Source organism: Pontivivens nitratireducens (genome assembly GCF_011290545.1).
In the GTDB taxonomy this organism is placed as follows: Bacteria; Pseudomonadota; Alphaproteobacteria; order Rhodobacterales; family Rhodobacteraceae; genus Pontivivens; species Pontivivens nitratireducens.
Window position 1 is genome coordinate 1037501 of sequence record NZ_CP049811.1, and the last position, 110328, is coordinate 1147828.

Genomic DNA, 110328 nt, shown 5'->3' on the forward strand with positions numbered 1-110328 from the left:
CCACCCTTCGCTCGCTTGATGTCTAACCGCGGTCCGTTATCCGGATCCGGGACCCTGTGTGGCGGGTAGTTTGACTGGGGCGGTCGCCTCCTAAAGAGTAACGGAGGCGCGCGATGGTGGGCTCAGGTTGGTCGGAAATCAACCGTCGAGTGCAATGGCAGAAGCCCGCCTGACTGCAAGACTGACAAGTCGAGCAGAGTCGAAAGACGGCCATAGTGATCCGGTGGTCCCGAGTGGAAGGGCCATCGCTCAACGGATAAAAGGTACGCCGGGGATAACAGGCTGATACTGCCCAAGAGTCCATATCGACGGCAGTGTTTGGCACCTCGATGTCGGCTCATCACATCCTGGGGCTGGAGCAGGTCCCAAGGGTTCGGCTGTTCGCCGATTAAAGTGGTACGTGAGCTGGGTTTAGAACGTCGTGAGACAGTTCGGTCCCTATCTGCCGTGGGTGTAGGAGACTTGAGAGGAGTTGCCCCTAGTACGAGAGGACCGGGGTGAACGATCCACTGGTGGACCAGTTGTCGTGCCAACGGCAGTGCTGGGTAGCTATGATCGGACAGGATAACCGCTGAAAGCATCTAAGCGGGAAGCCCCCCTCGAAACAAGGTCTCCCCATTAGGGCCGTGGAAGACCACCACGTCGATAGGCTGGAGATGTAAGTGCAGCAATGTACTCAGTTGACCAGTACTAATCGCCCGATTGGCTTGATCCAAACCAGTAGAAGGATACCCCTTCTCAGGGTCGAAGTCACATACACACAATGTGTTCAGACACAAACAAAACAAAGACAGTCTCGTGTATTATCCTGGCAGACGCCCTTCCATACCGGAAAGGCACCTGCCAGGCTGCAGCGCTTTTGCCAACGGCAAAAGCCTGCGGAGATATTGACTGGTTTGGTGGACATAGCGCGAGCGATACACCCGATCCCATCCCGAACTCGGCCGTTAAGCGCCGCCGCGCCGATGGTACTGCGTCTCAAGACGTGGGAGAGTAGGTCACCGCCAAACCTGTCAATACCTCCTGCGCTCTCATATGATGTTTCGCTATTCAAAAGGCGCCCTGCGGCAACGCAGGGCGCCTTTTGCGTTTGGTCTGTTTTCATGCGGTAATCTGTCTACATCACTTCTCGACGGTACGTAGGATGAGTTCATCCAGGCGCACCTGGCATTTCCCCAACTCGTAGTTTTCGAGAATACTCTGGCGCGCGGCCTTGCGCAGGGCTGCGGTGTCGACCTTGTTGGCGAGCACGTCGGTAACCCGTTCCGCAATCTCCACCGGGTTGAAGAAATCGACCAAAAGACCGTTTTCCCCGTCCCGAATAACTTCTTCGACCGGTTTTGTGCGAGAGCCGACGACCACGCACCCTGCTGCCAATGCTTCGAGACACGACCAGGACAGAACGAATGGATATGTCAGGTAGACATGCGCGGCCGAGACCTGAAGCAGGTTGAGATAGCGGGCATATGGCAGTTGACCTGTGAAGTGCACACGACCCTTTGGCAGCATGACCTCTTTGAGCAGACGATCCTTGTAGCTGTCGCCCTCAGGCAGATTGCGCCCATAGCTGACGCCGTTCGCACCGACGATCACAACATGTGCATTCGGGCGTTTGGCAAGGATGTGCGGCAGGGCGCGCATGAAACTGTGAAATCCGCGATAAGGCTCCAGATTCCGGGCGACATAGGTCACCACTTCATCGCCGGGTTTGAAGGTCGGGCCGCCGTCCACCGTAAAGGTGGCGTTGCTGTTGGGGCAGGCGCGGGTGCAATCAATCCCATCATGAATGACGTCGATCCGATCGCGATAGGCGCTCGGAAACTGCTGACGTTGCCAGTTGGTGGGCGCGTACAGGGCATCGGCGGCTTCGGCGGCGATCAGATGATGGGAATTGCGCATCCGGGTGCGAAAGGCAATCTCCCCCCCGTCGGGATATTCCGGGTCGAAGTCGATATTAGTGCCCACCGAATTATAATAGAATTCACAATAGCTTATCAGGGGGGAGTCCGGGAATATATCCTTGAGGAACAGCGTTTCCCCCCAACCGGGATGGCCGATCATCACATCGGGAACGAAACCGGACTTTTTCAATTCTGCGGCCTTACGCGCAACACCTTGCCCGTACAGCACCGCATTCTCCGTCATGCGCAGATAGTGATGGGTTTCCTTGGCTGGTTTGCGGTGCGGCTCGTACTCGATCTTACCCACTCCGGGTAGTCCCTGCTTCCCCTTGTGGGTAATGTAGATGACCTGATTGTCCGGGTTCGCGGCGAGCCGAGCGGCCACATGACGAAACTGCGCCGGTGCATTCTGGTGAACGAACAGAACTTTCATCGGCGGTCTTTCGTACTGTGTATATCAGTGCGGGACCGTAGGAGGCGGCCCGTTTCAAGTCAACGCAGCGATAGGCCATTGCGTCCGCGTGTATGGTCCGTACAGTTGCAGATGCCTCGGGGTGGTCAATGGCCTGAGATGCGCGTGCGCAGACCCGTAGAACCTGAACCGGATCATACCGGCGGAGGGAAGGCTGTGGCGCAGGCCCCTCCTTCATCTGCCATGGAAGGAACCTCGCATGATCAAGAAAACGCTATTGTTTGCCACATTGACGGCGCTGCCATCACACGCGCAGGAGCTTGTGGTTTATACCTATGACAGTTTCACGTCTGAATGGGGGCCTGGACCGCTGGTCGAAGCGGCATTCGAGGCGGAGTGCGACTGCGACGTGACATTCGTCGGTACCGGTGACGGGGCCGCCATGGTCGCGCGGTTGCAACTCGAAGGTCCGGGAACCGATGCCGATGTGGTGCTGGGTCTGGATACGAACCTGATTCAGGCCGCGCGGCAAACAGGATTGTTCACTACGGCGCCGGACGACCTGGCGCAGCCGGACTTGCCCATCGCATGGCAGGACGATGTGTTCGTGCCGTTCGACTGGTCCTATTTCGCATTCGTTTACGAGTCTGATGCGCTGGCCAATGTCCCAGCCTCGTTCGAGGAGCTGGCCGCATCCGACATCAGCATCGTTATTCAGGACCCGCGATCCTCCACACCCGGATTGGGACTGCTGATGTGGATCGATGCCTTGTACGGGGATGACGCGGGCCAAATTTGGGGCGGGCTTGCCGATAATATCGTGACCGTCACCCCCGGCTGGTCCGAGGCCTATGGCCTGTTTCTGGAGGGGGAGGCCGATATGGTTCTGTCCTATACGACGTCGCCCGCCTATCACCTGATCGCGGAGGAAGACGCCGGCAAGGACAGCGCGATGTTTGATGAGGGGCACTACCTTCAGGTCGAGGTGGCCGCCGCGCTGGCCGGCAGCGATCAACCTGAACTGGCAGCGCAGTTTCTGCGGTTTATCTCGTCTCAGGCCTTCCAGTCCGAATTGCCGACAACGCAGTGGATGTATCCGGCCTATGAAACCGATTTGCCGGAAGGATACGATACCCTGAACGTCCCTGAAATCGCGCTCCTGCAGGCGCCCGAACTTGCTGCCGACCGACGCGATGCGGCGTTGGCCCTGTGGCGGAATGCGTTGAGCCAGTGAAGCTGACGGGATGGCTGGGGCTGACGATTGCGGCGCTGATCCTGCTGGGATGCGGCGCCGCGATTCTGGTGTTGATCGACATATCGGGGGGCGCATTCACGCTGTCCCCCGCCGATCTGGCAGCGATCCGCTTCACGTTGGTTCAGGCGGGCCTGTCTGCCGTGGGGTCCATCGTGATCGCGGTGCCCCTGGCACGGGCGCTGGCACGCCGCAGGTTTCCCGGTCGCGATGCCGTGGTGACGGCGTTGGGCGCACCCTTCCTGCTGCCGGTGCTGGTCGCGGTGCTGGGGTTGTTGGCGATCTGGGGCCGCAATGGGGCGCTTTCCAGCTTTCTGGAAGCTCTGGGCGCCCCTCGATTGAATATCTATGGTCTTACCGGGGTTGTGCTGGCGCATCTCTTTTTCAACATACCGCTGGTCACACGGCTGTTGCTGCAAGGATGGGCGAGTATCACGGCGGAGCATTTCCGCCTTGGCCATCAACTTGGATTCGGCCCATATGTGCGGTTCCGCCTGATCGAGTTGCCGATGCTGCGCACGGTCCTGCCGGGGGCTGGGCTGCTGGTCTTTCTGCTATGCATCACGAGCTTCGCCATCGCCCTGACCCTGGGCGGCGGGCCAAAGGCGACGACGGTCGAGCTGGCGATATATCAGGCGATCCGGTTCGACTTTGATCTGACGCGGGCCGGTATGCTGGCCGCGATCCAGACGTTGCTATGTCTGCTGGTGGCGGGGGGCGCGATGCTGACGGGCACCCCGGGTGAGGCGCGCGCCGGCATGATCCGAGCGGAGGGCGCGGCCGGGCGCGACGGGCTTTATCTGGATTACACGATCATTGGGGCGGCCGGGATGTTTCTGGCGGCCCCCGTCGGGGTCGTCATCCTGCGCGGTGCGCTTACCTTGACGGATTTGCCCGCGTCGGTGGTCGAGGCGGCGATCCGCTCGATCCTCGTGGCGATCACTTCGGCGGCTCTGTCCGTCACGGTCGGGCTGGCCATTGCGGTCGGGCTGGTCCGGCTCGCGATATTCAGGCCGCTGCTCGCCCGTCTGGGCGAGGGGGCGATCCTGATCGTGCTGGCGATATCGCCATTCGTGCTGGCAACCGGGTGGTTCATTCTGCTGCGGGGGCATGTCGATCCGTTCGCGATCGCTCTGCCGATGGTCGTGGGGATCAATGCGCTGATGGCGCTACCGTTCGCGCTGCGGTCCTTCGTTCCGGCGGTCGCCCTGGCGGAGAGGACGGATGGCAGACTGGCCGATATGCTGGGTCTGACCGGCGCGACGCGGCTGCGGCATGTTCTGTTGCCCCATATGCGGGGGCCCGTCGCGTTCGCGGCGGGTCTGGCGGCTGCTTTGTCGATGGGGGATCTGGGTGTGATCGCGCTGTTCGGCTCCACCAGCACGGCGACCTTGCCCTTGGTCATGTATCAGCTGATGGGGGCCTACAGGATGGAGGCTGCGGCCGGTGCCGCCTTGCTGTTGCTGATCCTCAGCTTTGGCCTGTTTGCCGCGATCGACAGGATGGGAAAGACGAATGATCGGATTTGAAGGCGCAGTGCTGCGGAATGGCGCATTCGATGTGCGCGCCGACCTGACGGTGGAGGGGCCGGGCATCTGCGCTGTGGTCGGGCCCTCAGGCTCGGGGAAATCCACGTTGTTGCTGGCGCTGGCCGGGTTCCTGCCGGTCGTGCAGGGTCGGTTAAGTGTAGACGGGCGCGATATCACGCATGTCGCGTCAGCCCGGCGACCGGTCAGCGTTCTGTTTCAGGATCACAATCTGTTCGCGCATTTGAGTGTGACCGACAATGTATCGCTGGGTCTGCGGCCCGACCTGCGACTGTCCTCGGATCAGGCCGCGCAAGTGCGCGATGCGCTGCACCGCACAGGGCTTGACGGATTGCAGGGTCGCAAACCCGCCGCGCTGTCAGGTGGCCAGCAACAGCGCGTGGCTCTGGCCCGGGCCCTGCTGCGCGACAGGCCTGTGTTGCTGCTGGATGAAGCGTTCGGCGCGCTCGGCCCCGGCCTGCGTCGTGAGATGCTGTTGCTGGTGCAATCCGTCGCGATCGAGCGGAACCTGACCGTTCTGATGGTCACGCATGAGCCGGAGGATGCCCGCACCATCGCGGATCATGTGATGTTCGTGGGGGAAGGGCAGGCGCACCCGCCCCTGACAGTGACCGAGTTCTTCGCAGAGCCGCCGCCCGCCGTTGCGGCATATCTGGGATTATGAACGAAAAAGGCCGGGGACATGCCCCGGCCTTTCGCAACTTTGCCGCGCGGATCACTCCGTGCGGTGCTTTACATTGTACCAGAGCTTCTTGTTGGTCAGGTACAGCAGAACCGTCAGCAGGCCGAGGAACAGGACCGCAGTCAGGCCGAACGCCTTGCGCTGGTTCAGTTTCGGTTCTGCGGCCCACATCAGGAACGCTGCGACGTCCGTCGCCTCGCTCTCCAGATCGGTGGGGGCATGGTCGGCATGTTCGATGTCGTCCCCATAAAGCGGGGGCGCCATCGCGATCCAGCCGCCCGGAAAGGCGGTGTTGCCGTAGAAGGTGATACCCGCCTCGACCTTTTCCTCACCAGTGTAACCGGTCAGGATCGACGCGATGTATTCCGGCCCGCCGATGCCGTTGATGAGCGGACTGATGCCTGTGCCGTAGGGCCCGTGGAAGCCCGCGCGCGCCTTCGCCAAGAGCGACATGTCCGGTGCACCGGCAAGCTGCGAGCCCGGGAACGTGTCGGACAGGGTCGCGGGACGTTCGTCACCGACCATCGCCTCCAACCCGTCGTCGGGAACGTAGTAGTTGCTCGCCAGTTCGGTGATCATATCCGCAGGCATGTCGGGACCGGTCGGTTCCGTCAGGTTGCGAAAATAGACCAGTTCCATGCCGTGACACGACGAACAGACCGAATTGTAGATCGCCAGACCGCGCTGAAGCTGTGCGGTATCATAGCGACCGAACGGCCCCTCGAAAGGGAACGCAAAGTCTGTGATATGGGACTCTTCCTCGGCAGCGAAGACGCCACCGGTGGTCAGGGTCAGCGCCGCGAGGGCCGAAAGGAGTAGTTTCTTCATTTGCTTGTCTTTCCCTTCGCCTGTCATTCCGCCGGAACGGTGCCAGCTTCGGCACTGGTGGCGGGATGTTTCGCGTCGAAATCTTCCTCAATGGTGAGGGGCTGCTGCGTGGGCTCTTCGAAGAGACCCAGAAGCGGCAGAATCACCAGAAAATAGGCGAACCAGTAGATCGTACCGATCAGCGAGATCTGCGGGATCGGCGCCTCGGCCGGCATCGCACCCGCCCACATCAGGACGATGAAATCGACGACCAGCAGGATGAACCACCACTTGAACATCGGGCGATAACGCCCCGAACGCACGCGGCTGGTATCGGTCCAAGGCACGACGGCCAGAACGGCCAGCGATGCGAACATCACGATCACGCCCAGGAACTTCGAGTCGATCAGAACCACGTCCGTGAACGGGATCGAGATCGAGAAGGTGATCGCCCGCAGCATCGCGTAGAACGGCAGCAGATACCATTCAGGCACGATATGGGACGGTGTCACCAGCGGGTTCGCCGGGATGTAGTTGTCCGGGTGGCCCAGGAAGTTCGGCATGAAGCCCACGATGGCCACGAAGATCGTCATGATCAGCGCCAGCGCGTAGAGGTCCTTGATGACGAAATACGGCCAGAAGGGCAGGGTGTCCTTTTGGGCGACTTCCTTGCTGTCGCGACGCACCTCGACACCGGTCGGGTTGTTGTTGCCCGTGGTGTGGAACGCCCAGACGTGGACCAGCGTCAGGCCCAGCAGCAGGAACGGCATCAGATAGTGCAGCGAGAAGAAGCGGTTCAGCGTGGCGTTGTCCACTGCGGGACCACCCAGCAGCAACGTCTGGATCGGCTCTCCGACATAGGGGATCGCGCCGAACAGGCCGGTGATCACGGTCGCACCCCAGAAGGACATCTGACCCCAGGGCAGGACGTAGCCCATGAACACGGTTGCCATCATCACGATCAGCATGATTACGCCGATCAGCCACGTGACCTCACGCGGGGCCTTGTACGAGCCGTAGTACAGGTTGCGGAAGATGTGTGCATAGACGGCGATGAAGAACAGCGACGCGCCGTTTGCGTGGACGTAGCGGATCGCCCAGCCTCCGTTCACGTTGCGCATGATGTGTTCGACCGAGGTGAACGCCAGATCGACATGCGGTGTGTAGTGCATGACCAGCACGACGCCCGTGGCGATCTGCATGACCAGCGTGAAGACCAGAACGATGCCCCAGATCCACATCCAGTTCAGGTTCTTGGGCGTGGGAATCATCAATGTGTCGTAGAGGAGGCCGACAACGGGGAGACGCTTGTGCAGCCACTTCTCTCCACCGGAATTCGGCTCGTAATGGTCGTGGGGAATGCCACCCATCGGTATGCTCCCTTATCCGAGTTGAATGACGGTATCGGAGATGAACTCCGCGACCGGAACGTGAAGGTTCTGAGGCGCAGGCCCGCGGCGGATACGGCCTGCCGTATCATAGTGCGAACCGTGGCACGGGCAGAACCAGCCACCGAAATCGCCGGCACCATCGCCCAGCGGCACGCAGCCCAGATGGGTGCACACGCCCTGCATCACCAGCCATTCACCGGATTCGCCCAGGGTGCGGTTTTCGTCCGTGGCGGGGCTGTCCACACCGCCGGGGCTGTTGGGGTTGCGTGATTCCGAGTCCTTGAGATCGTCGAGCGACACCTGGCGACCGGCCTCGATCTCCTCCTGCGTGCGGCGGCGAATGAACACCGGCTTTCCCAGGAACAGCACGGTCAGCTGCGTGCCTTCGGTTATGCCTGACACGTCAACCGGGATGGACGCCATCGCCTGTACATCGGCGGACGGGTTCATCTGGTTGACCAGTGGCCACACGGCGGCGCCGGCGGCAACGGCCCCTGCGCCGGCAGTGGCCACGTAAAGAAAGTCGCGGCGGCTTGGTTCTTCTGCGGTCTGGGACACGGTACGCATCTCCCCTCTTCGGTTTCGGCCCCTTGCAATGGCGCGGGGCCAACGTCATCTTCCGATATCGCGGCAAAGTGCGGCGATCTGGGTTTCACCTACACCGTGCGCGCGTGTCGGTCCAGCAGACAGTGCGCCGCATGGTGCGCAAGCGATGCATCCGTGCCACGCAAGGAGGTCCGTCACTATGCGACTTGCGGTATTCGAGCCTGACATCGCGGCAAATCTGGGTGCGATGATCCGTATCTGTGCCTGCTTCGGCACCGGACTGGACGTGATCGAGCCGTGCGGTTTCCCCCTGTCGGACAAGGCTTTGCGGCGCGCGGCGATGGATTACATGCCCGAGGGGGGCTATCGCCGCCACGATTCGTGGGCCGCGTTCCGCTCCACGGTGCCGGGGCGTCTGATCCTGCTGACCACCGGTTCCAGCATCCCCTTGCACGGGTTCGCGTTCGAGGCGGAGGACACGTTGATGGTCGGGCGCGAATCCGCAGGCGTGCCCGATGCCGTCGCCGCCAGCTGCGATGCCGGTGTGCGGATCGCGATGCCGGGTGGCGGGCGCTCGCTGAATGTCGGGGTCGCGGCGGGGATCGCCCTGCACGAGGCCTTGCGACCCGTCTGACTGTCGTTTTGATACTACAGGAATATCAGACCGGCGTTGAACAGGGTTTGGCAGTCGGATGCATCGCGAAACCTGTTGGAGGATGACAGGCTTGCCGCGACCGCCATGCCCGCGCCACGAAAGCGGGGGTCGTCACATTCACCGTCGAACGGATAGCTGCCGCTGTCATTGCCGAAGTTGATGCCGGTCGCCGCCGGAACGGGAACAGCCATCGGTGCAGCCTGCGTGGCCATGGGCGCAGCCTGTACCGCCAACGGCGCTGCCTGGGTTGCCACGGGGGCGGCTTGCGTGGCCATCGGCGCTGCTTGCGTGGCGATCGGGGCCACGGGAGTCGCAACTCGAGTGGCCTGTGGCGCCATCGGTGCGACCGGCATCGCCGCGCGCGTGGCCGGAACAGCAGAACCCTTGCCGGTCGCCGCCGGTGCCTGAACTGCGAGACCGGGCGATGTCGCCGCACATCCGGATATAGCGATCGACGTTGCCAGTAAAACAGGAATGGACAGCCGCATTTCGTTTCCTCTCTCTAAGAACTGGACGTCAGTGTGAGGATGAAAGCACGCTGAGGGAACGATAGATTTCGGAAAACACCGGAAATCTCTTGAAAAGAACCGATCCGAAGCCCGTTTTCAGTTGAGGATCAGCCCCGTGCCGCCATTTGTGCTACACCCAGCGCCGATAGAGCCTGCTCGACGATCTGCGGTGCGTTCATCGCGGCCACGTCGTACATCGCCTTGGGACTGTCCTGATCGATGAAGGTGTCGGGCAGGACCATCGGGCGGACCTTCAGTCCATGTTCCAACGCGCCCTCGACCGCCAGCAGATGCAACACTTGCGAGGAGAAACCGCCCACGGCGCCTTCCTCCAGCGTGATCAACACCTCATGCTCCCGCGCCAGACGCAGGATCATGTCGCGGTCCAGCGGCTTGGCAAAGCGGGCATCGGCCAGGGTGGTGGAAATGCCGCGTGCCTCCAGATCCTCATGCGCCTTGATCGCCTCGGCCATGCGGGCGCCGAAGTTCAGGATCGCGACCTTGGTGCCCTCACGCAGGATGCGGCCCTTGCCGATCTCGATGGGGATGCCGCGTTCGGGCATGTCCACGCCCATCCCCTCCCCCCGTGGAAAGCGGAAGGCGGAGGGGCGGTCGTCGATCGCGGCGGCGGTGGCGACCATGTGCACCAGTTCCGCCTCGTCCGCGGCGGCCATGACCACGAAATCGGGCAGGTTAGACAGGTAGGCGATATCGAACGTGCCCGCATGGGTCGCCCCGTCCGCGCCGACCAGCCCGGCCCGGTCGATGGCGAAGCGCACGGGCAGGCGCTGGATTGCCACGTCATGCACGACCTGATCGTAACCGCGTTGCAGGAAGGTGGAGTAAATGGCGGCAAACGGCTTGCATCCGCCTGCGGCCAGACCGGCGGCGAAGGTCACGGCATGTTGCTCCGCGATGCCCACGTCGAAACACCGCTTGGGGAAACGTTCCGCGAACAGGTTCAACCCGGTTCCGTCGGGCATCGCGGCGGTGATGGCGCAAATCTGCTCGTCACGCGCGGCCTCATCCATCAGGGCCTTGGCGAAGACCTTGGTGTAGCTCGGCGCGTTTGAGGCGGATTTCTTCTGCTCGCCGGTGATGACGTCGAATTTCGCGCGGGCGTGTCCCTTGTCCGCCGCGCCCTCGGCCGGGGCATAGCCCTTGCCCTTTTTCGTGATGGTATGAATCAGGACCGGACCTGTCGCGCGGGCGTGTACGGCGCGCAGGACGGCCAGCAACTGTTCCATGTCGTGGCCGTCGATCGGGCCGATATAGGAAAAGCCCAGCTCCTCGAACAAGGTGCCGCCGACGGTCAGACCCTTGAGCAGATCCTTCGCGCGCTTGGCCCCCTCGCGGAAGGGTGGGGGCAGCAGGCTGGCAGCAGTTTTCGCGGCATGTTTCAGTTCCTCGAACGGACCCTCGGCATAAAGACGCGAAAGATAGGATGACATCGCGCCGGTGGGCGGGGCGATGCTCATCTCGTTGTCGTTGAGGATCACGAACATCCGCTTGCCCAGATGACCGGCATTGTTCATCGCCTCATAGGCCATGCCGGCGCTGATCGACCCGTCGCCGATCACCGCCACCGCATCGCCCAGCCCCTCAGCGCATTTGCCGTGAAGCTCCCGCGCCATGGTAAAGCCGAGAGCCGCGGAAATGGAGGTGGAGGAATGCGCCGCCCCGAACGGATCGTAGGGGCTTTCCTTGCGCTTGGTAAAACCGCTCAGACCGCCTGCCATGCGCAAAGTGCGGATGCGGTCGCGCCGGCCCGTCAGGATCTTGTGCGGATAGCACTGGTGCCCGACATCCCAGATGATCTTGTCGCGCGGGGTGTCGAACACGGCGTGCAACGCCACCGTCAGTTCCACCACGCCCAGACCCGCGCCCAGATGGCCGCCAGTCTCACTTACCGCGCTGATCGTTTCGGCCCGCAACTCATCCGCGACGCGCGACAGTTCGGAATCGGAAAACTGCGCGAGGTCAGACGGAAAGGCCACGCGGTCCAGCAGGGGTGTATCGGGGCGTTGGGCCAAGTCGGGGTCTCCTCGGGAATCTGCTACGTCGTTCGTGAAATCGTATATCGGGCGGCATCCGCGAGCGCGTCTGCACGGGTGCCGAAGGGCTTTAGAGCAAAGATAGCCTGCGCGATCAATTCGTCCGCCTTTTGCCGCGCGCCATCCACGCCCAGCAATGACACATAGGTCGCCTTGCCCGCTTGTGCATCCTTGTTCAGTGCCTTGCCTGCCGCCGCTTCGTCCCCGTCAACGTCCAGCAGGTCATCGCGGATTTGAAAGGCGGCGCCCAGGGCATCGGCATAGCTGGTCAGCGCGTCCCGCGCGGTGCTGTCGCCCTGCCCCAGAAGGGCGCCGGACTGGGCCGCGAACCGGATCAGGGCCCCGGTCTTCAACGCCTGCAAAGTGCGGATTTCGAAAAGGTCGAGCATTCGGCCCGCCGTTTCCGCCGCGATATCCATCGCCTGTCCGCCAACCATTCCCCCCTGACCGGATGCAGCGGCCAGCGCGGAAACCAGGGCGATCCGCACAGACGGATCGGGATGTGTTGCGGGGTCGGACAGAATCGCGAAAGCCTGCGTTTGCAGCGCATCACCGGCCAGAACCGCTGTCGCCTCGTCCCATCTGCGGTGCACCGTCGGGCGCCCGCGCCGCAGATCGTCGTCGTCCATGCAGGGCAGGTCGTCGTGGATCAGGCTATAGGCGTGCAAGCATTCGATGGCGGCGGCGGTGTTCAGGGCCAGGTCGCGCGACACGTCGAACAGGGCGGCGCTTTCCACCACCAGAAACCCGCGCAGGCGCTTTCCACCTCCCAGCGTGCCCCAGCGCATCGCCTCGGCAATCGCGTTCCCGGTGGGCAGCAGCGCATCGAGGCGCGCTTCCAGATCGGTGGCGATGGTGCCCAGATATTCGGGAAAGTCCCGCATTATTCGTAGCTTGCCGGTGTCGCGCCGCTGCCCTCACCGGTGATCTGGGCGATCTTCTCCTCGGCGCGGCCGAGCTGGGTTTCGCAGTGCTTTTTCAGCGCGGCACCACGCTCGTAGAGTGTGATCGATTGTTCCAGCGCGACATCGCCGCGTTCCAGCTTGGCGACGACCTGTTCCAGTTCCGCCATGGCCTGCTCGAAAGTGAGGTCCTCGACCTTGGGTTCGCTCATCGCTTTTCCTTTTCGATCAATACGTTGACATGGGCCGCGACAGCCTCGGCCAGCGCGTCCAGATCATAGCCGCCTTCGAGTATGGACACTATCCGTCCCTCGCAATGCCGCGCTGCGATATCGCACAGCGCCTGCGTTAGCCAGACGAAATCCGCTGTCGTCCAATTAAGGTTCGCCAGCGGATCGTCCTTGTGCGCGTCGAACCCGGCCGACAGGATCAGCAGGTCCGGTCTGTATGCTTCGAGGGCGGGAAACACCTTGCTTTCATAGGCTTCGCGCATTTGTGCGCCGCCACTTTCAGGCGGCAGGGGCACGTTCATGATGTTGCCATGCGCGCCGCGCTCCTCCACGTCGCCGGTGCCGGGCCATAGCGGCATCTGGTGCGAGGAGATGAACAGCACCCGCTCCTCATCCCACAGCAGATCCTGCGTTCCGTTGCCGTGATGCACGTCGAAATCGACGATGGCAACACGGGCCAGGCCGTGCATGTCGAGCGCGTGTTTCGCAGCGGCAGCGACGTTCCCGAACAGGCAAAACCCCATCGGCGTGGTCTTTTCCGCGTGATGTCCCGGCGGGCGCATTGCGACGAATGCATTGCCACCGTTGGACAAGACCTCATCCACCGCAGCAATCGCGCCGCCGGCCGCATGCCGTGCCGCCCTCAGTGATCCCGGCGACATCCACGTGTCGGCATCCAGCTGAGCGAGGCCGGATACGGGGCTGGCGGCGGTGATGGCGTCGATGTGACGCTGCGGATGCACGCGCAACAGCGCCGCGTCCGTAACCTCGGGCGCATCCTTTCGGTTGAGCGTGTCAAAAGGGGCGAGCGCCTTGAGGATCGCCTCGACCCTGGCGGCCCGTTCAGGATGGCCCTCGGGTGTCGCGTGGTCGAGGCTGGAAGGGTGAGTGAACAAGACTGTCATGGCCACACGTTAACAGCCCTGAAAACCGGCGTCACGGGGGGGCTGCCCGGATTTCGTCCCCTCAGTCGGGAACCAGCATATACCCCGCGCCCCGGACGGTTTGCAGGTAGCGGGGAGATTTCGGATCGCTCTCGATCTTGCGCCGCAATCGGGTGATCTGCACGTCGATCGCGCGTTCCTGTGCCTGACCGTGATCGCGGCCCAACGCCTCGATCAGGGCCTGACGGGTGATCGGCGTGTGCGGCTCGGCGGCGAAGATTCGCATCAGGGTCTGCTCGGTCGAGGTCAGTCGCACCTGCGTTTCACCCTGCCACATCTCGCCCCGCCCGATATCATAGCGTACCGGGCCGAGCTGCATGGTCTTGGGCGGGTCGTCCTTGCGCGGCCCCTGCGGGGCACGACGCAGGATGGCGTTGATGCGCGCGACCAGTTCACGCGGTTCGAAAGGCTTGGGCAGGTAATCGTCGGCGCCTGCCTCCAGCCCGGTGATGCGGTCGTTGGCATCGCCGCGGGCGGTCAGCAACAGGATCGGCGTCGTGATCGTTTCGCGCAGCGCGCGGGTCAGGCTCAGACCATCCTCGCCCGGCATCATCACGTCGAGCACGATCAGATCGAATTCCAGATTTTCCAACAGCCGCCGGGCATGGGCGGCATCGCGCGCGCCCGAGACGAGGAAGCCCTGGCGAGACAGGAACTTTCGCAGCAGATCGCGGATGCGCTGGTCGTCGTCCACAATCAGGATGTGGACGTCCATGGCCGGATCACTCACGCTCTTCCTCCATCAGGCTGAGCACGCGCGGGCGCATTTCGGGGTCGATCATCTGTTCCAGAACGGTGCGGAATCCATGCACGGCCTCGGGCCCGGCCTCCATGTACGCCTTGCGCATTCGGGTTCGCTGGGATTCCGACAGGGTACGCTCCAGCGTTTTGCCGTTCTCGGTCAGGTAGAGGTTGCGCTGCCGGCGATCGACCTGACCGATGCGGCTTTCGATCAGGTCATCCTCGACCAACTGGCGCAGGACGCGGTTCAGCGATTGCTTTGTCACCCCCAGAATGTCGAGCAGGGCGTTGACCGTCACGCCGGGACGGCGGTTCACGAAATGCAGCGCCCGGTGATGGGCGCGGCCATAGCCGTAATCCTCCAGCAATCGGTCGGGATCGGCGGTAAAGCCGCGATAGGCAAAGAACATCAGCTCGATACCATTGCGAAGCTGATCGTCCGTCAGGAAAAGGAGTTGCTCACTGCGCGGGGCCGTGGCGGCGAAACGTCTGCTCATGGTCGGTCCTGCTTCTGGGCTGCGGTCCTTTTTAAGTCAGTCTTATTGACTATCCAAGGCCGGAATGCTAGCCGAACCCTGTTTTAGTGAAATATAATGGCCAGTGCGGGCCCTTTCGCGCAACATATGAAAATCTTGGCTGAGCGGCCGTAATACGAGGGGATGACCATGGCGGGTGGATACGACGATCGGGATGGACACATCTGGATGGATGGCAAGATGGTGCCGTGGCGGGATGCGAACGTGCATGTCCTGACCCATGCGCTGCATTACGCATCCGCCGTATTCGAGGGAGAGCGCGCCTATAACGGCACGATCTTCAAGAGCCGCGAACACTCGGAGCGACTGCTGCGCTCGGGCCAGCTGATCGAAGCGGAGATCCCCTATACGGTCGATCAGATCGAGGCGGCGAAGGCCGAAGTCCTGAAAGCCAGCGGTCTGAAGGACGCCTATGTCCGTGTGTTGGCATGGCGCGGATCGGGTGAGGATATGGGCGTCGCGTCGCAGCGCAACCCGGTGCGTATGGCCGTCGCCGCCTGGGAATGGGGCGCCTATTACGGCGATGCGAAGATGCAGGGCGCCAAGCTCGACATCTCGAAGTGGAAACGCCCCTCGCCCGAAACCATCCCGAGCGAGGCGAAGGCCGCCGGTCTTTACATGATCTGCACCATGTCCAAGCACGCGGCGGAGGCCAAAGGCTGCTCCGACGCGCTGATGATGGATTATCGCGGCTACGTGGCTGAGGCGACGGGCGCCAACGTGTTCTTCGTCAAGGATGGCAAGGTGCATACGCCCACGCCCGATTGCTTCCTCAACGGAATCACACGCCAGACCGTGATCGGAATGCTGCGCGATCGGGACGTCGAAGTGGTCGAGCGTCACATCATGGCCGAGGAACTGGACGGCTTCGAGCAGTGCTGGCTGACCGGAACCGCCGCCGAGGTGACGCCCGTCGGGCAGATCGGGGAACACACGTTCGAGGTTGGCGCGTTGGCCCGGATGATTGCGGAAGATTACGAAAAAGTGGTGCGCGGGGAGACTTGAGCCCCTCTCGGACTACGCGATATCCTCGCCGCTGGCGTCCTCGGATGGGATGCCTCCGGCGGGGATATTTCGGGAAAGTGAACCGTTACTCCGTCGCGTTCGGGGTGAACAGAGGCGCGCCGTTCATGCGATAGGCGGCGATGGTCGCCTGTCCTTGCGGGCCGGTAATCCAGTCCACGAATATCCGGGCGCTTGTCGCATTGACGCTCGGGCAGTGGTCGGGTGACACGGCAATGACACCATATTGATTGTTCAGATCGGCGTGCCCTTCATAGGCAATGATCAGGTCCGCCGAATTGGCGAAGGTCAGCCATGTCGCGCGGTCGGTCAGGGTGTAGGCATCCATCGCGGCGGCGATGTTGAGCGTGGCACCCATGCCGGATCCGGTTTCGCGATACCATGTGCCAGACGACGTGGTCGGGTCGATGCCGGCCGCGCGCCACAGCTCCGTTTCTCGCCGATGGGTTCCGCTGTCGTCCCCGCGAGACAGGAAGGGTGCCTGCGCGCGGGCGAGAAGCGTGAGCGCATCCGCCGGACTGTCGGCCAGGATGACATCGGGACCGATCAGAATGAAATCATTGTACATCACGTCGCGGCGCGGCAGTCCGTATCCGGCGGCGACAAAGGCATCCTCCGCCGCGCGGGCGTGGACCAAAAGCACGTCACCGTCGCAATTCGTGGCATTGCGGATCGCCTGCCCGGTGCCGACGGCGACAACCCGGGTTTCAATGCCTGTCTCGGCCTCGAACACCGGCAGCAAATGATCGTAGAGGCCGGAGTTCTGGGTCGAGGTGGTGGACTGGATCAGGATGTGATCCTGCGCGACCGCGGGCAGCGTCAGCAACACGAGCAGGGATGCGAGGCGGATCATAGGTAGAGGTCTCCTTGAAGATAGGCGGCAGCCTGCGCCGAGGCTGGCATATCGAAAAAGCGGGAGGCGGGGCTGTGTTCGGCCACCCGCCCGTCGTGCAGGAACAGGATATCATCGGCCAGGCGGCGCGCCTGACCCGCATCATGCGTTACCAGGATAACGCGTACCCCCTGGGCGGTGGCGCGCAGGATCAAGGCCTCGATGGCGGCGGTGGAGCGGGGATCGAGGTTGGATGTCGGTTCGTCCAGCAGCAGCAGGTCCGGGGCGGCTGCCATCGCGCGGACGAGGGCGAGGCGCTGCTGCTCCCCCCCTGACAGGGCACGGGCCGGGGTGCGGGCACGGTCCGTCAGATCACCGAATGCCAGCAGCTCCATCGCGCGGGACAGTCGACGGCGCCGGGGCACCCCGTATTGCCGCAGGGCGTGGGACAGATTGCCCAACGTCGATCGGCGCAGCAGGACAGGTCGCTGGAACACCAGAGCGATGCGATGCTTCTCGGGCGCGTCGGGCCAGGCAAAGTGCACGGTGCCGCCATCGGGTTGGGTGAGCCCGGCTAGCAGGCGCAACAATTGCGTTTTGCCCGCACCGTTCGGCCCCATGATAGCGGTGATATCCGACTGACCCAGTTCGGCGCTGAGCCCGCGCAGGATCGGCTGTCCGCCGCGCCGAAGGTGCACGTCGTGCAACCGCACGGCCGGGGGCCGGGTCTGCGTCCCGCGATGATGTGCCAGATTGGTCAGGCGATTGCTTTCAACCATCGGCCAGCCGGCGGGCGGTGGCCCGCATTCCCATCAGCGCGGCATTGATTCCCAGTGACAGCGCCAGCAGGATCAGGCCGAGGGCCAGGGCAAGTTCCAGCGCGCCGCGTGAAGTTTCGAGCGCGATGGCGGTGGTCATCACGCGGGTGACATGGTCGATATTGCCGCCCACGATGATGACTGCGCCCACCTCGGCCAGTGCGCGGCCTGCACCGGCCAGTACGGCTGTGGTCAGGGCGAACCGTCCGTCCCACATCAGGGTCGCGGCCTGGGCTGTGCGGCTCATCCCCATCGTCGCGAACAGGTCGCGGTATTCCTCGGACAGGTCCGCCACGATCTGCGCGGTCAGGGCCGCGACGATGGGCGTGACGAGGACCGCTTGCGCCAGAATCATCGCGGCGGGCGTGTAGAGCAGGCCGAGAGGGCCAAGCGGGCCCGCCCGGCTGAGCAGCAGGTACAGCGTCAGCCCGACCACCACCGGCGGCAGGCCCATCGCGGCGTTGACCAGAACCAGCAGCGGCAGGCGACCGGGAAACCGGCCCGCGCCGAGGGCCGCACCCAGCGGAAACCCAATCAGGCAGGACAGCGCCACCGCCGCGCCCGAGACCAGCAGCGACAGCCCGACGATCTGCATCAGGTCCGGGTCCAGCGTCAGCACCAGATCGAATGCTGCGAAAAACGCGGTCGTGAAATCCTGCATAACCTGCTCCGCTGCGTCGGTGATCTGCGTTCCGTGTCGAGCATAGGGCCGCGCGGCGATGACCGCCAATGTCCCGCGACAGGACGGCTCGGTTCTGCGACAGATTCGCGGAGCTGACCCGCACACTAGCGGGTGCGAGGCGAACATGACTGGCGATCGTGCGAAACAGTCATGCGCGCTCGATCTGCGATTGCGCGCGACAACACGTCGCGAATCGGCTATCCGGGCGCGTCCCGCCGTTGCGTAGGGTTGAGCGAACGGGGCAAAGTTGCTAAATTATAATAGTCTCGCGCGCCATTCCGGTGCGCAAATGAAGGAGGACATCGTTCTGTCGGAACGTGTTGCCGCGGTGGACACCACCGCACCGGACAGTGCCACGGTCACTACGGCACGAAACGCATTCAGCTCGGCAGAGATGCTGGCGCTGGTGCTGGCCTCGCTCGACGATGACAAGGCCGAAGAGGTCGTATCCATTCCGCTCAAGGGTAAATCCGCCATGGCGGACCATATGGTCGTGGCTTCGGGGCGATCCTCGCGTCAGGTTTCCGCAATGGCGGAAAAGCTGATTGATCGCGTCAAGGCGGCGACCGGAAAGTCGGCGCGCGTCGAGGGGCGTGACACCGGCGACTGGGTGCTGATCGACGCGGGCGATGTCATCGTCCATCTGTTCCGACCGGAAGTGCGCGAGTTCTATCAGCTGGAAAAGATGTGGCTCGGCCCGATGGGCGAGCCGGATCAGCCGTCGACCTGATCGCGGCGTGCGGATTGCGATCGTTGCTGTCGGGCGTCTGCGTACAGGGCCCGAGAAGGACCTGATCGAGGATTACCTCGCCCGGTTCGACCGGTCCGGGCGGCCACATGGCCTCGGCCCTGTCGAGGTGATTGAGGTGGATGACCGCAAGGGCGGCGGCATGGCGGGTGAGGGCAAGCTGCTGGATGCCGCGATCCCGCCCGGAGCGTGGCGCATCGCGCTGGACGAGAGGGGCAAGCTCATCTCCTCGCCCGATTTCGCGACCATGCTTCAGGCGCGGGCAGATGAAGGTCAGCGTGACATGGCCTTCATCATCGGCGGTGCGGACGGTATCGCGCCTGCTTTGCGAAAAACCTGCAACGCTTCGCTGAGTTTCGGGAAAATGGTCTGGCCGCACATGCTGGTGCGGGTGATGCTGGCCGAACAACTGTATCGGGCCGCGTCCATACGGGCGCAATCGCCGTATCACCGGGCCTGAGAGAGACAGATTTTGCCGGGAAATATCGTAGCGATACGCGGCGACTAATCGTCGATCTGACGGGCAACCTCTGGCAGCATGACCGGCACCCCCTCCGTCACCGGATAGGCGAGGCCGGCATTGCGTGAAATCAGTTCCTTCGCCTCACGATCATAGACCAGCACGCCCCGCGTCACGGGACAGACGAGTGTTTCCAGCAATTTGCGGTCCACCACCTGCGTCATCCTGCGCCCGCCTTCATTGCACGATCGACGTGTCGGTGCCATCGCCGGCGCGCAGGGCAAACTCCATCAGCATCACCAGAGTCTCACGCCGGGTGGCCAGCGACGGCGCTTCGAGCAAGGCCTGCTTTTCCTCCGCCTCGAACGGGCAGAGCATCGACAGGGAGTTGATGAGCAACTCCTCATCCGCTTCCTTGAGGCTGTCCCAGTCGCTGGACAGTTGCGCACTGTCGAAAAAGCGTGACAGCAGGTCGAGAAAGGCGTGGCGGTCGAAGGCGTCGTCCTTTTCCTCGACACCCAGATCGCGGCCGAAGCTGCCCCAATCCAGCCGCGCGCGACGGTAGGGGGTAAAGCCCTCGACCTCCTCGATCAGACGAAAGCGGGATATTCCGGTCAGAGACACGATATAGCGCCCGTCATCGGTTTCGGAGAATTGCGTGATACGCCCCGCACAGCCGATGGAATGCAAGCGCGAGGTGCCCTGCGGCCCCTCGGCGGGCTGGATCATGGCAATCATCCGCTCCGGTGTTTTCAGCGCGTCGTCGAACATCGCCAGATAACGCGGCTCAAACAGGTTGAGCGGCAACCGCGCACGGGGCAGCAGCAAGGCACCGCCCAGCGGAAAGATCGGCAGGACCTCGGGCAGATCGGCTGCGGCGAAGCGGCGCATCAGGAAAAGATCATCGAGCTGAGACGGCGGCGGCCCTTGGCGGTCGCGGGATCCTTGGGGCCCATCGCGTCGAACAGCTTGAACAATTGCTGGCGCGCGGCGTCGTCATTCCAGTCGCGGTCGCGGCGGAAGATCTCCAGCAGACTGTCGATGGCCGCGTCGTTTTCGCCTGCGCCGATCTGGGCAAGGGCCAGGTCGAAACGGGCCTGATGATCGTCGGGCGCGGCCTCGACAGCGGCTTGCAGCGTGTCCAGTTCACCCGCACCGGCGCTGGCCTCGGTCAGCTCGATCCGGGCACGCACGGCGGAAATCTCCGCCGCCTCCGCGACCTGTTCCGGGGCGGCGTCCAGAACGGCCTTGGCCTGTGCTGTCTCACCCAGTGCCATATAGGCATTGGCCAGTCCGGCGATGGCGCGGGGCTGGGCGGGGTCTTCCTCCAGTATCGCGGCGAAGACCTGCGCGGCATCCGCGACCTCACCGGCATCGAGCATCTGCTCGGCCTGCTCGATCGCCTCATCCAAACCACCGGACATGTCGCCGCCTGCGGCCTGCACGGTCTTCTCGATGAAGGCCTTGATCTGGCTCTGCGGCAGGGCGCCCTGGAATCCATCGAGCGGTTGGCCCTGATAGAAGGCATAAACGGTGGGCACGGATTGGATGCGAAGCTGGGCGGCGATGGCCTGATTCTCATCCGCGTTCGCCTTGACCAGCTTCACCGCGCCGCGTGCGCCGGTGACTTCGGCCTCGATCATCGGGATGATTTGCTTGGATTGCGGAACCATCGCCGACCAGAAGACGACAAGGACCGGAACCTGCTGCGAGGCATCCACGACATCCGCCATAAAGGTGGCCTCGGTCGTGTCCTTGATCAGATCGGCGGTGTTTGCTGCGGGCGTGGCGTTGAGTTCGAGCATCATCTCTCTCTTATATCATATCTGCGCATATACGGCAGTATTGCCGCGGCAGATGCGTCAATTCGCGTTAGCGGCCAGTCCTGACGTCGCGGTCAGGGCGGCCTGTTCCAGTGCGTCAAAATCGACCAGTTCCGCCATATGGCCGGTATGGTCGAAGACGCGTATCAGATCTGTTGTGGAAATGGCGATGGTCGCCTCGTTGTGCAACGGGTGGCAGTGAAGTGTGTCGCTGTTCATCATCTGGGCATCCAGAACGACCCGTACTGCGTTCTGCGTATCGTTCACCACCGACAGCGGCGTGACCGCGCCGGGGGTGACGCCCAGATGGGTCAGCAGCAGGTCGGGCTTGGCGAAGCTGAGCTTCTTTACCCCGATGGCCCGTTCCAGATCGCGGATGCGGATACGGCGGTTTTCCTCGCAGGTGACCAGAATCAGCGCGCCGGATTTGGATTTCAGGAACATGTTCTTGCAATGCGCGCCGGGGGTGTCGCGGACGGCAGCCTGACTTTGCTCGACGGTGAACAGCGCCTCGTGCCGGGTCAGCGTGAAGGGGATGTTCAGTTCATCCAGCAGTTCGACGAGGTCGGTTTCGGTTTGCGCCCGTGGCATGTCGGTCCTCCCTTGCGCGATGATGTGGTGTCCCCGATGAGGGGCGTCCCGGTCGGCGCGGGCAAGTTAGCGGCTGAGCGGGCAGGCGCAAGGTATCGGCTTTCGACAGGTGCGGATGGCGCGTGCGAAGGTGGGTGAAAACCGGTTCGCGGAATATGAAAAAACCACGATTTTCCGCTTGCGGCCTCCGCACGAATCTTTATACATCGCCCCACCCAAGGATGCGGGCGTAGCTCAGGGGTAGAGCGCAACCTTGCCAAGGTTGAAGTCGGGCGTTCGAATCGCCTCGCCCGCTCCAAATTTTCCTACTTACATTGTTAGCGTGGTAGGGAATTTGGAGCGCCGCCGTGATGCGCGACGTTCCCCCCGATCTTTCTTGACAATCCGCCGTATCGCGCCGCAAGTGTGTAGCGTTGGTTCCCGCCATCCGGCGGGTGAAAAGGGAATGTGCACGGTCATCAGACTGCAAGCACAGCCGCCCCCGCGACCGTGACCGAAGAGGTCCCTCACGCCACTGACCGCAAGGTTGGGAAGGGGAGGGGCCGCCGGGGGACCCCCTCCGAACTTCGCAAGCCGGGAGACCTGCCAGCAAGAGATGTAACCGGCGAACGGGGTGTTTCGTGACTGGCATGTGCAGGCTGCGTTTCCCCGCCTGTTCGCTGGCACTCCTCCCCGCCGTCCGCGTAAGGTAAGGCTGGTGCGATGGTAAAGACCGTTCTGATGGTATGTACGACCTGCAAGGGTGTCGGAGAATACGACCCCGAGGCCCCGCGCCCCGGTGCCGTTCTGATGGACGCGCTGGCCGCCGAAACCCTGCCCGAAAATATCGAGCTGCGCCCGGTCGAATGTCTGTCGGCCTGCAATACCGGCTGCGCCATCGCATTGGCCGCGCCGGGCCGCTGGACCTATGTCTACGGCCGTCTCGACCCGGCTGAGCATGTGGCGCAGATCGTCGAGGGGGCCAGCGCCTATGCCGCGAGCGAGGATGGCCTCGTGCCATGGCGGTCGCGCCCGCAAATTTTCCGCAAACAATCCATCGCGCGCGTTCCGCCGCAGGAGTGAACATGACCGACCTGAACAAAATCCCCGTGACCGTCATCACCGGCTTCCTCGGCTCGGGCAAGACGACGCTGATCCGGCATCTGATGCAAAACCCGCAGGGGCGGCGTCTGGCCGTTCTGGTCAACGAATTCGGTACTGTCGGCGTGGATGGAGAGATTCTGAAGGCCTGTGCCGATGAAAACTGCCCTGAGGAAAACATCGTCGAGCTGGCCAATGGCTGCATCTGCTGCACGGTTGCCGATGATTTCATTCCCACGATCGAGGCATTGATGGCCCTGCCGCAAAAGCCCGATCACATCGTGATTGAGACCAGCGGTCTGGCCCTGCCCAAGCCCTTGCTCAAGGCCTTCGAATGGCCCGCAATCCGGTCGCGCATCACCGTGGACGGTGTGGTCGCGCTGGCCGATGCGGAGGCTGTCGCCGCCGGTCGCTTCGCCCCGAACGTCGAGGCGGTGGAGGCGCAACGTCTCGCGGATGATTCGCTCGATCACGACACGCCCTTGTCCGAGGTGTTCGAGGATCAGATATCATGCGCCGATATCATCCTGCTGACCAAGGCCGATCTGGTGGATGAGGCGCAGATGCAAAAGGCCCGCGACGTGATCGCCGCCGAATCCCCGCGCAAGGTATCGGTCGTGGCGATCAGCGAGGGCGACGTGGATCCGCGCGTGATCCTGGGGTTGGAGGCCGCAGCGGAGGATGATCTGGATGCGCGCCCCTCGCATCACGACGGTCATGACGACCATGAGCATGACGATTTCGACACCATCATGGTGGACCTGCCGGAAATCGCGGATACCGACACGCTGAAATCCGCGATCGAGGGCTTGGCCCGGTCGCATGATGTGCTGCGGGTCAAGGGCTACATCGCGGTCGAGGGCAAGCCCATGCGGATGCTGGTACAGGCCGTGGGCGATCGGGTGCGGATGCAGTACGACACCCCGTGGGGCGGTCGGCCGCGCGTATCCTCGCTGGTGGTGATCGCCGAGCATGACCGGATCGACCCCCCTGCCATTCGCGCCGCGCTGGGGGTCTGACCCACGATGCACGTCATCTTCCGCGAGAGCCACGGACTGGACCAGGGCGACACGCCGTTCGATGTCGGGCAGACGCCCGCCGATCTGGTGGCGATGTCGTTCTCGGATTCCGATCTGGGGGCCTTGGCGGCGGGATGGCATCGCGCCAAGGGCGGTTTGCCCGGTTTGCGGCTGGTCAATCTGGTGGCCCTGAAACATCCGCTGTCCGTCGATACCTACGTCGAGAATACGCTGGAGGGCGCCAAGGGCATCCTGATCCGTCTGATCGGCGGCGCGGGCTACTGGTCCTATGGCCTGATGCAGGTGCAGGATCTGGCCCGGCGCAAGGGGATCGCGCTGGCGATCCTGCCGGCGGACGGGCGTGAAGATACGCAGTTGGACGAGTTGTCCACCATGCCGGTCAGCACGCTGCGCCGTTTGCAACATCTGTGCGATGCGGGCGGGGCTGCCGCAGCACAGGCGGCGCTGGCACAGATGGCGCTGGCGGCGGGTCTGTATGCCGGGCCGGTGATCGGGCAGAAATCCGTGCCGGATTTCGGGTTCTACACGCCTGAGGATGGCGTGATCGCACAGGTGCCGCAGGATGCGCCCCTGGTCGTCGTCAGCTTCTACCGCAGCTATCTGACGGCGGCGGATACCGGTCCGGTGGATGCGCTGATCGCGGCCTTGCGCGATCGGGGATTTGCGGCTGTAGGTGCCTTCGCGCCCAGCCTGAAACAGCCGGAGGCGGCGGAATGGCTGACGGGTGAGCTGAAACGGCTGCAACCGGTCGCCATCGTCAATGCGACGGCATTCTCGGCGCAGGGGGCAGGTGGGGCCGCATCGCCGCTGGATGCGGCGCAGGTGCCGGTCTTTCAGGTGTCGCTGTCCACGGCCCGGCGCAAGGATTGGGCGCTGGGCGACCGGGGGCTATCGCCCGCCGATCTGGCCATGCATGTGGTCCTGCCCGAGGTTGACGGACGGCTGTTCGCCGGGCTGGTCAGCTTCAAGGAGCCGGGCAGGAAAGACCCCGATCTGCAATTCGCCCGCTTCGGCCACCGCCCGCAGGTGGACATGATCGCGGCGGCGGCAGACAAGGTGGCGGCGTGGCACCGACTGGCGCAGGCCCCCGTGGCGGATCGGCGGCTGGCTGTCGTGCTGTCCACTTATCCGGGGCGCGACTACAATCTGGCGCATGCGGTCGGGCTGGACCCGTTGCAATCGAGCGCCGCCATGCTGGCCGATCTGGCCGCCAAGGGCTACACCGTCGAGGTGCCGAAGAATCTGGGCCGCGCGCTGGAAACGCAGGTCATCGAATGGCCGGTCGCAGATTACGTGATAGCGCTGGAAACCTTGCCCGACGCGCTGCAAGAGGATCTGCTGCAAGCATGGGGCGCGGTCGAGGATGACCCGGATGTGACCGGCGGCATGTTCCGTTTCCGTGCCGTCACGGCAGGCAGTGCCCTGGTCGCCTTGCAGCCGGAACGCGGCACGGTGGCGCAGCGTGACGATGATTATCACGATCTGGCCCGCACGCCCCGGCACGCCTATGTCGCGTTCTATCTGATGCTGCGGGCGCGCGGTCTGCACGTGCTGATCCATGTCGGCGCGCATGGCACGCTGGAATGGTTGCCGGGCAAGTCCGTTGCCCTGTCACAGGCGTGCTGGCCAGAAGTGCTCAGCGGGCCGACCCCGACTATCTATCCGTTCATCGTCAACGATCCGGGTGAGGCCGCGCAGGCCAAGCGGCGGATCGGGGCCGTTACGCTGGGGCATCTGCCGCCGCCGATGGCCGATTCCGCTGTGCCCGATGTGCTGAGCCGGCTGGAACAGTTGCTGGACGAATATTCCACCGCTGACGGTCTGGACCCGGCGCGACGCGACCGGTTGATCGGCGCGATTCGGGATGAGGCCCGCGCGCGCGGGGTTGAGGATGATCTGGGCCTGACGCCCGACGCCTCGATGGCTGAGGCGATCACCCGCATCGACCGCTTCGTCTGCGATATCAAGGAAAGCCAGTTCGGTGACGGGCTGCATGTCTATGGCACCGGTCAATGCGGCGCAGCGGAAATGGCAGGGCTGCACGCAGCGCTGGACGGAAGACGGGTGCCGGCGGGGCCGTCAGGCTCCCCCTATCGCGGACGGGGCGACGTGATGCCGACCGGGCGCAACCTGTTCACCACCGATCCGCGCGCGGTCCCGTCGCGGGCCGCGCATGCGCAGGGCGTCAAGCTGGCCGAGGAATTGCTGCGGCGACACTTGCAGGATCATGGCGACTGGCCGCGCGGGCTGGTCGTCGATCTGTGGGGGTCCGCGACGATGCGCACAGCGGGTGAGGAATTCGCCATGGCGCTGCATCTGGCCGGCCTCGCCCCGATCTGGGATGACGGGTCCGAACGCGTCAGCGGGTTCGAGATCGTGCCGCTGGTCCTGCTGAACCGGCCCCGCATCGACGTGACCCTGCGTGTCAGCGGCCTGTTCAGGGATGTGTTTCCCGGACTGGCGCAGATGTTCGAACTGGCGGCGGATGCCCTGGCCGAGCGGGACGAGAGCGTGGAGGACAACCCCTATCAGGCCCGCACGCCGCGTGTCTTCGGGCCTAAGCCGGGGCAGTTCGGCCTGGCCATGGGGGCGGACCTCGACATCTATACCGACGATGCGCGGAGCCGTGCTGGTGAGGCGTGGTTGAGCGCTTCCGAATGGGCGATCAACGCCCAGGGCGATGCCACACGGGATCGCGCGGCCTTGCAGGCGCGGCTGGGCACGGCGGATGCCTTCGTGCATGTGCAGGATCTGGCCGAAACGGATGTTCTGCTGGCCGAGGATTACGCCAGTCACGAGGCAGGCTTCGCCGCGGCACTGGCCGCGCTGGGCCACGCGGCCCCGGCGCTATACCACATGGACAGCACGCGGATGGACAGCCCGCGTGCGCGCACCCTGCCCGAGGAAATCGCCCGAGTCGTCCGGGCGCGAGCCGCGAACCCGGCATGGGCGGACGGCATGATGCGCCATGGTTTTCGCGGCGCGGCGGAGGTTGCGGCCACCCTCGACAATATGGCGGCCTTCGCGCATCTGGCGCAGGTCGTGCCCGGTCACCTGTTCGACGCCTATTTCGATGCCACGCTGGGGCGCGACGAAGTGGTCGCGTTCATGGAGCGGGAAAACCCGGCGGCGCTGGCTGCATTGCGGGCGCGGTTCGCGGCCCTGCACGCGGCGGGTCTGTGGGTGACGCGGCGCAACTCGGTTCTGGCGGAGTTGTCGTGATGACGCCGCAAACCGCAAGCCCGATCGTCAAGGGATGGTGTCCCGGCGCGCTGCGCCCGATGATGTCGGGTGACGGATATCTGGTCCGGATACGCCCCCCGATGGGCCGGTTGAGCATGCGGCAGGCCAGCGGAGTGGCCGCCCTGTCCGCGCGGTTCGGAAGTGGGCTGATCGACCTGTCGGCGCGGGCCAATCTGCAACTGCGCGGTGTTGCGGAACCCGCGCTGGGCGACGTTCAGGACGGCTTGCGCGACCTGGGCCTGTTGGATTCGGACCCGGCGGCCGAGTCGCGGCGTAATCTGGTGATCTCGCCATTTTGGACAACCGGCGACCTGACGCAGAGGATTGCGCTCGATCTGCAAGCGGCCTTGGTTGACGCGGTCGATCTGGACCTGCCTGGAAAGTTCGGGTTCGCGGTGGATTGCGGTGCGGCACCACTGCTGCGTGAGACCTCCGCCGATATTCGGATCGAGCGTGGACGTGATGGTCTGATCTGCCGGGCCGATGGCGCGGGCGAGGGCTGTGCGGTCAACGCCGACACCGCCGTCACCGTCGCGCTGGACATGGCACGGTGGTTCCGGACCGGCACGGAAAAGCGCATGGCCCGGCTGGTGCGACCGCTTCCGCATCGGTTCAAGGGGGCTGAGGCGCGCCCGGCTGGTACGGTCGATAGGACGGGGCTGGCGGGCTTTGCCTTCGGGCGAATCCGGGCGGAGGTTCTGGCCGCGCTTGGCACCGTGCGCCTGACCCCGTGGCGAATGCTGCTGGTCGAGGGGGGCGTGGTCCCGGATCACCCCGATATCCTGCGCCCCGATGATCCGGTGCTGCGAGTCTCCGCCTGTCCGGGTGCGCCCGATTGCGCGCAGGGTCTGGTCGCAACGCGCGAGGTGGCGAAGGCCCTCGCAGGCGCGCTGCCCCCCGGCAAGGGGCTGCACGTTTCAGGCTGTGCCAAGGGCTGCGCCCACCCGCGTCCGCAGGATTATACCCTGACCGGGCAGTCTGGCGGACGCTTCGTTCTGATCCGAAACGGTTGTGCCGGTGACGCGCCGGTGCGATCAGACCTCGACCCGTGTGCGCTGATCGCGGCACCCCACGAATTATTCGAAGGCTGACCATGCCCCATACCTATGTGACCGATGGCGCGGCCATCTATCTGGAATCCTTCGCCACGATCCGGCGTGAGGCGAACCTGTCGCGCTTCACCGCCGAGGAGGAGGTCGTCGCTGTGCGGATGATCCACGCCGCCGGCATGGTCGGGCTGGAGGAGCACATCGCCTTCTCCGGCGATATGCCCGTCGTCGCGCGCGCCGCGTTGGAGGCAGGCGCCCCGATCCTGTGCGACGCCCATATGGTCAGCGAGGGGGTGACGCGCACGCGCTTGCCCGCCGAAAACGAGGTGATCTGCACTCTGCGCGATCCGCGCGTGCCCGAAATGGCAAAGGCGATGGGCAACACACGCTCCGCTGCGGCGCTGGAGTTATGGCGACCGCATCTGGCCGGGGCGCTGGTGGCGATCGGTAATGCGCCAACGGCTCTGTTCCATCTGCTCAACATGCTGGAGGATCCGGATTGCCCGCGCCCGGCGGCCATCATCGGCTGCCCGGTCGGATTTGTCGGAGCGATGGAATCAAAGGCCGCGCTGATGGCGGCCCCCCCTGTGCCCAGTGTTGCGGTCGTGGGGCGGCTGGGCGGATCGGCCATCACGGTGGCGGCGATCAACGCGCTGGCCAGCCGCAAGGAGTGAGAGCATGGGCAAGGTAATCTGCACGGGTCTGGGCCCCGGCAACCCCGATTTGATGAGCGTCCGCTCCGACCGTTTGATCCGGGGTGCGGCGCATGTGGCGTATTTCCGCAAGGAGGGCCGCGCGGGGCAGGCGCGCCGGATCGTCGAGGGGATGCTGGCGGACGGCGTGACAGAATATCCCATGGAATACCCGGTGACAACGGAACTGCATTTCGGCAGCCCGGAATACAAATCCGCGCTGGCCGCTTTCTACGACGATTGGGCGGACCGGCTGGCGGATGTCGCGGCGCGCGGTGACGTGATCGTTCTGTGCGAGGGCGATCCGTTCTTCTACGGCTCGTTCATGCACCTTCACTCCCGCTTGCAAGGGCGGGTGGAGGTCGAGGTCGTGCCGGGCATCACCGGCATGTCCGGTTGCTGGACCGCGACGGATCAGCCGATCACCTGGGGCGACGACGTGCTGACGGTTCTGATGGCGACATTGCCCGAGGATGAGCTGGCATCGCGGGCCGAGGGGTCGGACGCGCTGGTCTTCATGAAGATCGGGCGCAACCTGCCGCGCGTGCGCAGCGCCTTGCAGCGCGCCGGAAAGCTGGATCGCGCCTGGCTGGTCGAGCGTGGCACGATGCCGGGGCAGAAGGTGATGAAGCTGACCGATTTCGACGGTGAGGTGCCCTATTTTGCCATCGTCGTGGTGCATGGACAGGGGCGCAGACCATGAACGCCCCGACGCAGGGCTGGGTCGTGATCGCGGGTCTGGGACCGGGGGATGAGGCGCTCGTGACCTCGCAGGTGCAGGATGCATTGGGGCAGGCGACGGACGTGGTGGGCTATATCCCCTATGTGCGCCGGATCGCGCCGCGCGACGGGCTAACCCTGCATGAAAGTGACAACCGGGTGGAACTGGACCGTGCTGCACATGCGCTGGATATGGCGGCGCAGGGCCGGCGCGTCGTCGTGGTGTCGTCAGGCGATCCGGGCGTCTTCGCCATGGCCTCAGCCCTGTTCGAGGCGTTGGAAGCGGGGCCGGAGGCATGGCGCGAACTGGATATTCAGGTGCTGCCGGGCATCACCGCCATGCTGGCGGCGGCGGCGCGCATCGGCGCGCCGCTGGGCCATGATTTCTGTGCGATCAACCTGTCCGACAACCTCAAGCCGTGGGACTTGATCGAAACGCGGTTGCGCGCGGCGGGGGGCGCCGGTTTCGCCATGGCGTTCTACAATCCACGTTCGAAAAGCCGGCCGCACCAGTTCGCGCGCGCGCTGGAGATCTTGCGTGAGGAATGCGGCGGCGACACGCTGATCTCCTTCGCCCGCGCGGTCAGCACGGATGAGGAACGGATCGTGACAGTGACGTTGGACGAGGCGACACCGGACATGGCGGATATGCGCACCGTCGTCATCGTTGGCAACCGGGACACGCGGCGCGTCGGCCGGTTCGTCTATACGCCGCGATCCGCTGAATGAGTAAGCCAGCGCATAACCTCGGCCTGCGTCGCGAAAACAGTGCGTGCGAGTATCGCTGGCCGGTCGATCATGATGACCGGCAAGTTCAGGGCGCGGGCCGCGTCGAGTTTTGCCCGTGCGCCCTCGCTGCCGGAATTTTTCGACACGATCACTTCGATCCCGTGGTCGCGCAGCAGGGCGAGGTCGGTGGCGTAATCGAACGGCCCCTTGGCGACGATCACGTTCGCACGCGGCAGGGGCAACGGTTCGGCGGGCGGGTCCACCAGGCGCAGCAGATAGTGGTGCGGCGTGTCCGCGAACAGTCCGATATGCTGCTTGCCAATGGCGAGGAAGACCCGCGCCGCGCGGTCGGGCAGGGCGCTGGCCGCCGCCTCGATATCAGGCACACGGGTCCAGGTTTCCTCAATTTGCCATGCGGGGCGTTCGAGGGCGCAGAGCGGTCCGTCGCAGGCGGCGATGGCGTTCCGGCTCATCCCCGCGGCGAAGGGGTGCGTGGCGTCGATCACATGCGTGATACGCTCGGATGCCAGATAGGCGCGCAAGCCGTCGACACCGCCGAAGCCGCCCGAACGGGTCGGGATCAGTTGGCGGACAGGATGACGCGTGCGTCCCGCATAGGAATAGACGGCGTCGATCTTCGCCGCGTGCAGGGCTTGCGCCATGCGGTTGGCCTCGGTCGTGCCGCCGAGCAGGAGTACGCGCATGTCTGATCCCCGCATCACGATCATCGGATTGGGCGAAGGCGGTCGCGACGGGTTGAGCGCGGCGAGCCTTCGGGCCTTGGACGCAGCCGATATCATATTCGGCGGGCCGCGACATCTGGAATTGGTGGATGCCGGGGCCCGGGGCGCGGCTTGGCCGGTGCCGTTTTCGATCGCGCCGGTCCTGGCGCATCAGGATCGGCGGGTGGTCGTACTGGCCTCGGGCGATCCGTTCTGGTTCGGGGCCGGGGCGATGCTGGCCGAGGCCTTGCCCCCTGGCGCATGGGCCGCGCATCCCGCGCCGTCCACCTTCGCATTGGTCGCGGCGGCGCTGGGCTGGCGGATGGAGGCGGTGCAATGCATCGGCCTGCACGCGGCCCCGATGGCGCGTTTGCGGCCCGTGTTGCAGGATGGCGCGCGGCTGATCTGCACGATGCGCGATGGCGCGGCCCCGGCGGAGCTGGCGACCTATCTGTGCGAAACAGGCTTCGGCACGTCGCGCGTTATCGTGGCGGAGGCGATGGGCGGTCCGAAGCAACGTGTACGTTCCTGCACGGCGCAGGCCTTCGACCTGACGGATATATGCGCGCCCGTCGTGGTGGCGGTTGAGGCGCGTGGGCGCGGCCTGCCGCGCACCTGCGGCCTGCCGGACGATCTTTTCCAGAGCGATGGACAGATCACCAAACAACCGATCCGCGCGTTGACCCTTTCGACCCTCGCGCCCCATGCGGGGGAACATTTGTGGGATCTGGGGGCCGGTTCCGGCTCCATCAGTGTGGAGTGGTGTCTGGCGGCGGGGGGCAGCGCCTCGGCGGTGGAGGTGCGGGCGGACCGCGCGAAAAATATCGTCGCGAACGCGGCACAATTCGGGCTGGATCACCGGATAGGCGTCACCACCGCGCGGCTGCCCGCAGGGTTGGCGGCACTGCCCACGCCCGATGCCGTGTTCATCGGCGGCGGCGCGGGTGAGGCGATGTTGCAAGCCGTCTGGGACGCTATGCCGACGGGCGCGCGCCTGCTGATGAACGGCGTCACGCTGGAAACGGAGGCCTTGCTGGCTGGCTGGCATGCCAATCACGGGGGCCGGTTGATGCAGTTTTCCATCGCTGAGGCCGAACCGCTGGGGCGGATGCGCGGCTGGATCGCCGCGCGTCCCGTCACGCAGTGGAGCGTCGTGAAAGGAATATCATAGGATGAAAGTTGCGGGAATCGGGTTTCGCGCCGAGGCCACTGCCGCCGCGATCCATGACGCGCTGGGCGGTGCGCAGGTGGATGCCCTGGCCACGCTGGACCGCAAGGCGGAAGCCCTGCGCGGCCTGATCCCCGGCCTGCCGGTGGTCGGGGTGGCACAGACTGCACTGGCAGGGGTGGAGACCTCGACGACCTCCGCCCGGGTGCTGGCCGAATTCGGAACAGGCTCCCTGGCGGAGGCAACGGCGCTGGTCGCGGCTGGACCGCAGGCGCGCCTGATAGTAACCCGGCGGATATCGTCGGATGGCATGGCAACTGCCGCCATAGCGGAAGGACAGGATGGATGACCGTACATTTCGTAGGCGCGGGGCCGGGGGCCGCCGATCTGATCACCTTGCGCGGGCGCGACCTGATCGCGGCCTGCCCGGTGTGTCTGTATGCCGGATCGCTGGTGCCCGCGGCCTTGCTGGAGTATTGCCCCGAGGGCGCGCGGATCGTGAACACCGCGCCGATGTCGTTGGATGAGATCATCACGGAAATATCCTCGGCTCACGCGCAGGGGCGGGACGTGGTGCGGCTGCATTCGGGCGATTTGTCGATCTGGTCGGCCATGGGTGAGCAGTTGCGCCGGCTGCGCGCGCTGGACATTCCCTATGACGTGACGCCGGGGGTTCCGGCATTCTCGGCCGCGGCGGCGGTTCTGGAAAACGAGCTGACGCTGCCCGGCGTGGCGCAATCGGTCGTGCTGACGCGCACCTCGGGCCGAGCGAGCGCGATGCCCTCCGGCGAGACGCTGGAAAATTTCGCGCGGACCGGCGCGACGCTGGCGATCCACCTGTCGGTGCATGTCTTGTCGCGTGTGGTGGAGGAGTTGACCCCTCACTACGGCCCCGACTGTCCGGTGGCGGTGGTCTGGCGGGCCAGCTGGCCCGATCAACGGGTCGTGCGGGCGAAGCTGGGCAGTATCGAGGCATCGGTGGGTGAGGAAGTGGCGCGCACGGCGCTGATCCTCGTCGGTCCGGCGCTGGCCGCCGAAGGCTTCGACGAAAGCCAGCTTTACGCCGGTGATTATGACCGCCGGTTCCGGCCTGTCGGGACCCAGCCACGGTTCCCCGAAGGGACGGAATGATGCCGCCGGGCCTGATGATCTCCGCCCCCGCGTCGGGGACGGGCAAGACGACGCTGATGCTGGGCCTGCTGCGCGCCTACCGCGATGCGGGACTGACCGTGCAGGCGTTCAAGAGCGGGCCGGATTATATCGACCCGGCCTTTCACCACGCGGCGTCGGGGCGACCGTCCTATAACCTCGACACGTGGTCGATGGATGCCAATTTGCTGGACGGGTTGAGCGCGCGCGCGGCAGGTGCCGATCTGGTGCTGGCCGAGGGGTCCATGGGATTGTTCGACGGTGTGCCGCTGAACGGGCGATCCGGCACCGGTGCCAGTGCGGACATGGCCACCCGCAACGGCTGGCCGGTGGTTCTGGTGATCGACGTGTCGGGACAGGCGCAATCGGCGGCAGCGACGGCGCTGGGCTTTCGCGACCTGCGCCCGGACATGCCGTTCGCGGGCGTGGTTCTGAACCGGGTGGCCAGCCCCCGACACGAACGCCTGATCCGCGAGGGGATGGAGGCCGCCGGGATAGAGGTCTTCGGCGCTCTGCCCCGCAACAGCCACACCGAGATGCCGGAGCGTCACCTCGGCCTTGTCCAGGCGTTGGAGCATGAGGGCATCGACACCTTGCTGGACGATGCGGCGACGTTCATTCGCGACAACCTCGATTTGCAGGCGCTGCGGGCAGCGGCGCGGTGCAATCCGATGCCCGAGGCTGCGCCGCTGGCGGCTGTTGTTCCGCCCGGTCAGCGGATAGCGCTGGCGCAGGATGCCGCGTTTTCCTTCGTCTATCCCCATATTCAGGATGGCTGGCGCGCCGCAGGGGCCGAGATCCTGCCGTTCTCACCCCTTGCCGATCAGGCGCCCGACCCGAGCGCGGATGTGGTGTGGATGCCCGGCGGCTACCCCGAGCTTCACGCCGGACGGATCGCGGCGGCGCGGACCTATCTGAACGGTTTGCGGGACTTCGCCCGGACAGGGCCGGTGCATGGTGAATGCGGTGGCTACATGGCGATGGGCCAGGCGCTGATCGACAAGGACGGGGTGCGGCATGAGATGGCCGGGCTGCTCGGCCTCGTGACCTCGTATGAGAAGCGCAAGATGCATCTGGGCTACCGCATGGCGACGCTGGCCGACGGGCAGAAACTGCGCGGGCATGAGTTTCACTATTCTTCGATTCTGGAGCAGCCCGACGCCCCCCTCGCGGAGGTGGCCGACGCGAATGGCCAGCCGGTGGTCGAGACCGGATCGCGCCGCGACCATGCCACTGGCACGTTCTTTCATCTGATCACGGCGGAGGGGACATGAGCGGTTTCGTCAGCTTCGTATCCTCCGGTCCCGGCGACCCGGAACTTCTGACGCTCAAGGCGGTGGACCGGTTGGGCAAGGCAGACGCGATCCTGTTCGACGACCTGTCCGCCGGGCCGATTCTGGATCATGCGCGCAAGGATGCCGATCTGGTGGGCGTCGGAAAGCGGGCGGGGCGGGCCTCACCCTCGCAGGATCACGTCAGCCGGCTGCTGGTGGACTACGCCAAGGCAGGCCAGCATGTCGTGCGCTTGAAATCCGGCGATGCGGGCATCTTTGGCCGGTTGGAGGAAGAGCTGACGGCGCTGCGGGCCGCCGGGATGAAGTACGAGATCATTCCAGGTGTCACCTCAGCTTCCGCCGCGGCGGCGGCTGTCGGTATTCCGTTGACGCGCAGACTGGTCGCGCGGCGGGTGCAGTTCATCACCGGTCACGACATCGCGGGTGCCTTGCCCGAGGATATCAACATGTCCGCCCTCGCCGATCCGCAGGCCACGACCGTCGTCTACATGGGCAAGCGGACATGGCCCAAACTGGCGCGGCAGTTGATGGATGCCGGCCTACCCCATGACACGCCCGCGCTGCTGGCCCATGCCGTCAGCACACCGGAGCAGAGCGTCGAGCGGATGAGTGTCGCGGCACTGGCAACCCGGCTGGAGGCCACCAGCAGCACCACGCCCGCCCTGATCCTTTTCGGAGCATTGGCCCAAGGCGACGATTGACACACGGCTTTGCAGCATGGCAACTGAAAGGGACGGTTCCCGGCGATATCACGATGTCGGGATCAAAAGGGAACACGGTGCGGTGTGCTGAAGCCACGCCAATACCGGGACTGCCCCCGCAACTGTAGGCGGAGAGTCCGTTCGATGAATGCCACTGGCCCCCGGGCTGGGAAGGTTCGGACGGATGTCGACCCGCAAGTCAGGAGACCTGCCGTCATCCCCCTCGCAAGGCGAACCGGGGGGCGCGAAACCGGGCCACGGCCCAGCACTGAAACGCCGTCGGGTGAGACGGTCTTGAAAGGATGAACTACATGCATATCGAACCGGGCCTCGTTGATGGCGCCAAGATCGGACTGAGCTATGCCACCGCAGCAGGGGCGAGTGTTTATGCCGCGAAGCTGACCTGGAACACGCTGCTGGAGAGCGGCCCCGTGGCGCTGATCGCGCGGGCGCTGGTCGCGACGGTCGCGGTCTTCGTGTTCTTCGAGGTGCTGCCGCACTTCACTGTCGGCGTGTCCGAGGTTCACTTCATCCTCGGTTCCAGCCTGTTCCTGATCCTTGGCGCGGCACCGGCTGCAATTGGCCTCGCGCTTGGCCTGCTGTTGCAAGGGATGCTGTTGGCGCCGACCGACCTGCCGCAATACGCGATGAACGTCACCACGCTGCTGGTTCCGCTGTTCGCGCTGCAAGCGATCGCCGCACGCGTTATCGCGCCGGGCACCGCCTATGTCGATCTGAGCTACCGCCAGGTCGTGGCGCTGTCCGCGTCATTCCAGGGCGGCACGGTCGCCTGGGTCGCGTTCTGGGCGTTCTACGGCCAAGGCTTCGGCGCGGAGAATGTATCCTCCGTCATGGCATTCGGTGCGGCCTACATGACGGTCGTGCTGATCGAGCCGCTGCTTGATCTGGGATTGCTGGCCGGTGCCAAGGCCATGCGCGACAACAAGCTGTTCACGCCGCGCCTGCATAACGCAGCCTGATCCAGGCCAATCCAGTACGCGAACGCGGTCCCTGCACGGGGGCCGCGTTTTTCATAAGGGGTCAGCGATGATCGACCTGATGCTGATCGGTATCGGCACCGGCAATCCCGAGCATGTGACCTTGCAGGCGGCCCGGTTGCTGAACGATGCGGATCTGATTCTGATCCCGGACAAGGGCGAGGACAAATCCGATCTGGCGCGGGTCCGACGGCAGATTTGCGATACGGTCCTGACCGGAGGAACGAGGGTCGTGTCCTTCGATCTGCCGACGCGGGATGAGGCGACGCCGGACTACCATGCCCGCGTCGTGGATTGGCACGATGCGATTGCGGCGATCTGGGTGCGGGAAATCCGCGAAAACCTGGGGCCACAGGGCAAGGTCGCGTTTCTGGTCTGGGGCGATCCATCGCTATATGACAGCACGCTGCGGATTGCGGATCGGGTTGCGAAGATTCTGCCGTTGCGGGTGCGCGTGGTGCCCGGCATCACCAGCCTTCAGGCGCTGACAGCGGCGCACCGCATCCCGATCAACGATCTGGGCGCACCATTCACGGTGACCACCGGGCGGCAGTTGCGCGATGCCGGCTGGCCCGATGGCGTGGACACGCTGGCCGTAATGCTGGACGGGCAATGCAGTTTTCAGTCCATCCCGCCCAAAGGGGTGCATATCTGGTGGTCTGGCTATGCCGGGATGGTGCAGGAGATCAACTTGTCCGGCCCCCTGGCCGAGACCGCACCGCAGATCATGGCCGCACGGGCCGAGGCCCGGGCCCAACACGGCTGGATCATGGATATTTATCTGATGCGTCGCCAGACGCCGCGAGGAGACACCGATGAGTGATGACACCGACGCCCGCCATGCGGAGAAGATGCGCAAGATCAAGGCCGCGCGTGACAAGATGATGCAGACCAAGACCGAGGAGAAGGGCCTGATCATGGTCCATACAGGTCCGGGGAAGGGCAAATCCTCCTCCGGCTTCGGAATGATCATGCGATGCATCGCGCACGAAATGCCCTGCGCCGTTGTTCAATTCATCAAGGGCAACTGGGACACGGGTGAGAAGACGTTCCTGCGCGAACGCTTCGCGGACGAATGCCAGTTCATCGTCTCGGGTGAGGGGTTCACCTGGGAGACACAGGACCGCGCGCGCGATGTTGCGGCGGCCGAGGCAGGCTGGGCCAAGGCGAAGGAGCTGATCCTGAACCCCGATATCCAGTTCGTGATGCTGGATGAGATCAATATCGCGCTGCGCTACGATTATCTGAACATCGACGAGGTCGTCGAATTCCTGCTGACCCAAAAACCGCAGATGACCCATGTTCTGTTGACCGGTCGCAACGCAAAGCCCGAACTGATCGAGGCCGCCGATCTGGTGACGGAGATGTCGCTGATCAAGCATCCGTTCCGCGACGGGATCAAGGCGCAGGTCGGCGTCGAGTTCTGAACCGGACATGAAAGACGCGGCGAGGGTTTCCCCTGCCGCGTCAAGCGTAAGTATATGATTTAGGTCATTTTGGTCCGGCAAAGAACCAGATAATGAATCCGATGACTGGCAACACCAGCACCAGAAGAACCCAGAGTACCTTTGAGCCCGTGCTTGCGCTCGAGCCGAGAATCTTGATCAGTGCCCAGAGCCAGAGTCCGAGCCAGATAATTCCAAGAATGAATTCCATTTTCAGTCCGTCCGTTCAGTTGCGATTGTATAAGTAACAGCGCAGCCGTGAATTGGTTCCGTTCCGCGTCAGTTGTCGCTGCCGAACCCCGGTTGCCGACTTCGCGTCGAACAGCATCACGTGGGCCGGATCGAAGCGGGCCAATGATCAGCACATCCCCGCCCGATGGGTGGGGTCTTCATCACGGTCAAGCTGGTTGGGCTGGGTGTATACCCGAAGCCATTCCAAGCTATATCCTGTAATGCAGACGCACCGGAACGCCGACCCCAATCTACTGACCTTGATCTACTGGGCCGGGATATCCGCCCCCTCACGCGGGAGAGCCATTGATGACCGAATACGCGACCTTTCATGACCTTGCCGGACAGTCGGTGTTCATCACCGGCGGCGGCTCCGGTATCGGGGCCTCCCTGACCGAAGGGTTCCTTGCTGCGGGGGCGCATGTCAGTTTCGTCCAACGTTCCGATGCGACGGAATTCTGCGACCGGATGGAGCGTGAACACGCCAACCGCCCCCATTTCATGAAATGCGATATTACCGATGTCGATCACCTCAAATCCTGTATGGATGAGGCGGCAGACAAGTTCGGAGCGATCACAGTTCTGGTAAACAATGCCGCGAACGACACGCGGCACGACACGTTGGACTACTCGGTCGAAGATTGGGACTGGAACCACGCGGTCAATCTGCGTCCGCACTTCTTTACCACGCAGCATGTGGTGCCCAGAATGCGCGCTGCGGGGGGCGGCGCGATTGTTAATTTCTCCTCCGCGTCCTATGGCATGGGCAATGCGGGCTATCCGGCCTATGTCGCAGCGAAGGCGGCGATTTTGGGCCTGACGCGCACCCATGCGCGTGAGTTCGGGCCGGACGCGATCCGTGTCAACGCGCTGGTCCCCGGCTGGGTCCTGACCGATCGTCAGATGGACTTGTGGGCCACCGAGGATTCCCTGCGGGAGCATCTGAACGGGCAATGCCTGAAGGAGCACCTCGTCGCGCGCGACATCGTGGATGCAACTTTGTTTCTGGCGTCAAAGGCCAGTCGGATGATGACCGCTCAGGCAATGGTCGTGGATGGCGGCGTGGTGTTTACCGGATGATGAAAGCTGAATGGATCGCCGCCGACTGGGGCATGTCGAACCTGCGGGTCTGGGCCATGAACGGACGCGATGTCGTGGCCGAGGCGACCTCGGACGCAGGTGGAAACGTGCTGGACCGCGAGCAGTTCGAGGGGGCCTTGCTGACGTTGGTATCAGACTGGATCGACGGGCCGGTGGACGTCTGGGCCTGCGGAACGGTCGGTTCGCGAGAGGGTTGGATCGAAGCACCCTATCAACCCGTGCCATGCGCGCCCGCCGCGCGTACCGTCATCGCGCCGACGCAGGATCCGCGCTTGACCGTGCACATCCTGTCAGGCGCATCGCAGGCCGAACCGGCGGATGTGATGCGGGGTGAGGAAACGCAGATCGCCGGTTTCCTGTCCGGGCAGCCGGATTTCGACGGCGTGCTGTGCCTGCCTGGAACCCATACGAAATGGGCGCGGATCAGCGCGGGCGAGCTTTGCCATTTCCGCACCGCCATGACGGGTGAGTTGTTTCAGTTGCTGGCGCAACGCTCCGTCCTGAATCATTCAGTTGGCGACGGATGGAACGGGGAGGCTTTCGCAACGGCGCTGGACGACGCGCTTTCACGGCCCGAACGGCTGGCCACGGCGTTGTTCGGCATCCGGGCTGCGGAAGTGCTCAACGGCAGCGACGGTGCAGCCGCGCGGGCGCGATTGTGGGGAACCCTGCTCGGTGTGGAACTGGCGGCGATGAAGCCATATTGGTTGGGGCAAGAGGTCGCCCTGATCGGCGCGCCGAACGTGACTGAAACCTATCGCGCAGGGCTGGAGGCCGTGGGCCTGACAGCACAATGTCACGACGGAACCGCTATGGTGCTGGCGGGTCTGATCGCCGCGCGGGAGGCATCATGAGACATCTGATCGCGATCCTGCGCGGGGTTGAGCCGCAGGCGGCAGCGGCGATTGCCGAGGTGCTGGTCACTGCGGGCATCACACGTATCGAGGTGCCGCTGAACTCCCCCGATCCGCTGACCTCGATCCGCAACATGGTCGGCGCGGTGGGGGACTGCGCCGAACTGGGCGCGGGCACGGTTCTAACCACAAAGCAGGTCGCCGCGGTCAAGGAAACCGGGGCCACCTTCATCGTATCGCCCAATTGCGATCTGCAAGTGATCCGTTGCACGAAAACCCTAAGAATGAAGTCCTTTCCCGGGGTTTTCACGCCCAGCGAATGTTTCGCCGCCCTCAAGACCGGAGCCGACGCGCTGAAACTGTTTCCCGCAGGCATGGCGGGGATCGAGGGCTTGAAAGCCATACGCGCCGTGCTGCCCGAGGGGACGCTGGTCTATGCCGTGGGTGGGGCGCGGCCGTCGAACTTTGCCGACTGGGCGGCGGCCAGCGCGGATGGCTTCGGTCTCGGCTCCGCCCTCTACAAACCGGGGATGTCGCCGCGGGAGGTGGCGAACCGGGCCGCAGCCGTCGTCACCGCCTATGACGGGGTCTTCGATGGCTGAGATCTATGACGACCGCCTGTGCGAACTGGGGGAGGGGCCGCTGTGGCACCCTGACCGGGGCGAGTTGTTCTGGTTCGATATTCTGGGCAAGCGGCTCTACACCAAGGCGCGCGACTGGTCCTTTGACGAAGCCCATTCCGCGGCGGGCTGGATAGATCACGACACGTTGTTGATCGCCAGCGAAACCGGCCTGTGGATGTTCGACATCGACGACGGGGCGCGGACCCTCGTCGCGCCACTGGAGGCGGATAATTCCGCCACCCGCTCGAATGACGGGCGCGCGGACCCCCATGGAGGATTCTGGATCGGAACGATGGGCCGGACGGCAGAGCCGGGTGCGGGGGCGATATACCGCTACTATAGAGGCGAAATCCGCAAGATGTTCGACCGCATCACCATCTGCAACTCGATCTGCTTCGCACCGCAGGGGGACCGGATGTATTTCTCCGATACGGCGGCCAAAACGATCTGGACCGTCGCGCTGGACGGGCAGGGATGGCCTGTGGCAGGACGGCAACTCTTTGTGGAGGCCGAAGGATGTGACGGCGCGATCTGCGATGCGGATGGCTATATCTGGTCGGCGCGCTGGGGTGCCGGACAGATTGTGCGACATGCCCCGGACGGGAGGGTGGATCATGTGGAACATCTGCCGGTGGCGCAGGTCACATGCCCGGCCCTGACGCCGGAAGGGGCCCTGTACGCGACCACCGCATATGAGGGAATGGACGCGGCGTCCCGCGCCGCCGACCCCCTGTCAGGCGCGGTCTTTCATGTTTGCGATGGTGTGCCGGGGTGCGGTGAACCGAGGGTGATCTTGTAAGCCGGAACCTAGGTCCGAGGTCTGGCAGTGACGGTGAACCGTCTTTTGCCCCCTGTGTTCCGAAATTTACGGATCGTCACACGGGATGCGGCGTGCGCTATTCCTCATCCAACACGTATTTCTGACGCAACATTTCCAACGCCTTGACGGAACCATGCTGGGTTTCCAGTTGCAGGCGTTCCTCGTCCCGCCGGCGGAATTCCTCGATCAGATCGTCGCAGATTTCCGCGTCGCCCAGTTCCTCGAGGCCCCGACGCGCCAGCAGAAGCGCGCTTTCGAACTTTTCACGAATGACGAAATCAGCGCCGGCCGCACGCATCAGGTTCTCAGAGAAGCGATCATAGGTGTCGGCGAATATCTTCAACTGGGGGAACCGCTCGCGCAGTTTCTCCACCGTTTCGACGCCACCGTTCCTGTCGTCTATGCACAGAAAAAGAATATCCGCGCGTCCTGCCCCGGCACTCTCCATAATGTCGAGCCTGCGGGCGTCGCCAAAATAAACGCGCGTGCCAAAGGTTTCCGCGATGCGGATGCGGCGGGGTGAGTTGTCGATGATCGTAACTTCGACCCCCCGCATTCTGAGCAGCCGCGCGACGATCTGCCCCACACGCCCGAACCCCGCGACGATGGCCCGCGTCTGCTTTGCCGCGTCCGGGCCGTTCATTCCGCAGGCGGTCTCGTCCTCCCCACGGTCGAGGATGCGTTCTGCCAGCGCGACGGCGCCGGGTGTCAGCACCATGGACAATGTGACGATGGCCGATAGCGTGGAGGGGACAGTCCCGCTCATGATCCCGGCGCTGGTCGCGAGGGACACCATGACGAAGGCGAATTCCCCCCCCTGACCGATGGTCGCCGCGATCCGCAGCGCGTCGGCATGGGGGGAGCGGAACAACCGCGACAGCCCGTACAGCACCAGCGCCTTGACCACGAACAACCCCAGCGCTCCGCCGGTGACGATCCACCAGAAATCCGCGATGAGCGACCAGTCGAGCGTCATTCCAAAGCCCATGAAGAACAGGCCAAGCAGCAATCCGCGAAACGGCTCGATATCCGTTTCCAACTGGTGGCGAAACTCGCTCTCCGCCAGCAGGACGCCTGCGATGAACGCCCCCAGCGCCATGGACAGCCCGGCTGCGTTCATCAACAGGGCCGCGCAGATTACCACGAGCAATGCCGCGGACAGGAACAATTCGTTTGAGCCGGTGGCGGCCATCACCCTGAAAAACGGGCGCATCAGATATCGGATCGTCACGTAGAGCGCCAGCACAGCCCCCACCGCGATGCTGCCCTCGATCCAGACGTTCCCCTCCGGCGTGGAGGCCGGCCCGAGGAGCGCGACCAGAGTAAACAGAGGCACAATGGCGAGATCCTGCGCCAGCAGGATGGAAAACGCCCGGTCGCCGTAGGGCGCGTTCAGGTCCTGTTTCTCTCGCAGGATCTGCACACCGAATGCGGTCGAACTGAGCGCCAGCGCGCCCCCGGTCACGATGGACGTGGGAACGGACACTCCCGCCAGATAACAGAACCCGGCGATGATCGCTCCGGTTAGGACGATTTGCAGCGTTCCCAGCCCGAAAATGTCGGACCGCAATCGCCACAGCCGCGCGGGCTTGAGCTCCAGACCGATGATGAACAACAGCAGGACGACGCCGAACTCGGCAAAGTGCAGTATGCCGTCCACATCGCTGAACAGGCCCAGCCCGAACGGTCCGATCACGGCACCGGCGGCCAGATAGCCCAGCACAGATCCCAAACCCAGCCGGTTGAAGATCGGAACGGCGATGACGGCAGAACCAAGGAAGATGGCGGCAGACAGCAAAAGAGGATCGGTCGTGACTTCGGTTGCCATTGCCCCCTCCTACAGATGGTTCCCGCCCGCCGGTGGGTATGGCACAACCCTAGCCCCCGCAGGGGCCGGCCTCAACTGTATGATGGCATGAAAACCAGTAGGTTGCGCCGATCAGTCGGCGTGAACCAGACCGAGCGCATGGACGATGTGCATCGGAATCGTGGACAGGGGAATGCCCGCATCACGGATCGTTTGCAGGATTTCAGATCGCGTCATACCGGCCAGACGGAACGCGGACACGCCCGTCGCATTGGAAATTTCGATGAAAATATCCGCATTGCGACCCGACAGGATCGTTTGAGCGGCCCGGACCATAGATCGAATGGCATTCATGTGATTCCCTCCAACTCCACTGGTTATCATGTGTATACACCCTGAGACGACTACAAGGGTGTCCCGGTGGTGGGGGTCATACCAGATCCTTGGGAACCGAGAAATGTTCGAACCGGCACGACTTGAATGTGACCTTTGACCACTTTTCCTCCTGAGTGGACAGGATTGCCAGTCCGGCTGTCGGAAAATGGGTAAAGGCCCGTGCGCAGGTCGGCCCGATTTTTCCGTCGGACAGCTTGCGCGCGAAGGCACTGACGCCGGGCTGATGCCCCACGATCGCCACTGTTTTGGCTTTGGGTGACGTGGACTGCAGGATTTTCAGCATCGTGTCCGGATCGGCCATGTAGAGCGCCTTGTGCGTTTCCGCCTCAACCTCACCCAGGATCGGTTTCATGCGCTCCCACGTCTCCACCGTGCGGGCGGCGGGCGACAGCCATACGGCGTCCGGGGCCGCATCGAGCTCAACGATCTGTGCGGCCATCAGCGCTGCGGACAAACGCCCGCGCTGGTTGAGGGGGCGCGCGATATCCTCCTGATCTGGATCGGACCAGGAGGACTTTGCGTGGCGGATCAAAACGATTCTCTTCATGCAGCAATACCGAATTAAACCCTTGTCATAATCAAGGACGTTGCGGGGAAAATCGAACCGCCCGATGCCAGCGGCACGGGCGCTGGCCATGACAATCAGGCCTTGATGAGGGTACCCGCACCATGTTCTGTGAACAGTTCCAGCAAGCAGGCATGGGGCGCGCGCCCGTCCAGGATGACCACGGCACCGACGCCCTTCTCCATCGCGTGCAGGGCCGTTTCCGTCTTGGGGATCATCCCGCCGGAGATGACACCCTCATCCGTCAGGCGGCGCACGTCGGCGGGGGTCAGGCGCGTGACCACATCGCCGTCGGCGTCCTTGACTCCGGCGACATCGGTCAGCAGCAGCAGGCGATCCGCCTTCAATGCACCGGCCAGCGCACCGGCGGCGGTGTCGCCGTTGATGTTGAACGTCTCACCGTTGCGACCTGCGCCGATCGGAGCCACGACGGGGATGAAATCGCTGTCCGTGAACAGCTTGATCACGCCGGGGTTCACTTCCGACGGTTCCCCGACGAAACCGAGGTCCAGCACCTTCTCGATATTGCTGTCAGGATCCTTGCGGGTCTTGGTGGCCTTGTCGCACACGATCAGCTTGGCGTCCTTGCCGCTCAACCCCACGGCGCGCCCCCCCTGATCGTTGATCGCCTGCACGATCTGCTTGTTGATGCGGCCGGCCAGCACCATTTCGACGACCTCGACCGTTGCCTCGTCCGTCACGCGCTTGCCGTCGATGAATTCGGATTTGATGGCGAGCCGTTCCAGCATCTGATTGATCTGCGGCCCGCCGCCGTGAACCACGACCGGATGCACGTTGCATTGCTTCATCAGGACGATATCGCGGGCGAAGCGTTCCATCGCCGCGTCGTCGGACATTGCGTGACCGCCGAATTTGACCACGACCGTCGCACCGTCATAGCGTTGCAGATAGGGCAGCGCCTCGGACAAGGTGCGCGCGGTGGCGAGCCAGTCGCGGCTCGATGCAGTCGATTTTTCCATCAGTTCCATCCCCAACTCTCAGTTCAGGCCCGCGATGATCGCGCGCAGGGTCTCGACCCCGTCCCCCTTGTCGGAGGAGGTTAGTATGATTTCCGGATAGGCGGTCGGATGCTTGGCGATGATCTGCCGGGTGCGCTCCAGCGATGCTTCCAGATCAGCCGGGCGCGGTTTGTCGATCTTGGTCATTACGGTGTGGAAGGGCACAGCCGCGCGGTCGAGCACGGACATGATTTCCTCGTCCACCTCCTTCGCGCCATGGCGGCTGTCGATCAGCAGGAAGACACGGCGCAGGGTCTGGCGCCCGGCCAGATAGTTCTTGAGCAGTGCCTGCCATTTCGCGACCACCGCAACGGGTGCCTTGGCGAAGCCGTAGCCGGGCAGATCGACCATGTAATGCGTGTCGGCCAGCGCGAAGAAGTTGATCTCCTGCGTACGGCCGGGTGTGTTCGAGGTCCGCGCCAATGCCTTGCGTCCGGTCAGCGCGTTGATCAGGCTGGACTTGCCCACGTTCGAGCGGCCCGCCATGCAGAATTCCAGTCGGTCCGCAGGCGGCAAACCCTCCATCGCGACCACGCCCTTCACGAATTCGCACGGGCCCAGAAACAGCGAGCGGCCCTTTGCCAGCGCCGCCGCGTCCGGTGTTTCGGCCAGTGGGAAACGAGGGGTCATGGGGCGGCACCTTCCAGAATTGTCCTTGTCGCGGGCGATCGGCCCGGACGGTGAGCTTCGGGATACTTCATGCGCCGTCCGGGTGCGAGATCAAATTGCGTTCGCCAGCGCGTCGATATCGGCAGCGCGGATCGCGTTGAGGTTGCGCGTGATCCTATCCACCGGCCAGTCCCACCAGGCGATCCCCAGCAACCTGTCCACGATGTCGGCGTCGAACCGGCGGCGAATCTCGACCGCGGGATTGCCCGCGACGATGGCATAGGGGGCGACGTCGCGGGTGACCAGTGCGCCGGTCGCGATGATCGCACCGGCCCCGATGGTCACACCGGGCATGATCGTGGCGTCCCGCCCGATCCAGACGTCGGGTCCGACGATGGTATCGCCGCGCTGTTCTGCCACCCATGTGGCGGGATCAAATCCCTCCTGCCAGCCATGACCGAAAATATTGAACGGAAAGGTCGAAAACCCGCCCATGGCATGTGCGCCGCCATTCATCATGAACCGTGCGCCCGTGGCGATGGCACAGAACGCGCCGATCCGCAGGCAGTCGCCAATGAAATCGTAGTGGTAGAGGACGTTGCGCTCGAAGAAATCCTCGGCCCGCGCGGGATCGTCGTAATAGGTGAAATCCCCGATTTCGACATTCGGGCGGCCAGCGGCCAACGGCTTGAGAAAGACCACACCGGGCGCGTGTTCGAGCGGGTGGCGCGTATCAGGATCGGGTCCGGTCATGCACGGTAGCCTCATCGCCAATATGGACTTCACCGCCCTCGACGCAAACGGCATAGACACCGAAATCGCGGTGGCCCCAGTTTTGCGCCAGAACGTTCAGCAAATCCAGATCATCGCGCCCTGTAACGGGGTTGGCATGAGTCGCGCGGCAGCGTGTGATCCGTTCGCGAACCTCCAACAGCGCAGCCCCGATGCGCAGGCGTTTGCCGATCCAGTCCCATTCCTTCCACGGCTCCAACCCGTCCAGCCAGATATTGCCCCGGAACCGACGGCGATCCAGCGTCGCGTCCGCCGCCGAACCAAGCGCGCTGCGTGAGGCATCCGACAGGAGGGAGATCGACGGGAACGCGGCGTCGGTCATCCCCTGCTCGCGGGATGTGACCAGTCGTTCGGGCGCAGGCCGGTTGTCGGGGTAGAGGGGTTTGATCCATTCGATCAGGTCATCGCCCTGTGCGGGCAGGGCGACCCGTAGGTCGGGCCGGTCCGGATGAGTGAAGATATAGTTATCCCCATCGGGCCGGGCGGATACAGCCATCAGGCTCCCCGCCTTTGCGCCACGCACGAAATTACGGCATGCAGCCCAGGTGCCGGTCGTTTCCGCCCCCTGTTGCGCGATGGCGAAGGCGCGGTCCCCGGGCAGGCATTCACCCGCCCGCAGGATTGTCGATTGCAGTGGTTCCGCCCCCACTCCCTTCACCGGATGGCGCCAGAGGGCGGAGACCCGGATCACTCCGCGTCCTTCTTTTTGCGGAACTTCGAGTGGATGTTGCCCAGCAGGTCCACCTTCACGCCCTGGCTGCGCATAATCAGGTACTGCTGCGTGAACGTGATGGTGTTGTTCGCCACCCAGTAGATCACCAGTCCTGCGGCGAACCGGCCCAGCATGAACATGAACACGAAGGGCAACCACGCGAAGATCATCGCCTGCGTCTTGTCGGCGGGTGCCGGGTTCAGTTTCTGCTGCAACCACATGGTGATGCCCATCAGGATCGGCCAGACACCAATGGACAGGATCGCGATGAAGCTGGCAGGGTCCGGTGCCTCGAACGGCAGCAGACCGAACAGGTTCATCCACGAGGTCGGGTCGGGCGCGCTGAGATCCTGCACCCAGCCGAAGAACGGCGCCTGGCGCATCTCGATCGCGACGAACAGCACCTTGTACAGCGAGAAGAAGATCGGGATCTGCAACAGGATCGGCAGGCAACCCGCGGCGGGGTTCACCTTTTCCTTCTTGTAGAGGGCCATCATCTCCTGCTGAAGCTTGGCGCGATCCTCACCGGCCTTCTCCTTGATCGCCTCCATCTCGGGCTGGAGCTTCTTCATCTTCGACATCGAGACGTAGGATTTGTACGCCAGCGGGAACAGCAGAGCCTTGATGAACAGGGTCAAGAGGATGATCGAGACACCGAAATTGCCGAGGAAGCTGTTGAACAGCGTCAGCAGCCAGTGGATCGGCTTCGTCAGGAAGAAGAACCAGCCCCAGTCAATCGAATCCACGAAACGTTCCACACCCAGCGCGTCTTCGTAGCGGGTCAGCACGTCACGTTCCTTAGCACCCGCGAACAGGCGCGAGGTGCTGTCGGTCTGCGAACCTGCCGCAACCTCAACCACCGGCATCCGCACCTGGGTGGAATAGGATTCCGTGCGGTCCGAATAGCGCACCACCGATGTGAACGGCCCGCCCTCGGGGATCAGGGTCGTCATCCAGTACTTGTCGGTAAACCCGATCCAGCCGCTGTTCTGGACGTCGATCAGATCGACATTCGCGTTCTCACGCACGTCGAAATCGTTGTCCGGCATGTTGTCGTAGTCGATCTCGTTGATCTCTCCGTCACTCTCTCGAACCACGCCCTCGTGCAGGATGTAGAAGCCGATGGTCTCAGGCTCACCGATGCGGTCGATGATGCCGTAGGGGTACATGCGCACGGCTGCATCGGTCGTGTTTTCCACGGATTGCGTGACGGTGAACATGTAATCATCGTCCACGGTAAACGTCTTGCGGAAGATCAGACCGGCGCCGTTGTCCCAGCTAAGGGTAATGGGCGTGTCGGGGGTCAGGGCCTCACCGCTTTCAAGTTGCCATTCTGTGGTCGCACCGGGAACCTGATCGGCGGGCAGGCCACCGGCGGGCGCCCAGCCGTGCTGCACGTAATATGCCGCCGGGCCACCTGCGGGATTGAGCAGCGTCACCGTTTCGCTATCGGGATCCAGCGTTTCGCGGTAGTGGGTCAGGTGCAGATCGTCGACCCGTCCGCCAGTCAGGGAAAGCGAACCGCTCAGACTGGGGGTCCGGATCGCAACACGATCCACGCTGGTCAGGGCGGCAGCTCGATTTTCGACAACCGGCGTATCGACTGCGGGCACGCTGATGTTACCTGCGGGGGTGCCATCTGCAACGTCGCCCAGCAGCTCTTGCTGGACGGCTTGCTGCTCGGCTGTCAGCGGCGTTTGCTCGACCGGAGGGAAGAGAACGGTCCAGCCAAGCAGCACAGCGAGGCTGAGCCCCATTGCCAGGATCAGATTTCTGTTATCGTCTTGCATGCAAAGTAGCCCCTGCGCGGCTGATATTGACGGGATGCAGGCGTTCAACAGGTCACATCGCTAAAGGTCAAGGGCTTTCCCCCCGATGGCCACCGCAACCGGCCCTATGCCGAGGCCGCGCGACTGCGCCTTCGGCCGTGATTGAGCATGCGATGTTCGGCCAGCCACTGCAGCGTATCCTCGAACGCCATGGGGCGGGCGATGTTATAGCCTTGCAGCGATGTGCAGCCCAGGGCGGTGACTTTCGCACGCTCCTCCGCTGTTTCGACCCCCTCCGCAATTGTGCCGACACCCAGCGCCGTGGCCATGCGCACCATCGCATCCGCCATGACCGACAGGTCCTGCCGTTGGTCGATGCCCGATACGAAACTGCGGTCGATCTTGATCCGGCTGGCGCGCAGGCGCTGGATGTTCGCGATCGAGGCATGGCCGGTGCCGAAATCGTCCAGTTCAATCGCGAAGCCCGCTTCGGCAAGGTTGCGGATGATGCGTACGGCCAGCGCATCGTCTGTTTCGATGGCCACCGTCTCCACGACCTCCAGCGCCAGACAGTCCACCGGCAGGTCGCGTTGTTCGAGAGCCCACTTGATACGATCGGCCAGCAGGATGTCGGCGAGCTGCGCGGCTGAGTAGTTGACCGCAACGTGCGGCACTGCGAATCCGGCTGCCGCCCAGCCCTGCCACGCGTCGAGAGCCTGATCCAGCATGTGCGCGCCGATCTGATCGGCCAGTCCCATCTCCTCCGCTATTTTCAGAAACTTCGCCGGTGATAGCAGGCCGCGTGTCGGATGGTTCCAGCGAATCAGCGCTTCAAACCCGGTTACCTCCCCCCCCTGAGCACTGACCTGCGGTTGAAAGAAGGCGACCAGCTCCTTTTTTTCCAAGGCCCTGCGCAATTCGCGGCTGAGCGCGTCGCGCAGGGCGACCTCCTCCATCATCGCCTGCGTGAACAAGCGCAGGGGGCCCTCCTCTCCGCTGAGGGTGGAGCGCAGCGCGATGTCTGCCCGAACACTCAGCGATTCGGCGTCCGTCGTTCCGGTTGCGGACCAGACCGCGCCGATCACGCAATCCATGTGGCGCGCACCCTGCGCCAGGTCGAAGGGCTCGCGAACCGTGCGACGCAAGGCAGCGGCCCTTGCCATCAGGTTGTCGGGCGTGGGGACATCGGTCGCGAATATCAGAAACTCATCGCCGCCGATCCGTGCCACAAACTCCCTCTCACCGATGCTCTGCAGCAAGCGCCGGGCAGTTTCCACCAGAACCTGATCGCCCGCCTCATGCCCCAATTCCTCATTTATCATGTGGAAATGGCAAAGGTTGAGGTGAATCAGACCTACACTTTCCTTGCGGCGGCGGGTGATGTGCCGGTCTATCAGCTCGGCGGAACGGCTCCGGTTCGGCAGGCCGGTCAGCCGATCATGCCCGGCGGTATGCGCAAGCGCATCTTCGAGCGCACGTGCGTGTTCGGTGCCGTCCAGCACGGTGCGCGAAAGAGGGCGCAGAACAAAGAGCCATAACGAGAGGCTCGCCAGCAATACGATTCCTGCCAGCGTGATCAATGCGAATCGGATGCGCCCGCGCGCATCCGCCGCATCGGCCGAAAGCGTGCCTGCCCAATCGCGCAGCGTCGCATTTAGGTCGTCCCCCGCCAGCAGACGTATCTGCTCGACGATATCGCCTATCGGCAATCCTTCCGTAGGGTTGCGAATGAGAGCCGCGAGGGCGAAGAGTTTCGCAAGACTGTAGTCGAGCGATGCGGCGATCCCCTGTGCAGACTGCCCGAACGCGAACATATCCTGTCGCGCGGAAATCGTCGTGGTGAGCAGGTCGAGCCGCGTCACCAGATCCTGCCTTGCCAGTGTTTCCTCTGACGCTAACGACAGATGCCGCGCGGTGGTGGCGTAGCTTCGCAGATCGGAAATCTGGCGTTCGATCAGCACCTGCTGCGCTGAAATCGCGTCGATTCGTCCGAGCTGTTCGTGCATCGCGGTCATCTCGAACCCGGTCAGCAGGAGCATGATTGCCATGCCGGCAAGGCTGCCAACCATCGCGCGCCGCGAAATCTGCGCGCCCAGCCATACCTTACCGCTCGATCTGATCACGTCGCCCCTCCGCCTGACGAGGTGACCCTAGCGGTCGGTTCCTTGCGAACCCATTAACAGTGCACATGCAAAAAGGCCGGAGCGATGCCCCGGCCCTTCAATACGGTGGAGAGGGCGATTAATCGTCGCTCTCATCCTCATCATCGCTGTCGGGCAGATTGAACAGGCTCTCCGCGTCCGGCAGCGCCTTCTCCCGCTCGGGTGCGTCGGCTGCGGTGTCTGAGAATGTGAAGTTTTCCAGCCCCTCCATCGCGGTGGGAATGCGGTTTTCGGAGGCGAGGCTTTCGTCCGTGCTCATCAGCCGCAGCTTCTCATCATCCGTCAAAACATCGCCGTTCTTCGCCTTCGCGGCGACGGCCTTTGCAACTGCAGCGTCCAGTTCGCCCTGACGACACATGCCCAATGCCACCGGATCGACTGTCTGGATATTGGCGATGTTCCAGTGCGTCCGGTCGCGGATCGATTGGATGGTCGGCTTGGTCGTGCCCACCAGCTTGGAGATCTGGCCGTCGCTGAGTTCGGGGTGGAATTTGACCAGCCACGCGATGGCCGAAGGGCGGTCCTGACGCTTGGACAGCGGAGTATAACGCGGGCCTTTGCGCTTTTGCTCGCCCTCGGCGGCGGCATTGTATTTCAATTGCAGCTTGGCCTTGGGGTTTTCCTCGCAGCGGGTGATTTCTTCCTGCGTCAACTGGTTGTTCACGATGGGATCGAAGCCCTTGATCCCGACCGCGACCTCGCCGTCGGCGATGCCCTGAACCTCCAGATCGTGCAAACCGGTGAAGTCCGCGACCTGCTTGAAGCTGAGTGTGGTGTTGTCCACCAGCCAGACGGCGGTGGCTTTCTGCATGATAGGAAGCGCCATGTCGTGCCTTTCAGAAAACTGCAATCTTCTCCCGTGCCGAGAAATCGGTAGGCCGGGGCCGCAGTCCGTTTCCGTTTGGGGAATTCTCACCGTATATAGGCGGTAGAGGGCGAAGGATAAAGGGGTTTCGACATGCGATGGTTTCTGGTCTTTCTCATGCTGGCATTGCCGGTCAGTTCGCAGGATCGGGAGCAGGATCAGGCCGGAGAGTTCGATTACTACGTGCTGAGCCTGAGCTGGTCGCCCTCATGGTGTGCCGCGACCGGCGATGCGCAGGGATCGCCGCAATGCGACCGGGCGCTGGGTTTCGTCCTGCACGGGCTGTGGCCGCAATACGAGACGGGCTGGCCCGACTATTGCCGCACGTCCAATGGCGATCCGTCGCGGCGCCAGACCGGCGCGATGGCCGATATCATGGGCACCGGCGGGTCCGCATGGCATCAGTGGCAAAAGCACGGGCGGTGTTCCGGGCTGCGCGCCACCGATTATTTCGCCCTGTCGCGAGAGGCTTACGAGAGCATCGAGCGACCGGACATCCTGCGTCAGGTGCGTGAGACTCTGCGGCTCGACCCGTCGGTGATCGAGGCCGCTTTTCTGGAGGCCAATGACGATCTGGAGGCGGACGGCGTGACCGTAACCTGCCAGGATGGCCGCATTCAGGAGGTGCGCATCTGCCTGACCCGCGATCTGGAACCGCGCCGCTGCGGGCGCGACGTGATTCGCGACTGTTCGCGCACGGCCAGCCTGCCGCCCGTGCGCTGATCGTCAGGGGACCAATACGATCTTTCCGATATGGGCGGAGCTTTCCATGTAGGCGTGCGCCTTGGCTGCCTCCGCCAGGGGGAAGGTCGAGTCCATCACCGGCGCGATCGTGCCCGCCGACAGCAGGGGCCAGACCTCACGTTCCACCGCGCGCGCCAGGTCCGCCTTTACCAGATCGCTGCGCGGGCGCAGGGTCGATCCGGTCAGCACCAGCCGCTTCACCATGACCTGCGCGAAGTTTACCTCCGCCTTGGGTCCGCCGAGGAAAGCGATCATCGACAGGCGGCCATCTTCGGCCAGTGCCTTGATATTGCGGGGAATGTAGTCTCCGCCAACCATGTCGAGAATCAGGTCCAGGCCGCGCCCGTCGGTGAACGCCTTCGCTTTCTTCACGAAATCGGCCTCGCGGTAGTTGACGGCGAGGTCCGCGCCCAGCTCGCGGCAGCGGGCGCATTTCTCATCGGTGCCGGCGGTGGTCATCACCCGTGCGCCGCGCGCCTTTGCCAATTGAATCGCGGTCGTGCCGATCCCTGACGTGCCCCCGTGGACGAGGAACGTCTCCCCCGCCTGCAAGCCGCCGCGATCGAACACGTTGATCCAGACGGTAAAGAAGGTTTCGCACAGCGCCGCCGCCTGCTCCCACGAATAACCGTCGGGGATCGGCAGCGCATGTTCCGCCGGTGTCGTGACGTATTCGGCATAGCCACCGCCGGGCAGCAGGGCGGTGACCGCGTCGCCCACCGACCAGCGGCTGACGCCTTCGCCGACTGCCGTGACCTCTCCGGCTGCTTCCAGCCCCGGCAGGTCGGAGGCACCGGGGGGCGGGTTGTACGATCCGGCGCGATGCAGCGCGTCGGGGCGATTCACGCCGATCGCCTTGGTGCGGATCAGGATCTGCCCGGCCTGGGGCACGGGAATGGGACGACGGGCCTCGACCAGAACCTCCGGTCCGCCGGGTTTCGAGATTTCGATGCAACGCATGTCGGTCATTGAAGAGTCCTCGTGAAAATGGATCAGGCCGCGCCGGACCACGACCAATACAGCGCCCGTGCGCGCGTGGCCACCGGGCCGGGCTGCAATTCGCGATCCTCGAAACGCTTGACTGCCGTAACCTTGGAGGCGTTGCCGGTCAGAAAAATCTCATCCGCCTGGGCGAAATCCTCGACCCCGAGCGAGGTTTCCTCCACCGTCATGCCGTCCTGCGACAACAGCGTGATGATCCGCTGCCGGGTGATGCCGTTGAGAAACGTGCCGTTGGGAACCGGCGTGCGCACGATGCCATCCTTGACCAGAAAGACGTTCGCGGTGGCCGTTTCCGCGACATGATCCCAATCATCCAGTGACAGGGCGTTGTCGAAGCCCCGCTTGCGTGCCTCGGTCAGCATTCGTCCGTTATTGGGATACAGACAGGCGGCCTTCGCCTCGGTCAGGGCGGTGTCGGGCCGGGGCCGGCGAAACGGGGATACGCACAGCGCGATCGCTTGCATCGCGGGCAGGGGCATCGCCTCGATACACAGCGCGAAGGCGCAGGAGTCCGCCTTGGCCGCGATCATCGCTTCGCCGCCTTCCTTGCTCCACATCATCGGGCGCACGTATAGCTCCGCATCGTCGGGATAGAGGGCAATGCCCTCCCGCGCGATCTCAAGCACGCGCGCCGCATCCATCGGCGACGTCATGCCCATCGCGATGGCAGAGCGCACGATCCGCTGGCAATGCAGGTCCAGATCGGGTGTGACCCCGCCAAAGGTGCGCGCCCCGTCGAAGACCATTGTGCCCAGCCAGGTGGCATGATCGGCAGCGCCCATGATTGGCGTATTGCCCTGGTGCCACTCCCCCTCGTACCATGTGCGGATATCGCTTCCGATCGCCATGCGATGCTCTCCATTTGTGTCAGTCCCGCTGACCCTAGGCAGGGCGCCGCGGCGTTGCAATCCACAGGCGTGCGATATAGGTGAGCGAAAAGAGACACTGGGGGCTGCACTGGCATGAGCTGGATATCCAACTTCACCCGTCCAATGATAAATTCGCTGTTTTCGCGCCGCGAAGTGCCGGAAAATCTTTGGTCGAAATGCGACAATTGCGGAACGATGCTGTTCCATAGGGAACTGTCGGACGCGCTGAACACCTGCCCGACCTGCGATCATCACATGTTCATCACGCCACGCGATCGCCTGTCCGCGCTGTTCGACGGTGGACTCTTCACCACGGTGGAGGTCACGGATCCGGTTGTCGATCCGCTGCATTTCAAGGATCAGAAGCCTTATCCGAAACGGCTGGCCGATGCACGAAAATCAACCGGTGAGCATGAGGCGATGCTGGTCGCTGAGGGCAAGATCGGCGATCTGACATCCGTTGTCGCGGTGCAGGATTTCTCGTTCATGGCCGGATCCATGGGCATGTATGTCGGCAACGCGATCATCGCGGCCGCCAAGCGCGCGGTGGAGCTGCACGCCCCGCTGATCCTGTTTTCCGCCGCCGGGGGCGCGCGGATGCAGGAGGGGATTCTGAGTCTGATGCAGATGCCCCGCAGCACGGTTGCGGTCGATATGGTCAAGGAGGCGGGCCTTCCCTATGTCGTCGTCCTGACCCATCCAACCACCGGCGGCGTGACCGCCAGCTACGCGATGCTGGGCGACATCCATATCGCGGAGCCGAACGCCCTGATCTGTTTCGCCGGCCCGCGTGTGATCGAGCAGACCATCCGGGAAAAGCTGCCCGAGGGTTTCCAGCGGGCCGAGTATCTGCTGGATCACGGAATGCTGGATCGCGTCGTGCATCGGTTGAAGATGCGGGATGAACTGGCAACGCTGCTGCGTCTGCTGCTCAAGGAACGGCCGCGCAGTCACGGGGATCTGCCGCCCCCGACCCCTGTGGTCGAGACGGAGGAGGCGGAACCTGCCGCTCCGCAACCGCAGGCCGCCAAACCCGCATGAGCGCCAGCGGCACCGATCTGGTGTTGCAGCGGCTGATGTCGCTGCACCCCAAGATCATCGACCTGACCCTCGACCGGATGTGGCGCTTGCTGGAGGCGCTGGGCAATCCGCAGCGGGATCTGGCACCCGTCATCCATATCGCGGGCACGAACGGCAAGGGCTCGACCCAGGCGATGATCCGCAGCGGGCTGCAGGCCGATGGCCACCGGGTCTGCGCCTACACCTCCCCGCATCTCGCCCGGTTTCACGAGCGTATCAGATTGCCGGACGGCCTGATTTCGGAACAGGCGCTGATGGATACGCTGGAGGAATGCGAGCGGGCGAATGGCGGCGTGCCGATCACCTATTTCGAGATCACGACCTGCGCGGCCTTGCTGGCCTTTGCCCGCGCGGATGCGGATTACACCATTCTGGAGGTCGGCTTGGGCGGCCGCCTGGATGCCACCAATGTCGTGGACACACCGCGCCTGACCATCATCACCCCGGTTTCCATCGACCATCAGCAATATCTGGGGGATACGCTGCCCCAAATCGCGGGTGAGAAGGCGGGGATCCTGAAGCCGGGCGTTCCCGGTATCATCGCCCGGCAGCAGGACGAGGCGCGTGAGGTTATTGAGGCACGGGCGCAGGCGCTGGGTGCGCCGCTCTCTCTCGCCGGTCAGGATTGGGACGCCTACGAGGATCAGGGTCGCATGGCCTATTTCGATGAGGATGGCTTGCTCGACCTGCCGCTGCCGTCTCTGCTCGGTGCGCATCAGGTGCAGAATGCGGGCGCGGCGCTGGCCACTCTGCGCGCGCTGGGTGTGTCCGAGGCGGGATGCCATGCCGCGGTGACGCAGGCGGAATGGCCCGCGCGAATGCAGCGCCTGCGCACCGGTCCTCTGGTGGCGATGGCGGGGGAGCGTGATCTGTGGCTGGACGGTGGCCACAACAGCGCCGCCGGCCTCGCGGTGGCAGAGGCGATTGGCAGGCTGCCCGAGCGTCCGCTGCATCTGATCTGCGGCATGTTGAACACCAAGGATGTCGGCGGTTTTCTGCGCCCCCTCGCCACCAAGGCGCAGCATCTGCACGCAGTATCCATTCCCGGTGAGGCCGCCACGTTGCGCGCCGAGCAAACCGCCGAGGCAGCGCAGGCCGTGGGCCTGACCGCGACCACCGCCGCCACGGTTGCCGATGCCCTGCAGGCGATCCCCGCGAATGCGCGGGTGCTGATCTGCGGATCGCTCTACCTTGCCGGGGCCGTTCTGCGCGAAAACGGCTGAGAGACCTCAGCTCGATGGTGTGTCGAGCGGGTCGAAATTGCCGCGTCCGCCATCAACCGCCAGAATTTGCCCGGTAACGAAGCTCGCCCTGTCGGACGCCAGGAACAGGGCCGCCTCCGCCGCTTCCTCCGCATCGCCGATTCGGCCCAGCGGGGTGACGGCGGTCAACTCCTTGCGCAATTCCTCACGCTCCTTCAACGCCTCCTTCAGGTGGCCGGTCATCACGCCGCCCAGTGCGATAGCGTTCACCCGCACGCCCTTGGGAGCGAGCGCCACGGCCAGGCTGCGGGTCATCTGGTCCAGCGCGGCACAGCTGACCGAATAGGCCAACAGCTCCGGCAGGGTCCGTTGAGCGGAAATCGAGGTGATGTTCACGATGGAGCCGACATTGCGGGCATCGCTGCCCTCCGCCTGCGCGATCATCTTCTTGGCGACCATCTGGCTCAACCGCAGACCATTCTTGACGTTCTGTTGCATCAGCGAATCGAACACGTCGCCCTGCGGGTCCAGCGGATCGTGCGACAGCACCTGACGCGAGCCGTTGACCAGAATGTCCACGCGCTCGAAATTATCTATGGTGGTGGCCATCAGGTTGGCGATGCTCAACTTCTCCCGCAGGTCGCAGGAAAAGCTGCGGACCATGTCGCCATCCTTGGACAGCGATTTGGCCTCGGCCTCCAGCCGTTCGTCGTCGATATCCGCCATCATGATGCGGGCGCCTTCCTCACGGAACTTGCGCGCAATGGCCAGACCGACCCCGCTTGCCGCGCCCGTGACGATCGCGGATTTTCCAGTAAGAGACCCCATGTCAGCTCCATGTTAACGTACCGCGTCCCTACGGTAAGTGATGGCATATAGGACAGATGCGCTGGACTTGCGAGAGCGGGCCGGTCTGTTAGAACTCGACGTGATTTTTGAGAATGGGGAGCATCATGGCCACGAACGCAGATTACAACGAGAATTTGCCGCGCAAGCAGGCGAACCACCAACCGTTGACGCCCCTGACCCTGCTGGACAGGGCAGCGCGAGTGTTTCCCGATCACGTCGCGATCATCCATGGCGACCAGCGCGTCAACTATCGCGATCTGCTGTCGCGCTCTCGCCGTCTTGCCTCCGCCCTGGTCGCGATGGGCGTGCAGCGGGGCGATACCGTTTCCGCTTTGCTTTTCAACACCCCCCCGATGATCGAGGCGCATTACGGCGTGCCGATGACCGGCGCCGTTCTCAACGCGCTGAACACCCGCCTGGATGCGGCCACGCTCAGGTTCATCCTAGGGCATTGTGAGGCTAAGGTCCTGCTGGTGGATGCGGAATTGGAGCCGCTGGCGCGCGAGGCATGTGCCGACCTGGATCAGCCGCCGCAATTGGTCGTGTATCACGATGTCACAATCTCGACTCAGCCCTGCGAATACGAGGCCTTGCTGGCCACCGGCGACTCGGATTTCGACTGGTCGATGCCGCAAGACGAATGGGATGCCATCGCGCTGAACTATACGTCCGGCACCACGGGTGATCCGAAGGGCGTCGTGTACCACCATCGGGGCGCGATGTTGTTGGCAACCGGCAACGTGGTTCATGCGGGAATGGGCAAGCACCCAGTCTATCTGTGGACCTTGCCGATGTTTCACTGCAACGGCTGGTGCTTTCCCTGGTCGCTCAGTGCTGTCGCCGGAACCCATGTCTGCCTGCGACAGGTCCGGGCCGGTGCGATGTTCGATGCGATAGCGGATCACGGCGTGACCCATATGTGCGGTGCGCCCGTGGTGATGAGCACGCTTCTGGACGCATCCGATGAGGAACGGCGTGAGATGCCCGCCCGGGTCGCCTTCTTCACCGCGGCCGCCCCCCCGCCCGAAACGGTTCTGGCCGCGATGGGGGATGCGGGATTCGACGTGACGCATCTGTACGGTCTGACGGAGATCTTCGGACCTGCCGTGATCAACGAATGGAACCGTGACTGGGATGCACTGTCCACGGGTGAGCAGGCCGGTCTGAAGGCGCGCCAGGGCGTGCGCTACGCCGCGCTGGAGCAGCTCGACGTGCTGGACGCGGACGACCGACCTGTACCTGCCGACGGTCAGACGATGGGTGAAGTCGTGATGCGCGGCAATGTCGTGATGAAGGGGTATTTCCGCAATGAGAAGGCGACCGAAGACGCCTTGCGCGGCGGCTGGTTCCGATCCGGCGATCTGGGGGTGAAGCATCCCGACGGATATATCCAGCTCAAGGATCGCTCGAAGGACATCATCATTTCCGGGGGCGAGAACATCTCCTCCATCGAAGTGGAGGAGGCGCTCTACCGACACCCTGCGGTCGCAACCTGTGCCGTTGTGGCACAGCCGGACGATAAGTGGGGTGAGACACCGTGCGCATTCGTCGAACTGCGCCCTGACATGCAGGCCAGCGCGGATGAGATCATCGCCCATTGCCGCGCGGAACTGGCACATTTCAAGGCACCCCGATACGTGGTGTTCGCGGAATTGCCCAAAACCTCGACCGGGAAGGTTCAGAAGTTCGAATTGCGAGAACGGGTCAGGAAGGGCTAGCGCGGCGCGCGCCAGCCTGCGGCCTCTGCCTCCGCGACAGAGCAGAACCAGCGCTCGCTCGCATTGATCGACGTGCGGTCGTAATACTGGCTGCCGGGCACATGATAGATACGTCCGTTCGCGCTGATATTGCCCCTGATGGCGCAATCGGAATCACGGGGCGTCGTCGTTGAGGAGGTCTGCGCGGCGCGCCACACCCAGGCGGGTTGAGCCGGATCGACCCACATGCCGTGGCCGGATCGGGCCGCCTGCTGCGTCTCGAACGTGTAGTCGGGGGGATAGCGCGGTTCATCCATCGCATAGCCTGACATCACCATGGCCCGGCCCAGATCAGCGACGCGCGGCGTCGAGCAGGTGCCCGCGATCCGGTCATAGGTCCGTCCGCCGTTCAGCACGCATGTTATGGTATCGTTTCCGATCAATGCGACCAGGGTTTGCGTCGCTGCAATCCCACACGTGCTGGTCCCGCAAAGCTGATGCCGCTCTGGCGCGTCGATCCCGGCGAGGCGGACCTTGACGCCCCCCACCTGCAACGTGTCGCCATCGGTCACATCCGCAAACCCGCTGACCGATTGGGCGGAAGCGGGCAGAGCGATGACCAGCAATAAAACGAAAATTCTGAACATGAATTAACATTCGTTAATTCAAGCGAATCGCGCAAGAGAATCCGGTAAGAAAGGTTAACGCTTGATCGGCCGCTCAGCTTCGAAAACCTTGAACGCGCCGGGTCCGGGAATTTCCTGCCATTTCTTGAAGCTCTCCGTCAGCTGCGCCTCGTATGGCAACTGGCGGTTCGCGACGAACAGCGCCTTGCCGCCCGGTTTCAGCAACCGCGCAGCAGCTTGAATGAACGCCTGACCCAGGGCGGGTTCGGCAGCGCGACCATGGTGAAACGGTGGATTGCTGATGACCCAGTCGAAAGAAGCGGACCCGTTGAGCGCAGTGACATCCGCCCAATGAAAATCTGCCCGCTCATCGACGACATTCCGCCGAGCGGCGTTCAGCGCATTCCCGTCCGCCTCGTACAGCGATAGCGAGGCCACCTCTGGCGCGGTGGCGAGCAGTTGCGCGCTCAACCAACCCCAGCCAGCACCCAGATCCGCGACAGCGCCGCCAATCCGATCCGAGAAATGTTCGGCCAGACGAATCGATCCCGCATCGGGTGCATCGGCCGAGAACATGCCGGGCGCGGTAATCCAGCCTCCCTCGATCGGGGAGGGCTGCGCGGCATCGAGCCAGTCGCGCGTCACTTCAGCAGCGTTTGCAGGCGTGTCGATGGTGAAGAGCTTGCCGTGCGCCTTTGACAGAACCTCACCCACGGGCAGGATCTTGCGCACTTGCCGCAGAAACGAATCGACGCCAGCATTTTTTTGGCCGGTGACGATTATCGGGGCTTGCGGCGGAACCATGTGACACGCCCGTGCCAGCCGGCCGAAATTTTCGACCCGCGAGCGGCCCAGACAAACGATCATCGCGTCTTGCGCGGCGTCCAGCACCTCAACAACGTTCAGTCGCATGTCGGTCATCCGGTCGTGATCGACCTTGTTGCGCTGCTCGAAGGTGATCGTATCCGCGAAATCGTGCCACCCGGGATCGGGATCCGCGCCGAGGCATCCGACCTTCATGTCCGACAGGTCCAGCCCGCTCAGTTCAAGGCGTACAGGGTCGCTCATGACAAGCGCCTCATTCCTTTTCCATCGTGCATTGCAGCGGATGCTGATTGCGCTGGGCGTAGTCCATTACCTGCGTGACCTTCGTCTCGGCGATTTCCCGCGAAAAAACTCCGACCACAGCGACACCCTTCTTGTGAACGGTCAGCATGATCTCGACCGATTGGGCATGCGTCACACCAAAGAACCGTTGCAGCACGTGCACCACGAATTCCATCGGTGTGTAGTCGTCATTGAGGAGCATCACTTTGTAAAGCGGCGGCTTTTGCGTTTTCGGACGGGTTTTCGCCGCAAGGCCGAGGTCGCCTTCACGGTCGGAATCATCGTTGTTCATACTCAGGAATTTACGTGTCATTGCGCCCATATGTCCCTTGCAGACAGGATTCACAATATATTCCGTCCACTAAACGAGAAAAGGGGGCCTAAGCCCCCTTTTCGTAATAGTGCCTTGATCCGGCTCAGGCGGTCATGGACTTCATCGCGGACTGCGCGGCAGTCATGCGCTCACCCATCGGCGCGGTCACATCCTTGGCGGAAGAAACCATCATCTCGTTGATCTTCGTCGCCTGCTTCATCCAACCGTCGAACATGGTCTGAGCGAAGGCGGACTGCTTTTCGAACAGCTCGGTCATCGTCTTGGAGGACGCCATGTCCTTGGCTGCGGCAACGCCTTCCTCGAAGGATTTCTTGGTGAAGGTGGAGACTTCGGTGCTGAAGCCTTCGGCCACTTTCGCCGCGATCTCACCCGATTTGACCATAGCGTCGAGGTTTTCCTGGCCGAACGAGGATGCTTCCTCGAAGCCCTTGGTCATTTTCTCGACCGTGTCGGTCATCGTCTTCTGTGCGTCTGCAGCAAAGGTTTCCATCTGTGCAGCGGTGTCTTTTGCAGTGGTCTTGGTAGCCATGATAAAACTCCATCCAATTCGTTTGGACGAACATCTCGTCCTTGTGGATAAGAATTAGGTATCATGTTGCACTGCGTCAAGGTTTTTATGTTGCGGCGCACAAAATTCCTTGCCCGGGGATTGTTTTGAAATTTTCTCACAGCCCTTCGACCGTGAACGGGATAAGCAGAGTCTTGACCGTGAATGTGGGTTAATCGTTGCAATTCAAACCGATCCGTTGCTAACGTAATGTAAATCATAATGAGGCTGAATAAATCGGCCCATTACCGTGGCAGGCTTTCGTCGGAGTGACCGATGCATATACGTATTTTGAGTTTCGTGCTGGTAGCGGCACTGAGTTTCCTGGCGCCCGCTGCTCAGGCGGCCCCCTATGCAGCGATCGTGCTGGATGCGCGGGACGGCAGCGTCCTGCATTCACGCAGTGCGGACACACCGCTTCATCCCGCATCGCTGACCAAGATGATGACGCTGTACCTCGCGTTCGAGGCTGTGGAGAGCGGACAGCTCGACCTCGACCAGCAGATTCGAATCTCGCGCAATGCGTCGAGCGAGCCGCCTTCCCGTCTGGGGCTCAGCGCAGGTCAGCGGATTTCCGTGCGCTATCTGATTCGCGCCGCCGCCGTGCGTTCGGCCAACGATGCGGCCACTGCGCTGGGTGAGGCCATCGCCGGATCCGAGCAGGCCTTTGCGCAGTTGATGACCGAAACTGCGCGGTCACTGGGGATGACCCAGACGACCTTTCGCAACGCACATGGACTGACCGCGAATGGCCATATGTCCACCGCGCGGGACATGAGCACGCTAGCGCGGCATCTGTTCTACGACTATCCGCAATACTACAACATCTTCGGTCGCACCTCGACCAGTGCCGGGGTGGCGACGGTGCGCAACACCAATCGCCGGCTGCTCAATGGCTATCGCGGTGCTGACGGGATCAAGACAGGATATACCCGCGCTGCCGGCTATAACCTGGCAGCCTCCGCCGAACGAAACGGCGAGCGTGTGATCGCGGTGATCTTTGGCGGACGCAGTTCCACCTGGCGTTACAACCGCATGGTCGAACTGCTCGACATGGGATTCGATCGGGCGCCCTCGCGTGTCGCGGTGGTGCGCCCGGGTCGCGTCGCGGTCGGCGCGGTCATGGCCTCGACCCGTCCGATGCCGCGTGGCGCCAGTGAAACGACGCAGCTTGCCGCGGCGGCCAGCCTTGTGGGCAACGCGTTCGTATCCTCCGCCAATGCCGCGACGAGCGAGACTCAGACCTCCTCAACTGTGCCGCTGCGGATAAGCACATCGACATCGGGGCAGGGCGCGCCGATGGCGGCGCCCCGTCCCCTGCCGCGGCCTAGTGGCGAATGGGCGGTACAACTCGGCGCCTATCGAGATGCGGATTTCGCGGAATCTGTGCTCACCGATGCGCTGGTTGGGGTCACAGAGCCGTTGGTCGGCGCGCATCGCAGTGTCGGTCAAACCGTCGTGAACGGTGTGCCTCTCTATGCTGCGACCTTCATCGGGTTGAGCGAGAATCAGGCGACCGCGACCTGTAGCAGCCTGCACGCGCAGGACCGTATCTGCCGTATGGTTCGCCCGAACGGTTGACCGGTTCGCCTAGAACTTGACGGACACGTCCGGCAGGTTCAGCGCCTTGACGACATCCCGAACCTCCTGCCGCGCAGCCAGGTTCGAGATGTTCAGGCTGACCTCCCCGGTATCCTTCAGATCCAGCAATGTCAGGCCGGACAGGAACATCTCCCGGAACACCACGCGTTCGCCGAATCCGGGAATCACCCGAAACCCGATCCGCTTGCTCAGCTCGGTCAAGGCACTGCCCACCCGCCGCTTGTTCCGCGCATTCAACGTGGCGATGCGATTGCGCAGCACCACCCAGTCCACCGGCTTCAGCCCGGCTGTGGCGCGCAACTGACGCGCCTGCCAGACCATTTCGGAATAGACGCTGGGGCCCAGCACCTTGCCGGTTTCCGGGTTCAGCTTCGCCAGCAGGTCGAAGTCGATCAGGCTGTCGTTCATCGGCGTGACCAATGTATCCGCCGCGGCGTGTGCCATCTGCGCATAGCGGGTATGTGAACCGGGGCAGTCGATCAGGATGAAGGAGCAGGTCTGATCCAGCCGGTGCAACGCGGCGGCAAACCGGTCCTCCTCCTCCTCCTTCGCGGCGGTCACACTGTCGAGGGTCGAGTATCCCAGCGCCTCGCGTATGGGCATCGGCAGCTTGGTTCCGGTGCGGGCGACGAAGGCCTCACGATTCTCAAGATACCGGAAAAAGCTCTTCTGCCGCAAATCCAGGTCGATCACGCCGACCTTGTGGCCACAGCGCGCGAGGGCCGCGAACAGATGCATGGAGGTCGTCGATTTGCCGGACCCTCCCTTTTCATTGCCCAGCACGATAATATGCGCCACGTGAACCCTCCCGTACAAAAAAGACGCGCCCCGGGGGCGCGTCTTTCCTTGATACACAACGCCCCGCAGGGCGAAAAGACGTATAGGCTATCAGAAGCCGAGACCGTCGTACTTCGCCTTGAACTTCGACACGCGACCACCGGTATCCATCAGGCGCGAGGTGCCGCCAGTCCATGCCGGATGCACGGAGGGATCGATGTCGAGGTTCAGCTGTGCGCCTTCCTTTTGATAGGTGGAGCGCATCTGAACGATGGTGCCGTCGGTCATCTTCACATCGATGACGTGGTACTCGGGGTGGATATCTTTTTTCATGGGTCTGGTCCTTTGACGTGACTGAGCGGAGAGGACAGGCCATTCTCCGTCGCCACAGGGGTAAACGAAGCTGTCAGCTACCCCGGATCGGATGTACGCGCAAGCCCCTCAGTGCGTCTGTCGTGCGCGTCGCAGGGCGCGCAGGTCTTCGCCCGATGCTTCTGGTCCGGCCAGATTTTGCCGCACGAAGGCCCGAATCTCTGCTTCCTCATCCAATAGCTGGCTATAGGACAGCGCGGCACGTGCTGCCGTCGTGGCGAAATGCAGGCTAATATAGGCCGTGAGCGCAGCCGGCGCCACATAGACTGTCAGGTTGCCATCCCCGATTTGCAGTGCGGCCAGTACGAAAATGGTGAGCAGGACCACCACGACAGCATTCAAAGCCTGCGCGATATAGTACAGCACCGTCAGTTTCCAGAAATTGTAGCCGACGCCGAACGTAATGTCGTGGCGGGGTTTCTTTTCCGCCGCGTTCGCCGCCGTGGCCGCCATGGCGGTGCCCATCGCGCCGAATCCCAGGGCGGCGATGATCGAGAACAGCCATCCCGCCGCCTGCGCCACTCTGCGCAATTCCTCGCTCAGACCAGTCAGATCGGGCGCCACGCCGGTTGTGGCGAAGTCGGTCGCGACATCCATCACGGCCGTGTCGAGGCCGACCGCCAACAACGCAGTCACCACGACGAATGCGACAGTCTGCACGATATTGATCGGCAGCAAGTTCATATAGGCCAGCCGCATCTGCGCCTTGGTCAGGTGATCAATCGTAGGAGGAGTCGTGCGCCCGACCGTTACCAGGGCCGCCCGCAGCGCGGCCATTCGCACGATTGCGATGCAGGGTGTGGTGAGAAGACAGACGAATACCAGCTTCCACAACGGGTTCGGCGTGTTCTCGATCAGCCCGAAATAGATCAGCGCGGTCAGAACCGCGACCGGCAAGGTCCGCATAAAAACGGCCGGCATCAGTCGAACACTGTCGAGAAGGAGGAGATACATCGTGCGCCCGATCTTGTGAGGGGGGCAGGATAAACCGGATTTCGCGTCGGGTACAAACGGCACAGGCGCCCCCTGCCGGGGACGCCTGATGTGTTCGACCGTCGCGTAGGGATCAGCCCTTGGGCGCGCGGTAGTTGGTCTTTTCCGTGATACGGGCAGATTTGCCGCGACGATCACGCAGATAGTACAGTTTCGCGCGACGTACCTTACCGCGACGAACGACGGTCACCGTGTCGATATTGGGCGAGTGGAGCGGGAAAACACGCTCGACACCCTCGCCGAAGGAGATCTTGCGAACGGTGAAGGATGCGCCGATCCCCGTACCGTTGTTGCGCGCGATCACGACGCCTTCGTAGTTCTGAACGCGGGAGCGTGTGCCCTCGGTCACCTTGTAGCCGACGCGCACGGTATCACCGGGTGCGAAGTCGGGAATGTCTTTTGCAAGCTCTGCAATCTGCTCGGCTTCGAGGGTCTGAAGCAGGTTCATGTCTGTCGTCCTTATGATCGCCTTAGCGGCGAATGTTTGCGCGTATGAGAGCTTCGGTCGCTGTTCGGGCTGCGGCATTGCCGGCCCGCCGAAGGTCGATACGTCTTTCCTTATGTGAAACCGCGTCCCGGTGCGGCAGGCAGGCACCTGCCCGGACATGGTTCCGAAACCGGGAAACCCCCGGCAAGCCCCGCGCATAGCCCAGCTTGGGGTAGAGTTCAACTGCCTTCGTGATCCTTGCGCGCCTGATATGCGGCCCACAGGTCCGGGCGTCGGTCCTGTGTCAGCTTTTCGGATTGCGTACGCCGCCACTCCGCGATTTTCCCGTGATGGCCCGAGATCAGAACCGGCGGCACCGCGCGTCCGCCCCAGTCATTGGGGCGGGTATATTGCGGATGTTCCAGCAGGCCGGAGGAGAAGCTTTCTTCCTCCACCGAACTTGCATTGCCCAGCACGTTCGGAAGCAGGCGCACCGTCGCGTCGATCATGGCCTGTGCGGCCAGTTCACCGCCGGTCAGTATGAAATCGCCGAGGGAGACCTCGATGATCTGCCGCGATTCGATGATGCGCTCGTCCACCCCCTCGAACCGTCCGCACAGCAGCGTGACGCCCGGCCCGGCGGCAAGGTTATGAGCCATCGCCTGATCGAACCGCCGTCCGCGCGGGCTGAGATAGATCAGCGGGCCGACAACGGGCCGCGAGGCGATTGCCGCATCCAGCACGTCAGCCCGCAGCACCATTCCCGCACCGCCACCTGTCGGCGTGTCGTCCACCGCGCGATGTTTGCCCAGACCGAACTGACGGATATCCGTCACCTCCATCTGCCACAGCCGATCCTTCAGCGCCTTGCCGGTCAGCGATTGGCCCAGAATGCCGGGAAACATGTCTGGGTACAGCGTCAGGACCCGCGCGGTCCACGTGTTTTCCAGTTCCCGTTCCTGCATCAGGTCACGCGGTTGAGCACTGGCGCTGATCGACTTGCGACCCAGCGAGCGCATCAGCGCTCACCCCTGCCGCAGATCAGCAGATCGTTGGAAATGCGCGTCATTCCGGCTCCTCGCTCAGATCGACGATCACACGCCCGGCGGTCAGATCGACGGTCGGAACGGCGTGGCGGGTGAACGGGATCAGGGTTTCGCCCTTTGGCCCGGTCACCTCCAGAATATCACCGGCCCCGTGGTCATGCACGGCATGCACCCGACCCAGTTCGACGCCGCCGGTATCCAGCACCAGCAGGCCGATCAGATCGGCATGATAGAACTCGTTATCCGGCAAATCGGGCATCCTGGCCCGTTCGGCGTATAGCCGCGTGCCCTTCATCGCGTCGGCCTCTTCCTTGGTGGCGATGCCGGACAGATGCGCGGCCAGACCGTTCGCGACGGGGCGCGTTATCGTAACATCGAAACTGCGGGTGCCGTCCTCGGTGAACAGGGGGGCATAGCTGGCGATGGCCTTGGGGTCCGAGGTGAAGCTCTTCAACCGGACCTCGCCCTGCACACCGAATGCGCCGGATATCGCGCCGACGCAGATTAGATCGCTCATCTTGTCAGGACCTCAGGTTTGGGGGCTTCGGTTTCCCAGCCCGCGCGGATCAGCTCGGGGGTCTCGGTCTCCTCCTCGGGCCAGCCGAGGCACAGATAGGCAACCAGCTCCCACTCTGCCGGCGCGTCGAGGTCGCTGCACAGTTTTACAGGGTCGAGGATGGACACCCACCCCATGCCCAACCCGCGGCTACGGGTGGCAAGCCAAAGATACATGATCGCACCGGCGACGGAATAGGCCCGCATCTGCGGCATTGTTGCCGCGCCCAGGCCCGAACCCTTGCGCGTGGTGTCATCGCAAAAGACAGCGAGGTGGACTGGAGCCTCTCGCAGCCCGGACAGTTTCAGCCCTGCATAGCGTTTGGCCTGATCGCCGGAATAGCCCTGCAATGCCTGGGCGTTCGCGACCTCGAAATTCTCGATCGCAGCGGCGCGGGCGCCGTCACTCTCGACATGAATTAGCCGCCAGGGTGCGCTGAGTCCGACCGAAGGGGCGTGACGCATCTGGTCGAGGCATTCATCGAGAAGGTCGTTCGGAACCGGGCGATCCGTGAAGCGCCGCACGTCGCGGCGCCACTTGAAGAGTTCGTTCAGTTCCGCCGTGAAGTCAGTTGAGAAGGAACGCATCGTGGCTCCGTTATGGACTGATGGCGAAACGCCGGTCCCCCTGGGGGGAACCGGCTCAGAGGGTTTATTCTTCGGCTGCTGCGGGTTCTTCCGCGGGGGCTGCCGCTGCTTCGGCGGCGGCGGCCTCCTTGGCGGCCTTTTGCTCGGCACGTTCCTTGGCCTTTTTGCCCGGCTCGGCCTTCTTCATGTTGGCGCGCTCTTTTTTGTCAACAATGCCAGCCGCTTCGAGGAAGCGGGAAACGCGATCCGTCGGCTTCGCACCTGTGGACATCCAGTAGGCAACGCGCTCGGCGTCCATCTTGACGCGCTCTTCGTTGTCCTTGGGCAGCAGCGGGTTGTAGGTGCCCAGCTTCTCGATGTAGCGGCCATCGCGGGCCATGCGGCTGTCAGCAGCGACGATGCGGTAAAACGGGCGCTTCTTGGAACCGCCGCGTGCGAGACGAATGGTAACGGCCATGGGTATCTCCTTGATCTGGTCGTGTATGGGTCTGAAATATCAGACGTTTTCCTGGTATTGTTCGTGGTGACGGATAACTTCCTGAATAATGAAATTCAGAAATTTCCGGGTGAAGTCCGGGTCGAGGCCAGCATCGGCCGACATAGTTTCGAGCCGGGTAATCTGTTCCGCCTCACGCGTCGGGTCGGAGGGCGGGAGGTCATGTTCCGCCTTGAGCTTTCCCACCGCCTGCGTGCGCTTGAACCGCTCGGCCAGAGTAAAGACGAGGATCGCATCGAGGTTGTCGATCGAGGCGCGATGTTCGGCCAGAACAGAACGGGCGAGGGCGATTTCTGCGGTCATCCGTTCGCTCCGAAACCGGAGGTTGCGATATAGCCGCGCTGCGTCGCGACGGAGGGGTTTCCGCCGACAAATGCCGGGAAAATTTCAGATATACGGCTCATTTCTTCTTTCCCAGACCGCTCAGACCGGGGGGCAGGGACGCTCCGCCAAGGCCCGGCAATCCGCCGGGCGCGGTGCCGCCGCCGCCCATCCCGCCGGGAGGCGTCATGCCGGGGGGCAGTCCTGCACCACCGCCCATTCCGCCCTTGCCCATCAGCGCGCCGAGGCCGCCGCGCATCAGGCCCTTTTTGCCCATCTTGCCCATCTTCTTCATCATGTCCGCCATCTGGCGGTGCATCTTGATCAGCTTGTTGAGGTCGGACACTTCCATGCCCGCACCCTTGGCAATTCGCTTCTTGCGGCTGGCCTGAAGGATGGCCGGATTCCGGCGCTCCTGCTTGGTCATCGAATCGATCAGGGCCATCTGGCGTTTGAGCACCTTGTCGTCCAGACCGGCCTCATCCATCTGCTTGGACAGCTTGCCCATGCCCGGCATCATGCCCATGACGCCCTGCATGCCGCCCATCTTCTGCATCTGTTCAAGCTGCTGTTTGAGGTCGTTCATGTTGAACTGACCCTTCTGGAAACGCTTCATCATGCGCTCGGCCTGCTCGGCCTCGATCTGCTCCTGCGCCTTTTCGACGAGGGAGACGATATCGCCCATGCCAAGGATACGGCCCGCGATCCGTTCCGGGTGGAATTCCTCGATGGCGTCCATCTTCTCGCCCAGACCGACGAACTTGATGGGCTTGCCCGTGACTGCGCGCATCGAGAGGGCGGCACCGCCGCGACCGTCGCCGTCCATCCGGGTCAGCACGACGCCCGAAATGCCGACACGGCTATTGAAGTTCTCCGCCGTGTTCACGGCATCCTGTCCGGTCAGGCCATCGACCACCAGCAGGGTTTCGTGCGGCTTTGCCTCATCGCGAACGGCAGCAACCTCATCCATCAACTCATCGTCGATGGACAGGCGGCCCGCGGTGTCGAGCATGTAGATATCGTAGCCGCCCAGCGTCGCTTGCTGCTTGGCACGCTTCGCGATCTGCACGGGGGTCTGTCCGGGCACGATGGGCAGCGTATCGACGCCGATCTGCATCCCCAGCACGGCAAGCTGTTCCATCGCGGCGGGGCGACGGGTATCGAGCGAGGCCATAAGGACGCGTTTCTTGTTCCGCTCCGACATGCGCTTGGCCAGCTTGGCGGTGGTCGTAGTCTTGCCCGAGCCTTGCAGGCCGACCATCAGAACGGGAGCGGGCGGTGATCCGACCTTCAACTCACCCGCATTGACATCATCACCGGCTAAAGTCTGGACCAGTGCGTCGTGGACGATCTTGATGACCTGCTGGCCGGGGCTGACGGATTTGGTAACGGCTTGTCCGGTGGCCTTGTCCTGCACGGATTTGACGAAGTCGCGCGCGACAGGCAGCGAGACGTCGGCCTCCAGCAGGGCGACGCGCACCTCGCGCAGGGCGGTGGCCACGTCCTCCTCGGTCAGCGCACCCTGACGGGTCAGCTTTTCAAGCACACCTGAGAGGCGGTCGGACAGATTCTCGAACATCGCGTCGCTCCTACATTCGGTCTGCAAAACGGCGAAAGCACCGGTGGGCGCAACGCGCTGACCGGTGGCGATCCCCGGCGCACAGGCCGCGGACCGGAAGACGTGGCTTCCGGGATTGGGGCGTGATTACCTTCTCAAGTCGCCGGGGTCAAGATGCCGGCGGCTCAATGAACCAGAACGGCATAGTTGAGGTATTCCTGCACCGAAGGATCGGCGGGGTCCGCAGCCCCCAGATATTCGACAGGGATGTAGGCCTGTTCAATATCGGAGTTCCAGCAGTCCATCTGATCTTCGGGATCCGTGCCGACGGTATCTGCACAGCTCTGAACCATGACAGGTCCGGTGAAGAACAGCTCCACCACGGCCTCCAGCTCCGCCACATAGGCGCCGGCATAGGCATCGGCCTGTCCGCCATGTGAGACTGGGTTCGACAGGGCCTCACAGTTCACCAGCGCCACGTTCTGACGACGCCGTTCGGTCGTCTGCTCAGCCGAGGGGTTGTGGGAGGTGAACTGGAAATGCTCCGGCAGGCTTCGCACCGCATTGTCGTCGTTCTCCGGCCCGTTGGAGGCGGGATAGGCGAGCAATTCGTTGGTCTGCCGTTCGATCCGCGAATAGCCGTCATACATGCTGAACGACCCTGCCACGTCCCATTCGAACGCGCTGTCGGGATTGTCCAGGTCGAGAGCGTAGGTGTTCATGTACGGAGAATAGTAGGTCGAGAAATACTCAACGAAGCTGGGTACACGCCCGAACATGATGTCGTAGGACGGACTGCCGACCCCGGTGAAATCGAGGGTCGTGTCGACATGGGCGGAGATCAGGTAGAGGTCCAATTCCACCTCGCTTGTCCAGGTGATCACGGCGGTGTCGTCGACCTCCACCTGATAGTCGCGCTGGCTGTTCGCGGGCAGGGAGAAGATTACGCTTCTGTGGTCGGTTTCGAATCCGAAACGGCCGGTCAGATCCATGTCCGTGTAGTTGATGATTCTCCAGCCGGTAATCTCGGAGTTCGAAGCACTGGCGCCCAGGCTGATGACATCGGTATCGGGGGTGGACGCGGTCGCGGCTTCGGCTTCCTCGCCCTCGACGGCGTCACCCTCTGCGGCGGGGTCTGTTTCGGTATCCTCCACCGAGTCTTCGGTCGCATCCCCGGCTGCGGCGTCCTCGGCGGGGGCGTCGGACAGCGGGCCCATGCGCCAGCCGGTCGCGGAATCATCACCTTCGGTGAACGGCAGCGCCATGTACGGGTAGGGGCTGCAGGTGGAGGGGTCCCCCTCCAGGCAGTCGGCGCCCAGCATCGGACCCCATGCACCGCCATGGCCGTCGCCCTTCATGTGGTTTCGACGCGAGGCGGTGTTGACGATGTTGTCGGGATAGGCGGCAAGGGTGAGGATCCAACGTTCGCGTTCGGCGGCAGCGCTGTCGTAATTGCCCTGATACCGGTCGATGCGGTCTTGTCTGTTTCGATCTGCTTGCTCAGCGGCGATCTTGTCAGACCAGCGATCCATGTCGGATTCGGCCTCGGCGATGCGACCCTGCTGGATATAGTCGATATATTCGGCGCGGGTCAGGTGGCCGTGATTGGCGACGTAATCGGGGGAGAACGCGCGATCGGACGTGGTCGGTTGGTTCAGAATGCGGTCCAACGGGGCGTCCCAGATGTCGAACAGGGAATTGAGTGCGGTGGTGATGGTCTCGGGCTCCGCCGCCTTGATGAGGACCTCGCCACCGATGCACTGCATCTGGCTGTCGATGGTGGCCAGCAGACAGGTGTCGCGCAGACGCTCCATCTCCTCGTCCGTGGCGGGATAGGTCCACGGGTCGGTCGATGTGGCCACCCCGGGGTTGCCGTTATAGGCGGCGGCCTCAAACGCGCCGAGGCCGATATCGTCGCACACACCGGCATTGTCGGCGCCGATCTCGTTGCGCGGATCCTTGAACAGGCCGACGCGGATGGCACCGTCATTCGTGCTCAGCGGCATCGGAGAAGTGCTGTCCGCCTGACGGTCGGTCGTCAGGAGCATCCGCGTGCCTTCCTGATTTTCCATGATCTCAGTGAAGGATTGTCCGTCGGCGTTACCCTCGAACGGGTTGCACATCACCATCGTGCTGATCTCACCGCAATAGGAGACCTGCATCCGCGCGACAGCGAACGCGGACAGGTTGATCGAGGTGGTCTTCTCGATCGCGCCGTCATCGGTATTTTCGGCCAGGGCCTGACGCCATGCTGAATCCTGACTGGATGCATCGGCGGTGCCATCACCGTCGACGTCGATGAACATCGTACCTTCATTGATGATATCGCGGCGGGCCTGTTCGGTCACGTCGCTGTTCAGGCCGATCGACAGAAACGCCAGGCGAATGGTGCGGGCCTCAGCCTCGACAAAGACATGTGTGGCCACTTGGGGGGCCTCAGTCTCCAACTCGGCCATCATGGCTTTCGAAAAGGTGCCGGTGTCGTCCACAGGGTTGTCGATCATGAATGTCAGCGGCAGCGCGATTGCGAAGTCTTCCTCATCATCGGTAAAGCTGGAGCTCTGTGCGACAGCCACCGCCGCCGCTGTGGCGCGCTGTATCGAATCCGACTGACCGTCGAGTTCCGCCGCCGCGGCGAGGGCCGCCTTGTCCACGAAGCTCTGCATTTGCGAATGTGCGGAATAGGCGCGTCCGAAATCGATGACCAGTCCGGCGGATGTCAGCAGCATGACCGAGAAGATCACAACCTGAATGGCGACGACTGCGCTGTCGTCCCTTCGAAACCGCTGCACGAAAGGCTGCATCAGCCCGATGATTGCTGCAAACATAGAAATCCCCCACATCCCTGGTCCGAAATCCGTTCACATACGAAGCCCCCACAGCATATATGATCGGACCGCCACGTCGATATGACGCATGGCAAGACACGTGGCAGAATGCCAAAGCAATTTCGTTTGCGCAATCTCCACGCTGGTATCCGGCGACATTTGCAACCAAATAGCGATCGATGACACATGAAGATGTGTCAGGATTGAGGTGGAACAGGAAAAAGTGTTGCGCGATGGACACGTTTAAGGCGAATAAAATAGCAGCTTTGTATCGTTTTGCGCGAATCGAGCACCCAGAATTACTGCGTGATCGCCTCGACGATACGTTAAGCGAACTGGGCATCCGGGGCATTCTGCTGGTCGCGGCCGAGGGGATCAACGGAACGCTGGCCGGTTCCGAGGTCTCGATAGATGCCGCGATCGCCCATCTGCGTGCAATCCCCGGTTGCGAGGGTGTGCAGCCGAAATACAGTTTCTCGGATGTGCAGCCATTTCGCCGCCTGCGTGTGCGGCTCAAGCAGGAGATCGTGACGCTGGGCGCGGGGGAGGTCGATCCGAATGCGGCAGTGGGACGCTATGTTGCGCCGCAGGATTGGAACGACCTGATCGCCGATCCCGACGTGGTGCTGATCGACACCCGCAATGATTACGAGGTCGCCGTCGGCTCGTTTGAGGGGGCGCTGGACCCCGGCACGCGCAGCTTCGGTGAATTTCCCGACTGGTGGCGACGCAATGCGGCGCAGTTCGAGGGTAAGAAAGTCGCGATGTTCTGCACCGGGGGCATCCGCTGTGAAAAATCGACCAGCTGGCTGATCGGGCAGGGGGTGGATGAGGTCTATCACCTACAGGGTGGCATTCTGAAATACCTCGAAGACATGCCGCAGGAGCAAAGCACCTGGCAGGGTGAATGTTTCGTGTTCGATGAGCGTGTGACAGTTGGCCATGGGTTGAAACCCGGCCCGCATGTGCTGTGCGCAGGTTGCCGCAGGCCCTTGGCACCCGACGATCTGACCCGCAACGGATATGAGCGCGGCGTCAGTTGCCATCACTGCATAGATGAACGCACGCCCGAGGATCGCGCCCGGTTCCGTGAACGCCAGCGCCAGATCGATCTGGCCGCCGCGCGGGGTGAGGCGCATCTGACCGGGCAGAAGCCCGAGAGCTGAGGGCGCTGGTCGGCACCCCGCTGCTGTCCTCAGACCTGTTCGATGCGCAGTGCGACCGGGGGGGCAAGGCTGACATCGCTGGCGGCAATCCGGCTCAACGCCGCATCCAGATTGGATCGCAGGCAGTCATGCGTCACGATCAGCACCGGTACATTGGTGCCGTCATGGTCATTCTGCCGCATTCGGTCGATGGAGATCCCCTCATCCGCCAGAATCTGCGCGATCCGCGCCAGGGTCCCCGGCGCATCGGTCAGGGTGAAGCGCAGGTAGTGGCTGGCCGCCCCGGCGCTGGCCGCGCGGTTGGCCGCGCTCAACGAATGGGCCGGTTGCCCGAAGGCTGGAATGCGCAGGCCACGTGCGATGTCCATCACGTCGCCCATGATGGCGGAGGCCGTCGGCCCCTCGCCTGCGCCGGGGCCTGTGAAGACCGTGCGCCCGACAAAATCACCCTCGACCACCACCAGGTTCGTGACGCCCTCCAACTGCCCGATCGAGGAGCGGGCCGGCACCAGAACCGGCTGCATCCGCTGCTCCAGCCCCTCGTCGCTCATCCGGGCGACGCCCAGCAGCTTGACCTTGTAGCCCAGTTCACGGGCCTGCGTGATGTCGGTCAGCGAGATATGCTCGATCCCTTCGATCGTGACACCGTCGAAATCGACGCGCGTGCCGAAGGCTGTGGCGGCGAGCAGGGCGAGCTTGTGCGCCGCGTCAATGCCGCCGACGTCGAAGGCGGGATCTGCCTCGGCGTAGCCGAGCTGTTGTGCGGCGGCCAGCACGTCCTCGTAATCGGCGCCGGTCTCCTCCATCTGCGTCAGGATGTAGTTGCAGGTGCCGTTCATCACGCCCATTACCCGCTCGATCCCGTTGCCGGCCAGACCTTCGGTCAGGGCCTTCATGATCGGGATGCCACCGGCCACTGCGGCCTCGTAGCGCAGGGCGGCGTCGTTCGCCTCGGCCAGTTCGGCCAGCGCCTGACCGTGGCGGGCCATCATGGCCTTGTTTGCGGTCACGACATGCTTGCCCGCAGCCAGCGCGGTTTCCGTCAACACCTTGGCGGGGCCGTCCTCACCGCCCATGACCTCGACGATCAGGTCCACGTCGTCGCGCCGGGCGAGGGCGACGGGGTCATCCTCCCACGCGAAGGCGTCGAGCTTCACGCCGCGATCCTTGCCCCGCGACCGCGCGGAAACGGCGACGATGCGGATTTCACGACCCGAGCGGGCCAGCATCTTGTCCCCATGGGTCTGGACCATGCGCACGATCCCGGTGCCGACTGTGCCGAGCCCGGCAATGGCGATTCGAAGCGGTTGGGTCATGGGATCGTCCTTCATGCGTATGGATCGCGCATGTGTAGGCGAGGGGTCAGTGCCGTGCAACGGGGCTTGATTGCCGGATGGGCTGAACTTCGCTGCGCGGAGCCTCGTGTTCATGCTGTGTTCCGCTTTGCGCGAAAGGGATGACGGGATATGGTGGAGGTAATCCTCAAGCCCCCAATATGATGTGTGCCCATGCCGCGTGACAGTGCCCCTGCCTTTCTGGATGTCGAAACCTCGCTAACCGGGCGTCGCTGGATCGGCATGTCCGAGCAGGAGGCGCGCGCAGCCGCGCAACTGGTGCAGGTTTGCGGCGTGTCCGACCCGGTCAGCCGCGTACTGGCCCGGCGTGGCATCGAAGCGCAGGAGGTTCCGGGCTTTCTGGCGCCCAAGATGCGCGACCTGATGCCCGACCCGTCCTCGCTGAAGGATATGGACCACGCGGTGTCACTGTTCTGCGATCACGTCTGGCGCAAGTCGCGCATCGCGATCTTTGCCGATTACGACGTGGACGGGGGGGCCTCCGCCGCTTTGCTGATCGATTGGCTGCGACAGATGGGGCTGGCGGCGACGCTCTATATTCCTGATCGGATCGACGAGGGGTATGGCCCGAACGTGCCTGCCATGCAGGATTTGGCCGGGGCGCATGATCTGATCCTGTGTGTGGATTGCGGCACGTTGAGCCATGAGCCAATCGCCGCGGCGAAGGCAAAGGGCGCTGATGTCATCGTGCTGGACCACCACCAGGGGGGGGAGGTTCTGCCCCCCGCCGATGCCGTGGTGAACCCGAACCGGCAGGATGAGGACGTGGCCTGCACCTATCTGTGCGCGGCGGGCGTCGTGTTCCTGATGCTGGCCGGTGCCAACCGGGCGATGCGCGGCGACGGCGCGGTTCCCGACCTGATGGGGATGCTCGATCTGGTGGCGCTGGCCACGGTGGCGGACGTTGCACCCCTGATCGGGTTCAACCGGGCGCTGGTGCGTCAGGGGCTGACGGTCATGGCGCAGCGGGCGCGGCCCGGATTGGTGGCGTTGGGCGATGTGGCGGGACTGAACACGCGCCCGTCCGCCTATCATCTGGGGTTCCTATTGGGGCCACGCGTCAACGCCGGCGGGCGCATCGGCGCCGCCGATCTGGGCGCGCGGCTGTTGGCAACCCAGAACCCGGATGAGGCGGCGGCGCTGGCGCAGCGTCTCGAAACGCTCAACCGTGACCGGCGCGAGATCGAGGCGCAGGTGTTGGTGCAGGCGACCCAGCAGGTCGAGGCGCGCGGCACCGATGGCCCGATGGTCTGGGCCGCGGGCGAGGGCTGGCATCCGGGAGTCGTCGGGATCGTCGCTGCCCGTCTGAAGGAAGCATTCAACCGCCCCGCCGTGGTGATCGGGCTGGAGGGCGGCATCGGCAAGGGGTCCGCGCGATCCATCGCCGGCGTCGATCTGGGCGGTGCCGTCGCAATGGCGACACACGAAGGGCATCTGCTGAAAGGCGGCGGTCACGCGATGGCCGCCGGCCTGACCGTGGCGGAGGCGGCGCTGGATTCCGCGATGGAGCGGTTGTCGGCGCTGCTGGCGCGGCAGGGCGCGGGCAAGGCGGGCCCGGCGGACCTGCGCATCGACGGGCTGATCGCCGCAGCAGGCGCGACCCCGGAACTGGTCGAGAGCATTGAGGCCACTGGCCCGTTCGGAGCCGGGGCCGCCGCACCGCGCTTCGCGCTTAGCGCCCAACGCATCGCGTTCGCGAAGCGTGCGGGAGAGAATCACTTGCGCCTGACCCTGACCGGCGAGGGCGGCGGACGGATCGACGCCATCGCATTCCGGGCTTTCGACAGCGATATCGGCCCCGCGCTCAGCGAACATGGCGGGCGCGCGTTCCATATCGCCGGTAAGCTGGAAATCGACGAATGGGGCGGGCGGCGCAAGGTCAAGCTGCGCGTGGATGATGCAGCGCCGGTATGAAGCCCTGAAATCGGTCGTAAGCGTGGCCTTGGTGCATTCTATCGTTGCGGGATCGTGCAACCTCATGAAAAAATCGCCGCAGCTCGGCGGCTGTGACAGCAACGTTCCGGGTGCACCGACACGGTAGCGGGTTGAACGGCGGCGCGCGCACCGTCATGCTGCACGCCCTGTTGTCTTTGAGGAGCGTTGCGAATGCGTGTCGAGCCTGCCCCCCGCATCTGTTTCGTCTCTTCGCAGACTGCTATCGCACATGATGCGATGACCCGGCTGGAATCGGCCTATGGCTCCGTCTCCGCGCATGAAGCGGACGTGATCGTCGCGCTGGGCGGCGATGGGTTCATGCTGTCCACCCTGCACGCGACCGAGGGTCTGGACGCGCCCGTCTACGGCATGAACCGGGGGACCGTCGGGTTCTTGATGAACGCCTATAGCGAGGATGACTTGCTCGACCGGATCACCGCCGCCGAAACGGCCGAAATCCATCCGTTGCGAATGATCGCGACCGACAGGTCGGGTGAGACGCACAGCGCGCTCGCCATCAACGAGGTCTCGCTGCTGCGCATGGGACCGCAGGCGGCGAAGCTGCGGATCGGTATCGACGGGCGGGAACGCATGGCCGAACTTGTCTGCGACGGGGCGCTCGTCTCCACCCCGGCGGGATCGACGGCGTATAACTATTCCGCGCATGGTCCGATCCTGCCCATCGGGGCGGACATTCTGGCGCTGACGGCGATGTCCGCCTATCGCCCCCGGCGCTGGCGCGGGGCGCTGTTGCCATCGCATTCCGAAGTGACCTTTGACGTGCTGGAGCCGGAGAAGCGCGGCATCGCCGCCACCGCCGATTCCGCCGAGGTGCGCGACGTGGTGCGCGTTATCATCCGCTCCGAACCGGAGGTGACACATCGCCTGCTGTTCGATCCCGGCCACGGGCTGGAGGAACGCCTGATCCGCGAGCAGTTCGTCTAAGCATCTTCCGTTCAAATGCCGCGTCATTGGACAGCGCGGTCAGCGCGCCTACCTACAGCATCAACCCCGCCGAAGGAGAGTGCGATGTATCGTCTGGTCATTTGTTTGCTGCTGGCTGCCCTGCCCCTGCGCGCCGAGGAAATCGGTGAGGTCACGACCGCGTGGCGGTTGCTGGGCGCGAACCACCGCATCGTGGTCGAGGCGTTCGACGATCCGGAGGTCGAAGGCGTCTCCTGCTTCGTTTCGCGCGCGCGCACGGGCGGCATAACCGGGTCGCTGGGTCTGGCGGAGGACACGTCGGATGCGTCCATCGCCTGCCGCCAGGTCGGGCCCATCAGCTTCGATCCCGATGAGCTGGATGAAGGCGAGGAGGTGTTCGGCCAGCGCGCATCCATCCTGTTCAAGCGCGTGCAGGTCGTGCGGTTCTATGATGAAGACCGCAACACTCTGATCTATCTGACCTATTCGGACCGCTTGATCGAGGGCAGCCCGAAGAACTCGATTTCAGCCGTGGTGATCCGCGACTGGTAATCCCTAGCGGTAACGCTGCGCAACGACCTGGGCGAGGGTGAAGATGTTCTCACGCTCCGTCGTCTTGAACGTGCCCCGGTCGAGCAGATCACCGAAGGCGGCGATCTTCTCATCCATCGTGCTGGGCTGTCCGATGTCGATCTGGTCCACATCGGTCAGCAACTGTACGCCGTCAAAGGCCTCGATCCCCAGCACGTGATGCGAATAAGCGGCGGCGATTTCCAGCGCTTCCGAAGCGCGGCGCGGATGCCGCGCGCGCGCATATTCGCCGAGGCTGAGCAGGGGGCGCGTCGCGTCGGCCTGCCTGTTCTCGGTCTGCTGCATCGCGCGATCCAGCGCCGAGGACAGCATGTCGTCCGGCAGATCGGGGGCTTGTGTCTCGATATCCTCCACGCTGTCCCGCCGAGGTGGTTCGGTCCCCTCCACCCCGGGGGTGTGGGAGACGACCAAACGCCCCTCCTGAACCGCAGCGGTGACCGGCCCGGTCGTCGCGAGGGCCGATTGCAGTTCGGCCAGCGGCACCACGGATCTGCCGAAGTCGGGGTTGCGCCGCTCGACATCCTCGCAGAACGTGACAAGTCGCTGCAACAAAGGCAGCGGATCTGCGATACCTTCCAGTTCGCACGAGAATGCACCGAAACTGAGGGAGATGCGGGATGTCTGGGTCATGGGGTCGTCCGAATTTCACGTTCGCAACTATTGCCGCGCATATCGGGCAGGGCAAGGGGTCGGTGGCCTGGTGTGACTGATATGGTTCTGAGCACGTCGCGCCCGGTCCTGCTGGTCGGGGGCGCCCCGGTGGACGCGGGCGATCTGGACGCGCTGTCCGGGCGCTATCACCGAATCGTGGCGGCGGATGGCGGGGCGGATCAACTTGCGGGGCACGGCCTGCGCCCGGATGCGATCATCGGCGATCTGGATTCGCTGCGTGCGCCGGCTGGCTGGGGTGACGTGCCGGTGCACCGCATAGCGGAGCAGGACAGCACCGATTTCGACAAGTGTCTGGCGTATGTCGATGCGCCGCTGTTTTTCGCGGTCGGTTTCAGCGGCGGGCGCCTGGATCACGTGCTGGCCGCATTTTCCACCGTGGCGCAGTCGGGCGCGCGGGTCATATTGCTGGGCGACGGCGATCTGTGCTGCCGGTTGAACGGACGCATCCGGTTGGAACTGTTGCCCGGAACGCGGGTGTCGCTGTTTCCGATGGGCCCCGCGCGGGGTGTGTCGAGCACCGGTTTGCGCTGGCCAGTCGATGGGTTGGACATGGCGCCGGCGGGCCGCATCGGCACCTCGAACGAAGCGACCGGTCCGGTGGAGATCGGGATGCAGGGTGGCCCGGTCCTGCTGATCCTGCCGCGCGATTGCCTGAACGAACTTCTCGAAGAGATGGAGGCCTCAGATGCTTAGAAACCTCGTGCTTTGCCTGGCGATCCTGAGCGGATGCGCCACGGGCGGCGGTGCGGTGCAGCCCGCGACCCCGGATGTCGCGCAGGAGGTCGTTCAACGTGTCCTGCAGATGGATTGCGGCGAACTGTCCGCGACGGAGCGGACGTTGAGCCTGATCGAGGAGGGGCAGGTCCTCGCCCGTATCCTGCTCGCCAGTGGGCGACTGGCGGGAACGGGCCTGACCGAGGGGTTGCTGGGTCAGACGGAGGAAGCCCGCCGACAGACCGGGCAATTGGTGGATTTCATGCAACTCGTGCGTTTGTGCCCCCGCTGAGGATCACGGGACCAGCCAGCGCCCGCGCCAGTTCTCGCCCGCAGTGAACAGGGCGCGGCGATGCACGTCGCGGTCCAGATGCAGCAGCTCGACCTCCTGCAGGTGCAGCCGGATGAGAGCGAAATGCGGTTGCCCCTCGAACGTGATGTGCCGGGGATCGGCGATGGGCGTGCCGGGATGCGGCGTCACGCGATAGATCCGCTGACCATGATCGGGCAGGGCAGCAAATGCCTTGGCCGCGATCCGATCATCACTGTGCACTTGCGCAGCCGCCCGGAGGCGGATTTGCAGGGTGTTGTGCGCGTCCCAGACATGCAGGTTGGCTGTCGGATCGGCGCGAAGCTGTGCCACCTTGCCCGCGCGGGCATCACTGTGGATATCGAGCGTTTGCGCCGCCCGTGACACCGCGCGCAGCACCACCGTGCGCATCTGTCCGTCGCCGGTGGAGAGGGTAGGGCGGTTGGTGGCCAGCGTCCGATCCCTCACGCCGCGTTCCAGCAGACCCCACATCAGATCGAGCAGATCATTCATATCCCGTCATTTCCAGATATCCGATGCCGTCGTGACTGCCCTCGACATGGATCGGACCCTCCCAATAGGGAAACAGCGTGTCCATCCAAGCGTCAGGGTTCAGGGGGCGCGTCGTGATGTCCAGCCCCCGCTGCGCGATCTGCACCCGCCACGCGATGGGAACCTGCGGGCCGGAGGTTTGCACCCGCTCCAGTTCGGTAAAGCTGAGCGTGTCGCCGTCCAGCGGGTGCGGCGTGCCGTCCGCCTCTATCCACGTGCCGGAATGGAACGGCGCGCCGCTGTTGTCGCGCAGGCGGAAGGCCATCAACTTCTCTCCACTGGCGAAGTGGATGGAGAACCAGTCCCAGCCGTCCTGAGTCTCGGCCAAGGGCTGCGAGGACCATTCCCGGTCGAGCCATGCCTGACCCGTGACGGGTGTGGAAACCCCGTCGATCTCGATCATCCCGGTCAGGTCGTAGAAGGGTTGCGAATAGTAGTACGAGGCCTGACCAGCCCCCGATTTGACACTGTATCCACCGTCGCCCTGCGCGACAAAGGGTGCCGAGGTCGCGAGGTCGAGCGTATAGGCGAACCCGTCGCCACGCGCCCGAACCGTCACCTCGGTCAGGTCTGGACCTGCTATTTGCCAGTCGTCGATCCAGGCGGCGAATGGTTGCGCGGTGACACCGGCCTGTCCGATGCCGCCCCGGGCGAATGTTTCGGCTACGAAATGGCGATCTGCCGTGGTCAAGGCGGCATGACCCATCCAGATCTGCGGGCTGGCCCAGCCTTCCCCTTCCCCGGGTGCGAGGGCGGAGCGGAACAGCGTCCATTGCGCACCATAGGTCGCCCCGTCCGGGTCGGTCATGTTGGCGGTCAGATACCACCACTCGATCCGGTAGTCGGGATGTGCCGCGTGATCGGTGGGAAAGGTCAGGGTGGCGCCCCGCTCAGGCGTCGCGAACCCCTCCTGCGTGGCTGTGCCCAGACCTGCGAACCCCTGCGCGAAGGCCAGTGTCGGCAACAGCAACAGGAATGCCAGAACTCTCATGATCTACCTCTCGCTCGCAAAGACGCCCAGCAACGTTCGAGGGGCGGTTCGGGCAAGGCGCAACACCGGCAGCCCCGCCGCCACCGCCGCCGTCAGCAACGCCAGCCCGATCAGGCGCAGCCAGTCCATGGGATAGAGGTTCATCGGCAGCCGCCACCCGAACGCCGTCACGTTGATGACATTGGTCAGAACCCACGCCACGCCCAGCCCTATTGGTATGGACAGGATTGCCGTCAGCAGTGCCAGGGCCAGAACCTTCACCAACTCCGCCCGTGCCAGCGCAGCCCGCGTCAGTCCCATCGCCCACAACGGCGCCAGTGACGGCAGCCGCATCAGTTGCAATGTCAGCATCGCCGTCAGAAGGGCCAGCGCCGCCACTGCCAGTGTCAGGATGTTCAGGGCCCCGGTGACGGTGAATGTCCGCTCGAATATGGCAAGGGACAGCGCCTTGATCGCGGCCTGATCGACGACCTGTTCGGATGACAGGCCGAAACGCGCGCGCGCCTCTTCAATCACTTGGGGCGCGTCCGCCGTCCGCAGGGCGAAGCGCAGGCGTTCGATATCGGGATAGCGGGTGGCGAGCAAGCCAACGTCCACCATGACCTGATCGACAGGATTTCCGTAATCCGAATAGATCGCGGTGATCGTCAGGGGCCAGTCCGTGCCATCGGGGGTGGGCAGGATCAGCGTGTCACCGGGGCTCAGATCCCGCCGCGCGGCCATCTGTTCGTTGATCAGTGCGCCGTCGCCGCGGGCGACGGATTGCCACGCGCCGGGCAACGCCTCGATCAGCGGCCAATGCTCGGAATAGGTCGGGTGCTGTGCGACCCCGTAGATGGAGATCGGAACCGCGCCCAGCCGTGCCTCTGCTGACCAGATCGGCAGGACCGCATCCACCCGGTCCGTGGCCCATGCTTGAATGACGCGGCCCTGTTCCGCGTCGCTGGCGGTGACGTAGACCTCCGCGACGAGGCGTTGGTCCAGCCAGCCGGTGAATGTGTCGCGAAAGCTCATCACCATTGTGCCGACACCGATATTTGCGGACAGTGCCAGCAGCAGTGCCATCAGGGCCAGCGACAGACGCGACATCTGCTGTCGCGCATCCGCCCAGCCCCATTGGGACAGCGGCCCGCGCGCATGGGCGGCCCCGATGCGCAGGATTGTTGCCAGCACGACGGGCAGCGCCAGTGCCGCTCCGATCAGCAAGGCTCCCATCAGGACAAACCCCGCCGTCAGGCTGGAGGCGGTGAAACACAGCACCAGCGCCAGCGCGAAGCAGCCCAGTGCCGCGATTCCCTGCCAGAACTGCGCGCGGGCCTGCGCGCCGTGCCAGGCCTCCGGCATTGCTGCCGACAGAAGGGGCATGCGTGCCGTGCGCCACAGCGTATCCCCCGCCGCCAGCGCCGCGCCGCCCATCGCGATCAGCAGTCCGGTCGCCCACCACGCCGGACGCAGCGACAAGCTGCCTGAGACTTGCGCCCCGTACAGACCTTCGAGCGTGGCCGCCACGTCGGGCAGCAGACTGGCCGCGATCAGATAACCCAGTGCCACGCCCGCGATTCCGGCCAGCAGGGCCAGCGCCGTCAGTTCCGCGACCATGACCAGCATCAGACGTCGCAGCGGCACACCCAGTGCTCGCAACGTGCGCAGCATCGGTTTGCGCTGTTCGAAGGCCAGCCCGATGGAGGAATAGACGATGAACAGACCCACGGCGAAGGCCAGAAACCCGAACGCCGTCAGGTTGAGGTGAAAGCTGTCGGTCAACGCCCCGATGCCACCACCGTCCCCGCGCGGGGCAATCCGGTCAAAGACCACGCCGCTTGCCTCGGCTATGGGAGGCGTACCTTGCGCGCCGGGCAGCAGGATCAGGCGGCTCAACTGACCTGGCATTGTCAGCAGCGTTTGCGCCAGGCCGATATCCATCACCAGCGTTCCGGGGGCGATACCTTCGACGACCCGCACGGGCGGCAGGTCGGCATCGCGGGGCAGGGTCGTTGACGCCGATATCAGGATCAATCCGGTCGGTCCGAGGAAATCCGTCAGGTCTGGCCCCTGCAAATCCGGTCGGGCGGGCAGGCTGGTCGGTGCGGTCACGGGGTCGATGCCCAGAACGCGGTAACGCTCCCCCCCCAGGCGCAATGACCCCTCGATCACTGGCGAGACATCCCAGCCCGCGCGGCGCAGGGCGATATACGCCTCCTGATCGAAGGTTTCCGCACCGCGCGGTTGCAGGCTGTCGAACCGGTCGGTGCCCAATGTCGCCGCAGCCTGGGCATAGCTGGCGCGGGCCTCCGCGTTGATTGCCTGCACGCCGGACCACAGCGCGGTCGCGACCGTCAGGCCCAGCAGCAGGGTGACGATCTGGAACGGGCGGCTGCGCCAATGCGACAGCAACGTGCGCAGGATCAGCCGGTTCATAGGGCCGACACCTGCCCCAGGCTCAGATGCACCCGGCGGTCCAGCCGTGCGGCCAGAGCGGCGGAATGCGTCACCATCAGCAGGGTCGCCTGCGTTTCAGCGACCAGATCCAGCAGCAGGTCCATCACCGCGCCGCCCGTCGCCTCGTCCAGATTGCCCGTAGGCTCATCCGCGAGAACCAGCACGGGACGCGCGGCGATCGCACGACCCACCGCGACCCGCTGTTGCTGACCGCCCGAAAGCTGCTCCGGCCAGCGGTCCGTCAGGGCACTAAGCCCCAGCCGTTCCGTCAGCCGCGCCTGCCACGCCGCATCGAAGCGGCCGGCGAGGCGCGCCTGAAACGCGAGATTGTCGCCGACGCAAAGACTGGGGATCAGGTTGAACTGCTGAAAGATTACCCCCACCCGATTGCGCCGCAGGTCGGCGCGGGCGCGATCGTTCAACCCAGCCAGCTCCTGCCCGTCGAGGCGGATCGAGCCTGCGTCGAACGTGTCGAGGGCGGCGATCAGATGCAGCAGGGTGGACTTTCCCGACCCGGACTCGCCGGTCAACGCCACACACTCCCCCCCCGTGACGGCCAGATCGACACCGCGCAGGACCGGCAGCGGCTGCCCCGCCGTTTCGAACGATTTGTGCAGGTCGGTAACAGTCAACATGGGTGCAGGCTCCGCTTGCGGCTGTCGAGAGACTAGCGATTTGCCGCGTGAGCGCCATGGCCATGATCCTGACGTGGCCGACTTCGCGTATTCAAAACCCGCAGCGGAAGGGCCCCCTCCGCTACGGATATGTGATCGGGGCCGGGTCAGTTCGGCGCAGGCGGACGAATGCGGAAGAACAGCGCGTAAAGCACCGGCACGGCCACCAGCGTCAGGACCGACGCGAATGCGAGACCGCCCATGATCGTCACCGCCATCGACGCGAAGAAGGCGTCCGGCAACAACGGGATCATCCCGAAGATCGTCGTACCCGCCGCCAGCACCACGGGGCGCAGACGACTGACCGATCCATCCACCACGGCCTTGTAATCCGGGCTACCTTCCTCACGCTGCAAGTCGATTTCCTCAACCAGAACAATCGCGTTCTTCATCAGCATGCCCGAAAGCGACAGGAAGCCGAGCAGAGCGGTGAAGGTGAAGGGCAATCCCGTCAACAGCAGGCCCAGGACCATGCCCGTCACGGACATCGGCACGACAAGCCACAGGATCAGCGGTTGGCGGATCTTGTTGAACATCAGGATCGAAATCGTCAGCATGACGAGGAAGCCCAGCGGAAGCTGCTTTCCTAGGCTCTCCTGCGCCATCTGGGCGCTTTCGAATTCGCCGCCCCACTCCATCGTATACCCCTCGGGAAGGGCCATGGCCTCAATGTCGGCCCGAACACTTCGGAAGGCTTCATCCGCGGTCAGATCGCCGCGCGCACCGGCGAGGACCGTGATGGTCCGTTCCCGGTCACGGCGGTGAACGAGTGCTTCGGCAGTGCGTGTTTCGAAACCCTCCACCAGGTTGGTGATCGGAACGTAGGATCCAGCCCCATCGGACCACACCGACAGATCGCGAAGACGGTGGACCCCGTCACGCTCACTCTCAGGCAGGCGAAGATGGATCGGGATCACCTCGTCATCCTCGCGCAGTTGACCGACGCGCAAACCGGATGTCCCGTATTGAACGGTGTCCGCGATTGCACCGCGGGTTGCACCGGCCAGGCGCATACGCGATTCATCGACGACGGGTTCGACCAGAATTTCTCGCTGCCGCCAATTGCTACGCGGATTGGTGAGTGTGCCGGCATCCTCGAAAATCCGCATCGCATCATCGGAAAGCTGACGCAGAATGACGGAATCGGGGCCGGAAAACCGCACCGCCACGTCCGCACCGGCAGGGGGGCCGAACACGATCTGTTCGACGCGGATCAGGGCATGGGGAAATTCGGCAGGCAAATCCTGGTTCAGCCGGTTCGCGATTGCCGGGATCGCCTCGGCATCCGCCACCCGAACGATAAGCTGTCCGTAGCTGGAATCCGCCTGCTCCGGATTGTAGGTCAGCATGAAGCGGCTGGCACCGCGCCCTACGAGAGTTGTCACGCCCGTGACGTCTTCCTCCGCCAGAAGAATTTGCTCCAACCGCTCCATCTCATCATCGGTGACATTGATGTCTGTCCCCTGGGGCATCTGGACCTCAACGTAGAAGATCGGCGTGTTCGAGGCGGGAAAGAACGCCTGCTTGACCTGCCCGAAGGCCATGACCGACCAGACGGTAATTCCCACGATCACCAGAACAACCAGCACGCGGGCGCGCAGGGCCATCCAGAGGAATCGGCGGTAAATGCCGTAGAACGCTCCCTTGTACGGATCGTCAGAGACTTCCTTGGGCGCGCGAAGCAGCAGCTTTCCCAAATAGGGCGTGACCGTAACGGCGAGCGCCCAGCTCATCAGCAGGGAGATGCCGATGACCGCGAAGAGTGAGAACAGGAACTCACCGGTCGCATCAGGTGACAGGCCGATCCCGGAAAACGCCATGATCCCGATGACCGTTGCACCCAGCAGCGGGATCGACGTGGCGGTTTCCGTCTCGGCCGCCGCGTCCTCCGCCCGCTTTCCGCGCGCCATGCCGATGACCATACCCTCGGTAATGACAATGGCGTTATCGACCAGCATCCCCATCGCGATGATCAGGGCACCAAGGCTGATCCGTTCCATGGCGATTCCGAATACCGACATAAAGAAGAGTGTAGAGAAAACTGTCAGTCCCAGGGTCGCGCCCACCACGAGGCCCGGTCGCCATCCCATGGTCAGCATCAGCGCGGCAATAACGATACCGACGGATTGGCCGAGACCGACGAGAAAGCTCGAAACGGCCTCGTCCACGACAACGTGTTGTTCGTAGATGGGAACGATCTCGACCCCCTCGGGCAGCGTAGCCTTGAGGCTTTCCAAACGGTCGGCGACCTCATTGCCGACCTCCACCACGTTTCGGTCCGTCAGCGCCGACACGCCCAAGGTGAAGGCGGCGTTTCCGTTTTGCCGAATGATTTGGCTGGGCTGATCAGTCTCATCCCGGGTTACGTGGGCAATATCATAGACCGCTACCTGGCCGACCTGTCCCGCAACGCCGAGGCGCAGTTCCTCGATGCCTTGCGGGCTGACATAGCCGGGCGGAACCGACAGGCTGATCCGGGCGGGGCCTTCAGTTATCTCACCATTGTTCAGGACCTGATTTTCATCCGCCAGAAGGCCCAGGATCTGGTTTGGCGGCAGGCCCAGTTCCGTTAGGCGCGAAGAAGGTATGGAGATATTGATGACCTCTTCGGCCAGACCCTGAACCTCGATCTTGGCAACACCATCGACGGTGATCAGGCCCAGTCGCAGGCGGGTCGCCAGATCGCGTTGTTCCGTCGGGCTTAACCCTTCGGTCGTGACCGCATAGAACATGCCATAAACGTCGCCGAAATCATCGTTGATGATCGGCGGCTGCGCGCCTGTGGGAAGTTGCGCCTCCACGTCGCTGATGCGGCGGCGCATCTCGTCCCAGACCTGTGGAATTTCATCCGGGCCATAGGTCATCTCGATCTCGACGGTGATCTGCGCCATGCCGGGCATGGACTTCGATTCCACACGGTCCAGCTGCTTCATCTGTTGCAGCGCGTTTTCCACGACGTCGGCAACTTCCTCTTCAACTTCCTCGGCTGTAGCACCGGGATAGGGCACGAAGACAAGCGCCGTCTTGAGGGTGAAGCTGGGGTCTTCGAGACGACCCACCGTGGTCAGCCCCCAATAACCGCCAACGAGACAGAAGATGATGGCGAGCCAAACCGCCACAGGACGTTTGATGCTCGCGCGTGAGATGCTGAATGCCATGAATCTATCCGGTTCTGCTTGAATACGGGATCAGAAACCCGAAACCGCTACTGTCTGGTTGTCTCTGAGCCGCCACCAGCCGCCGGAAACGACGACCTCGTCACCCTCCAGCCCCTCAATGACAATAATCTCGTCATCGACCGGCAGCCCCAGCTGCACCGTCCTGCGCTGCACCTGATCGGTGGCTGGGTCGTAGATCCAAACGGACGGATCGGTTCGGCTGGTCGTATCGATCGCCGAAACGGGAACGATGACGGATTCCATCTGATTGTTGCCCGCCGCGATCACGATGCGCACTTCCGCTGTCATGCCGGGCAAGAGGCGCGGATCGATATCGCCTGTGATTGCGAACTCCAGATCATAGGTTTGCGCCGTCGGATCGGCATCGGTCGAGAATGAGCGAAGTGCCAGCGTTGCGGTGTATCCCGGCACGGCGGGGAAACGGGCCACGATGTTGAAGGCATCTGGCGCGGAACGCGCGATGGCGGCAAGCTCCTCCGGCAACGAAATCATGATCCGCATCTCGCTGACATCCTGCAGGCGGGCGACAGGCGCGGCGGAGGTGACGTTGACGTATTCCTCGACGAAGGTACGCGCCACGATGGCATCGAAGGGCGAAACGATTTGCGTCTGGGACAAACGCCGCTGCGCCTCACGCAGCGCGACGTCCGACTGAGCGAACTGCGCGCGCGCCGTATCGAGCCGGGAATCGGCCGCGACCCCCCGCTCGGCCAGACTCTCCGCCCGCTGAAGCTCGGAATTCGCGAGTTCAAACGAGGCCTGGGCCCGATCGACGGCAAGGTTGAAATCAGCCTGATCGAGCGACGCAATCACGCCGCCTTCGGGAATTCTATCGCCCGGCTCTACGTCGAGCGAGATGATCTGCCCCGGCACCTGAAATGCGATGTCCACCGTACGCGCGGGTTCGACGCGGCCGGCAACGGTGCGGGATTGATTGATGATACGGCTGAGCACGCGGGTCACCTCAACCGTGACCGGGCGATCGGCCTGGGGTGCGCTGGTTGCCTCGACCGGTGCATCCTCAGCGTCTGCTGTTGTCTGAGCCCACAAATCCGTCAGCGACCAGGGAAGGAACGGCACAGCCAGTGTCGCCGCAGCCACGATCGCAATGACAGAAGCGATCCGTTTCCAGCTGCGGTTCGTTTTATTCGAGTTCATCAATCATAGTCCTTAATCTCGCGATGACGCGCTTTTTGACGTCCGCACCGCCATCCGGAAGGTCCAGAAGCCTCTGAAAACGCAGCCCCTGTATTGCCAGAACGACAATCATCGCAGCCTCGGCGTCTCGCGTGTCAGTCAGTATACGTTCAAGGTCGCCAGTCAGATCAGCCCGCAGTGGATCGAGCAGTCGCGGATCGGATGCGGCGGCGGCAAGTATCGCCATCGACAGGTCGTCGCATGTGTCCTGCGATTGCAAAACCGTTTCGAGATGACCCCGTAAAGTTCGTACCGGATGCTGTTCCGGCAACCTCGTCATTATCTTCCGATGCTCGGACAGCATCTGATCCATCAGCCCGCAAAGCAGAGCCTGCTTCGTCGGAAAGTTGTAGAGCACTCCACCCTTGCTGAGACGCGCCTCCCTTGCGACGGCCTGGATCGTTATTTTTCCAACCCCTTCACGGGTGGCGATCGCGCGGGCCGCTTCGAGTATTCTGGCAGATGCGTTGCCGGATACCCCTGCCTGACCGGATGCTTTTACGTCCCCCGATACCTTTGCCTGCATAATCCGCTTCACAACTGTACCGTCCGGTCGGTTTAAATCCCGGCAAGAGGTAGTGCGGGCCATCTGTAGGGTCAAGTAGCCGAATCGCGCCGTTCTGCGCAGCAATTTCGAGGCGTCTGCAAGGCCGTGCGTATTGGTCTCGGTGTGGCTTTTTCAGGCTTTCAACGCAGAAAAGCCCGCGCTGATTGGCGATTCAGGTGGTTCCTGAAACCTCGCCGGCAAAAACACCCTCATCCCTCCATCGTTTCGCGATATCGCCCAAGGCATCCAGAATGCTCCGCAATTCGCGCCCGCGAGAGGTCAGGCCATAGGTCACCGCCGGGGGGATCGTCTCCTCCTGAACGCGCCAGATGATTCCGGCACCCTGAAGCATTCGCAGGCGTTCGGTCAGCATGCGGGTGGATATTCCCGGCACAGCGCGTTTCAGGGCCCCGAACCTTTGCGGGCCCTGATCGCTCAGAACCCAGATGATATAGGTGGTCCATGGCCCCATCAGCAGGCGAAGTAGCGAATCCATCGGGCATTGCGGCGGGGTCTTGGCCATCGTGTACTCTCTTGAGGTGGTTACTTTTAAGTACCTGATTTATTTTAGGCTGCAATCGACTATGCCGTATCAGCGAACGCCGGAGATCCCCAGTCAACCCCGGAAGGACAGACAGATATGAGCCCGATGCCAACTCTTTTCATTCCTCATGGGGGCGGCCCGTGCTTTTTCATGGAATGGAATCCGCCCGATACGTGGGATAGACACCGCGCGTTTCTGGAGGCCCTTCCCGCCAGCCTGCCAGTGAAGCCAAAGGCGCTGCTGGTGATTTCCGGCCACTGGGAGGCGCAGGAGTTTACCGTGCAGTCCAACCCGGCACCGTCGCTGCTGTTCGACTATGCCGGTTTTCCACCCAGCACCTATGAAATCTTCTGGCCCGCGCCCGGCGATCCGGCGTTGGCGAACCGTGTGAGCAGGCTTTTAAAGGACGCAGGCTTTGACGCCGGCACGGATTCCAAGCGTGGATTCGACCACGGCGTCTTCGTGCCGCTGAAGGTGGCCTTCCCGAATGCCGGTATTCCCACCGTACAGCTCAGCCTGCGTGGCGATCTGGACCCGGAGGCACATCTGAAGGCGGGTCAGGCGCTCGCCCCCCTGCGCGACGAAGGCGTCCTGATCATCGGATCGGGCAACACCTATCACAATATGGCTGTGCTGATGCGTTCAATGCATGGCGGGGCGGGGGGTGCCATCGCCGGTCTGGATTTCGACCGTTGGCTGAGTGAAGCGGTCACGCATCCCGATCCCGCGCAACGCAACGCAATGCTGGCGAATTGGGCGCAAGCCCCCGGCGCGCGTGAGGCGAACCCGCGTGAGGAACACCTGATCCCGCTGCATGTCGTGGCCGGCGCCGCAGGGGCGGATCGGGGGGTCAAGACATTGGAAGATCATGTAATGGGCGCAGTCGAAAGCGCCTTCAGATTCGGGTGATATCATGAGTTTCGAATTGCCATTCCGCACAGGCCCGCGCCCGCAAACCACGGGCTGCGCACCGCACGAACAGGTCACGCAAAACGCACCGGCAGAGGTTCACGCGTTGTTCAAGCGCCGCGCATTCGAGCTGCCCTTCGTCGAACGCCGGGCCTCCGGAATCTCGGTGCCCGGAGCGGAGGCCTTGGTCCTTTCGCACGTTCACGCGTGCGGCCCGCGTGAGGCCTTCCTGATCGGCCGCGAATTCGCCCATGTGCACCCGGCCTATGACGGCTCATCGCACATGATGCTTCCCTTGCCGGTTGTCGATGAACTGACTGCAAAGGGCTGGGGCGAACTGCACCCCATGGCAAGATCGGGACACATCCCGGCGACAGCGGTAATGGCCTTCGCCCCGCGTGATGTGAAGGAGGTCGAGGTGATGGTCCGGCTGCTGAACGCCAGCTGGGACTTCGCGCGTGGCAAGCTGGCCAACCCGGCCCCCGTACATATCCACGACTGAGGGCGCGTCCCTCCACCTGTTTCCGAGAGCGCTGCTCACAACCAGGGGATAGTGCTTCGTGCGAACTGTTCAGAGAGCGTTGGTTTTTGGAAGACCCTCAGGAACGGTGTGCTCTGAGGGCTTCTGGCACCGATATGAATAGTAAGAGAGTTGCGGCAATCATAAAAAGCCAGATCCCGACAATCTGAAACAAGAGTGCACCGCAGAAGCCGCCAAAGGCAAAACAGGCGAGGGTCAAACTATGCAGCCGGAGCTTTGGCGCGGCCTCGTGACGGGATTTTTCGCCCCCGACCATTGACGCCAGCTCGATACCAATGTCGGTCGCCATTCCCGACACATGGGTTGTGCGGACCCGCGCCCGTGAAATCATCGTCGTCACAGCGTTTTGAAGGCCCATGACAAAGCTAAGGACAATAACTAGAAACGTCTCGTGTTTTGTGACCGATGACATGGCAAGGGCCGTGCCGACGAGCAGAAGAATGATGGCCTCGGCGGCAATTGCCAAAGCGTAGACCGAGCGGAGTTGTCGACGTTCACCTGCTTGAATAGCAAGGGCAACCATGCCTGCACCGCAGATAAAGGCCAAGACCAGCCCTAAGAAAGAAAACGCGATGATGGGCGCGCCATTCGCGATGATGTCAGCAAACGCCGAGATGTTCCCCGTCATGTTTGCCGTGAACGATCCGGCGATAAGAAATCCGACAGCGTTCAGCGCACCAGCGATTGAGGAAAGTAGGCCTGCCAGAACCAGATCAATATTTGAGGTGCGGGCATCGCCAACTCTGATGAGCATCATAATTCCAAATGGTTAGGTCTCTAAGAATGGCATTGCCCCCATATCCATACAACAGGCATTCAAAATCGTTCAACAAACCCTCGTTTTTGGGCCATACGTAAACCGCCTCATTGGAGGCGACCAGAAGCCCCCTTCGAAACCCAAGGCCTTGTTGCAAGTTTTTGACCGTCTCGTGCCAGCCGACATTCGCTGCGGTCTGCATGAACGGTGGCCATGCCGCATTTTCCCAATTGGGTCACTTGATGACGTAAGGGTCAAAGTCATCTTATACTTCACATGAAAAAAGTGGCGCGCCGAGGAGGATTCGAACCCCCGACCCCCAGATTCGTAGTCTGGTGCTCTATCCAGCTGAGCTATCGGCGCGTCGTGGAGGCTACCTATCGCCGCCCATTCGGGTTTGCAAGGGCGAAATCGGGGTCTGGGCGACCAGGCGCAAATCTCGGGTCGGAAGCGTGATAACGAAGGTGGTTCCCGCCGTCGTTGTTTCCGCCAATTCCAGCCGTCCGCCATGACCCAGCACCAGTTGCGCCGAAATCGCGAGGCCGAGCCCGCTGCCCCCGCGCCGCTGTCCGCCCTGAAACGGCTTGAACAGATGTTCAATCGCCTTGGTCGGCAATCCCGGCCCGGTATCGCTGACCGTGATGCAATGTTCGCCGGGCCGTGGGTCGCAGGCAATGACGACCTTGCCGCCTTCGGGCTGGTTTTCCATCGCCTGCCGTGCGTTGCGCACCAGGTTGAGCAGAACGCGGTAGAACTGTTCGGGATCGGCCTCGATCCTCGTCTGCGGCGCGACCTCGTTGGCAAAGCTTACGCGGCTTCCCCCGCCTCCGTCGCGGACCAGCAATTCCGCGTCGAACACATCGTCGACCAGGGCGTGCAAATCGACGATGCGCCGTTCGGGCGCGGCTTCCTCGGCCTTGCCAAAGCTCAGGGTGCTTTCGCACAGGCTGACCGCACGATTGAGCGAGTTGATCAGTTTGGGCGCCGTGCGACGGACGGCGGGATCGGCGGAATTTTCCAACCGGTCCGCTATCAGAGTGGCCGTGGTCAGCATGTTGCGCAGATCGTGGCTGATCTTGGCCACCGCCTCGCCCAGCGTGGCGAGGCGGTCCTTTTGACGAAGCGCGGAAATCAGCCGCACCTGCATGTCGGACATCGCCTGTTCGGCGCTGCGAAATTCACGCAGGTTGGATTCGGGGCGGATCACCCTGTCGGGGTTCTGATAATCATCCCGGAACGCCGCCATATGGCCGATCACCCGCTTGATCGGCACACCGATGAAGCGGTCCACCGCCGTCAGCAGCAGGGATGCGGTGATGACCGAGATCAGCAGCGACAATCCCAGAATACGCAAGCCATAGCTGATCAGCGCTTCACGCAGCGGTGTTTCGGGCAGGGTGATCTCGATCGCGGTGCCACCGCCCTGCACGGGCAATCCGATCACCCGGATCAGGCGATCCCCCCCCAGGGCCATCACATACAGCGCATCGCTTATCAGTTCGACAGGTCCCGCCTGCCGCAGGTCATAGGTCTCCGCCACCATGTCCGTCATGGGGGAGGTCAGGACCAGTTCGCGCATGAAGTCGCGGCGCAGAACAATATTGGTCACCCCCGCATTGGCCAGAAGCTCCTGCTCCAGTTCCGGGGCAATCGTGTCGTTGGGTGTCGCAAGGATAGAGAGCGAGGCGATCTGCGCCCGCTCCAGCCGTTCCTGCAAATAGTCCGTGCGAAAGCGGGCGACGGTCGGCACGAAGATCAGGATTTCCGCAACCATGACGAAAATCACCGTCAGCGCGAGGACCCGTCCTGCCAGTGAGTTGAACATTGCGAGCGTCCCGGTCCGGTTTCTGCGCGGTACTGTACACCGCGCAGACCGGTTCCGTACAGTCAGCGGTCAGAGTGCGGCGAAACGCATCAGGTGGACATCCTCGTCCCCCATGATCTGCGCCGTCATCACCAGCCGCTTGGCCGCGTGGGCGACATCGTATTCCCATGTCATCGCGATGCCGCCATGCAGCTGTATCGTCTCCTCCGCCACCAGACGTCCGGTTGTGGCGGCGGTGTATTTGGCGGCGGCGGCGTATTTTGCCCCCTTGTCCGTGCCCAGATGGTGGCCGGCATTGATGACGGCGGATCGGGTCTGCTCGATCTCCGTCACCATATCGACGGCGCGATGTTGCAGCGCCTGGAACTTGGACAGCGGCACGCCGAACTGCTTGCGCGTCTTGAGGTATTCGACCGTAGTGTCCTTGCACCGCTCCATCAGGCCCAATGCCTCCGCCGACAGGGCCAGCAGAATGGTGTCGAGCAGATCGGTAAGGGCCATGTCCAACCGGGTCGCGGATGCGCCGTCGAATCGGACATCCGCACCGCGTCCGCCGTCCATCAGGGGATAGGGCGTCAGGTGCGCATCGGTGGCCTGCACGGCGAACAGGGCAGGGGTGTCGCCCTCCATCGCGGAGACGACGAAGATATCGGCGGCCTCAGCATTCGCCACAGCGACCTTGCTGCCGGTCAGAACGCCGTTTTCCACTTTCGCGCTCAGGCGATCCGGGTCGAAGGCTGTGCCTGCCTCGGAATGGGCAAAGATCGGTATCAAGGCACCGGCGATGACCTCGTCCCGCTGATCCTGTGTCAGCGCCGCCGCTGCCAGCGTGCCGTGGAAGGGCTCCACGACCAATGCGCGGCCCAGCCGTTCGAAGATCAGCGCAATGTCGGCACCTTCGCCGCCGAAACCGCCCTGATCCTGGGTGAACAGGGCGCCGATCAGGCCCAGTTCGGCCATCTCCGCCCACATTTCACGCGACCAACCGGCGTCGCTGCCCGCGATCTTCATCCGTGTGGTGTGGTCGTAGCGCCCGGTCAAAAACCGGTCGAGCGTGTCGCCGAGCATACGGCGGTCGTCCGTCGGGTTGAAATCCATGTCGGGTCCTCAGAATCCGAGCATCGCCTTGGAGACGATGTTCTTTTGAATTTCGTTGGAGCCGCCGAAAATCGACAGCTTGCGGTTGTTGAAATAGTCCTTGGCCGCCCACGCGGCGCCCTCCGGCCCGATTTCGGGGCCGTTATAGCCCTCCTCCAGCGCCTCGGAGATGAAGGGCTGCGCCTGCGGTCCCATCGCGCGCATGAACAGGGCGTTGATCTCCTGCCGAATTTCGGTGCCCTTGATCTTGAGAAGGGAGCTTTCGGCCCCAGGCGCGGCCCCCCCGGCGGCGGAGGCGAGAACGCGCATGTTCGTCGTCTTCATGTTCTCCAGCGCAATTTCCACGCGGGCGACACGGGCGGCGAACAGCGGGTCTGTGGCCTTTTCCGTCTTGCCGATGACGGCCTTCAGTTCCGCCAGCGCGGAGGTGGAGAAGCCGACACCCGCAATGCCCGTCCGCTCATAGGTCAGCAGATACTTGGCGAGGGTCCAGCCCTGATTCTCGGGCCCGACGAGGTTTTCGACAGGCACCTTCACGTCGCTGAACCAGACCTCATTCACCTCATGATCGCCGTCGAGCAGGTGGATCGGGCGCACCTCGATGCCTGGTGTCTTCATGTCGATCAGCAGGAAGGAAATCCCCTCCTGCGGCTTGCCCTCCTTCGAGGTCCGCACGAGGCAGAAGATCCAGTCGGCGTGCTGGCCCAGCGTCGTCCACGTCTTTTGTCCGTTGACGATGTAGTGATCGCCTTCCTTTACCGCCGTCGTCTTGAGGCTGGCCAGATCGGATCCCGCGCCCGGTTCGGAATAGCCCTGACACCACCAGTCGGTGCCGTCGAGGATCCGGGGCAGGTAATGCGCCTTCTGTTCGTCCGAGCCGTATTTCAGCAGCACCGGGCCCAGCATGCTGACACCGAACGGCACGATGCGCGGTGCGTTGGCCATGGCGCACTCATCCTCAAAGATGAACTTCTCCACCGGGCCCCAGCCGGGGCCGCCATATTCCTCGGGCCAGTGGTTGGCCAGCCAGCCGCGTGCGTGCAGCTTCGCGTGCCAGTCCTCCATGTCCTGTTTGCTGAGATGCTTGGACGTGCGCACCTTGTCGGCAAGGCGTGAGGACAGGTTTTCGTCGAGCCAGGCGCGCACTTCTGCGCGGAAGGCATCCTGTTCAGGCGTAAAATCCAGATTCATGCGATTTCTCCGGGTTCAAATCTCAACTTCAGTGAATTTCCAGAAGCCCCGCGGCCCCCTGTCCGCCACCGATGCACATCGTCACCACCGCCCATTTCGCGCCGGTGCGCTGCCCCTCGCGGATGATGTGGCCGACCTGACGCGCGCCGGTCATGCCGAACGGATGGCCGATGGCGATGGCGCCGCCGTTGACGTTCAGCTTGGCGTCCTCGATGCCCAGCGTGTCCTGAATATACAGCACCTGCGAGGCGAATGCTTCGTTCAGTTCCCACAGGTCAATGTCCGAGACCTTCATTCCCGCTCGTTCCAGCAGGCGTGGCACTGCGAAGACCGGGCCGATGCCCATCTCGTCCGGCTCACACCCCGCGACGGCGAAACCACGGAAGGTGGCGAGCGCCTGCTTCCCCTCGGCCTTCGCCGCGTCCGCCGACATCAGCATGACCCCCGCCGCGCCGTCCGACAGTTGCGAGGCGTTGCCCGCAGTGATGAAGTTGCCCTCACCGCGCACCGGCTCCAACGAGGCAAGGCCTTCGAGCGTGGTCTGGGGCCGGTTGCAGGTGTCGTGATCGACGTTGACGGTTTTCTCGGAGATCTCCTTCGTCTCCCGATCCTGTACGGCCATGACGGTTTCGATCTTCATGATCTCCTCGTCATATTTTCCCGCCTCGACAGCAGCGGCATAGCGTTGTTGCGATTGCAGGCTATAGGCGTCCTGCCGCTCGCGGCTGATGCCGTAGCGTTGAGCCACGATGTCCGCCGTGTCGATCATCGGCAGGAAGATCTCGGGCTTGTGCTTGAGCAGCCACGGATCCTCGTCCATCGGGCCGGGTTTGGGAGAGATCATGCTGACACTCTCGATCCCGCCGGCGATCACGGCGTCTGCCCCGTCATTGACGATATAGTTCGCGGCCATGGCAACGGATTGCAGGCCGGACGAACAGAACCGGTTGACCGTCGCACCCGCGATGCTGACCGGCAGACCGGCGCGGATCACGATCTGGCGCGCGATATTGCCGCCTGTGGTGCCGGATGGATAGGCGCAGCCGATCACGCAATCCTCGATCATGGCGGGATCGATTCCCGCACGGCGCACGGTCTCGGCGATCACGTCACCGCCCAGCTTTGCACCGTGAGTGCGATTGAATTCGCCGCGTCCGGCCTTGGTTAGCCCCGAACGGGCGGATGATACGATGACGGCTTCACGCATGGTGGCCTCCCCAAAAGTTGTGTTTTGTCGAAGCTTAGCGTTGTTCACACACCATGCGCGCCTGACGTCGCGTCGCATGCGTTACGCCCTCAGCGCATCGCCTTCCGCACCCAGCTTGCCCCCTCGGAGGACGAAGCATCTTGAGTGTGCGCGGTTTCGTTCCCATATTGCATATCGAAGGTCGCTGCATCGCGGGGCCTTCGCTGTCGCTTTATGAGGACACTGACAATGACACGACACACACTTGCGTCGCATCCCTTCCTGCTCGGATTCGAGGAGCTGGACCGGCTGGTCGAACGCACGGCCAAGGCCGGATCCGAAGGCTATCCCCCCTATAATATCGAGCAGGTGGGCGAACGCTCCTACCGCATCACGCTGGCCGTCGCCGGCTTCGCTGAAGAAGACCTCTCCATCACGGTCGAGGATCGCCAATTGATGATCCGCGGGCGCCAGGTGGAATCGGAGGATGAGCGGGTTTTCCTGCATCGCGGCATCGCCGCGCGCCAGTTCAGCCGATCCTTCGTTCTGGCCGAGGGGGTGGAAATCACCGGCGCGGTGCTGGAACACGGATTGCTCAACATCGTGCTGGAACGCAAATCCCCCGACAGGGTGATCCAGACCATCGAAATCAATCGCGCGTAGGAGGGGATATCATGACGAACGAAATCGACACACCCGACCGGATGACTGAGCGCACCGTCTACGTGCGTCAGGTGGCAACCGCAGACCTGCCGCAGGAGGTTCGCGACCAGATTGATCAGGCCACGATCTATGCGATCCACACCAATACGGGTGAGCGGATCGCGCTGGTCGCAGACCGGGCGACGGCCTTCATCGTCGCGCGGCAAAACGAGATGGCACCCGTCAGCGTACATTGACCTATAGGAACGCCCCATGCTTTTCGATGAACCGTCTGTAAACGGCCTTTGAAAGCAGCTGTGAAACAGTACAGGTTGTGGCGAAGCGCAAGTTGAGGTTCCGATGTCTGCCAGACCCCCTATCTCCGTCTTTCTGATCACATTGAACGAGGGGGATCGACTGGGGCGTACTCTGAGCGCGGTTCGCGACTGGGCCGATGAAATCATCGTAGTCGATTCCGGCAGTACCGACGATACCATCGCTATTGCTAAGGCAGCGGGTGCCAAGGTTTTTCATCATCCCTTTGCGGGCTATGGGGCCCAAAAACGGTATGCTGAGGATCGTTGCACCCACGACTGGCTGCTGAACATCGACGCGGATGAGGTCGTGCAGCCCGATTTGCGGGATGAGATCGACGCGATCCTGCCCGATGCGAAGCCTGCTTTGTTCCGTATCCGCATCCTCAACGTCTATCCGGGCGACAGCAAGCCACGCCCCTTTGCCGATGATTACAATGTCGTGCGGTTTTATCACAAAGCTGCCGGTCGGTATCGCGACCATCCCCTTTATGATCGGGTCGTGGGACAGCAGGATGCGCCAGAAGTTCAGCTGAACGGCCCGATTTACCATTACTCGTTTTCGAGCTGGGGGGCTTTGGTCCAGAAAATCGACCCTCTCACGACGTTCCAGGTGAAAGCTGGAAAAGACAAGTCGCAAGGGTTGCTACGTGTGCGGCTGATTACCGAAATGCCGATGCAGTTTATCAAGGTGTGGGTGTTTCGACGCCATATCTTCGGTGGGTGGAAAGGGTTCGCATTCTCGATCATCGCGGCATTCGGTCGGTGGCTGCGCATCGCGAAGATGCTCGCCAAGGCCACCGACCGCTAGGGTCAGGCGACCTCTGCGCCATAGCCGAGGGGTTCGCTGACCGTATCCCCCTCGTTTTCCGCCAGAAAGCGTTCCGCCTCCAGCGCGGCCATGCAGCCCATCCCGGCGGAGGTCACGGCCTGCCGGTAGATGTGATCAGTCAGATCCCCCGCCGCGAAGACGCCGGGGATTGAGGTCGCGGTGGAATCCGGCTTCGTCTTGACGTAGCCGCCCATGTGGGTCTCCAGCTTGTCCGCCACCAGTTCCGAGGCGGGCGCATGACCGATGGCGACGAACACGCCGGCGCAGTCGATCACCTGAGTCTCACCGCTGCGCACGTCCTTGACCCGCACGCCGGTGACGCCCAGCGGCGCGTCGTCGCCAATAACCTCGTCCAGTTCGTGGAACCACAAGGGCACTATCTTCTCGTTCTTCATCAAACGATCCTGAAGGATCCTTTCGGCCCGCAACTCATCCCGGCGGTGGATCAGCGTGACCTTGGAGGCGAAATTGGTCAGGAACAGCGCCTCCTCCACCGCGGTGTTGCCGCCGCCGATCACCACGATTTCCTTGCCGCGATAGAAAAAGCCGTCGCAGGTGGCGCAGGCTGACACGCCGAAGCCCTTGTACTTCTCCTCGGACGGCAAGCCGATCCATTTTGCCTGCGCCCCGGTCGCCAGCACCAGTGCGTCGGCGGTATAGGTGGTGCCACTGTCGGCAAAGGCCGTGAACGGGCGCTTCGACAGGTCGAGCGAGGTGATGTAGTCGGCGACGATCTCGGTGCCCATCGCCTTGGCGTGGGCCTCCATGTTGACCATCAGGTCGGGGCCCTGAATCTCGGCGTTGCCGGGCCAGTTCTCAACCTCGGTTGTGGTGGTCAGCTGCCCGCCGGGCTGGATGCCCTGAATCAGCAGTGGTTCCAGCATGGCGCGGGCGCCGTAAACCCCGGCGGTATATCCTGCGGGGCCGGAGCCGATGATCAGCAGGCGGGTGTGACGTGTGTCGGACATGATATGGCTCCTTCGGGCTGGTCCACGATATAGCGACCCGGGCCGCCGGGTTAAAGTCCGATGCGCTCGATCACCATGGGCGCGATGCGATCGGCCTCCCGCAGGGGGGGGTAGGTCCAGTGGGCGGGGCCGTCCGCCGCGTCCCTGATAATGCCGCGCGCGTGTAGCGCCTGCTGGAACCGCGCGAATTTCGGGGCGAGCGGTCCGCCGCCGCTGACATAGAGCGGCAGACCCGTCGCCGCCGCCTCGCTGATCATGTTGACGCTGTCGCGGGTAACCAGGATTGCATCCGCCATGTGCAGCCATCCCGGATAGGGGTTGGGCGCGGAACCGTCCCAGACCGTCATCCGTGCAAAGCGTGCGCGCAGCGCGTCGATCACGGTTTGCGGCGTCCTGCGCGATGGCGTGGCGTAAAGGGTGTATCCCGCCGCTTCGAACCGGGACAGGTCCGCGATCAGGGCGTCGGTTTCGCGCGGACCGAACTCCGCGCTTTTCGATGCCCCCCCGATCAGCGCGACCAGCGCGCGGGGGGGGAGGGGGGGCAGCCCCTCGGCCGCCTCCGCGATCCGCTGCGGTGTCATGGTGTTGAGCGAGCCGAGCGTCGTGATGACATTCGGTGCCTCCAGTCCGTCATGCTCCGGTGTGATCACCAGATCGAACCAGTTCAGCGGTACGGTCGGGGCCAGGATCGCGACGGCCCTGGCACCGAACCTGCGGGCCTGCGCCGCCATCACGTTGCCACGCCTGCCGGCCCCGATGACCAGATCCGCCTGCGGTGCCTTCCCGTATCCATGGCGCGTCAGTCGCAGCGCCATACCGCGCCAGAACGGATTGACCTGAACGTCATGAACACTCATATCCGCTGCCTGACATCGCGAAATGGCCTGTGCCAGCCCCTCGGCCTGAACACGGTTCGCGGGTCTTCCGTCCGTGACGATCGCAATGTTGAGACGTTTGCGTGACAATTATTGCGTGTCCCTGAAATATTATTGCGTTCCCGTGAGCTTTTGCCTATCATACGGAAAAATTGGCGTGGGCTTCCACGTAACGAACCTAAAGGCCCCCATGCCCAGCATCAAGCTCGACCCGATCGACCGCAAAATCCTCGCCGAATTGCAAGCTGATGGACGTATGACCAACGTGGAGCTGTCACGCCGCGTTGGCATCTCCGCCCCGCCCTGCCTGCGCCGCGTCCGCGCGTTGGAGGAAACGGGATATATCACCGATTATCATGCACGCGTGAATGCCCGCGAACTGGGGTTCGAGGTGCAGGTCTTCGCGATGGTGTCGCTGCGGTCGCAGGCGGAGAAGGACCTTTCCGCGTTCGAGGCGGCCTGCCGTGCGTGGCCCTTGGTGCGTGAGTGCCATATGCTCAACGGTGAGATCGACTTCATCCTCAAATGCGTGGCCCCCGATTTGTCGAGTTTTCAAAGCTTCCTGACTGAGGATCTGACCTCGGCGGACAATGTGGCCAGCGTCAAGACATCGCTGGTGATCCGCAACGCGAAGAACGAGCCGGGCGTGCCGTTCGACGTGCTGGAAGCGCGGGTCGCGGACGGCGCGCTTTAATTGCCCTGTGCGGACCTGCGTGCGCGCACGATCTCACGAATTCCGTCCTGCTGCGTCAGTTTTTCAGCTGTATAGAACGCCAGTCCGCGCCGGTGGCGGTTGCTGATCCCACCGCTGAGGGTCGTCTGCAGCTCACAGACGGATACACGCGATCTGACGCCCGTAATCGACCTCACCCCGATGGGTCGTTCTGCGGAAGGAGAAGAACCGGTCTGGCTCCGCATAGGTGCAATGTCCGGTCCATTCCGCGGTGACCCCGGTATTGCGCAGCTTGGCCACGACATAGGAGGGCAGGTCGAACTGCACCTTGTCATCACTGCGGCCCCCGGCGAAGAACCGGGTGTTGCCGCCATCCTCCGCCAGGACGTCATCCATGAAATCCAGTCCGACCTCGTAATTGCGCTGGCTGATTGTCGGGCCGACGGTGGCATGGATGCCTTCACGTGTCGCACCCAGCGCCAGCATGGACGCGACCGTCGCCTCCAGCACGCCGCCCACGGCCCCCTTCCAGCCGGCATGGGCCGCACCGATCACGCCCGCCGCGCTGTCAGCGAACAGTACAGGCGCGCAATCGGCGGTCAGGATGCCCAGGATCAACCCTTCGTGCCGTGTCACCATGCCGTCCGCTTTGGGACGCTCCGCCGGAATGGCGTCCAGCGTGACCACATCGGGACTGTGGATTTGTTGCAGTGAGATCAGACTGTCGAGCGTGCCGCCCATCGCGGTCGCGACGCGGGTGCGATTGATGCGCACCGCCTCCGCCTGATCGGACGATCCCGGCCCGCAATTGAGGCCGCCGAAAATGCCCGACGATGCCCCGCCCCGGCGGGTGAAAAACCCGTGCCGAACATCGGACAACCCATCGGAGACGAGAATTTCCAGTGTCATCGGACTTGAACACCCTTGGTGGTAAAATTGCGAAAGCCGGGCAGGGGCGCATGTGCGCTCAGCCCCAATACCTTGAACAGCGTTCCCATTTCCTGCGGATGCGTCAACCTTCTATGTGCGGCGGCAATACCCGTATGGTGCCGGGCCAGTTGCTGCGCCCGGGCGGTGATGCCCAGAAGTTCCAGAAACGCGCCCTGATCCTCGATCCCGTGGGGCAGGCCCGCCGCGCGGATCAGATGCCCAAAATTCACATGTGCCGTCAGGTCAGCCTCACCGGGGGTGGCCAGCGGATTGACCGGCGCCTGCGCGCGCAACGCCTGCAGGGTATCGCCCGTGCCGTCGCGCGCCCCGTAATCGAGGATCAGTGCCGCCCCGCCCTGCCGCACCCGTGCGGCGATGTCGTGCAGGATCGGCGCGGCGGCGGGACACCATTCGACCAGCGTGCCCTCGGGCACACCGGCAAACAGATCGTCGAGCACAGGTTGCGTCGATGCCGGCAACAAACCGAAGGACAGGGCACCGTCCTGCAATCCCACGGCGCGTTCCGCCCAACCACGGCCCTGCCGCACGAACTGGCGGATCGGCAGCGCATCGAAGAATTCGTTCGCCACGAACAGGACCGGGCCATCGGGCAGATCCCCGACGCTGTCGTGCCATGTGACCGGGCGGGGGTGCAGTGCCTCACGCTGTCGCGTTCGCAGGACGGGCGACGTCTCAACCAGGTGGACCTGTATTGCGCTGTGAAAACCCGGCACCCGTGCGGTCGCGTGCAGGATGTCCGCCATCAGGGTGCCTCGACCCGGTCCGGCTTCGGCCAGAACCATCTCTCCACCGCCCTGATCCTGCCAGATCTGGGCCAGTGCCAGGCCGATCATCTCTCCGAATATCTGGCTGATCTCGGGCGCGGTGGTGAAGTCGCCCGCCGCGCCGAACGGATCGCGCGTAATGTAATAGCCGTGCTGCGGATGCTGCAGGCACAGGGTCATGTAATCCGCAATGTTGATCGGGCCGGACAGACTGATCTGTCGCCGCACGATGTCGCCCAGCTCGCTCATGCGTTGCGACGCGACCACAGCACGAACGCGATGCCGAGGGCGATCATCGGCAGGGACAGGATCTGCCCCATGCTCAACCCCGCCCATGCGCTGTCACCGAAGCGGATGACCTGACCGAACGGATTGCCGACGCTGACATATTGCGCGTCACCCTGACGGAAAAACTCGACGAAGGTCCGCGCCAGCCCGTACCCGATGAAGAACATCCCCGTGACCAGACCCGGACGCCGCAGCGCCTTGAACCCCCAGACCGCCAGCAGCAGAGCACCGAACAGCACGATCCCCTCCAGCCCGGCTTCGTATAATTGCGAGGGGTGGCGCAAGCACGGCTCCCCGGGGGCGAGGGGCCAGAAATCGGGGCAGGTCTGTGCTCGTGCGCCCGGAAAGGCGACGCCCCACGGCATGTCGGTGGGTCGGCCCCACAATTCCGCGTTCACGAAATTCGCCACCCGACCCAGCAACAGGCCGATGGGGGCGACCAGGCCGATGATGTCCGCCAGGCTGAGGATGGGGATACCGCTGCGCATAGCAAAGGCGACGATCGCCACGCCCATCCCGATGAACCCGCCGTGAAAGCTCATCCCGCCATCCCAGACGCGCAGGATATCGGCCGGATTGCTCAGGAAATAACCGGGCTGATAGAACAGGACGTAGCCCAGACGCCCACCCAGAATGATGCCGAGGATCGCCCAGGTGACGAAATCCTCCAGATGTTTCGGCGTAATCGGCGAGGGGCCACCCCACAGGGCATCGCGTCGCGTCACCATGGCCGCCACCCTCCACCCCGCGATGATGCCAACGATATAGGCGAGCGCATACCAGCGCAGCGCCAGGGTAAAGCCGAACACGCTGAACTGGAATGCGATAGGGTCGATATCTGGAAAGGGCATGGCCTACCTCGTCTTGGGCCTCATGTTGAACTGCGTTCCCTACCCCATGACAGGACGGGGAAGTCAAGTCACGCTTGCCTCAGGGCTGTGCCGCTCCCATATCAAATGCCACAGTGACAGGAGAATGAACCGATGCAGAGCAGAAACCGTATTCTGGACGATGTGAGCCAGTTGATGACCAACGCGATGGGCGTGGCGCAGGGCGCCCGTTCCGAGGCAGAGAATGCCGTGAAGAACCTGATGGACCGCTGGCTGGCCGATCGTGATTTCGTCACGCGTGAGGAATTCGACGCCGTTCGCGCCATGGCGCAAAAGGCCCGCGAGGAGAACGCATCCCTCGAAGCGCGGATCGTGGCGCTCGAAGCGAAGCATTCGGGGTAATCCTTTACGGCCTTCCCTCCTCGCTTGGACCGATGTGAGGAGGGAAGGTCATGGCCGGTTAAAGTGGGCCAGTTAAAATGACATGGCGACAGGGCTGCGAGCGAGGCCCGCGTCATGGCTTTAAGCAACGGTCAGGTGCGCACGTCCGGTGCGTCGCGGCCCGTGGCGGCCCGAATGCCCGCAATGGCCTCCGCCGCGTCGGTCACGTCTGACAGCGCCTCCTGCGGATCGCGGTCGAATTTCGTGGGGTCTTCCTCCACCTTTTCCAGATAGACCCGCAGGGTCGCACCCACCGTTCCGGTGCCCGACAGCCGCATCACGATGCGCGCGCCCTGGCTCAGCACGATACGAATGCCCTGATGCGCGGCGACCGAACCGTCCACCGGATCGGTATAGGAAAAATCGTCCGCCTCGATCACGCGAAGCGCTCCGAATTCGGTGCCGGGCAGACTGTCCAGCCGCCCGCGCAGATCGTCGATCATCGCCTCCGCCGCGCCGGCATTTACCCCCTCGTAATCGTGGCGGGAGTAGTAATTGCGCCCGTAGGTCGCCCAATGATCGTGCAGGATGTCGGCCACGCTCTGCCCGCGCACGGCCAGAATGTTGAGCCACAGCAGGACCGCCCATAATCCGTCCTTCTCACGTACGTGATCGGAGCCGGTTCCGGCACTTTCCTCACCGCACAGGGTCGCCTGACCATCGTCGAGAAGGTTGCCAAAGAATTTCCAGCCGGTCGGAGTCTCGAATGCGGGGATGCCCAGCTTTTCGGCCACCCGGTCCGCCGCGCGGCTGGTCGGCATGGATCGCGCCACCCCCATCAGGCCGTCGGCATAGCCCGGTGCCAGATGCGCGTTGGCCGCCAGCACGGCCAGGCTGTCGGACGGGGTCACATAGATGCCGCGCCCCACGATCATGTTCCGATCGCCATCGCCATCCGATGCCGCGCCGAAATCCGGCGCGTCCTGCCCCATCATGCGGTTCATCAATTCATGCGCCCAGACCGGGTTCGGGTCGGGATGGCCGCCGCCGAAATCGGGCGAGGGGGTGCCGTTGACCACAGTGCCGGCGGGTGCACCCAGCTGGGCCTCCAGAATCTCGTGCGCATAGGGGCCGGTGATGGCATGCATGGCGTCAAAGCTCATGGTGAAGCCGGATGCGAACAACTGTCGGATCGCGTCGAAGTCGAAGAGGAAGGACATCAGCGCCGCGTAATCCGCAACCGGGTGCACGACCTCGACCGACATCCCGCCCAGCGTGCTGTGCCCGATGGTGCCCAGATCCAGATCCTGCGTTTCGACGATGTGATATTCCGTCAGGCTCTGTGTGCGTTCGAAGATCGCCTGCGTGACGGATTCCGGCGCGGGGCCGCCGTTCGCCGTATTGTACTTGATCCCGAAATCCTCATCTATCCCGCCGGGATTGTGAGAGGCCGAGAGGATCAGACCGCCATCCGCGCCACGCACGCGGATCAGGTTCGAGGCAGCGGGCGTGGACAGCAGCCCCCCCATGCCGACGATACAGCGTTCGGCCCCATTGGCCGCAGCCATACGCAGGATCACCTGAATGGCTTCCTCGTTGAAATAGCGCCCGTCGCCGCCGATCACGAAGGTCTTGCCGCTGGCCCCGCCAATCGCATCGAAGGTCGATTGGATGAAGTTCTCCACGTAATGCGGGGTCATGAAAACCTTGGTTTTCTTGCGCAATCCCGACGTTCCCGGCTTTTGTCCGCCGATAGGTCTGGTTTCATGCGTAGCGGCCTGCATATGTATCTCCCCACGTTTGCGCAAAACAGTGCTGTAAACCGGGTTTAACCGCAAGGCCGCCCGGGTGCATTCCGCGAATCCAGCATGGTTTTCCTGCAATGTGCACTGCGGCGGGCCGGGTGGGGGTGCCCTCAAGTGCATTCCGCTGACCTTGCTCTCGATCCGGTGGCGTTCTATTCCTGAGCAGTGAAGTCGGGATTGAGGGTCTTGTGAGCGAGAACGGCATAAGCAGACTGGGCTGGATCGTGACCGCGCTGTGCGTGTTGCCGATGTGTGCCGCTATCGTGGCGGCGCTGCTGGGCGATTTGCAGACTTGGGAAATGCTGGCCGAGACCGTGTTGCCGCGATACATCCGCACCACGCTGATCCTGGTCCTGTGCGTCGCTGCCGGAACGGCGGTGGTGGGGACCGGCGCGGCGTGGCTGGTCACACTCTACGATTTTCCGGGCCGACGTTTGGTTGAGGTGGCACTGGCGGTGCCGTTGGCCTTTCCGGCCTATGTGCTGGCTTATGCCTATACCACGCTGCTGGATTATCCGGGTGCGGTGCAGACCGGCCTGCGCGCGCTGTTCGACTGGGGGCGGCGCGACTACTGGTTCCCCGAGGTTCGATCCACCGGCGGTGCGGCGATGATGCTGATCATCTGTCTGTATCCTTACGTCTATCTATTGGCGCGGTCCGCCTTCAGGCAGCAATCGGCCAGTGCCTATCTGGCGGCGCGCACCTTGGGTCAGACCCCGTGGCAGGCGTTTCGCCGCGTCTGCCTGCCGATCGCACGGCCCGCCATCGCCGGCGGCGTTGCCCTGACGGTGATGGAGACGATCGCGGATTACGGTACGGTCAGCTATTTCGGGGTGCAGACCTTCTCCACCGGGATTTATCAGGCGTGGTTTTCCATGGGCGATAGGGCGGCGGCCGCGCAACTGGCGCTGTGCCTGCTTGGCTTCGCCCTGCTGCTGGCAACGCTGGAGCGTATCCAGCGCGGGCGGGCGCGGGCGCATATGCGCGGTGTCTCGGGGCAACTGTCCGCGATGGATGCGACACGGCTGTCAGGTGTGCGGGCACTGCTTGCCTTCACGGCCTGTGCGATCCCGGTCATGGTCGGCTTTGTCATTCCCATCATCATGCTGGGCCTGATGGCGCTGAAAGCGGATCAGAGCCTGCTCGACCCGCGCTATCGCGCCTTCATGGCGAACTCACTGACGCTGGCGGGCATCGCTGCGGTGCTGACGGTAGCGGCCGCGACGCTTCTGGCCTTCGCCGCGCGCCTGCGACCGGGGCGCAGGACGACGGCGATGCTGTTGCTGGCCGGTCTGGGATATGCCGTGCCGGGCGGTGTGATCGCGGTGGGTCTGCTGGTGCCCTTCGCCCATCTGGATAACGCCATCGACGCAGTGATGGAGGCACGGTTCAACATCGACACTGGGCTGCTGTTCACCGGTTCGATCTGGCTGCTGGTGGTGGCCTATATGTCCCGCTTCATCGCGGCGGCCCTGTCGGCCATCGACGCGGGCATGGGCACCGTCGCGCCGAACGTCGATGCGGTGGCGCGCACGCTGGGCCTGTCGCCGGGGCGGGTGCTGACGGGGGTGCATTTCCCCATCCTGCGCGGCACGATGATGACCGCGCTGCTGATCGTGTTCGTCGATGTGATGAAGGAGCTTCCG

At 63.4% G+C, this 110328-nt stretch carries 114 protein-coding genes, 2 tRNA genes, 2 rRNA genes and 3 riboswitches (2 of these 121 only partly in view); of the genes, 48 read left to right on the forward strand and 70 right to left on the reverse strand.

Translation table 11 applies throughout. From position 1 onward, the window contains the following. Positions 1-715 (forward strand): 23S ribosomal RNA (locus G8E03_RS05010); it begins 2115 nt to the left of the window's first position. Between the two features lie 180 nt (positions 716-895). Next, positions 896-1010, forward strand: a 5S ribosomal RNA gene (gene rrf, locus G8E03_RS05015). Positions 1011-1122: 112 nt separating this feature from the next. Here the strand turns inward: rrf and G8E03_RS05020 are convergent. After that, positions 1123-2334: a glycosyltransferase family 4 protein gene (locus tag G8E03_RS05020; RefSeq protein WP_166189332.1), complete on the reverse strand. Its 1212-nt coding sequence runs from the start codon at positions 2332-2334 to the stop codon at positions 1123-1125. A gap of 107 nt (positions 2335-2441) precedes the next feature. Beyond that, positions 2442-2541, forward strand: a riboswitch (TPP riboswitch). Positions 2542-2572: 31 nt separating this feature from the next. On the opposite strand from G8E03_RS05020, the gene thiB reads away from it, so the two are divergent. The 3 genes from thiB to G8E03_RS05035 are packed head-to-tail and all read left to right on the forward strand — an operon-like array spanning position 2573 to position 5776. Beyond that, positions 2573-3547 (forward strand): thiamine ABC transporter substrate binding subunit, encoded by a 975-nt coding sequence (gene thiB / locus G8E03_RS05025; protein WP_166189334.1) that lies wholly within the window; start codon positions 2573-2575, stop codon positions 3545-3547. Next, entirely contained in the window at positions 3544-5094 is a 1551-nt protein-coding gene (locus G8E03_RS05030) for an ABC transporter permease family protein (RefSeq protein ID WP_240910427.1), read from the forward strand. The genes thiB and G8E03_RS05030 overlap by 4 nt, the downstream gene beginning before the upstream one ends. After that, positions 5081-5776, forward strand: a complete 696-nt coding sequence (locus tag G8E03_RS05035; protein WP_166189339.1) for a thiamine ABC transporter ATP-binding protein — start codon at positions 5081-5083, stop codon at positions 5774-5776. The genes G8E03_RS05030 and G8E03_RS05035 overlap by 14 nt, the downstream gene beginning before the upstream one ends. A gap of 51 nt (positions 5777-5827) precedes the next feature. Here the strand turns inward: G8E03_RS05035 and G8E03_RS05040 are convergent, their stop codons facing one another. Genes G8E03_RS05040 through petA form a run of 3 tightly spaced genes read right to left on the reverse strand, consistent with a single transcriptional unit; the run spans position 5828 to position 8559 of the window. Next, positions 5828-6622, reverse strand: coding sequence for a cytochrome c1 (locus G8E03_RS05040; RefSeq protein ID WP_166189341.1), 795 nt, complete (start codon positions 6620-6622; stop codon positions 5828-5830). A 23-nt stretch (positions 6623-6645) separates the two neighbouring features. Next, a complete protein-coding gene (locus G8E03_RS05045) occupies positions 6646-7971 on the reverse strand; it encodes a cytochrome b (protein ID WP_166189344.1) in 1326 nt (441 codons plus the stop codon). 12 nt (positions 7972-7983) lie between these two features. After that, positions 7984-8559, reverse strand: a complete 576-nt coding sequence (petA, locus tag G8E03_RS05050) for a ubiquinol-cytochrome c reductase iron-sulfur subunit (RefSeq protein ID WP_166189346.1) — start codon at positions 8557-8559, stop codon at positions 7984-7986. 178 nt (positions 8560-8737) lie between these two features. On the opposite strand from petA, the gene G8E03_RS05055 reads away from it, so the two are divergent. Further along, positions 8738-9172, forward strand: a complete 435-nt coding sequence (locus G8E03_RS05055) for a tRNA (cytidine(34)-2'-O)-methyltransferase (protein WP_166189348.1) — start codon at positions 8738-8740, stop codon at positions 9170-9172. Positions 9173-9186: 14 nt separating this feature from the next. On the opposite strand, the gene G8E03_RS05060 is transcribed toward G8E03_RS05055, so the two are convergent. The 7 genes from G8E03_RS05060 to G8E03_RS05090 form a co-directional block, all read right to left on the reverse strand. Then, positions 9187-9681 carry a hypothetical protein gene (locus G8E03_RS05060; RefSeq protein ID WP_166189350.1) on the reverse strand — a complete coding sequence of 165 codons (495 nt, stop codon included), beginning with the start codon at positions 9679-9681 and terminating at the stop codon, positions 9187-9189. Between the two features lie 128 nt (positions 9682-9809). Further along, on the reverse strand, positions 9810-11735 hold the full coding sequence (gene dxs / locus G8E03_RS05065; RefSeq protein WP_166189352.1) for a 1-deoxy-D-xylulose-5-phosphate synthase: 1926 nt from the start codon (positions 11733-11735) through the stop codon (positions 9810-9812). A 23-nt stretch (positions 11736-11758) separates the two neighbouring features. Beyond that, positions 11759-12640 (reverse strand): polyprenyl synthetase family protein, encoded by an 882-nt coding sequence (locus G8E03_RS05070; RefSeq protein WP_166189355.1) that lies wholly within the window; start codon positions 12638-12640, stop codon positions 11759-11761. Then, a complete protein-coding gene (locus G8E03_RS05075; protein WP_166189357.1) occupies positions 12640-12870 on the reverse strand; it encodes an exodeoxyribonuclease VII small subunit in 231 nt (76 codons plus the stop codon). The genes G8E03_RS05070 and G8E03_RS05075 overlap by 1 nt, the downstream gene beginning before the upstream one ends. Then, positions 12867-13793: a histone deacetylase family protein gene (locus G8E03_RS05080; protein WP_166189359.1), complete on the reverse strand. Its 927-nt coding sequence runs from the start codon at positions 13791-13793 to the stop codon at positions 12867-12869. Before G8E03_RS05080 ends, G8E03_RS05075 begins: the two co-directional genes overlap by 4 nt. Before the next feature lie 61 nt (positions 13794-13854). After that, positions 13855-14562, reverse strand: a complete 708-nt coding sequence (locus G8E03_RS05085) for a response regulator (protein WP_166189362.1) — start codon at positions 14560-14562, stop codon at positions 13855-13857. Beyond that, positions 14555-15070 (reverse strand): MarR family winged helix-turn-helix transcriptional regulator, encoded by a 516-nt coding sequence (locus G8E03_RS05090; protein ID WP_166189364.1) that lies wholly within the window; start codon positions 15068-15070, stop codon positions 14555-14557. Before G8E03_RS05090 ends, G8E03_RS05085 begins: the two co-directional genes overlap by 8 nt. A gap of 168 nt (positions 15071-15238) precedes the next feature. On the opposite strand from G8E03_RS05090, the gene G8E03_RS05095 reads away from it, so the two are divergent. Beyond that, positions 15239-16114 carry a branched-chain amino acid aminotransferase gene (locus tag G8E03_RS05095; RefSeq protein WP_166189366.1) on the forward strand — a complete coding sequence of 292 codons (876 nt, stop codon included), beginning with the start codon at positions 15239-15241 and terminating at the stop codon, positions 16112-16114. 85 nt (positions 16115-16199) lie between these two features. On the opposite strand, the gene G8E03_RS05100 is transcribed toward G8E03_RS05095, so the two are convergent. Genes G8E03_RS05100 through G8E03_RS05110 form a run of 3 tightly spaced genes read right to left on the reverse strand, consistent with a single transcriptional unit; the run spans position 16200 to position 18443 of the window. Further along, entirely contained in the window at positions 16200-16985 is a 786-nt protein-coding gene (locus tag G8E03_RS05100; RefSeq protein ID WP_166189369.1) for an ABC transporter substrate-binding protein, read from the reverse strand. After that, the gene (locus tag G8E03_RS05105; RefSeq protein WP_166189372.1) at positions 16982-17743 is read right to left on the reverse strand and encodes an ATP-binding cassette domain-containing protein; all 762 of its coding nucleotides are present in this window, start codon (positions 17741-17743) and stop codon (positions 16982-16984) included. Before G8E03_RS05105 ends, G8E03_RS05100 begins: the two co-directional genes overlap by 4 nt. Next, a complete protein-coding gene (locus G8E03_RS05110) occupies positions 17736-18443 on the reverse strand; it encodes an ABC transporter permease (RefSeq protein WP_166189375.1) in 708 nt (235 codons plus the stop codon). Before G8E03_RS05110 ends, G8E03_RS05105 begins: the two co-directional genes overlap by 8 nt. A 310-nt stretch (positions 18444-18753) precedes the next feature. Here G8E03_RS05110 and rsfS point away from each other — a divergent pair, with 310 nt between their 5' ends. Both rsfS and rlmH read left to right on the forward strand, forming a co-directional pair. Next, the gene (gene rsfS, locus G8E03_RS05115; RefSeq protein WP_166189377.1) at positions 18754-19194 is read left to right on the forward strand and encodes a ribosome silencing factor; all 441 of its coding nucleotides are present in this window, start codon (positions 18754-18756) and stop codon (positions 19192-19194) included. Positions 19195-19201: 7 nt separating this feature from the next. Next, positions 19202-19672: a 23S rRNA (pseudouridine(1915)-N(3))-methyltransferase RlmH gene (rlmH, locus tag G8E03_RS05120; RefSeq protein WP_166189379.1), complete on the forward strand. Its 471-nt coding sequence runs from the start codon at positions 19202-19204 to the stop codon at positions 19670-19672. A 44-nt stretch (positions 19673-19716) separates the two neighbouring features. On the opposite strand, the gene G8E03_RS05125 is transcribed toward rlmH, so the two are convergent. From G8E03_RS05125 to G8E03_RS05140, 4 genes are read right to left on the reverse strand one after another with little or no spacing between them, the layout of a single operon-like run. Further along, complete coding sequence (locus tag G8E03_RS05125) at positions 19717-19896, reverse strand: Trm112 family protein (protein ID WP_166189382.1); 180 nt, start codon at positions 19894-19896, stop codon at positions 19717-19719. Positions 19897-19909: 13 nt separating this feature from the next. Beyond that, on the reverse strand, positions 19910-20563 hold the full coding sequence (locus tag G8E03_RS05130) for an LON peptidase substrate-binding domain-containing protein (protein WP_166189385.1): 654 nt from the start codon (positions 20561-20563) through the stop codon (positions 19910-19912). Beyond that, positions 20563-21477: a tetratricopeptide repeat protein gene (locus G8E03_RS05135; RefSeq protein ID WP_166189387.1), complete on the reverse strand. Its 915-nt coding sequence runs from the start codon at positions 21475-21477 to the stop codon at positions 20563-20565. The genes G8E03_RS05130 and G8E03_RS05135 overlap by 1 nt, the downstream gene beginning before the upstream one ends. A 57-nt stretch (positions 21478-21534) precedes the next feature. Continuing rightward, positions 21535-22086: a prolyl-tRNA synthetase associated domain-containing protein gene (locus G8E03_RS05140; RefSeq protein ID WP_166189389.1), complete on the reverse strand. Its 552-nt coding sequence runs from the start codon at positions 22084-22086 to the stop codon at positions 21535-21537. 223 nt (positions 22087-22309) lie between these two features. Between G8E03_RS05140 and G8E03_RS05145 the strand changes: the two genes are divergently transcribed. The 8 genes from G8E03_RS05145 (at position 22310) to cobJ (ending at position 30639) form a co-directional block, all read left to right on the forward strand. Beyond that, a tRNA-Gly gene (locus G8E03_RS05145) sits at positions 22310-22384 on the forward strand. Between the two features lie 99 nt (positions 22385-22483). Next, positions 22484-22690: riboswitch (cobalamin riboswitch) on the forward strand. Positions 22691-22788: 98 nt separating this feature from the next. Beyond that, on the forward strand, positions 22789-23148 hold the full coding sequence (locus G8E03_RS05150; protein WP_166189391.1) for a DUF1636 domain-containing protein: 360 nt from the start codon (positions 22789-22791) through the stop codon (positions 23146-23148). 2 nt (positions 23149-23150) lie between these two features. Next, positions 23151-24185: a cobalamin biosynthesis protein CobW gene (cobW, locus tag G8E03_RS05155; protein ID WP_166189393.1), complete on the forward strand. Its 1035-nt coding sequence runs from the start codon at positions 23151-23153 to the stop codon at positions 24183-24185. Between the two features lie 6 nt (positions 24186-24191). Next, positions 24192-27428 (forward strand): cobaltochelatase subunit CobN, encoded by a 3237-nt coding sequence (gene cobN / locus G8E03_RS05160; RefSeq protein WP_166189395.1) that lies wholly within the window; start codon positions 24192-24194, stop codon positions 27426-27428. Continuing rightward, the gene (locus G8E03_RS05165) at positions 27428-28540 is read left to right on the forward strand and encodes a precorrin-3B synthase (protein WP_166189398.1); all 1113 of its coding nucleotides are present in this window, start codon (positions 27428-27430) and stop codon (positions 28538-28540) included. The genes cobN and G8E03_RS05165 overlap by 1 nt, the downstream gene beginning before the upstream one ends. Positions 28541-28542: 2 nt before the next feature. Next, positions 28543-29172, forward strand: a complete 630-nt coding sequence (locus G8E03_RS05170; protein ID WP_166189401.1) for a precorrin-8X methylmutase — start codon at positions 28543-28545, stop codon at positions 29170-29172. 4 nt (positions 29173-29176) lie between these two features. Then, complete coding sequence (gene cobI, locus G8E03_RS05175; protein WP_166189403.1) at positions 29177-29893, forward strand: precorrin-2 C(20)-methyltransferase; 717 nt, start codon at positions 29177-29179, stop codon at positions 29891-29893. Continuing rightward, positions 29890-30639, forward strand: a complete 750-nt coding sequence (cobJ, locus tag G8E03_RS05180) for a precorrin-3B C(17)-methyltransferase (protein WP_166189405.1) — start codon at positions 29890-29892, stop codon at positions 30637-30639. Before cobI ends, cobJ begins: the two co-directional genes overlap by 4 nt. On the opposite strand, the gene G8E03_RS05185 is transcribed toward cobJ, so the two are convergent. After that, complete coding sequence (locus G8E03_RS05185; RefSeq protein ID WP_166189407.1) at positions 30615-31343, reverse strand: cobalt-precorrin-6A reductase; 729 nt, start codon at positions 31341-31343, stop codon at positions 30615-30617. The genes cobJ and G8E03_RS05185 overlap by 25 nt on opposite strands. Between G8E03_RS05185 and cbiE the strand changes: the two genes are divergently transcribed. From cbiE to cobO, 8 genes are all read left to right on the forward strand, one after another. Next, positions 31342-32532, forward strand: a complete 1191-nt coding sequence (gene cbiE / locus G8E03_RS05190; RefSeq protein ID WP_166189410.1) for a precorrin-6y C5,15-methyltransferase (decarboxylating) subunit CbiE — start codon at positions 31342-31344, stop codon at positions 32530-32532. The two genes, G8E03_RS05185 and cbiE, sit on opposite strands and share 2 nt — an antisense overlap. Position 32533: 1 nt before the next feature. Beyond that, a complete protein-coding gene (locus G8E03_RS05195; RefSeq protein ID WP_166189412.1) occupies positions 32534-32878 on the forward strand; it encodes a cobalamin biosynthesis protein in 345 nt (114 codons plus the stop codon). Continuing rightward, positions 32875-33660, forward strand: a complete 786-nt coding sequence (gene cobM, locus G8E03_RS05200) for a precorrin-4 C(11)-methyltransferase (protein WP_166189414.1) — start codon at positions 32875-32877, stop codon at positions 33658-33660. The genes G8E03_RS05195 and cobM overlap by 4 nt, the downstream gene beginning before the upstream one ends. After that, entirely contained in the window at positions 33657-34952 is a 1296-nt protein-coding gene (locus G8E03_RS05205; protein ID WP_205793268.1) for a cobyrinic acid a,c-diamide synthase CobB, read from the forward strand. The genes cobM and G8E03_RS05205 overlap by 4 nt, the downstream gene beginning before the upstream one ends. Beyond that, complete coding sequence (gene cobA, locus G8E03_RS05210) at positions 34949-35674, forward strand: uroporphyrinogen-III C-methyltransferase (protein ID WP_166189416.1); 726 nt, start codon at positions 34949-34951, stop codon at positions 35672-35674. Before G8E03_RS05205 ends, cobA begins: the two co-directional genes overlap by 4 nt. Before the next feature lie 16 nt (positions 35675-35690). Next, positions 35691-35904, forward strand: a riboswitch (cobalamin riboswitch). 81 nt (positions 35905-35985) lie between these two features. Next, positions 35986-36654, forward strand: coding sequence for an energy-coupling factor ABC transporter permease (locus tag G8E03_RS05215; protein ID WP_166189418.1), 669 nt, complete (start codon positions 35986-35988; stop codon positions 36652-36654). Positions 36655-36721: 67 nt separating this feature from the next. After that, on the forward strand, positions 36722-37495 hold the full coding sequence (gene cobF / locus G8E03_RS05220) for a precorrin-6A synthase (deacetylating) (protein ID WP_166189420.1): 774 nt from the start codon (positions 36722-36724) through the stop codon (positions 37493-37495). Continuing rightward, positions 37488-38099, forward strand: a complete 612-nt coding sequence (gene cobO / locus G8E03_RS05225) for a cob(I)yrinic acid a,c-diamide adenosyltransferase (protein ID WP_166189423.1) — start codon at positions 37488-37490, stop codon at positions 38097-38099. The genes cobF and cobO overlap by 8 nt, the downstream gene beginning before the upstream one ends. Before the next feature lie 64 nt (positions 38100-38163). Here the strand turns inward: cobO and G8E03_RS05230 are convergent, their stop codons facing one another. After that, complete coding sequence (locus G8E03_RS05230; protein ID WP_166189425.1) at positions 38164-38328, reverse strand: PLDc N-terminal domain-containing protein; 165 nt, start codon at positions 38326-38328, stop codon at positions 38164-38166. 329 nt (positions 38329-38657) lie between these two features. On the opposite strand from G8E03_RS05230, the gene G8E03_RS05235 reads away from it, so the two are divergent. The 4 genes from G8E03_RS05235 to G8E03_RS05250 are packed head-to-tail and all read left to right on the forward strand — an operon-like array spanning position 38658 to position 41725. After that, positions 38658-39428 carry an SDR family NAD(P)-dependent oxidoreductase gene (locus G8E03_RS05235; protein ID WP_166189427.1) on the forward strand — a complete coding sequence of 257 codons (771 nt, stop codon included), beginning with the start codon at positions 38658-38660 and terminating at the stop codon, positions 39426-39428. Then, positions 39425-40303, forward strand: coding sequence for a 2-dehydro-3-deoxygalactonokinase (locus G8E03_RS05240; RefSeq protein WP_347340510.1), 879 nt, complete (start codon positions 39425-39427; stop codon positions 40301-40303). The genes G8E03_RS05235 and G8E03_RS05240 overlap by 4 nt, the downstream gene beginning before the upstream one ends. Then, complete coding sequence (locus tag G8E03_RS05245) at positions 40297-40905, forward strand: 2-dehydro-3-deoxy-6-phosphogalactonate aldolase (protein ID WP_166193893.1); 609 nt, start codon at positions 40297-40299, stop codon at positions 40903-40905. Before G8E03_RS05240 ends, G8E03_RS05245 begins: the two co-directional genes overlap by 7 nt. Continuing rightward, the gene (locus G8E03_RS05250; RefSeq protein WP_166189430.1) at positions 40898-41725 is read left to right on the forward strand and encodes an SMP-30/gluconolactonase/LRE family protein; all 828 of its coding nucleotides are present in this window, start codon (positions 40898-40900) and stop codon (positions 41723-41725) included. The genes G8E03_RS05245 and G8E03_RS05250 overlap by 8 nt, the downstream gene beginning before the upstream one ends. 97 nt (positions 41726-41822) lie before the next feature. Here the strand turns inward: G8E03_RS05250 and G8E03_RS05255 are convergent, their stop codons facing one another. The 10 genes from G8E03_RS05255 to G8E03_RS05300 form a co-directional block, all read right to left on the reverse strand. Then, positions 41823-43574 (reverse strand): monovalent cation:proton antiporter-2 (CPA2) family protein, encoded by a 1752-nt coding sequence (locus G8E03_RS05255; RefSeq protein ID WP_166189433.1) that lies wholly within the window; start codon positions 43572-43574, stop codon positions 41823-41825. Positions 43575-43685: 111 nt separating this feature from the next. Then, complete coding sequence (locus G8E03_RS05260; protein ID WP_166189436.1) at positions 43686-43907, reverse strand: hypothetical protein; 222 nt, start codon at positions 43905-43907, stop codon at positions 43686-43688. A 76-nt stretch (positions 43908-43983) separates the two neighbouring features. After that, entirely contained in the window at positions 43984-44496 is a 513-nt protein-coding gene (locus G8E03_RS05265; protein WP_166189439.1) for a SixA phosphatase family protein, read from the reverse strand. A gap of 95 nt (positions 44497-44591) precedes the next feature. Next, complete coding sequence (gene argB, locus G8E03_RS05270) at positions 44592-45494, reverse strand: acetylglutamate kinase (RefSeq protein ID WP_166189441.1); 903 nt, start codon at positions 45492-45494, stop codon at positions 44592-44594. An 18-nt stretch (positions 45495-45512) separates the two neighbouring features. Continuing rightward, positions 45513-46163: a ribosome biogenesis GTP-binding protein YihA/YsxC gene (gene yihA / locus G8E03_RS05275; protein WP_166189443.1), complete on the reverse strand. Its 651-nt coding sequence runs from the start codon at positions 46161-46163 to the stop codon at positions 45513-45515. 90 nt (positions 46164-46253) lie between these two features. After that, positions 46254-46895: a CatB-related O-acetyltransferase gene (locus G8E03_RS05280; RefSeq protein ID WP_166189445.1), complete on the reverse strand. Its 642-nt coding sequence runs from the start codon at positions 46893-46895 to the stop codon at positions 46254-46256. Beyond that, positions 46876-47625 carry an MOSC domain-containing protein gene (locus tag G8E03_RS05285; RefSeq protein WP_166189447.1) on the reverse strand — a complete coding sequence of 250 codons (750 nt, stop codon included), beginning with the start codon at positions 47623-47625 and terminating at the stop codon, positions 46876-46878. Before G8E03_RS05285 ends, G8E03_RS05280 begins: the two co-directional genes overlap by 20 nt. Beyond that, entirely contained in the window at positions 47622-49436 is a 1815-nt protein-coding gene (gene yidC / locus G8E03_RS05290; RefSeq protein ID WP_166189449.1) for a membrane protein insertase YidC, read from the reverse strand. Before yidC ends, G8E03_RS05285 begins: the two co-directional genes overlap by 4 nt. A 104-nt stretch (positions 49437-49540) precedes the next feature. Further along, entirely contained in the window at positions 49541-51538 is a 1998-nt protein-coding gene (locus G8E03_RS05295) for a putative bifunctional diguanylate cyclase/phosphodiesterase (RefSeq protein WP_166189452.1), read from the reverse strand. Between the two features lie 118 nt (positions 51539-51656). Then, positions 51657-52403, reverse strand: coding sequence for a DUF1013 domain-containing protein (locus tag G8E03_RS05300; RefSeq protein WP_166189454.1), 747 nt, complete (start codon positions 52401-52403; stop codon positions 51657-51659). 132 nt (positions 52404-52535) lie between these two features. On the opposite strand from G8E03_RS05300, the gene G8E03_RS05305 reads away from it, so the two are divergent. Beyond that, complete coding sequence (locus G8E03_RS05305) at positions 52536-53165, forward strand: ribonuclease T2 family protein (RefSeq protein ID WP_166189457.1); 630 nt, start codon at positions 52536-52538, stop codon at positions 53163-53165. Positions 53166-53168: 3 nt separating this feature from the next. Here the strand turns inward: G8E03_RS05305 and G8E03_RS05310 are convergent, their stop codons facing one another. Both G8E03_RS05310 and G8E03_RS05315 read right to left on the reverse strand, forming a co-directional pair. Then, entirely contained in the window at positions 53169-54155 is a 987-nt protein-coding gene (locus G8E03_RS05310; protein ID WP_166189460.1) for an NAD(P)H-quinone oxidoreductase, read from the reverse strand. 23 nt (positions 54156-54178) lie between these two features. Next, positions 54179-55036 (reverse strand): branched-chain amino acid aminotransferase, encoded by an 858-nt coding sequence (locus G8E03_RS05315; RefSeq protein WP_166189462.1) that lies wholly within the window; start codon positions 55034-55036, stop codon positions 54179-54181. 114 nt (positions 55037-55150) lie between these two features. Between G8E03_RS05315 and accD the strand changes: the two genes are divergently transcribed. After that, on the forward strand, positions 55151-56098 hold the full coding sequence (gene accD / locus G8E03_RS05320; protein WP_166189464.1) for an acetyl-CoA carboxylase, carboxyltransferase subunit beta: 948 nt from the start codon (positions 55151-55153) through the stop codon (positions 56096-56098). Next, positions 56095-57360, forward strand: a complete 1266-nt coding sequence (locus G8E03_RS05325; protein ID WP_166189466.1) for a bifunctional folylpolyglutamate synthase/dihydrofolate synthase — start codon at positions 56095-56097, stop codon at positions 57358-57360. Before accD ends, G8E03_RS05325 begins: the two co-directional genes overlap by 4 nt. Before the next feature lie 6 nt (positions 57361-57366). On the opposite strand, the gene G8E03_RS05330 is transcribed toward G8E03_RS05325, so the two are convergent. Then, on the reverse strand, positions 57367-58167 hold the full coding sequence (locus G8E03_RS05330) for an SDR family NAD(P)-dependent oxidoreductase (RefSeq protein WP_166189468.1): 801 nt from the start codon (positions 58165-58167) through the stop codon (positions 57367-57369). A 125-nt stretch (positions 58168-58292) separates the two neighbouring features. Here G8E03_RS05330 and G8E03_RS05335 point away from each other — a divergent pair, with 125 nt between their 5' ends. Next, positions 58293-59906 carry an acyl-CoA synthetase gene (locus G8E03_RS05335; protein ID WP_166189470.1) on the forward strand — a complete coding sequence of 538 codons (1614 nt, stop codon included), beginning with the start codon at positions 58293-58295 and terminating at the stop codon, positions 59904-59906. Here G8E03_RS05335 and G8E03_RS05340 read toward each other — a convergent pair. The 4 genes from G8E03_RS05340 to G8E03_RS05355 form a co-directional block, all read right to left on the reverse strand. Further along, positions 59903-60532 carry a thermonuclease family protein gene (locus tag G8E03_RS05340; protein WP_166189472.1) on the reverse strand — a complete coding sequence of 210 codons (630 nt, stop codon included), beginning with the start codon at positions 60530-60532 and terminating at the stop codon, positions 59903-59905. The genes G8E03_RS05335 and G8E03_RS05340 overlap by 4 nt on opposite strands. A 54-nt stretch (positions 60533-60586) precedes the next feature. Further along, on the reverse strand, positions 60587-61579 hold the full coding sequence (locus tag G8E03_RS05345; RefSeq protein ID WP_166189474.1) for a class I SAM-dependent methyltransferase: 993 nt from the start codon (positions 61577-61579) through the stop codon (positions 60587-60589). A 10-nt stretch (positions 61580-61589) separates the two neighbouring features. Then, complete coding sequence (gene clpS, locus G8E03_RS05350; RefSeq protein WP_166193896.1) at positions 61590-61910, reverse strand: ATP-dependent Clp protease adapter ClpS; 321 nt, start codon at positions 61908-61910, stop codon at positions 61590-61592. A 124-nt stretch (positions 61911-62034) separates the two neighbouring features. Then, complete coding sequence (locus G8E03_RS05355; protein ID WP_166189477.1) at positions 62035-62481, reverse strand: phasin family protein; 447 nt, start codon at positions 62479-62481, stop codon at positions 62035-62037. Positions 62482-62775: 294 nt separating this feature from the next. On the opposite strand from G8E03_RS05355, the gene G8E03_RS05360 reads away from it, so the two are divergent. Continuing rightward, entirely contained in the window at positions 62776-64080 is a 1305-nt protein-coding gene (locus tag G8E03_RS05360; protein ID WP_166189479.1) for a D-alanyl-D-alanine carboxypeptidase family protein, read from the forward strand. 9 nt (positions 64081-64089) lie between these two features. Here the strand turns inward: G8E03_RS05360 and G8E03_RS05365 are convergent, their stop codons facing one another. From G8E03_RS05365 to G8E03_RS05415, 11 genes are all read right to left on the reverse strand, one after another. Continuing rightward, positions 64090-64899, reverse strand: a complete 810-nt coding sequence (locus tag G8E03_RS05365; RefSeq protein ID WP_166189482.1) for a division plane positioning ATPase MipZ — start codon at positions 64897-64899, stop codon at positions 64090-64092. A 90-nt stretch (positions 64900-64989) separates the two neighbouring features. Beyond that, positions 64990-65211, reverse strand: a complete 222-nt coding sequence (gene rpmE, locus G8E03_RS05370; protein ID WP_166189484.1) for a 50S ribosomal protein L31 — start codon at positions 65209-65211, stop codon at positions 64990-64992. A gap of 108 nt (positions 65212-65319) precedes the next feature. Next, positions 65320-66171, reverse strand: a complete 852-nt coding sequence (locus tag G8E03_RS05375; RefSeq protein ID WP_166189486.1) for a hypothetical protein — start codon at positions 66169-66171, stop codon at positions 65320-65322. Positions 66172-66316: 145 nt separating this feature from the next. Beyond that, positions 66317-66691 (reverse strand): 50S ribosomal protein L19, encoded by a 375-nt coding sequence (gene rplS / locus G8E03_RS05380; protein WP_166189489.1) that lies wholly within the window; start codon positions 66689-66691, stop codon positions 66317-66319. A gap of 218 nt (positions 66692-66909) precedes the next feature. Beyond that, on the reverse strand, positions 66910-67689 hold the full coding sequence (gene trmD, locus G8E03_RS05385; protein WP_166189491.1) for a tRNA (guanosine(37)-N1)-methyltransferase TrmD: 780 nt from the start codon (positions 67687-67689) through the stop codon (positions 66910-66912). Positions 67690-67735: 46 nt separating this feature from the next. Beyond that, positions 67736-68233, reverse strand: a complete 498-nt coding sequence (gene rimM, locus G8E03_RS05390; protein ID WP_166189493.1) for a ribosome maturation factor RimM — start codon at positions 68231-68233, stop codon at positions 67736-67738. Then, entirely contained in the window at positions 68230-68859 is a 630-nt protein-coding gene (bluB, locus tag G8E03_RS05395) for a 5,6-dimethylbenzimidazole synthase (RefSeq protein ID WP_166189496.1), read from the reverse strand. The genes rimM and bluB overlap by 4 nt, the downstream gene beginning before the upstream one ends. A 64-nt stretch (positions 68860-68923) precedes the next feature. Beyond that, positions 68924-69316, reverse strand: a complete 393-nt coding sequence (gene rpsP / locus G8E03_RS05400; RefSeq protein WP_166189499.1) for a 30S ribosomal protein S16 — start codon at positions 69314-69316, stop codon at positions 68924-68926. Positions 69317-69355: 39 nt separating this feature from the next. Beyond that, on the reverse strand, positions 69356-69658 hold the full coding sequence (locus tag G8E03_RS05405; RefSeq protein ID WP_166189501.1) for a chorismate mutase: 303 nt from the start codon (positions 69656-69658) through the stop codon (positions 69356-69358). A gap of 97 nt (positions 69659-69755) precedes the next feature. After that, on the reverse strand, positions 69756-71255 hold the full coding sequence (gene ffh, locus G8E03_RS05410; RefSeq protein ID WP_166189504.1) for a signal recognition particle protein: 1500 nt from the start codon (positions 71253-71255) through the stop codon (positions 69756-69758). Positions 71256-71419: 164 nt separating this feature from the next. After that, positions 71420-74062 (reverse strand): TadE/TadG family type IV pilus assembly protein, encoded by a 2643-nt coding sequence (locus G8E03_RS05415; protein WP_166189506.1) that lies wholly within the window; start codon positions 74060-74062, stop codon positions 71420-71422. A 233-nt stretch (positions 74063-74295) separates the two neighbouring features. Here G8E03_RS05415 and trhO point away from each other — a divergent pair, with 233 nt between their 5' ends. Continuing rightward, on the forward strand, positions 74296-75228 hold the full coding sequence (gene trhO / locus G8E03_RS05420; RefSeq protein WP_166189509.1) for an oxygen-dependent tRNA uridine(34) hydroxylase TrhO: 933 nt from the start codon (positions 74296-74298) through the stop codon (positions 75226-75228). Between the two features lie 29 nt (positions 75229-75257). On the opposite strand, the gene G8E03_RS05425 is transcribed toward trhO, so the two are convergent. Next, positions 75258-76544, reverse strand: coding sequence for a homoserine dehydrogenase (locus G8E03_RS05425; protein WP_166189512.1), 1287 nt, complete (start codon positions 76542-76544; stop codon positions 75258-75260). Positions 76545-76736: 192 nt separating this feature from the next. Here G8E03_RS05425 and recJ point away from each other — a divergent pair, with 192 nt between their 5' ends. From recJ to G8E03_RS05440, 3 genes are all read left to right on the forward strand, one after another. Continuing rightward, positions 76737-78497, forward strand: coding sequence for a single-stranded-DNA-specific exonuclease RecJ (gene recJ, locus G8E03_RS05430; protein ID WP_166189514.1), 1761 nt, complete (start codon positions 76737-76739; stop codon positions 78495-78497). Between the two features lie 192 nt (positions 78498-78689). Beyond that, the gene (locus G8E03_RS05435; protein WP_166189516.1) at positions 78690-79463 is read left to right on the forward strand and encodes an NAD kinase; all 774 of its coding nucleotides are present in this window, start codon (positions 78690-78692) and stop codon (positions 79461-79463) included. 84 nt (positions 79464-79547) lie between these two features. Next, on the forward strand, positions 79548-79994 hold the full coding sequence (locus tag G8E03_RS05440; RefSeq protein WP_166189519.1) for a CreA family protein: 447 nt from the start codon (positions 79548-79550) through the stop codon (positions 79992-79994). A gap of 3 nt (positions 79995-79997) precedes the next feature. On the opposite strand, the gene G8E03_RS05445 is transcribed toward G8E03_RS05440, so the two are convergent. Next, complete coding sequence (locus G8E03_RS05445; protein ID WP_166189521.1) at positions 79998-80663, reverse strand: hypothetical protein; 666 nt, start codon at positions 80661-80663, stop codon at positions 79998-80000. Positions 80664-80744: 81 nt separating this feature from the next. On the opposite strand from G8E03_RS05445, the gene G8E03_RS05450 reads away from it, so the two are divergent. After that, positions 80745-81398: a thiamine diphosphokinase gene (locus G8E03_RS05450; RefSeq protein ID WP_166193899.1), complete on the forward strand. Its 654-nt coding sequence runs from the start codon at positions 80745-80747 to the stop codon at positions 81396-81398. Continuing rightward, complete coding sequence (locus G8E03_RS05455; RefSeq protein ID WP_166189523.1) at positions 81391-81711, forward strand: hypothetical protein; 321 nt, start codon at positions 81391-81393, stop codon at positions 81709-81711. The genes G8E03_RS05450 and G8E03_RS05455 overlap by 8 nt, the downstream gene beginning before the upstream one ends. A gap of 3 nt (positions 81712-81714) precedes the next feature. Here the strand turns inward: G8E03_RS05455 and G8E03_RS05460 are convergent, their stop codons facing one another. The 8 genes from G8E03_RS05460 to G8E03_RS05495 all read right to left on the reverse strand — a co-directional run bounded on the left by G8E03_RS05460 (position 81715) and on the right by G8E03_RS05495 (position 91831). Beyond that, positions 81715-82242 carry a pyridoxamine 5'-phosphate oxidase family protein gene (locus tag G8E03_RS05460; RefSeq protein ID WP_166189525.1) on the reverse strand — a complete coding sequence of 176 codons (528 nt, stop codon included), beginning with the start codon at positions 82240-82242 and terminating at the stop codon, positions 81715-81717. Beyond that, a complete protein-coding gene (locus tag G8E03_RS05465; protein ID WP_166189527.1) occupies positions 82235-83272 on the reverse strand; it encodes a lipocalin-like domain-containing protein in 1038 nt (345 codons plus the stop codon). Before G8E03_RS05465 ends, G8E03_RS05460 begins: the two co-directional genes overlap by 8 nt. 3 nt (positions 83273-83275) lie before the next feature. Continuing rightward, positions 83276-85690: an FtsX-like permease family protein gene (locus G8E03_RS05470; protein ID WP_166189530.1), complete on the reverse strand. Its 2415-nt coding sequence runs from the start codon at positions 85688-85690 to the stop codon at positions 83276-83278. Further along, on the reverse strand, positions 85687-86346 hold the full coding sequence (locus tag G8E03_RS05475) for an ABC transporter ATP-binding protein (RefSeq protein WP_166189532.1): 660 nt from the start codon (positions 86344-86346) through the stop codon (positions 85687-85689). Before G8E03_RS05475 ends, G8E03_RS05470 begins: the two co-directional genes overlap by 4 nt. A gap of 146 nt (positions 86347-86492) precedes the next feature. Next, positions 86493-89543, reverse strand: coding sequence for an efflux RND transporter permease subunit (locus G8E03_RS05480; protein WP_166189534.1), 3051 nt, complete (start codon positions 89541-89543; stop codon positions 86493-86495). Between the two features lie 30 nt (positions 89544-89573). Beyond that, positions 89574-90722 carry an efflux RND transporter periplasmic adaptor subunit gene (locus G8E03_RS05485; protein ID WP_166189536.1) on the reverse strand — a complete coding sequence of 383 codons (1149 nt, stop codon included), beginning with the start codon at positions 90720-90722 and terminating at the stop codon, positions 89574-89576. Then, entirely contained in the window at positions 90709-91350 is a 642-nt protein-coding gene (locus tag G8E03_RS05490; protein ID WP_240910429.1) for a TetR/AcrR family transcriptional regulator, read from the reverse strand. The genes G8E03_RS05485 and G8E03_RS05490 overlap by 14 nt, the downstream gene beginning before the upstream one ends. 130 nt (positions 91351-91480) lie before the next feature. Further along, entirely contained in the window at positions 91481-91831 is a 351-nt protein-coding gene (locus tag G8E03_RS05495; RefSeq protein WP_240910430.1) for a winged helix-turn-helix transcriptional regulator, read from the reverse strand. 117 nt (positions 91832-91948) lie between these two features. Between G8E03_RS05495 and G8E03_RS05500 the strand changes: the two genes are divergently transcribed. Together G8E03_RS05500 and G8E03_RS05505 are read left to right on the forward strand one after the other, a co-directional pair. Continuing rightward, complete coding sequence (locus tag G8E03_RS05500; RefSeq protein ID WP_166189540.1) at positions 91949-92761, forward strand: DODA-type extradiol aromatic ring-opening family dioxygenase; 813 nt, start codon at positions 91949-91951, stop codon at positions 92759-92761. Between the two features lie 4 nt (positions 92762-92765). Beyond that, positions 92766-93263 (forward strand): luciferase domain-containing protein, encoded by a 498-nt coding sequence (locus G8E03_RS05505; RefSeq protein ID WP_166189543.1) that lies wholly within the window; start codon positions 92766-92768, stop codon positions 93261-93263. Between the two features lie 97 nt (positions 93264-93360). Here G8E03_RS05505 and G8E03_RS05510 read toward each other — a convergent pair whose 3' ends face one another. From G8E03_RS05510 to G8E03_RS05535, 6 genes are all read right to left on the reverse strand, one after another. Continuing rightward, positions 93361-94059 carry a YoaK family protein gene (locus G8E03_RS05510; RefSeq protein ID WP_240910431.1) on the reverse strand — a complete coding sequence of 233 codons (699 nt, stop codon included), beginning with the start codon at positions 94057-94059 and terminating at the stop codon, positions 93361-93363. A 286-nt stretch (positions 94060-94345) separates the two neighbouring features. After that, positions 94346-94422 (reverse strand) — tRNA-Arg (locus G8E03_RS05515). Positions 94423-94432: 10 nt separating this feature from the next. Then, positions 94433-95884 (reverse strand): sensor histidine kinase, encoded by a 1452-nt coding sequence (locus G8E03_RS05520; protein WP_166189548.1) that lies wholly within the window; start codon positions 95882-95884, stop codon positions 94433-94435. 69 nt (positions 95885-95953) lie between these two features. Continuing rightward, entirely contained in the window at positions 95954-96982 is a 1029-nt protein-coding gene (locus tag G8E03_RS05525; protein ID WP_166189550.1) for an acyl-CoA dehydrogenase family protein, read from the reverse strand. Positions 96983-96991: 9 nt separating this feature from the next. After that, positions 96992-98173, reverse strand: coding sequence for an acyl-CoA dehydrogenase family protein (locus G8E03_RS05530; RefSeq protein ID WP_166189552.1), 1182 nt, complete (start codon positions 98171-98173; stop codon positions 96992-96994). Positions 98174-98201: 28 nt separating this feature from the next. After that, positions 98202-99380, reverse strand: a complete 1179-nt coding sequence (locus tag G8E03_RS05535) for an acetyl-CoA C-acyltransferase (RefSeq protein ID WP_166189554.1) — start codon at positions 99378-99380, stop codon at positions 98202-98204. A 228-nt stretch (positions 99381-99608) separates the two neighbouring features. On the opposite strand from G8E03_RS05535, the gene G8E03_RS05540 reads away from it, so the two are divergent. The 3 genes from G8E03_RS05540 (at position 99609) to G8E03_RS05550 (ending at position 101126) form a co-directional block, all read left to right on the forward strand. Next, positions 99609-100022 (forward strand): Hsp20 family protein, encoded by a 414-nt coding sequence (locus G8E03_RS05540; RefSeq protein ID WP_166189556.1) that lies wholly within the window; start codon positions 99609-99611, stop codon positions 100020-100022. A gap of 11 nt (positions 100023-100033) precedes the next feature. Next, the gene (locus tag G8E03_RS05545; RefSeq protein WP_205793271.1) at positions 100034-100258 is read left to right on the forward strand and encodes a DUF1150 family protein; all 225 of its coding nucleotides are present in this window, start codon (positions 100034-100036) and stop codon (positions 100256-100258) included. Between the two features lie 103 nt (positions 100259-100361). After that, a complete protein-coding gene (locus G8E03_RS05550; protein WP_166189559.1) occupies positions 100362-101126 on the forward strand; it encodes a glycosyltransferase family 2 protein in 765 nt (254 codons plus the stop codon). A gap of 2 nt (positions 101127-101128) precedes the next feature. Here G8E03_RS05550 and trxB read toward each other — a convergent pair whose 3' ends face one another. Both trxB and G8E03_RS05560 read right to left on the reverse strand, forming a co-directional pair. Then, complete coding sequence (trxB, locus tag G8E03_RS05555; RefSeq protein ID WP_166189561.1) at positions 101129-102115, reverse strand: thioredoxin-disulfide reductase; 987 nt, start codon at positions 102113-102115, stop codon at positions 101129-101131. 50 nt (positions 102116-102165) lie between these two features. Next, positions 102166-102972, reverse strand: coding sequence for a mitochondrial fission ELM1 family protein (locus tag G8E03_RS05560; RefSeq protein WP_240910432.1), 807 nt, complete (start codon positions 102970-102972; stop codon positions 102166-102168). Between the two features lie 208 nt (positions 102973-103180). On the opposite strand from G8E03_RS05560, the gene G8E03_RS05565 reads away from it, so the two are divergent. Then, the gene (locus G8E03_RS05565; RefSeq protein WP_166189566.1) at positions 103181-103684 is read left to right on the forward strand and encodes an Lrp/AsnC family transcriptional regulator; all 504 of its coding nucleotides are present in this window, start codon (positions 103181-103183) and stop codon (positions 103682-103684) included. Between the two features lie 132 nt (positions 103685-103816). On the opposite strand, the gene pgeF is transcribed toward G8E03_RS05565, so the two are convergent. Genes pgeF through lgt form a run of 3 tightly spaced genes read right to left on the reverse strand, consistent with a single transcriptional unit; the run spans position 103817 to position 106517 of the window. Further along, complete coding sequence (gene pgeF, locus G8E03_RS05570; RefSeq protein WP_166189568.1) at positions 103817-104572, reverse strand: peptidoglycan editing factor PgeF; 756 nt, start codon at positions 104570-104572, stop codon at positions 103817-103819. After that, positions 104569-105627: a class I SAM-dependent methyltransferase gene (locus G8E03_RS05575; RefSeq protein ID WP_166189570.1), complete on the reverse strand. Its 1059-nt coding sequence runs from the start codon at positions 105625-105627 to the stop codon at positions 104569-104571. The genes pgeF and G8E03_RS05575 overlap by 4 nt, the downstream gene beginning before the upstream one ends. After that, positions 105624-106517 (reverse strand): prolipoprotein diacylglyceryl transferase, encoded by an 894-nt coding sequence (gene lgt / locus G8E03_RS05580; protein WP_166189572.1) that lies wholly within the window; start codon positions 106515-106517, stop codon positions 105624-105626. Before lgt ends, G8E03_RS05575 begins: the two co-directional genes overlap by 4 nt. Before the next feature lie 132 nt (positions 106518-106649). On the opposite strand from lgt, the gene G8E03_RS05585 reads away from it, so the two are divergent. After that, positions 106650-106898: an accessory factor UbiK family protein gene (locus G8E03_RS05585; protein WP_166189574.1), complete on the forward strand. Its 249-nt coding sequence runs from the start codon at positions 106650-106652 to the stop codon at positions 106896-106898. 131 nt (positions 106899-107029) lie between these two features. Here G8E03_RS05585 and G8E03_RS05590 read toward each other — a convergent pair whose 3' ends face one another. Further along, positions 107030-108661 carry an alpha-D-glucose phosphate-specific phosphoglucomutase gene (locus G8E03_RS05590; protein ID WP_166189576.1) on the reverse strand — a complete coding sequence of 544 codons (1632 nt, stop codon included), beginning with the start codon at positions 108659-108661 and terminating at the stop codon, positions 107030-107032. A gap of 209 nt (positions 108662-108870) precedes the next feature. Here G8E03_RS05590 and G8E03_RS05595 point away from each other — a divergent pair, with 209 nt between their 5' ends. Then, positions 108871-110328, forward strand: the 5' portion of a protein-coding gene (locus G8E03_RS05595) for an ABC transporter permease (RefSeq protein ID WP_430693239.1). It continues 219 nt past the right edge of the window; 1458 of the gene's 1677 nt are visible here — the first part of the coding sequence; its start codon is at positions 108871-108873; its stop codon lies beyond the right edge, outside the window.

Bases quoted from the DNA above. Each gene is read 5' to 3' on its own strand.
- G8E03_RS05020 (WP_166189332.1), bottom strand. From the start codon at position 2,334: ATGAAAGTTCTGTTCGTTCACCAGAATGCACCGGCGCAGTTTCGTCAT.
- thiB (WP_166189334.1), top strand. From the start codon at position 2,573: ATGATCAAGAAAACGCTATTGTTTGCCACATTGACGGCGCTGCCATCA.
- G8E03_RS05035 (WP_166189339.1), top strand. From the start codon at position 5,081: ATGATCGGATTTGAAGGCGCAGTGCTGCGGAATGGCGCATTCGATGTG.
- G8E03_RS05040 (WP_166189341.1), bottom strand. From the start codon at position 6,622: ATGAAGAAACTACTCCTTTCGGCCCTCGCGGCGCTGACCCTGACCACC.
- G8E03_RS05045 (WP_166189344.1), bottom strand. From the start codon at position 7,971: ATGGGTGGCATTCCCCACGACCATTACGAGCCGAATTCCGGTGGAGAG.
- petA (WP_166189346.1), bottom strand. From the start codon at position 8,559: ATGCGTACCGTGTCCCAGACCGCAGAAGAACCAAGCCGCCGCGACTTT.
- G8E03_RS05055 (WP_166189348.1), top strand. From the start codon at position 8,738: ATGCGACTTGCGGTATTCGAGCCTGACATCGCGGCAAATCTGGGTGCG.
- G8E03_RS05060 (WP_166189350.1), bottom strand. From the start codon at position 9,681: ATGCGGCTGTCCATTCCTGTTTTACTGGCAACGTCGATCGCTATATCC.
- G8E03_RS05070 (WP_166189355.1), bottom strand. From the start codon at position 12,640: ATGCGGGACTTTCCCGAATATCTGGGCACCATCGCCACCGATCTGGAA.
- G8E03_RS05075 (WP_166189357.1), bottom strand. From the start codon at position 12,870: ATGAGCGAACCCAAGGTCGAGGACCTCACTTTCGAGCAGGCCATGGCG.
- G8E03_RS05080 (WP_166189359.1), bottom strand. From the start codon at position 13,793: ATGACAGTCTTGTTCACTCACCCTTCCAGCCTCGACCACGCGACACCC.
- G8E03_RS05090 (WP_166189364.1), bottom strand. From the start codon at position 15,070: ATGAGCAGACGTTTCGCCGCCACGGCCCCGCGCAGTGAGCAACTCCTT.
- G8E03_RS05095 (WP_166189366.1), top strand. From the start codon at position 15,239: ATGGCGGGTGGATACGACGATCGGGATGGACACATCTGGATGGATGGC.
- G8E03_RS05100 (WP_166189369.1), bottom strand. From the start codon at position 16,985: ATGATCCGCCTCGCATCCCTGCTCGTGTTGCTGACGCTGCCCGCGGTC.
- G8E03_RS05105 (WP_166189372.1), bottom strand. From the start codon at position 17,743: ATGGTTGAAAGCAATCGCCTGACCAATCTGGCACATCATCGCGGGACG.
- G8E03_RS05110 (WP_166189375.1), bottom strand. From the start codon at position 18,443: ATGCAGGATTTCACGACCGCGTTTTTCGCAGCATTCGATCTGGTGCTG.
- rsfS (WP_166189377.1), top strand. From the start codon at position 18,754: ATGAAGGAGGACATCGTTCTGTCGGAACGTGTTGCCGCGGTGGACACC.
- G8E03_RS05125 (WP_166189382.1), bottom strand. From the start codon at position 19,896: ATGACGCAGGTGGTGGACCGCAAATTGCTGGAAACACTCGTCTGTCCC.
- G8E03_RS05130 (WP_166189385.1), bottom strand. From the start codon at position 20,563: ATGCGCCGCTTCGCCGCAGCCGATCTGCCCGAGGTCCTGCCGATCTTT.
- G8E03_RS05135 (WP_166189387.1), bottom strand. From the start codon at position 21,477: ATGCTCGAACTCAACGCCACGCCCGCAGCAAACACCGCCGATCTGATC.
- G8E03_RS05140 (WP_166189389.1), bottom strand. From the start codon at position 22,086: ATGCCACGGGCGCAAACCGAAACCGACCTCGTCGAACTGCTGGATGAA.
- G8E03_RS05150 (WP_166189391.1), top strand. From the start codon at position 22,789: ATGGTAAAGACCGTTCTGATGGTATGTACGACCTGCAAGGGTGTCGGA.
- cobW (WP_166189393.1), top strand. From the start codon at position 23,151: ATGACCGACCTGAACAAAATCCCCGTGACCGTCATCACCGGCTTCCTC.
- cobN (WP_166189395.1), top strand. From the start codon at position 24,192: ATGCACGTCATCTTCCGCGAGAGCCACGGACTGGACCAGGGCGACACG.
- G8E03_RS05165 (WP_166189398.1), top strand. From the start codon at position 27,428: ATGACGCCGCAAACCGCAAGCCCGATCGTCAAGGGATGGTGTCCCGGC.
- G8E03_RS05170 (WP_166189401.1), top strand. From the start codon at position 28,543: ATGCCCCATACCTATGTGACCGATGGCGCGGCCATCTATCTGGAATCC.
- cobI (WP_166189403.1), top strand. From the start codon at position 29,177: ATGGGCAAGGTAATCTGCACGGGTCTGGGCCCCGGCAACCCCGATTTG.
- cobJ (WP_166189405.1), top strand. From the start codon at position 29,890: ATGAACGCCCCGACGCAGGGCTGGGTCGTGATCGCGGGTCTGGGACCG.
- cbiE (WP_166189410.1), top strand. From the start codon at position 31,342: ATGTCTGATCCCCGCATCACGATCATCGGATTGGGCGAAGGCGGTCGC.
- G8E03_RS05185 (WP_166189407.1), bottom strand. From the start codon at position 31,343: ATGCGCGTACTCCTGCTCGGCGGCACGACCGAGGCCAACCGCATGGCG.
- G8E03_RS05195 (WP_166189412.1), top strand. From the start codon at position 32,534: ATGAAAGTTGCGGGAATCGGGTTTCGCGCCGAGGCCACTGCCGCCGCG.
- cobM (WP_166189414.1), top strand. From the start codon at position 32,875: ATGACCGTACATTTCGTAGGCGCGGGGCCGGGGGCCGCCGATCTGATC.
- G8E03_RS05205 (WP_205793268.1), top strand. From the start codon at position 33,657: ATGATGCCGCCGGGCCTGATGATCTCCGCCCCCGCGTCGGGGACGGGC.
- cobA (WP_166189416.1), top strand. From the start codon at position 34,949: ATGAGCGGTTTCGTCAGCTTCGTATCCTCCGGTCCCGGCGACCCGGAA.
- G8E03_RS05215 (WP_166189418.1), top strand. From the start codon at position 35,986: ATGCATATCGAACCGGGCCTCGTTGATGGCGCCAAGATCGGACTGAGC.
- cobF (WP_166189420.1), top strand. From the start codon at position 36,722: ATGATCGACCTGATGCTGATCGGTATCGGCACCGGCAATCCCGAGCAT.
- cobO (WP_166189423.1), top strand. From the start codon at position 37,488: ATGAGTGATGACACCGACGCCCGCCATGCGGAGAAGATGCGCAAGATC.
- G8E03_RS05230 (WP_166189425.1), bottom strand. From the start codon at position 38,328: ATGGAATTCATTCTTGGAATTATCTGGCTCGGACTCTGGCTCTGGGCA.
- G8E03_RS05235 (WP_166189427.1), top strand. From the start codon at position 38,658: ATGACCGAATACGCGACCTTTCATGACCTTGCCGGACAGTCGGTGTTC.
- G8E03_RS05240 (WP_347340510.1), top strand. From the start codon at position 39,425: ATGATGAAAGCTGAATGGATCGCCGCCGACTGGGGCATGTCGAACCTG.
- G8E03_RS05250 (WP_166189430.1), top strand. From the start codon at position 40,898: ATGGCTGAGATCTATGACGACCGCCTGTGCGAACTGGGGGAGGGGCCG.
- G8E03_RS05255 (WP_166189433.1), bottom strand. From the start codon at position 43,574: ATGGCAACCGAAGTCACGACCGATCCTCTTTTGCTGTCTGCCGCCATC.
- G8E03_RS05260 (WP_166189436.1), bottom strand. From the start codon at position 43,907: ATGAATGCCATTCGATCTATGGTCCGGGCCGCTCAAACGATCCTGTCG.
- G8E03_RS05265 (WP_166189439.1), bottom strand. From the start codon at position 44,496: ATGAAGAGAATCGTTTTGATCCGCCACGCAAAGTCCTCCTGGTCCGAT.
- argB (WP_166189441.1), bottom strand. From the start codon at position 45,494: ATGGAAAAATCGACTGCATCGAGCCGCGACTGGCTCGCCACCGCGCGC.
- yihA (WP_166189443.1), bottom strand. From the start codon at position 46,163: ATGACCCCTCGTTTCCCACTGGCCGAAACACCGGACGCGGCGGCGCTG.
- G8E03_RS05280 (WP_166189445.1), bottom strand. From the start codon at position 46,895: ATGACCGGACCCGATCCTGATACGCGCCACCCGCTCGAACACGCGCCC.
- yidC (WP_166189449.1), bottom strand. From the start codon at position 49,436: ATGCAAGACGATAACAGAAATCTGATCCTGGCAATGGGGCTCAGCCTC.
- G8E03_RS05300 (WP_166189454.1), bottom strand. From the start codon at position 52,403: ATGGCGCTTCCTATCATGCAGAAAGCCACCGCCGTCTGGCTGGTGGAC.
- G8E03_RS05305 (WP_166189457.1), top strand. From the start codon at position 52,536: ATGCGATGGTTTCTGGTCTTTCTCATGCTGGCATTGCCGGTCAGTTCG.
- G8E03_RS05310 (WP_166189460.1), bottom strand. From the start codon at position 54,155: ATGACCGACATGCGTTGCATCGAAATCTCGAAACCCGGCGGACCGGAG.
- G8E03_RS05315 (WP_166189462.1), bottom strand. From the start codon at position 55,036: ATGGCGATCGGAAGCGATATCCGCACATGGTACGAGGGGGAGTGGCAC.
- accD (WP_166189464.1), top strand. From the start codon at position 55,151: ATGAGCTGGATATCCAACTTCACCCGTCCAATGATAAATTCGCTGTTT.
- G8E03_RS05325 (WP_166189466.1), top strand. From the start codon at position 56,095: ATGAGCGCCAGCGGCACCGATCTGGTGTTGCAGCGGCTGATGTCGCTG.
- G8E03_RS05330 (WP_166189468.1), bottom strand. From the start codon at position 58,167: ATGGGGTCTCTTACTGGAAAATCCGCGATCGTCACGGGCGCGGCAAGC.
- G8E03_RS05335 (WP_166189470.1), top strand. From the start codon at position 58,293: ATGGCCACGAACGCAGATTACAACGAGAATTTGCCGCGCAAGCAGGCG.
- G8E03_RS05340 (WP_166189472.1), bottom strand. From the start codon at position 60,532: ATGTTCAGAATTTTCGTTTTATTGCTGGTCATCGCTCTGCCCGCTTCC.
- G8E03_RS05345 (WP_166189474.1), bottom strand. From the start codon at position 61,579: ATGAGCGACCCTGTACGCCTTGAACTGAGCGGGCTGGACCTGTCGGAC.
- clpS (WP_166193896.1), bottom strand. From the start codon at position 61,910: ATGAACAACGATGATTCCGACCGTGAAGGCGACCTCGGCCTTGCGGCG.
- G8E03_RS05355 (WP_166189477.1), bottom strand. From the start codon at position 62,481: ATGGCTACCAAGACCACTGCAAAAGACACCGCTGCACAGATGGAAACC.
- G8E03_RS05360 (WP_166189479.1), top strand. From the start codon at position 62,776: ATGCATATACGTATTTTGAGTTTCGTGCTGGTAGCGGCACTGAGTTTC.
- rpmE (WP_166189484.1), bottom strand. From the start codon at position 65,211: ATGAAAAAAGATATCCACCCCGAGTACCACGTCATCGATGTGAAGATG.
- G8E03_RS05375 (WP_166189486.1), bottom strand. From the start codon at position 66,171: ATGCCGGCCGTTTTTATGCGGACCTTGCCGGTCGCGGTTCTGACCGCG.
- rplS (WP_166189489.1), bottom strand. From the start codon at position 66,691: ATGAACCTGCTTCAGACCCTCGAAGCCGAGCAGATTGCAGAGCTTGCA.
- trmD (WP_166189491.1), bottom strand. From the start codon at position 67,689: ATGCGCTCGCTGGGTCGCAAGTCGATCAGCGCCAGTGCTCAACCGCGT.
- rimM (WP_166189493.1), bottom strand. From the start codon at position 68,233: ATGAGCGATCTAATCTGCGTCGGCGCGATATCCGGCGCATTCGGTGTG.
- bluB (WP_166189496.1), bottom strand. From the start codon at position 68,859: ATGCGTTCCTTCTCAACTGACTTCACGGCGGAACTGAACGAACTCTTC.
- rpsP (WP_166189499.1), bottom strand. From the start codon at position 69,316: ATGGCCGTTACCATTCGTCTCGCACGCGGCGGTTCCAAGAAGCGCCCG.
- G8E03_RS05405 (WP_166189501.1), bottom strand. From the start codon at position 69,658: ATGACCGCAGAAATCGCCCTCGCCCGTTCTGTTCTGGCCGAACATCGC.
- ffh (WP_166189504.1), bottom strand. From the start codon at position 71,255: ATGTTCGAGAATCTGTCCGACCGCCTCTCAGGTGTGCTTGAAAAGCTG.
- G8E03_RS05415 (WP_166189506.1), bottom strand. From the start codon at position 74,062: ATGTTTGCAGCAATCATCGGGCTGATGCAGCCTTTCGTGCAGCGGTTT.
- trhO (WP_166189509.1), top strand. From the start codon at position 74,296: ATGGACACGTTTAAGGCGAATAAAATAGCAGCTTTGTATCGTTTTGCG.
- G8E03_RS05425 (WP_166189512.1), bottom strand. From the start codon at position 76,544: ATGACCCAACCGCTTCGAATCGCCATTGCCGGGCTCGGCACAGTCGGC.
- recJ (WP_166189514.1), top strand. From the start codon at position 76,737: ATGCCGCGTGACAGTGCCCCTGCCTTTCTGGATGTCGAAACCTCGCTA.
- G8E03_RS05435 (WP_166189516.1), top strand. From the start codon at position 78,690: ATGCGTGTCGAGCCTGCCCCCCGCATCTGTTTCGTCTCTTCGCAGACT.
- G8E03_RS05440 (WP_166189519.1), top strand. From the start codon at position 79,548: ATGTATCGTCTGGTCATTTGTTTGCTGCTGGCTGCCCTGCCCCTGCGC.
- G8E03_RS05445 (WP_166189521.1), bottom strand. From the start codon at position 80,663: ATGACCCAGACATCCCGCATCTCCCTCAGTTTCGGTGCATTCTCGTGC.
- G8E03_RS05450 (WP_166193899.1), top strand. From the start codon at position 80,745: ATGGTTCTGAGCACGTCGCGCCCGGTCCTGCTGGTCGGGGGCGCCCCG.
- G8E03_RS05455 (WP_166189523.1), top strand. From the start codon at position 81,391: ATGCTTAGAAACCTCGTGCTTTGCCTGGCGATCCTGAGCGGATGCGCC.
- G8E03_RS05460 (WP_166189525.1), bottom strand. From the start codon at position 82,242: ATGAATGATCTGCTCGATCTGATGTGGGGTCTGCTGGAACGCGGCGTG.
- G8E03_RS05465 (WP_166189527.1), bottom strand. From the start codon at position 83,272: ATGAGAGTTCTGGCATTCCTGTTGCTGTTGCCGACACTGGCCTTCGCG.
- G8E03_RS05470 (WP_166189530.1), bottom strand. From the start codon at position 85,690: ATGAACCGGCTGATCCTGCGCACGTTGCTGTCGCATTGGCGCAGCCGC.
- G8E03_RS05475 (WP_166189532.1), bottom strand. From the start codon at position 86,346: ATGTTGACTGTTACCGACCTGCACAAATCGTTCGAAACGGCGGGGCAG.
- G8E03_RS05480 (WP_166189534.1), bottom strand. From the start codon at position 89,543: ATGGCATTCAGCATCTCACGCGCGAGCATCAAACGTCCTGTGGCGGTT.
- G8E03_RS05485 (WP_166189536.1), bottom strand. From the start codon at position 90,722: ATGAACTCGAATAAAACGAACCGCAGCTGGAAACGGATCGCTTCTGTC.
- G8E03_RS05490 (WP_240910429.1), bottom strand. From the start codon at position 91,350: ATGGCCCGCACTACCTCTTGCCGGGATTTAAACCGACCGGACGGTACA.
- G8E03_RS05495 (WP_240910430.1), bottom strand. From the start codon at position 91,831: ATGGCCAAGACCCCGCCGCAATGCCCGATGGATTCGCTACTTCGCCTG.
- G8E03_RS05500 (WP_166189540.1), top strand. From the start codon at position 91,949: ATGAGCCCGATGCCAACTCTTTTCATTCCTCATGGGGGCGGCCCGTGC.
- G8E03_RS05505 (WP_166189543.1), top strand. From the start codon at position 92,766: ATGAGTTTCGAATTGCCATTCCGCACAGGCCCGCGCCCGCAAACCACG.
- G8E03_RS05510 (WP_240910431.1), bottom strand. From the start codon at position 94,059: ATGATGCTCATCAGAGTTGGCGATGCCCGCACCTCAAATATTGATCTG.
- G8E03_RS05520 (WP_166189548.1), bottom strand. From the start codon at position 95,884: ATGTTCAACTCACTGGCAGGACGGGTCCTCGCGCTGACGGTGATTTTC.
- G8E03_RS05525 (WP_166189550.1), bottom strand. From the start codon at position 96,982: ATGGATTTCAACCCGACGGACGACCGCCGTATGCTCGGCGACACGCTC.
- G8E03_RS05530 (WP_166189552.1), bottom strand. From the start codon at position 98,173: ATGAATCTGGATTTTACGCCTGAACAGGATGCCTTCCGCGCAGAAGTG.
- G8E03_RS05535 (WP_166189554.1), bottom strand. From the start codon at position 99,380: ATGCGTGAAGCCGTCATCGTATCATCCGCCCGTTCGGGGCTAACCAAG.
- G8E03_RS05540 (WP_166189556.1), top strand. From the start codon at position 99,609: ATGACACGACACACACTTGCGTCGCATCCCTTCCTGCTCGGATTCGAG.
- G8E03_RS05545 (WP_205793271.1), top strand. From the start codon at position 100,034: ATGACGAACGAAATCGACACACCCGACCGGATGACTGAGCGCACCGTC.
- G8E03_RS05550 (WP_166189559.1), top strand. From the start codon at position 100,362: ATGTCTGCCAGACCCCCTATCTCCGTCTTTCTGATCACATTGAACGAG.
- trxB (WP_166189561.1), bottom strand. From the start codon at position 102,115: ATGTCCGACACACGTCACACCCGCCTGCTGATCATCGGCTCCGGCCCC.
- G8E03_RS05560 (WP_240910432.1), bottom strand. From the start codon at position 102,972: ATGAGTGTTCATGACGTTCAGGTCAATCCGTTCTGGCGCGGTATGGCG.
- G8E03_RS05565 (WP_166189566.1), top strand. From the start codon at position 103,181: ATGCCCAGCATCAAGCTCGACCCGATCGACCGCAAAATCCTCGCCGAA.
- pgeF (WP_166189568.1), bottom strand. From the start codon at position 104,572: ATGACACTGGAAATTCTCGTCTCCGATGGGTTGTCCGATGTTCGGCAC.
- G8E03_RS05575 (WP_166189570.1), bottom strand. From the start codon at position 105,627: ATGAGCGAGCTGGGCGACATCGTGCGGCGACAGATCAGTCTGTCCGGC.
- lgt (WP_166189572.1), bottom strand. From the start codon at position 106,517: ATGCCCTTTCCAGATATCGACCCTATCGCATTCCAGTTCAGCGTGTTC.
- G8E03_RS05585 (WP_166189574.1), top strand. From the start codon at position 106,650: ATGCAGAGCAGAAACCGTATTCTGGACGATGTGAGCCAGTTGATGACC.
- G8E03_RS05590 (WP_166189576.1), bottom strand. From the start codon at position 108,661: ATGCAGGCCGCTACGCATGAAACCAGACCTATCGGCGGACAAAAGCCG.